Annotated in this window: 91 protein-coding genes (1 of these 91 running past the window's edge); 42 read left to right on the top strand and 49 right to left on the bottom strand. The window is 35.3% G+C overall.

The window, feature by feature from the left end:
- From ACNQGH_RS05245 to ACNQGH_RS05225, 5 genes are all read right to left on the bottom strand, one after another.
- Window positions 1–1210, bottom strand: the 5' portion of a protein-coding gene (locus tag ACNQGH_RS05245; protein WP_417954936.1) for a beta-galactosidase. Its footprint begins 929 nt before the window's first position; the window shows 1210 of its 2139 coding nt (coding positions 1–1210); the start codon lies at window positions 1208–1210; its stop codon lies off the left edge, out of view.
- Window positions 1211–1297: 87 nt separating this feature from the next.
- Window positions 1298–2905: a glycoside hydrolase family 43 protein gene (locus ACNQGH_RS05240; RefSeq protein WP_417954935.1), complete on the bottom strand. Its 1608-nt coding sequence runs from the start codon at window positions 2903–2905 to the stop codon at window positions 1298–1300.
- Window positions 2906–3052: 147 nt separating this feature from the next.
- Window positions 3053–3214 (bottom strand): hypothetical protein, encoded by a 162-nt coding sequence (locus ACNQGH_RS05235; RefSeq protein ID WP_417954934.1) that lies wholly within the window; start codon window positions 3212–3214, stop codon window positions 3053–3055.
- 146 nt (window positions 3215–3360) lie between these two features.
- Window positions 3361–5877, bottom strand: coding sequence for a glycoside hydrolase family 95 protein (locus tag ACNQGH_RS05230; RefSeq protein ID WP_417954933.1), 2517 nt, complete (start codon window positions 5875–5877; stop codon window positions 3361–3363).
- A gap of 120 nt (window positions 5878–5997) precedes the next feature.
- Entirely contained in the window at window positions 5998–7023 is a 1026-nt protein-coding gene (locus ACNQGH_RS05225; protein ID WP_417954932.1) for a LacI family DNA-binding transcriptional regulator, read from the bottom strand.
- A 359-nt stretch (window positions 7024–7382) separates the two neighbouring features.
- Between ACNQGH_RS05225 and kduI the strand changes: the two genes are divergently transcribed.
- The 10 genes from kduI to ACNQGH_RS05175 all read left to right on the top strand — a co-directional run bounded on the left by kduI (window position 7383) and on the right by ACNQGH_RS05175 (window position 28467).
- Window positions 7383–8225 (top strand): 5-dehydro-4-deoxy-D-glucuronate isomerase, encoded by an 843-nt coding sequence (gene kduI, locus ACNQGH_RS05220; RefSeq protein ID WP_417954931.1) that lies wholly within the window; start codon window positions 7383–7385, stop codon window positions 8223–8225.
- Window positions 8226–8243: 18 nt separating this feature from the next.
- Window positions 8244–9038 (top strand): gluconate 5-dehydrogenase, encoded by a 795-nt coding sequence (locus ACNQGH_RS05215; protein ID WP_417954930.1) that lies wholly within the window; start codon window positions 8244–8246, stop codon window positions 9036–9038.
- A 728-nt stretch (window positions 9039–9766) separates the two neighbouring features.
- Window positions 9767–13849 (top strand): two-component regulator propeller domain-containing protein, encoded by a 4083-nt coding sequence (locus ACNQGH_RS05210; protein WP_417954929.1) that lies wholly within the window; start codon window positions 9767–9769, stop codon window positions 13847–13849.
- An 865-nt stretch (window positions 13850–14714) separates the two neighbouring features.
- Complete coding sequence (locus ACNQGH_RS05205) at window positions 14715–16106, top strand: hypothetical protein (protein WP_417954928.1); 1392 nt, start codon at window positions 14715–14717, stop codon at window positions 16104–16106.
- 46 nt (window positions 16107–16152) lie between these two features.
- Window positions 16153–19164, top strand: a complete 3012-nt coding sequence (locus ACNQGH_RS05200; protein WP_417954927.1) for a SusC/RagA family TonB-linked outer membrane protein — start codon at window positions 16153–16155, stop codon at window positions 19162–19164.
- Window positions 19165–19176: 12 nt separating this feature from the next.
- Complete coding sequence (locus ACNQGH_RS05195; protein WP_417954926.1) at window positions 19177–20784, top strand: RagB/SusD family nutrient uptake outer membrane protein; 1608 nt, start codon at window positions 19177–19179, stop codon at window positions 20782–20784.
- 1 nt (window position 20785) lies between these two features.
- On the top strand, window positions 20786–22426 hold the full coding sequence (locus tag ACNQGH_RS05190) for a glycoside hydrolase (RefSeq protein ID WP_417954925.1): 1641 nt from the start codon (window positions 20786–20788) through the stop codon (window positions 22424–22426).
- Window positions 22427–22501: 75 nt separating this feature from the next.
- Complete coding sequence (locus tag ACNQGH_RS05185) at window positions 22502–24142, top strand: glycoside hydrolase (protein WP_417954924.1); 1641 nt, start codon at window positions 22502–22504, stop codon at window positions 24140–24142.
- Between the two features lie 82 nt (window positions 24143–24224).
- Window positions 24225–25811 carry a glycoside hydrolase gene (locus ACNQGH_RS05180; RefSeq protein ID WP_417954923.1) on the top strand — a complete coding sequence of 529 codons (1587 nt, stop codon included), beginning with the start codon at window positions 24225–24227 and terminating at the stop codon, window positions 25809–25811.
- Between the two features lie 232 nt (window positions 25812–26043).
- A complete protein-coding gene (locus ACNQGH_RS05175; RefSeq protein ID WP_417954922.1) occupies window positions 26044–28467 on the top strand; it encodes a glycoside hydrolase family 2 TIM barrel-domain containing protein in 2424 nt (807 codons plus the stop codon).
- A 199-nt stretch (window positions 28468–28666) separates the two neighbouring features.
- Here ACNQGH_RS05175 and ACNQGH_RS05170 read toward each other — a convergent pair whose 3' ends face one another.
- The 9 genes from ACNQGH_RS05170 to ACNQGH_RS05130 all read right to left on the bottom strand — a co-directional run bounded on the left by ACNQGH_RS05170 (window position 28667) and on the right by ACNQGH_RS05130 (window position 36237).
- Window positions 28667–29077: a (R)-mandelonitrile lyase gene (locus ACNQGH_RS05170; RefSeq protein WP_417954921.1), complete on the bottom strand. Its 411-nt coding sequence runs from the start codon at window positions 29075–29077 to the stop codon at window positions 28667–28669.
- 110 nt (window positions 29078–29187) lie between these two features.
- Window positions 29188–30243, bottom strand: a complete 1056-nt coding sequence (locus tag ACNQGH_RS05165) for an NAD(P)-dependent alcohol dehydrogenase (protein ID WP_417954920.1) — start codon at window positions 30241–30243, stop codon at window positions 29188–29190.
- 388 nt (window positions 30244–30631) lie between these two features.
- Window positions 30632–31531: a helix-turn-helix domain-containing protein gene (locus tag ACNQGH_RS05160; protein WP_417954919.1), complete on the bottom strand. Its 900-nt coding sequence runs from the start codon at window positions 31529–31531 to the stop codon at window positions 30632–30634.
- Window positions 31532–31618: 87 nt separating this feature from the next.
- Window positions 31619–32197: an NAD(P)H-binding protein gene (locus ACNQGH_RS05155; protein WP_417954918.1), complete on the bottom strand. Its 579-nt coding sequence runs from the start codon at window positions 32195–32197 to the stop codon at window positions 31619–31621.
- Window positions 32198–32212: 15 nt separating this feature from the next.
- Window positions 32213–32803, bottom strand: coding sequence for a TMEM175 family protein (locus ACNQGH_RS05150; RefSeq protein WP_417954917.1), 591 nt, complete (start codon window positions 32801–32803; stop codon window positions 32213–32215).
- Between the two features lie 29 nt (window positions 32804–32832).
- A complete protein-coding gene (locus ACNQGH_RS05145) occupies window positions 32833–33813 on the bottom strand; it encodes an aldo/keto reductase (protein ID WP_417954916.1) in 981 nt (326 codons plus the stop codon).
- Window positions 33814–33829: 16 nt separating this feature from the next.
- Entirely contained in the window at window positions 33830–34210 is a 381-nt protein-coding gene (locus tag ACNQGH_RS05140; protein WP_417954915.1) for a nuclear transport factor 2 family protein, read from the bottom strand.
- Window positions 34211–34262: 52 nt separating this feature from the next.
- The gene (locus ACNQGH_RS05135; protein WP_417954914.1) at window positions 34263–35246 is read right to left on the bottom strand and encodes an aldo/keto reductase; all 984 of its coding nucleotides are present in this window, start codon (window positions 35244–35246) and stop codon (window positions 34263–34265) included.
- 91 nt (window positions 35247–35337) lie between these two features.
- Entirely contained in the window at window positions 35338–36237 is a 900-nt protein-coding gene (locus tag ACNQGH_RS05130) for a helix-turn-helix domain-containing protein (protein WP_417954913.1), read from the bottom strand.
- A 248-nt stretch (window positions 36238–36485) separates the two neighbouring features.
- On the opposite strand from ACNQGH_RS05130, the gene ACNQGH_RS05125 reads away from it, so the two are divergent.
- The 4 genes from ACNQGH_RS05125 to ACNQGH_RS05110 all read left to right on the top strand — a co-directional run bounded on the left by ACNQGH_RS05125 (window position 36486) and on the right by ACNQGH_RS05110 (window position 42753).
- Window positions 36486–36881, top strand: a complete 396-nt coding sequence (locus ACNQGH_RS05125) for a hypothetical protein (RefSeq protein WP_417954912.1) — start codon at window positions 36486–36488, stop codon at window positions 36879–36881.
- 171 nt (window positions 36882–37052) lie between these two features.
- On the top strand, window positions 37053–38135 hold the full coding sequence (locus tag ACNQGH_RS05120; protein ID WP_417954911.1) for an efflux RND transporter periplasmic adaptor subunit: 1083 nt from the start codon (window positions 37053–37055) through the stop codon (window positions 38133–38135).
- A gap of 24 nt (window positions 38136–38159) precedes the next feature.
- Complete coding sequence (locus ACNQGH_RS05115; RefSeq protein WP_417954910.1) at window positions 38160–41327, top strand: efflux RND transporter permease subunit; 3168 nt, start codon at window positions 38160–38162, stop codon at window positions 41325–41327.
- Window positions 41320–42753 (top strand): TolC family protein, encoded by a 1434-nt coding sequence (locus ACNQGH_RS05110; RefSeq protein ID WP_417954909.1) that lies wholly within the window; start codon window positions 41320–41322, stop codon window positions 42751–42753. The genes ACNQGH_RS05115 and ACNQGH_RS05110 overlap by 8 nt, the downstream gene beginning before the upstream one ends.
- A gap of 160 nt (window positions 42754–42913) precedes the next feature.
- On the opposite strand, the gene ACNQGH_RS05105 is transcribed toward ACNQGH_RS05110, so the two are convergent.
- From ACNQGH_RS05105 to ACNQGH_RS05095, 3 genes are read right to left on the bottom strand one after another with little or no spacing between them, the layout of a single operon-like run.
- Entirely contained in the window at window positions 42914–44002 is a 1089-nt protein-coding gene (locus ACNQGH_RS05105) for an efflux RND transporter periplasmic adaptor subunit (RefSeq protein WP_417954908.1), read from the bottom strand.
- Window positions 43992–47276, bottom strand: a complete 3285-nt coding sequence (locus ACNQGH_RS05100; RefSeq protein ID WP_417954907.1) for an efflux RND transporter permease subunit — start codon at window positions 47274–47276, stop codon at window positions 43992–43994. Before ACNQGH_RS05100 ends, ACNQGH_RS05105 begins: the two co-directional genes overlap by 11 nt.
- 12 nt (window positions 47277–47288) lie before the next feature.
- The gene (locus ACNQGH_RS05095; protein ID WP_417954906.1) at window positions 47289–48674 is read right to left on the bottom strand and encodes a TolC family protein; all 1386 of its coding nucleotides are present in this window, start codon (window positions 48672–48674) and stop codon (window positions 47289–47291) included.
- Between the two features lie 164 nt (window positions 48675–48838).
- On the opposite strand from ACNQGH_RS05095, the gene ACNQGH_RS05090 reads away from it, so the two are divergent.
- Both ACNQGH_RS05090 and ACNQGH_RS05085 read left to right on the top strand, forming a co-directional pair.
- The gene (locus ACNQGH_RS05090) at window positions 48839–49876 is read left to right on the top strand and encodes a sensor histidine kinase (protein ID WP_417954905.1); all 1038 of its coding nucleotides are present in this window, start codon (window positions 48839–48841) and stop codon (window positions 49874–49876) included.
- Window positions 49876–50586, top strand: a complete 711-nt coding sequence (locus ACNQGH_RS05085; protein ID WP_417954904.1) for a LytR/AlgR family response regulator transcription factor — start codon at window positions 49876–49878, stop codon at window positions 50584–50586. Before ACNQGH_RS05090 ends, ACNQGH_RS05085 begins: the two co-directional genes overlap by 1 nt.
- Window positions 50587–50713: 127 nt before the next feature.
- Here ACNQGH_RS05085 and ACNQGH_RS05080 read toward each other — a convergent pair whose 3' ends face one another.
- From ACNQGH_RS05080 to ACNQGH_RS05030, 11 genes are all read right to left on the bottom strand, one after another.
- Window positions 50714–51928: a serine hydrolase domain-containing protein gene (locus ACNQGH_RS05080; RefSeq protein ID WP_417954903.1), complete on the bottom strand. Its 1215-nt coding sequence runs from the start codon at window positions 51926–51928 to the stop codon at window positions 50714–50716.
- A 353-nt stretch (window positions 51929–52281) separates the two neighbouring features.
- The gene (locus tag ACNQGH_RS05075; protein ID WP_417954902.1) at window positions 52282–52806 is read right to left on the bottom strand and encodes a GNAT family N-acetyltransferase; all 525 of its coding nucleotides are present in this window, start codon (window positions 52804–52806) and stop codon (window positions 52282–52284) included.
- 27 nt (window positions 52807–52833) lie between these two features.
- Window positions 52834–53427 (bottom strand): DJ-1/PfpI family protein, encoded by a 594-nt coding sequence (locus ACNQGH_RS05070; protein WP_417954901.1) that lies wholly within the window; start codon window positions 53425–53427, stop codon window positions 52834–52836.
- A gap of 248 nt (window positions 53428–53675) precedes the next feature.
- Window positions 53676–54488, bottom strand: coding sequence for a hypothetical protein (locus tag ACNQGH_RS05065; RefSeq protein ID WP_417954900.1), 813 nt, complete (start codon window positions 54486–54488; stop codon window positions 53676–53678).
- Between the two features lies 1 nt (window position 54489).
- Window positions 54490–55017: a heavy-metal-associated domain-containing protein gene (locus ACNQGH_RS05060; protein WP_417954899.1), complete on the bottom strand. Its 528-nt coding sequence runs from the start codon at window positions 55015–55017 to the stop codon at window positions 54490–54492.
- 681 nt (window positions 55018–55698) lie between these two features.
- A complete protein-coding gene (locus tag ACNQGH_RS05055; protein WP_417954898.1) occupies window positions 55699–56274 on the bottom strand; it encodes a helix-turn-helix domain-containing protein in 576 nt (191 codons plus the stop codon).
- A gap of 40 nt (window positions 56275–56314) precedes the next feature.
- Window positions 56315–56704, bottom strand: a complete 390-nt coding sequence (locus ACNQGH_RS05050) for a DUF6010 family protein (RefSeq protein ID WP_417954897.1) — start codon at window positions 56702–56704, stop codon at window positions 56315–56317.
- Between the two features lie 122 nt (window positions 56705–56826).
- Complete coding sequence (locus tag ACNQGH_RS05045) at window positions 56827–57729, bottom strand: transposase (RefSeq protein WP_417954896.1); 903 nt, start codon at window positions 57727–57729, stop codon at window positions 56827–56829.
- 205 nt (window positions 57730–57934) lie between these two features.
- Entirely contained in the window at window positions 57935–58366 is a 432-nt protein-coding gene (locus ACNQGH_RS05040; RefSeq protein WP_417954895.1) for a DUF2147 domain-containing protein, read from the bottom strand.
- 58 nt (window positions 58367–58424) lie between these two features.
- Window positions 58425–58682 carry a GNAT family N-acetyltransferase gene (locus ACNQGH_RS05035; protein WP_417954894.1) on the bottom strand — a complete coding sequence of 86 codons (258 nt, stop codon included), beginning with the start codon at window positions 58680–58682 and terminating at the stop codon, window positions 58425–58427.
- Window positions 58683–59018: 336 nt separating this feature from the next.
- Entirely contained in the window at window positions 59019–60197 is a 1179-nt protein-coding gene (locus tag ACNQGH_RS05030; protein ID WP_417954893.1) for a DJ-1/PfpI family protein, read from the bottom strand.
- A 646-nt stretch (window positions 60198–60843) separates the two neighbouring features.
- Between ACNQGH_RS05030 and ACNQGH_RS05025 the strand changes: the two genes are divergently transcribed.
- On the top strand, window positions 60844–61758 hold the full coding sequence (locus ACNQGH_RS05025) for a GlxA family transcriptional regulator (protein ID WP_417954892.1): 915 nt from the start codon (window positions 60844–60846) through the stop codon (window positions 61756–61758).
- A gap of 65 nt (window positions 61759–61823) precedes the next feature.
- Here the strand turns inward: ACNQGH_RS05025 and ACNQGH_RS05020 are convergent, their stop codons facing one another.
- Window positions 61824–62531 carry a LytR/AlgR family response regulator transcription factor gene (locus ACNQGH_RS05020; protein WP_417954891.1) on the bottom strand — a complete coding sequence of 236 codons (708 nt, stop codon included), beginning with the start codon at window positions 62529–62531 and terminating at the stop codon, window positions 61824–61826.
- Window positions 62532–62534: 3 nt separating this feature from the next.
- Complete coding sequence (locus ACNQGH_RS05015; RefSeq protein ID WP_417954890.1) at window positions 62535–63590, bottom strand: sensor histidine kinase; 1056 nt, start codon at window positions 63588–63590, stop codon at window positions 62535–62537.
- A 213-nt stretch (window positions 63591–63803) separates the two neighbouring features.
- Here ACNQGH_RS05015 and ACNQGH_RS05010 point away from each other — a divergent pair, with 213 nt between their 5' ends.
- The 3 genes from ACNQGH_RS05010 (at window position 63804) to ACNQGH_RS05000 (ending at window position 66959) form a co-directional block, all read left to right on the top strand.
- Entirely contained in the window at window positions 63804–65231 is a 1428-nt protein-coding gene (locus ACNQGH_RS05010) for a C1 family peptidase (RefSeq protein ID WP_417954889.1), read from the top strand.
- Window positions 65232–65837: 606 nt separating this feature from the next.
- On the top strand, window positions 65838–66308 hold the full coding sequence (locus tag ACNQGH_RS05005) for a DinB family protein (RefSeq protein ID WP_417954888.1): 471 nt from the start codon (window positions 65838–65840) through the stop codon (window positions 66306–66308).
- A 198-nt stretch (window positions 66309–66506) separates the two neighbouring features.
- Window positions 66507–66959, top strand: a complete 453-nt coding sequence (locus ACNQGH_RS05000) for a GNAT family N-acetyltransferase (RefSeq protein ID WP_417954887.1) — start codon at window positions 66507–66509, stop codon at window positions 66957–66959.
- 269 nt (window positions 66960–67228) lie between these two features.
- Here the strand turns inward: ACNQGH_RS05000 and ACNQGH_RS04995 are convergent, their stop codons facing one another.
- Together ACNQGH_RS04995 and ACNQGH_RS04990 are read right to left on the bottom strand one after the other, a co-directional pair.
- Window positions 67229–67666 carry a DUF1330 domain-containing protein gene (locus ACNQGH_RS04995; RefSeq protein WP_417954886.1) on the bottom strand — a complete coding sequence of 146 codons (438 nt, stop codon included), beginning with the start codon at window positions 67664–67666 and terminating at the stop codon, window positions 67229–67231.
- A 128-nt stretch (window positions 67667–67794) separates the two neighbouring features.
- The gene (locus tag ACNQGH_RS04990; RefSeq protein ID WP_417954885.1) at window positions 67795–68007 is read right to left on the bottom strand and encodes a hypothetical protein; all 213 of its coding nucleotides are present in this window, start codon (window positions 68005–68007) and stop codon (window positions 67795–67797) included.
- A 979-nt stretch (window positions 68008–68986) separates the two neighbouring features.
- Here ACNQGH_RS04990 and ACNQGH_RS04985 point away from each other — a divergent pair.
- From ACNQGH_RS04985 to ACNQGH_RS04915, 15 genes are all read left to right on the top strand, one after another.
- The gene (locus ACNQGH_RS04985) at window positions 68987–69550 is read left to right on the top strand and encodes a Crp/Fnr family transcriptional regulator (RefSeq protein ID WP_417954884.1); all 564 of its coding nucleotides are present in this window, start codon (window positions 68987–68989) and stop codon (window positions 69548–69550) included.
- Between the two features lie 209 nt (window positions 69551–69759).
- Window positions 69760–70155, top strand: coding sequence for a DoxX family protein (locus tag ACNQGH_RS04980; RefSeq protein ID WP_417954883.1), 396 nt, complete (start codon window positions 69760–69762; stop codon window positions 70153–70155).
- Between the two features lie 251 nt (window positions 70156–70406).
- Window positions 70407–71474, top strand: a complete 1068-nt coding sequence (locus tag ACNQGH_RS04975) for a sensor histidine kinase (RefSeq protein WP_417954882.1) — start codon at window positions 70407–70409, stop codon at window positions 71472–71474.
- Window positions 71467–72162, top strand: a complete 696-nt coding sequence (locus ACNQGH_RS04970) for a LytR/AlgR family response regulator transcription factor (RefSeq protein WP_417954881.1) — start codon at window positions 71467–71469, stop codon at window positions 72160–72162. The genes ACNQGH_RS04975 and ACNQGH_RS04970 overlap by 8 nt, the downstream gene beginning before the upstream one ends.
- A 561-nt stretch (window positions 72163–72723) precedes the next feature.
- Window positions 72724–73248, top strand: a complete 525-nt coding sequence (locus ACNQGH_RS04965; protein WP_417954880.1) for a hypothetical protein — start codon at window positions 72724–72726, stop codon at window positions 73246–73248.
- Between the two features lie 333 nt (window positions 73249–73581).
- Entirely contained in the window at window positions 73582–75966 is a 2385-nt protein-coding gene (locus ACNQGH_RS04960) for a TonB-dependent receptor (protein ID WP_417954879.1), read from the top strand.
- Between the two features lie 50 nt (window positions 75967–76016).
- A complete protein-coding gene (locus ACNQGH_RS04955; RefSeq protein ID WP_417954878.1) occupies window positions 76017–76841 on the top strand; it encodes a DUF4249 domain-containing protein in 825 nt (274 codons plus the stop codon).
- Window positions 76842–77017: 176 nt separating this feature from the next.
- Entirely contained in the window at window positions 77018–77590 is a 573-nt protein-coding gene (locus tag ACNQGH_RS04950; protein WP_417954877.1) for a Crp/Fnr family transcriptional regulator, read from the top strand.
- A 799-nt stretch (window positions 77591–78389) separates the two neighbouring features.
- Window positions 78390–79127 carry a hypothetical protein gene (locus ACNQGH_RS04945; protein WP_417954876.1) on the top strand — a complete coding sequence of 246 codons (738 nt, stop codon included), beginning with the start codon at window positions 78390–78392 and terminating at the stop codon, window positions 79125–79127.
- Window positions 79128–79440: 313 nt separating this feature from the next.
- Complete coding sequence (locus ACNQGH_RS04940; RefSeq protein WP_417954875.1) at window positions 79441–79959, top strand: hypothetical protein; 519 nt, start codon at window positions 79441–79443, stop codon at window positions 79957–79959.
- A 27-nt stretch (window positions 79960–79986) separates the two neighbouring features.
- Window positions 79987–80700 (top strand): curli-like amyloid fiber formation chaperone CsgH, encoded by a 714-nt coding sequence (csgH, locus tag ACNQGH_RS04935; RefSeq protein WP_417954874.1) that lies wholly within the window; start codon window positions 79987–79989, stop codon window positions 80698–80700.
- Between the two features lie 16 nt (window positions 80701–80716).
- Window positions 80717–81118, top strand: coding sequence for a curli production assembly/transport component CsgF (locus tag ACNQGH_RS04930; RefSeq protein WP_417954873.1), 402 nt, complete (start codon window positions 80717–80719; stop codon window positions 81116–81118).
- A 1-nt stretch (window position 81119) separates the two neighbouring features.
- Window positions 81120–82523, top strand: a complete 1404-nt coding sequence (locus ACNQGH_RS04925; protein WP_417954872.1) for a CsgG/HfaB family protein — start codon at window positions 81120–81122, stop codon at window positions 82521–82523.
- 33 nt (window positions 82524–82556) lie between these two features.
- Complete coding sequence (locus tag ACNQGH_RS04920) at window positions 82557–84041, top strand: hypothetical protein (RefSeq protein ID WP_417954871.1); 1485 nt, start codon at window positions 82557–82559, stop codon at window positions 84039–84041.
- A gap of 55 nt (window positions 84042–84096) precedes the next feature.
- A complete protein-coding gene (locus ACNQGH_RS04915; RefSeq protein ID WP_417954870.1) occupies window positions 84097–84273 on the top strand; it encodes a hypothetical protein in 177 nt (58 codons plus the stop codon).
- A 191-nt stretch (window positions 84274–84464) separates the two neighbouring features.
- On the opposite strand, the gene ACNQGH_RS04910 is transcribed toward ACNQGH_RS04915, so the two are convergent.
- The 4 genes from ACNQGH_RS04910 to ACNQGH_RS04895 all read right to left on the bottom strand — a co-directional run bounded on the left by ACNQGH_RS04910 (window position 84465) and on the right by ACNQGH_RS04895 (window position 90240).
- Window positions 84465–84884 carry a response regulator gene (locus tag ACNQGH_RS04910; protein ID WP_417954869.1) on the bottom strand — a complete coding sequence of 140 codons (420 nt, stop codon included), beginning with the start codon at window positions 84882–84884 and terminating at the stop codon, window positions 84465–84467.
- On the bottom strand, window positions 84871–87543 hold the full coding sequence (locus ACNQGH_RS04905) for a PAS domain-containing protein (RefSeq protein ID WP_417954868.1): 2673 nt from the start codon (window positions 87541–87543) through the stop codon (window positions 84871–84873). Before ACNQGH_RS04905 ends, ACNQGH_RS04910 begins: the two co-directional genes overlap by 14 nt.
- Before the next feature lie 778 nt (window positions 87544–88321).
- The gene (locus tag ACNQGH_RS04900; protein WP_417954867.1) at window positions 88322–88939 is read right to left on the bottom strand and encodes a hypothetical protein; all 618 of its coding nucleotides are present in this window, start codon (window positions 88937–88939) and stop codon (window positions 88322–88324) included.
- A 980-nt stretch (window positions 88940–89919) separates the two neighbouring features.
- The gene (locus tag ACNQGH_RS04895) at window positions 89920–90240 is read right to left on the bottom strand and encodes a DUF4870 domain-containing protein (RefSeq protein ID WP_417954866.1); all 321 of its coding nucleotides are present in this window, start codon (window positions 90238–90240) and stop codon (window positions 89920–89922) included.
- 2643 nt (window positions 90241–92883) lie between these two features.
- Here ACNQGH_RS04895 and ACNQGH_RS04890 point away from each other — a divergent pair.
- From ACNQGH_RS04890 to ACNQGH_RS04860, 7 genes are all read left to right on the top strand, one after another.
- Window positions 92884–94281 carry an alpha/beta hydrolase gene (locus ACNQGH_RS04890; RefSeq protein WP_417954865.1) on the top strand — a complete coding sequence of 466 codons (1398 nt, stop codon included), beginning with the start codon at window positions 92884–92886 and terminating at the stop codon, window positions 94279–94281.
- A 37-nt stretch (window positions 94282–94318) separates the two neighbouring features.
- Window positions 94319–94825 carry an RNA polymerase sigma factor gene (locus tag ACNQGH_RS04885; protein ID WP_417954864.1) on the top strand — a complete coding sequence of 169 codons (507 nt, stop codon included), beginning with the start codon at window positions 94319–94321 and terminating at the stop codon, window positions 94823–94825.
- On the top strand, window positions 94812–95396 hold the full coding sequence (locus ACNQGH_RS04880; RefSeq protein ID WP_417954863.1) for a hypothetical protein: 585 nt from the start codon (window positions 94812–94814) through the stop codon (window positions 95394–95396). The genes ACNQGH_RS04885 and ACNQGH_RS04880 overlap by 14 nt, the downstream gene beginning before the upstream one ends.
- 994 nt (window positions 95397–96390) lie before the next feature.
- Window positions 96391–97254, top strand: coding sequence for an ABC transporter ATP-binding protein (locus tag ACNQGH_RS04875; protein ID WP_417954862.1), 864 nt, complete (start codon window positions 96391–96393; stop codon window positions 97252–97254).
- A gap of 1 nt (window position 97255) precedes the next feature.
- A complete protein-coding gene (locus ACNQGH_RS04870) occupies window positions 97256–98806 on the top strand; it encodes an ABC transporter permease (RefSeq protein ID WP_417954861.1) in 1551 nt (516 codons plus the stop codon).
- 7 nt (window positions 98807–98813) lie between these two features.
- A complete protein-coding gene (locus ACNQGH_RS04865; protein ID WP_417954860.1) occupies window positions 98814–99767 on the top strand; it encodes a DUF3667 domain-containing protein in 954 nt (317 codons plus the stop codon).
- 484 nt (window positions 99768–100251) lie between these two features.
- A complete protein-coding gene (locus ACNQGH_RS04860; protein WP_417954859.1) occupies window positions 100252–100980 on the top strand; it encodes a carbon-nitrogen hydrolase family protein in 729 nt (242 codons plus the stop codon).
- Between the two features lie 399 nt (window positions 100981–101379).
- Here ACNQGH_RS04860 and ACNQGH_RS04855 read toward each other — a convergent pair whose 3' ends face one another.
- From ACNQGH_RS04855 to ACNQGH_RS04795, 13 genes are all read right to left on the bottom strand, one after another.
- Window positions 101380–102222, bottom strand: a complete 843-nt coding sequence (locus ACNQGH_RS04855; protein ID WP_417954858.1) for a CPBP family intramembrane glutamic endopeptidase — start codon at window positions 102220–102222, stop codon at window positions 101380–101382.
- Window positions 102223–102450: 228 nt separating this feature from the next.
- Entirely contained in the window at window positions 102451–103311 is an 861-nt protein-coding gene (locus ACNQGH_RS04850; protein ID WP_417954857.1) for a CPBP family intramembrane glutamic endopeptidase, read from the bottom strand.
- Window positions 103312–103486: 175 nt separating this feature from the next.
- On the bottom strand, window positions 103487–104539 hold the full coding sequence (locus ACNQGH_RS04845; RefSeq protein WP_417954856.1) for a serine hydrolase domain-containing protein: 1053 nt from the start codon (window positions 104537–104539) through the stop codon (window positions 103487–103489).
- A complete protein-coding gene (locus ACNQGH_RS04840) occupies window positions 104514–104816 on the bottom strand; it encodes a serine hydrolase (RefSeq protein WP_417954855.1) in 303 nt (100 codons plus the stop codon). Before ACNQGH_RS04840 ends, ACNQGH_RS04845 begins: the two co-directional genes overlap by 26 nt.
- A gap of 170 nt (window positions 104817–104986) precedes the next feature.
- Window positions 104987–105682 carry a porin family protein gene (locus tag ACNQGH_RS04835; protein WP_417954854.1) on the bottom strand — a complete coding sequence of 232 codons (696 nt, stop codon included), beginning with the start codon at window positions 105680–105682 and terminating at the stop codon, window positions 104987–104989.
- A gap of 401 nt (window positions 105683–106083) precedes the next feature.
- Window positions 106084–107592 carry a peptidase associated/transthyretin-like domain-containing protein gene (locus ACNQGH_RS04830; protein ID WP_417954853.1) on the bottom strand — a complete coding sequence of 503 codons (1509 nt, stop codon included), beginning with the start codon at window positions 107590–107592 and terminating at the stop codon, window positions 106084–106086.
- Between the two features lie 750 nt (window positions 107593–108342).
- Window positions 108343–109725, bottom strand: a complete 1383-nt coding sequence (locus tag ACNQGH_RS04825) for an alginate export family protein (RefSeq protein ID WP_417954852.1) — start codon at window positions 109723–109725, stop codon at window positions 108343–108345.
- 275 nt (window positions 109726–110000) lie between these two features.
- Window positions 110001–110594 carry a short chain dehydrogenase gene (locus ACNQGH_RS04820; RefSeq protein ID WP_417954851.1) on the bottom strand — a complete coding sequence of 198 codons (594 nt, stop codon included), beginning with the start codon at window positions 110592–110594 and terminating at the stop codon, window positions 110001–110003.
- Between the two features lie 241 nt (window positions 110595–110835).
- The gene (locus ACNQGH_RS04815) at window positions 110836–111489 is read right to left on the bottom strand and encodes a class I SAM-dependent methyltransferase (protein ID WP_417954850.1); all 654 of its coding nucleotides are present in this window, start codon (window positions 111487–111489) and stop codon (window positions 110836–110838) included.
- A gap of 11 nt (window positions 111490–111500) precedes the next feature.
- Window positions 111501–112532, bottom strand: a complete 1032-nt coding sequence (locus tag ACNQGH_RS04810; protein ID WP_417954849.1) for an NAD(P)/FAD-dependent oxidoreductase — start codon at window positions 112530–112532, stop codon at window positions 111501–111503.
- Window positions 112533–112538: 6 nt separating this feature from the next.
- A complete protein-coding gene (locus ACNQGH_RS04805) occupies window positions 112539–112763 on the bottom strand; it encodes a putative antibiotic biosynthesis monooxygenase (RefSeq protein WP_417954848.1) in 225 nt (74 codons plus the stop codon).
- A 92-nt stretch (window positions 112764–112855) separates the two neighbouring features.
- Entirely contained in the window at window positions 112856–113719 is an 864-nt protein-coding gene (locus ACNQGH_RS04800) for an AraC family transcriptional regulator (protein WP_417954847.1), read from the bottom strand.
- A gap of 447 nt (window positions 113720–114166) precedes the next feature.
- On the bottom strand, window positions 114167–115343 hold a 1177-nt coding region (locus ACNQGH_RS04795), incomplete at its 5' end, for a PIG-L family deacetylase (protein ID WP_417954846.1).

Genomic DNA, 115343 nt, shown 5'->3' with positions numbered 1-115343 from the left:
CCCCTCCGGACAAAGGTTGGCGAAAACGGTAATTACAAACAAATTTATTACCGCCTGCCATTACGTGATACATCCACATCCGTACTGTTCCAGGCATAGTTTGTGGATTAAACAATCCCCAGTTTACCTGTCCGGGTTGTAATTCCATTACACCGCTTACCCCATTTATGGGTCTGAAAAAATCATTTGAAAACCCAATGCTGTTCGCTGATCCCATCCGGAAGCCCTGTTCCCCATGTCCCAGATCATATCCTTCTGCCAGATATTTGGTATAGGTTTGGAAATCCAGTTCTTTCATTCTCAGCGGATCAACGGCTGAATGCTGCGGCATGAGATTGGTTGTTACCCATTGCGAAGGTTTAATGTATTTACGCAGTATGTTTTTCTGCAGGATAACAAAACGGGCGGCTTCATCCGCTGTAAAGCGTTTGAAATCAAGAATGGCATGAGGATTGGCCTGTTGTACCAATTCCTTTTGGTTAGGAATGCGGATCTGTTCAAAATTATTGTAGGCTTGACTCCAGAAAGCATTTCCCCATACCTTATTTAAGGTTTCTATGGTTTTGTATTTGTTTTTCAACCACTCTCGATACGATTTTTGGGCGTTGTCGCTGTAGTCAAAAGAAGCTCCATAATGAGAGGGTTCATTATCAATCTGCCATCCCCAAACGGTTTTATTGTTACCGTAACGCTCAGCCAGTAAAGTCACTATTTTAGTAACGTATTCCTCATAGGTTTTACTTGACCATGATGCCTGTTGCCTTGCACCGTGTTGTATCGTACGCCCTTCGGCATTCACCATTAATATGTCGGGATGCTTTTGAGAAAGCCAGGCTGGGGGAGTGGGGGTAGGTGTACATAACACTACTTTGAGATGGTGTTTTTCTGCCAGTATTACCGCTTTATCCAGCCATTCGAAATTATACTTTCCTTCTTCCGGTTCCATTGTTGACCAGGCAAATTCACCGAAATGGGTGAATTCAAAACCAAGGTCAGCCATTTTTTTGATATCCCTTTCCCAATTGGATTCTGGCCATTGTTCCGGGTAATAATAACTACCCACCAGCATAAGGTCTTTTTTATCAAAAAACTTTTCAGATTTTTGTGCAAAGGACACTTGTAAACAAGCTGTCAGCAGTATAGCTATAGTAATTTTATTTATAATAAAACGACTGCAAATAGGGTTTGAAATGCGGATTATTTGTAACATAATTTTTTATAATTTGGCTAATTGATATGTTTTACTTTTAATTGTTTTATTAACTATCGTTTTTGTCGGTATTATGTAATCGGATTATTATTTAGAATAATCGTATCGGAACCAGTCAATATCAAGAACTCCTTTTTCATTGTTGGTGTTAAAGTTGAAAATACCGATTCGGTCGCCTCTGTAACTTCCCCAAGTTAATTGAGAATTACCGCCAAAGGAAACATAGGATTTGCTATCGGTGCTTATAAAATAACGGTTTATGCCGTTGAAGTCCCATGTGGATTTGAACCAGATGTATTTTCCGGTGATTTTAATTCCTTTAGTGTCTTTCCCGTTGTAGTCATACACCAAATACCGCTCTCCATTTTCCTGTTTTATCCCGAAAGTGCTATAGCTTTCGGTAGAGAAATGAGTTAATCCAGCGTACTGACCGTTGGCCATATTACTAATATCCATTTTTACAGTTACTACATTGTCTTTTGTACGCATACTACGTTGTGTAATGGTATTTCCTGCTCTGAGGATAATCTTTTTATTGTCTTCAGGTCTTATCGGCTTAAAGGCATAAAGACGAAGAAAGCCTTTGCGATCTGTCAAAGACCACTTGTTTGCCCGAGGTTGATAATTCCATTCCCATTGCACGTTTAAAGCAGATGATTTAAATTCATCACTGGTTTGAATTGCCAGTTTACTTTTCTTTTTTATTGGTTTTGGGGCAGACCAAACCATGTTGCCTATTTTGTCGTTGCCAACTTCACCTATAATAGGCCATCCATCAATCCAATTTACGGGTAATAGGCTGACCACCCGTCCTTCCCAGCTACCAGTACCATGATGGGTTAAGAAACTCCATTTCCCAGATGCAGTCTCTAATAATCCGCCTTGGTTGGGTTCCTTATCTTTTTTTGCATCAACATGATTCAGTTGTTTTATTTCCCATGGCCCTTGTAAACTTTTTGAACGCTCCATCATTATCACCCGACCTTCATCAGTGACATGACTAAAATAATGATAATAAATCCCGTTGATTTTATACAACTTGTTGGCCTCACTCCCGTGTGATTGGTGAATAATCGTGTCGGACTCCATAATCAGGCTTTTCCCGTCAGGGGTCATTTTGAACAAATGAATGTTGTACTTCTTATTGGTTTTCGGATCAAGGGCAAAATTAGTAGCGAGGAAATACAATTGACCATCGTCGTCATAAAACGAACAACAGTCGTCCCAACCAGAAACTTTCCATACTTGATAAATCGGTTCCCAGGGACCAGCAGGATTGGTGGCTGAACTCATAAAGAATCCGTCGTCTGGCGTACCGAAATACACCCAGAATTTATTTTTATAATACCGTATTGAACCTGCCCAGATGCCTTTTCCATAGCAATTCATTCTGTCCCAGTTTAGTTCTGGGTTTATGCGGGTAATGTCATCTACTACGTGACCGATAATTTCCCAGTTCACAAGATCTATAGAATGTAGTACCACCATACCTGGTGAGTATTGCATGGTTGAGGAAATGGCATAATAGTCGTTACCCACGCGTATAGCGTCAAGATCACTGTAGTCAGCCGGAATGATTGGGTTTGCATAGACTCCGTTCTGCTGGTCACCCCATTTATCCGATATTTGGGCTTGTGAAATAAAAGAGTTTGTTTGCAGGCAAATAAGCAGCAATATAATTCTAAATTTGAGCATACTGTAAAATTAAAAGTTATATGTTTTTAATTTTGATAATTTGGAATCTGAATTGATTCACCTATAGCTTTTTGCCATTGATGGTAACAGATTTCTTCTTTTTTTTTCGAAAAATAAGGAAACAGTTGCACGCTCTTGCTCCTGAAATTACATGATTCGATTATCACTGTCGAAATCATCAATTGTAAAAAAATTAGAAAGTGCATGAATCAACGGTTTTCCATTTCTACGTAAATAGCTACCCTCGGAAATAAACAATCTTTTTATGTTTTTGGATTGCTGTTGTCCGCATCTTTGTGAAATGTTCAAGCCATAAAGTCTTTTTTATCAAAAGACTTTTCAGATTTTTGTGTTAACGACACCTGATACAGTAGAGTAGCTACAGCAATTTTATTTTTGATAAAACGACTGGGTAAAAATTTGGAAATTTGGTCTGTTTGCAAAATAGATCTATTTTATGATTTGACTAACTGATAGCTTTTGCCTTTAATTGTTTTAAATGAAATTTGGAAACCATCTGCAGTTTTGTCAGAAACACTATTTGAATTCAATATTTTTATTGGCACGTTGGTACGAATGATACATTGGGCACCGTTCAATGATTTAATTGAACCACTGTTGAGTTGCTGGTTGTTCCAATCCATATTTATTTCAAATCCGCCTCTTGCAATAAGTCCTTTTATACTGCCTTCACTCCATGCCTTTGGTAAGGCAGGCAGTAATTGAATATAATCAGATTGACTTTGAAGAAGCATTTCAGCCATACCTGCCGTACCGGCAAAATTTCCGTCAATTTGAAACGGAGGGTGTGCGTCAAAAAAGTTAGGATAAGTACCTCCGGCACGTGAATTGCCACTAGAGGCCTCTACGTAATTTAACAGTTGTCTTATTAATGAGTACGCGTGATCGCCATCCAGTAATCGTGCCCACCAGTTAATTTTCCAACCCTTGCTCCATCCTGTTCCTTCATCTCCACGAACTTCAAGCGTTTTTCGTGCTGCCGTAAAAAAATCCGCTTGTAAAGGAGTTATTTCTCTTCCTGGATATAAGCCAAATAGGTGTGAAGCATGACGGTGATGAATATCAGTTTCTTCAAAATCCTTATACCATTCCATCAGCGTTCCATTTTTTCCAATCTGTAAAGGATAAAGCTTGCTCCGTTTTGCAATTAGGATATCACGAAAAGCTTTATCAGTGCCCAGAGTTTCTGATGCTTCAATCAAATTATTGAATAAATCCCGGATGATTGACATATCCATGGTTGTAGCAACTGAAACCGACTGTTCATTTCCGGCCTTGTCTTTAAATTTATTTTCAGGAGAGGTAGAAGGGGCAGTTACTAAATATCCATTTTTGTCCTCAACTAACCAGTCTAGAGAAAATAGCGCCGCCTCTTTCATAACTGGATAGGCTTTTTCGGCCAGAAATTTTTTATCGCCGGTAAAACGGTAATGTTCATAGAGATGCTGCGTGAGCCAGTTTCCACCCATCCACCAGTTAGCCCATACGGGATCGCCGGCACCTTTATCGCCTACCGGATTACTTAGTGCCCAAAGGTCTGAATTATGGTGCGCTACCCAGCCCCCTGCATTATAAAATTCACGTGCGGTAACTTTTCCATTTTTAGCTAGGTTTTGTATCCAATCCAATAGTGGCTGATGCATTTCTGAAAGGTTGGTGACTTCTGCCGGCCAATAATTCATTTGGGTATTAATGTTAATGGTGTAATTAGAACTCCAGGGCGCACGAAGCTCTTTGTTCCAGATGCCCTGCAGATTTGCTGGTGGTCCACCTGGACGGGAGGAGGAAATCATCAAGTACCTTCCGTACTGAAAATATAACGTTTCGATTCCAGGATCGTAAGCACCATTAGAATAGGATTTTAAGCGTTCGTTAGAGGGTAATGTAGTATTGGCATTATTATTCGTTGTATCTTTTACTACAAACGAAACCCGGTCAAAATATTTTTTATAATCAGCGATATGCCTATTGTATAATTGAGAATAATTTTTTTTAACTGCTTTACTGATTAGATCCGATGTGATCTTGTTTTCATCTTTACCTTCTTTATCCGGACATTTATCATATCCATTAAAACTGGTAGCTGCTGCGATATAAAGTAATACTTCACTCGCATTTTTGATGTGGATATCAGAATTAGTAATTGTTATTATTCCATCTTTGCTAAGTGCTTTAATGCGGTATTGATAGCGCATCCCGTTGCATCCGGTGGGGTCTTCATAAACGATTGCCTCTTTTCCTTTTGGATTATAATACGATGGATTTACATTTGCGGGAGCTTTGCCGCTAATAATGAGCTCATTGTTTCCTTTTGTTGAAAGACCGTATCGCAATACGCTTTTTGCAGAAATATCCAGCGTAAGTGCTCCTTTTTTACTTGCAAAAATTCGCACCATTATAATATTATCGGGTGCAGATGTAAATATTTCTCGGGTATATTGTACTCCGTTAATTGTAAATCGGGTGGTAGCAACGGCATTTTGGATATTTAAATCACGATAGTAAGCGGTAGGGGTAACGTTATTAAAATTTTGTTTAATACTGATATCTCCTAATGGTAAATAGGACTGTGAATACAAGCCCTGCATCTTTTTGGATAGCTCATTGGCCGTTGTATAATCTTCGTTCTTCAACAAGGCTTCCCTTATTTTGGATAAATAAAGTTTGGATTCAGGGTTGACGTTAGTTTGTACCGGGCCTCCACTCCATAGGGTACTTTCATTCAATTGCAACAGCTCTTCCTCGACGCCGCCAAATACCATTGCTCCAATTTTACCATTTCCTACAGGCAATGCTTCAACCCACTTTTCGGAGGGCTTGTTATACCATAATTTTTCTTCTTTAGCATTCGAACTAACGTTATCTTGTGCTTCACAAAAATTAATAAATAGGACTTGTAAAATTATAAATGATAGTATTTGGGGAAAATGGGATTTGCTGGAAAAAATCATAATTTATTTATTATTAAATTAAGATCAAAAGTATATATTAATTAAAAGAATACTATTCTGAACTGTTTGTTAAAATTGAAGTATTTATGTAGCGTTGTTTAATTTTTTATCAAAATAGGATTAGGTTCCTCTTTTTGAAGAATTTCGTTTTATAAGAACAGGTTTTAATATGATGGTCTCGGCTACAGTTGAACCTGATTTGTCATTTATTTGTGTTAGTAATAAATGGGTGGCTATTTTTCCCATTTCAAACCCTGGTTGGTCAATGGTAGTTAATGAAGGTTCTATGACAGAAGAAATAGGTTCGTTGCTAAATCCTACAATTGCAATATCCTCAGGAATTTTAATGCCTTCTCCTTTTAAATATTGTAAGGCGCTAATAGCTGCAGTATCATTGGAAGAAAAAATTCCATCAATAGCTATCGGTTGAGAAAGCAATTTTTTAGCACTTTCAATACCATCTGATTCCATTAGTTTGGAGGGTATAATCAAGTTTTCATCTAAAGTAATATCATGTTTTTCTAAAGCAGATTGGTATCCTTTAAATCGATTTTTGTAAATTTCTAATTCTTGTGGTCCGGAAAGATGCGCTATTTTTTTGCATCCTTGTAAAATAAGATGTTCCGTTGCATCAAATCCCCCTTGAAAATCGTCAATAAGTACATTGCTGTTACCCGGAATATCACAATGCCTATCGAAAAAAACTAAAGGAGTTCCATTTTTTTTGAAAATTTGCAAATAGTCACAATCTGTGGTTTCCATTGAAATGGAAATCAGAACTCCATCAACCCTGTTTTCTGAAAGTGTCCGTGCTATTTTTTGTTCCCTGCTTAATTGTTCCAACGATTGACAAATGATCACATTGTATCCGGCTTCATAGGCCGTTTCTTCAATACCTGCAATGGCTGAAGAAAAGAAATGACGGGATATTCTGGGAACGATGACTCCAATAGTATTGGTCTTATTATTACGCAAATTTGAGGCTAACAGATTTCTTTGATACCCAAGTTCATACGCTTTTGCGTTCACCCTGTCTTTTGTTTTCTGGGTAACTCTGGAGTTGTTGTTCAGGGCTCTTGAAACTGTTGAGCTGTCAATTTTTAATTCTTTGGCAATATCGTGTATAGTTACTTTGCTGTTTTCCATTATATGATGCTATTTCGATGTTTTTTTTCTTAGTTTTAATAGGCGTCTTGCCCTCTAATATAAAATAAACAATTCACTTATTGCAAAATTAGGTGTCTTCTGACAGTATTGCTTCCTGAATAGCCTATTTAAATGTTATAATTCTTCAAAAATATAAATTTTTGCGCCCAATATAGTATCCTATTGGATAAATACAATCCTTGGTTTTGACAAAATAAAGGTGGATCTTTTAACTGATGCAGTACAAAAATACGACAATAAAATACAATCGATTGTATTTTTAAAATAAAATAGTACTTTTGCAGCAGATTCTGTTTTTGTATAAAACAGAGTTTGCTACTAATTAGATAAATATAGTTATGAAAAACACTTTTGAAGTACGATATGCTTCTTCGCCACGCGATTTTAAAATGTATGATACCACAAGATTACGGGAAGAGTTTTTAATTCAAAATTTGATGGAGCCTGATGCAGTAAACTTGGTATATACCCACTATGACAGGTATATAGCAGGAGGAGCTGTACCGGTTGAATCGGCTTTGAAATTAGAAACAATAGATCCGTTAAAAGCGGAATATTTTCTGGAAAGAAGAGAATTGGGAATTATCAATGTTGGTGGAAGCGGTTCCGTTTTGGTTGATGGGACAAAATATGAATTGGCGTACAAAGAAGCGTTGTATGTGGGAAGAGAAAATAGAGAAATAATCTTCCATAGTGATGACGCTGCCAATCCGGCGAAGTTTTATCTGAATTCGGCACCGGCTCATAAAGTATTTCCAACAAAAAAGATAAGTCAAAAAGAGGCTGAAGTTGTAGAATTAGGTTCAATGGAAACTGCAAATGCGAGGACTATTAGAAAGTTAATAGTAAACAGTGTTGTAGAAACCTGCCAGGTTCAAATGGGAATGACTGAGTTGAAACCTGGAAGCGTATGGAATACGATGCCCGCTCACGTACACGACAGAAGGATGGAAGTTTATTTCTATTTTGAAGTACCTGAAGACCAGGCAGTATGTCATTTTATAGGTGAGCCGCAAGAAACAAGACATATTTGGATGGCAAATAATGAAGCGGTAATTTCTCCACCTTGGTCAATTCACTCTGGATCAGCTACGAGTAACTATACTTTTATTTGGGGAATGGCTGGCGAAAACTTAGATTACGGTGATATGGATTTTTGTAAAATAAATGAATTAAAATAAACTTTAAAATAAATAATTATGTCAATAAACTTATTTGATTTAACAGGTAAAACTGCATTAATTACCGGTGGTGTTCATGGTTTAGGAATGTCAATTGCCAAAGGACTTGGCCATGCAGGAGCAAAAATTGTTGTCAACGATCATTCTTCACAAGAAAGTGTTGATGCAGCCATTAAAGAATACCAGTCAGTCGGTATTGAAGCTTATGGCTATTTGTTTGATGTTACGGATGATGCTGCAGTAAAAGCAAGTATTGAAAAAATTGAAAAAGAAGTGGGACCAATAGATATTTTGGTTAATAATGCGGGGATTATTAAACGAACTCCTATTCTTGAAATGGAGACTGTAGATTTTGAGGCCGTTATTCGAGTTGACCTTATAGGGCCTTTTATTGTATCTAAATATGTCGCCAAAGGAATGGTTGAAAGACGCTCTGGAAAAATCATCAATATGTGTTCGATGATGAGTGAATTAGGAAGAGATTCGGTAAGTGCTTATGCTGCCGCAAAAGGAGGACTGAAAATGCTGACACGCAGTATGGCTACAGAATGGGCTAGATTCAATGTTCAAACCAATGGAATCGGACCAGGATATTTTGCAACGAGTCAAACAGCTCCAATTAGAGTTGATGGGCATCCTTTCAATGAATTTATTGTAAGCAGAACTCCTGCGGGGCGTTGGGGAGATCCAGACGATTTGCAAGGAGCCGCTATTTTCTTAAGTTCAAAAGCAAGTGACTTTGTTAATGGTCATGTTGTTTATGTTGATGGTGGTATTTTGGCAACAATAGGAAAACCTTCTAATGAAGTATAGCACCTATTAGGTTTAAAGAATAGTATTTAAATTATTTGTTTTAAATTGATTTATAGTTGGTCTATTAACTATAAATCAATTTAAAACTTTTTCATTAAAAGGAGCTGGGAACTTATGGATTTTCAAAGGGATTTTTAAAAATATTTTCGTGAATAATTTTTTATCGGATGCTGATTTAGCCAAACTTAATGCTGTTTGAAAATTGTGCAATGCCTTTTTATTGTCGTAGTCATTGCAAAGATTACCCAATAGCCAGATTAAGTTTTTCTGCTTCTGGATAATGCATAAGCCCTGTTTAAGACTATAATATAGTAGGACAGTAGCCCATATTATCAAATTATTGTATAATTCCGATAGGTGGACACAATTAAGAGTACTTGGATTTTTTTATCTAAATGATGCAGCTGCTGTAATTTAGGGATAGTTTCGCAACAGCATTCAAAAATTAATAACTAGGAATTACAAAAAAGGAAAATTTATAATTAGAAGTCTTTTATTTCTTTTTTTGTCTCGCCCTAAAATACACCACAATTGCTTTCCTAATTTTTTGACTCTATTGATATATAATTTAAATGCAACTATAAATGCTCATTAAGTAATACTATTCATACACCCGAAATAGGGATGCCATTTTTGTCTCGTTATTTATTCAATTTTAAGTAAATTTAGTCTATAATTGTACTTTCTACACATAATCAAATTAGTTAATCCTTTAAACCTATTTTTTCTTGAAGTATTTTGTTCTGCATCTTGTACTGCTATTAGGTTTTTCCATAACAGGTTTTTCACAAGATTATCCTATTAAATTCCTTGATATCTCTGATGGCTTGTCTAATAATTCAGTAGTGACAATTTATCAGGATAGTGATGGTTTTATGTGGTTTGGTACCTATGATGGATTGAACCGTTATGACGGCTATAATTTTAAAGTGTATCGCAATAGGATTAATGACAAAAACTCGTTGTCATTCAATACGATTTATTATATCGAAGGGGATTCAAAAAAAAATATTTGGGTAGGCGGTGCTAATGGAGCCTGCGTTTTTGATAGAAAAAAAGCTGTTTTTCATCCTGTTGAATATGTCGTATCGAACAACAATAAACCCAAAATATTAAAAGATATCATTCATCAGATACGGTCCCTTTCAAAAGAACGGGTATTAATAGCCTCTCAAAATTTAGGTTTGCTAATTTTTGAAAATGGATCGTTTATTGGAAAAAAAATACCGTTAGAAGGTATAAAAAATGCCAATAGTAAATATGATTATGACGCTACGGGAATTGAAAATGATTTAAAAAATAATTTTTGCTGGGTATATGTCAGAAATGTAGGGATTTGCAAATATAACTTTGATTCAAAAAAATTAAAGGTTGTATCTCCTTTATCAATGGACGTAAAATGCATGAAGCTTTCTTTAAACGGGAATCTTTGGCTGGGAACAGATGAAGGGCTTTATCTGTTTGACCCTAAGTCCAGTTTACTTTCAGAGAATTATTTTTTAAATAAATGTACTGTTACTCATATTCTCATAGATAAGAAAAAGGAGATGTGGCTCACTACAGATGGTTGTGGTATTTATAAAGTGACCGGTGAAAACAAAAAAGCGATTGCATACAACACCACAAAAGGGAATCAACTTGTAAAAAGCAATTCAATATGGAGCTTGTATGAAGATGTTGCAGGAAACAAATGGATTGGTACCTTACGTGGCGGAATCAGTATGATTGGTAATAACCCAAAGTACTTTAAAAACATTAAATACAATACAAAAAATAATGATCCGGCAGAAAACTTTATTCTGTCATTTTGTGAAGATGAAAAGAATAATGTATGGATTGGTACCGATGGTGCAGGCCTAAAGTATTGGGATAGAAAAAATAATAAATATACCACATACAGTAATTCGGCTAATTCAAGCAGTAAAATTACAAGCAATTTTATTACCAGCATCGTACGAGATGATACCAATGAAATTTGGCTGTCAACTTGGGCTGGCGGTGTAAATCGTATTAATCCCGTAAATAATACTATAAGTCATTTTTCGTGTTACAATTCTTTTACCAAACAAACTGAAAAAAATATATGGTTTGTGTATAAGGACTCAAAAGGAACGATATGGGCAGGTGCCACTAATGAAGGTGCCTTATACGTTTTTGATCGAACTAAAAATACTTTTGTCCTCTTTGATAAAACAATCAATAATTTGCAATGTCTTACAGAGACCAGTGATGGTAAACTTTGGGGGGGAAATTACACTTCGTTATTTGCCATAGATAAAGGAAGCAGAAAATATAAGAAGATAGCCATTGGAAACCCTATTCGATGCATTCATGAGGATAAAGACAAAAATCTCTGGCTGGGTACCCAAGAAGGAGGACTATTATTGTTTGACAGAAAGACCGATAAATTTAAAAGATTAACTACAGATGATGGTTTGCCTTCTAATACAATTTTAAGAATGTTAGAAGACAAAGGCGGAAATTTATGGATGAGTACGTATAATGGGATCTGTAGATTTGATAAAAAGAGAAGAACATTTAGAAATTTTTCGGTAAATGATGGATTGCAAAGCAATCAGTTTAGTTTTAATGCCGGTATTAAATTGTCTACAGGCGAATTCCTTTTTGGAGGAATAAACGGATTTAATTCTTTTTTTCCTGAAGATATAAAAGAATTTAATCGGAAGAACAACTTACTGCTTACTGATTTTTACATCAACAATCAGCCTATTGAAGAAAGTAAAAATGAGCTGGTCTCGGAGTGGGCTTCCGATAAAATCAAAGAGGTAAGCCTGCCTTATGATCAAACTACCTTGTCAATAGAATTTGTATCGCTGGATTATAATAATGCCGATAAGATAAATTATGCCTACTACCTAGAAGGCTGGGACGATCGATGGAATTATGTGGGCCAGGCCCGAAAAGCAAATTATGCGAGATTAGCAGAAGGGAAGTATGTCTTTAAAGTTAAGACAACAAACTTTAGGGGAGGATGGAATAAAGAAGAAAGTCTTATTACCGTAATAGTCTCACCTCCTTGGTACAGGACTTGGTGGGCTTACAGCCTGTATTTAATTATGGGAGCCGGAATTATTTTTGCCTACATAAAATACAATAAAAACAAAGAAAAATTAAAATATAAAGTAAAAATTGCAGAATTAGAACGAAAAAAAGAAAAGGAAATCGCGGAGAAACAATCGTCCATGTTTACGTATATCTCTCATGAATTTCGTACTCCATTGTCTCTTATTATAAATCCATTAAAAAAAGCGATTAAAAAAGAGCATATTGGAAATGGTTCTTCGGGTAGTGATTTAGTAATTGCTCATAGAAATGCCAGAAGACTTTTGAGTTTAGTAGATCAGTTATTGCTTTTTCGTAAGGCAGAAAATGATGCGGATGTGCTCAGGATTTCTGCCATAAACGTAAATAATCTTTGCTATGAAGTATATCAATGTTTTGTTAACCAGGCAAAAGATAAGACGATTGACTATACTTTTCAAATACCGGAAAACAATATTGAAATAATAGGGGATTATGAAAAAATAGAAATATCCTTGTTTAATCTGATGTCAAATGCCTTCAAGTATACTCCCATTGGAGGAGCAATTGATCTGATGTTGGCTGAAACGCAAACGAATGTTATTGTAGAAATTTCAGATAATGGAGGGGGCATAGAAAAAACCGATTTGGAAATAATTTTCGAGAAATTCAAACAAATTAATTCTAAAGTATCTATTGGTGTTGGTACTGGTTTTGGAATTGGACTTTTTATTGTTAAGTATTTTGTAGAGAAACATAAAGGCACAGTAAGCTGCAGCAGCGAAATTGGTAAAGGCAGTGTATTTAAATTAAATTTTTTAAAAGGTCAGGATCATTTTGAAGATTTGCCAATCAGTACTATCACTCCAAAAATGAGTCCGTTGGTGGAAGAACTTATGGGGAATGACACAGAAGAAAGTGGTGAACTTACCACTAACGCAGCTGCTGATAAAGAGTTACATAAAGTAATGCTTACCGATCAGCGTACCCTTTTAATTATTGATGACAATACCGATATAAGAAATTATTTGATAAAACTGTTTTCGGGAACGTATATAATATATAGTGCTGATAATGGTGAGGAGGGTTTAAAACTGACTAAAAAATGCATGCCTGATTTGGTACTAAGTGACATTACCATGGAAGGTATGGATGGCCTTGAGTTATGCAGAAAAATAAAAGAAAATAGTAGTTTATCCCATATTCCCGTAATACTGTTAACCGCATCAAAAAATCCAGAAACGCATCTTCAGGGTATCAGTGATGGAGCGGATGATTATATTACAAAGCCATTTGACGATGACATCCTCGTTGCCCGTGTAGAATCACTATTGAGAAGTCGCAGTAATTTACGTAAATACTTCCTCGATAGTATCACTCTTAAAGAGAATACTCAGAAAGTCCCGGCGGAATATCAGGAGATTTTAAAAAAATGCATTGCCATTATTGAGGCAAATATTCATAAACGTGATTTTACCATTAAAAATTTTGCCGCCGAAATGGGAATGAGTCATAGAACTCTTTATACTAAAATTAAAATCATTTCTGGACAAACCTTAAATGCATTCATCCGTTCGGTACGAATAAGAAGAGCCGCAATGTTAATGTTAACCGAGAACATCAATATTGCCCAGGCAAGTGCTGAGGTAGGTTTTGAGGATCCAAAATACTTTAGACAGCAATTTGTAAAGCTCTTTGCTATGACTCCTTCAGAGTACATAAAAAAGTATAAAAGCTCATTTAACGCTGATATGAATATCATTAAATAATTTTTCTTAGCAGTAGCTTTATTTTTCCTTTAATCGGTACCATCCGATGAACTGTGCAACGTAAAAAACAACTGGGTTTTAAAATCCAGTTGTTTTTTTGTGCCGTTTTTTATAGAATATCTTTTAATTTTTATTTTACTGGAGGTGTGTTTTTAGCTTTTAGGGCGGTAAAATGATTATCTCCTTAATTTTTAATGATACGAATACTAAAGATGTGCTGATTTAATAATTGTGTTTTACTTAAAAAAACAGCAGTTTTTTTCTATAGTCATTAATTTTATGAGTAATAAATAGGTTAATTGCGAATTTGACCTCCTTTTTTTTCCAATTTACCCCTCCTGTAACTTTCTAACTAAACATTACTTTGCATTTGTACTAGTAGGAACACCGTATTATAATAGACTTTATAAATGTTTATGAGTAGGTAGCTTTTAACAACAGCAAAAACTGTAAAATTACTTTTAGCTGAGAATTGTAAGCCTGTATTTTACTTATTTATTTACCCGCAGTCGGGCATAAACAAGCTTTATAAAAGTCCAAACGGACACTGGAATTTTAAAAAATTTTAAACGCTTATAATTAACCAAATAAAAAAGTATGATAACAACCAAACAATTATTTTTTTCTTCTCCAATTTTTTTGCCAAAAAAAGAATGGCTCTCAACAGTACCAAACCTACTTTATCTAGTATTCAATTATCAAATAAAAGAGCTGTTACCAGACCTTAGACATGCTGAGGGAAACCAATACATTCTTGTGAAAATTTGAAGTAGACAACTGAAAATATCTGGATGAACCAAATTGCTATAAACGTCCATTTTTAGAATAAAAAACAAACTAACAAACTAACCTTAAAATTAAAGAGATGAAAAAAATTAAGTTTTTATTTTTTCTTGTTTTATTTGCAACCCTGTTTATAGGTTGTCAAGAGAATGAACCAAGTTTTCCGACGTCCGAACCTCCAACGATTGCACTGACTACGGGAGAAATTTATGGAGCACCAAACAGAAAATTTGAAATTAAAGCAGCTTTGGCTGATGATTTAGGACTAAAATCGGTAAGAATCCAAATACCTGAATTGTCATTGGATAAAATGATCACGATAGGAACTGATCCGCTATTAACATCATATGATTTGAGCTATTTCTTTGAAATTCCTGCTGACAGAGGAGCATCTGAGGCTTTCAAAATCAAATTGACAATCGCTGACGTTTCCGATAATTCAGTGGATAAAGAAATCAACTTACGTTTAGACGGAGAATTTAGCGCCCCTGCCATCACAATGGACAGTCCTAAAGAAGGAGCTGTTATCCTGTTGCCATCAAGCAACATTATGAAAGTAAAATTCACTGCAAATGATGACTCAGGTATTGAATTTGTACGCGTTACCTGTGCAGCTCTTTTGATTGATGATATGGTTCCTCTTAACGGCGTTCAATCCTATACTTATGAAAAAAACTACGAATTGCCTCGAACTGATGCCAGCTATGTATTGACAATTACTGCAAAAGATAAATTTGCGGTGCCCAACACAGGAACATTAAATATCAATGTTATTGCATCTAACGACTACCCGGCTATTTATTTGTGCGACCAGCCAAAAGGCACTAGTCTTACCACCGATGCTGTTGGCGTACCTATGTATTTCCATGACAAAAACGGACAAGATTTCGAATTCAAATATTATGCTGATAAAGACAATAAAGAGATTTATTTCTTAGGCCAAGAAGGGGATTTTGCGCCTCACTGTTTTGGTTTGAATGGTTCTAATTTGGCCTATGGTGTTGCTAGCGCTCCAATAGTATTGCCTACAAAAGGATACTATAAAATTAAAATGAATCCAAAAACATTAGCACTTTCTGTTGTGAAATACACACCATCCAGTAAAGTTTGGGCAGACATTGCAAACGGACTATGGCATGATGACGAGGCGTTAAGAAAACCCTTTGTGAGTGTTTGTGGCGGTGGTATTCAAGGTGCTAACTGGGATACTTGGAATGCGTGGGTTCAAACCGGCTTGCATTTGGCCAATAATCCAAATAACCCTTATCAATTAGTTGGAGAAGTTACCCTTACAGGAACTATGGAAGCCACTTTCACAGGCCAATGGTGGAGCCCGTCTTGGAGATTAATCAAAAACGGTATTGCTACGATGTCCCCGGGAGAAAACGGGAATGCAAAATATCCAGCTGCTCCGGGTATTTATAAAGTAATTATTGATACTGAGCTAGAAAGAGCCTTTATAACAAAAAAATAATTTGTTATGACTTTGGTTGTAACAATAATTAATAAAATATCTTAATATGAAATATAGATTTATATGGTTATTTATTGCCGTGTTGTGCAGTGCTGCAACATTCGGGCAGATAACAGTAAAGGGTACTGTTAAAGACAAAGGTTCGGTGCCGATTCCCGGGGTGAATGTTTTCGTTAAAGGAACAAAAACAACTACAGTAACTGATTTTGACGGAAATTATTCCATAATAGTTGCAGATACTAAATCGGAACTGGAATTTTCTTTCGTGGGTTTTATAACACAAGTGGTAAAAGTTGGAGGACAAACTTCAATACCTGTTGTGTTGCAAGAATCCAGTCAGGCACTGGAAGAAGTAGTAGTTGTAGGGTATGCAACAGTTAAGAAAAGTGATGTAACGAGTTCTATTGCTTCGATAAAAGGAAAAGAACTGCAAACCATGACTGTGGGTAATGTTACCGAATCATTGCAGGGTAAAGTTGCAGGGGTACAGGTAACCGGAGCAGGAGGACCCGGAGGGCAGCCAAGAGTTCTTATTCGCGGAATCTCTACAGTAAATCTTAGTACCGACCCTCTTTATGTGGTAGACGGTATTCCTATGGGTACCAGCATCAACTTTCTGAGCAACAATGAAATTGAGTCTATGGAGGTGCTTAAAGATGCTTCTGCGAGTGCCATTTATGGTTCTCGTGCCTCAAATGGGGTAATCCTTATCACTACCAAAAAGGGTAAAATCGGAAAACCAAAATTCAATTTTGATTTGAGTACCGGTACTCAGGTGATGAATAATCCCTATAATATGGCAAATGCTGAAAACTATGCCACTATTATGAATAACGCTTATACCAATGCAGGGTATTCGGACTATCTGCCAAATCCTGAGCAATACAAGGGGAAAACTACCGACTGGTGGGGTGCCGGAATTAAGCGATATACACCGGTAACGAATGCTTCTTTAGGGGTTTCCGGTGGTTCGGAAACGCATACCTATGCCGTAAGCCTAAATTACTATAAGTCAGATTCTTTCTATAATGTAGGAGGATGGGAAAGAATCACCGCAAGAATCGCTAATGATTTCAAATTTTCTGACAAATTTTCTGCAGGAATTACTTTAAATCCACGCTACGAAACGTGGGGGTCACCAGGAAACTGGGCTGATTTTGATAGAATTGATCCTATTACTCCTATTTACAAACCGGCGGATCAGTTAGATGGTACAGAAAATGAGTACAGTATCTATGCACGTTCTCCGTCGTATGTTTGGAATCCGGTTGCTGCAGTAAAAAGATATGATGATTATACCGATTTGTATAATTTGAATACAAATGCTTATTTGCAATATGCACCTATTAAAGGTTTGGTGATCCGTACACAAGGGTCTCTTGAAATCGGTGACAAGGTATGGAGTAAATTTAGTCCGGATTTTGTAATTGATGCAGCACACGAAAAAGCTGAAATTAACAGTGTTCAGCGATCAAATACTACAAATAATGACTGGACATGGCAAACTACAGCCACCTATTCAAAAACATTTGCTAAAAAACACAATGCCTCTTTAATGGTAGGTGCTACTATGGAGGAATACAATGGACGTGATGTTTGGGGTTATGGAGAAGGCGTGCCTAATAATTCTGACGCCATGAGAGAGTTAAACGCAGCAACCAAAAACTTCGATAGTGGCGGTAACAGCTGGTCCAGCTCTTTGATGTCATACCTTTCCCGTTTGTCTTATAACTATGATGCTAAATACTATTTTACAGGAACTTTCAGACGCGATGGGTCTTCTAAATTCATGGCTCAAAACAAATGGGCGAACTTCCCATCTGCTTCAGCTTCCTGGAGAATTTCAAACGAAGACTTTATGTCGGGTGCTAAAACGTTTGTAAACGATCTTAGATTCAGAGCCGGTTGGGGTAGAGTAGGTAATCAAAGCTTACCGGGTTCCGTTTATGAATCAAACATTGGACAGGGATATTATCCAATTGGTGGAGATATTGTGGATACGGCTTACCCGTCTTCGATGGCAAACAAAGATATCAAATGGGAAACCGTTGAAGACGTCAACTTTGGTCTTGATTTCGGATTGTGGAAAAACAAACTTTCCGGTTCGGTAGAATATTATCAAAAAACAACTAAAGATATGTTGTTCTTAAAACAATATCCTACTTATAGTGGTTTCCCTGGATACTCAACAATTTGGACTAACGTTGGTTCGATGAGATCGAATGGCATTGACTTGCTGGTTTCTTATAAAGATAAAAAAGGAGATTTCTCTTATGGAGCTGACCTTACTTTTACTACTGTTAATGTTGATATGGTTTCTTTGTCAGCTGAAGGAGAAAAGTTGTATGGAAGCGGGAACAGAACTTTAACTGTTGAAGGGGAGCAGCCTGGGTATTTCTATGGCTATGTAGCCGATGGTCTGTTCCAAAATCAGACGGAACTGAATGCACATACTGATGAACACGGAAGTAAATTGCAGCCTTATGCAAAAGCAGGGGATGTGCGTTTCAAAGATTTAAATGGAGATGGCAAACTTGACGACAAAGACAGAACAAAAATTGGTTCTCCATGGGCTGATTATACGGTGGGATTGAATTTGAATTTAGCCTACAAACAATTCGATTTGCTTGTTAACTTCTACTCCAGTATCGGAAACGAATTAGTAAACCAAAACATTTCTGATTTGTATAACGGTACAAGTCTGAGCAATAAAGTAAGCGGATTAGACCAAATGGCCTGGCATGGAGAAGGAACTTCAAATTATGTTCCTCGTTTGTCTAAAGACGATAACAACGAAAACTTTTCGAAATTTTCTTCGATGTATGTTGAAGATGGGTCTTTCCTGAGAATGAAAAATATTCAGCTAGGCTATTCGCTGTATAACAAATATGGTTTTGATAAACTTAGATTGTCTCTATCAGGTCAAAACTTATGGACCGTAACTAACTATACAGGTGTTGATCCTGAAGTAGGTGGAGGTGTTTTAGGATCTGGATTCGGAGGATGGAATTATCCGATTCAGCCAACAGTTTTGGTAGGCCTTAATGTAGCATTTTAATAATTAAAGAAGATGAAAAAAATAATAGTATCAATAATAGCTTTTTCTGTATTTGCAGTTTCTTGTGATGACTTTATTGAAAAAGACACAAGAGGGGTTCAAAGCATCGAAAACTATTTTCAAACGGCACAAGAGTGCGAGAATTATGTGAATGAGTTAACGCATCGGCTATTGCTTCCTAATGATTGGTGGACATTGATTGCACCAAGAGTTACTAACGAAATGTCAACCGATGATGCCTGGATGGGCAATACGGGGCAGGACAACTCTGCGCACAGACCTTCTTCCCAATACACCATCACTCCCGATAATATGGGGGATATGAACAGTATTTATACGGCACATTACTATACTATTCAATCCTGTAATCTTGGTTTAGAGAAAATGGCAGAATCGCCTATTACTGAGTCTCAAAGAAATCAATATATGGGAGAGTCCTTGTTCGTTCGTGCCTACTGCTACTATGAGCTGGTGAATAACTTTGGAGCAGTTCCTTTGTATACCAAATCACTTGGAACAAGTGATTTGAAACTGGAACGCAGTCCTGTTACTGCCGTTTATGCGCAAATAGAGGCGGATCTTAAAGAGTCTGCTGTAAAATTGGAAAATATTCCGGTAGCAAGAAATGGAAGGGTTAATAAATGGGCCGCCTATGCGTTATTGGCTCGTGTATCTTTGTTTCAGGAAAAATGGACCGAAGCAAAACAATATGCCGACAAGGTTATAACCGGAGGGCCTTTTATGTTAGAGGCTGATTTCCTGAAAATATGGGATGTTAATAACCATAACGGAATAGAGTCTATCCTTGAAGCGCAGTCTTCAAGCGTACAGGATAAAGGCTTAGGGTGTGCTTTGCCTACTTTATCCGGTGCAAGAGGTGAAGATAAAAAATATTTCCCAAGTAATGATGCCGCAGATGTACTTGACGGTTGGGGATGGTGTATGCCGACCAGCGATTTGGAAAATGCTTATCTTTCTGAAAATGATGTGGTACGCCGCAGAAGTACAATCACCAAATGGGGAGAAGCTGCTTACGGTGATGAAGTCCTTAATCCAACACATAAATTTAGCTTGAATGACAATAAATCGGGACGTATTTGTCGTAAATATTATATCCCTATTGCAACCCGTCGTGCATTGGACAAAAAAGACGGACACTTGCCATTGAATGTGCCGTTGATTCGTTTGGCTGAGCTCTATCTGACAAGATCAGAAGCTAGTTATCATTTAGGTGATGCGCCAGGGGCTTTGGCAGATATCAATATTCTTAGAGCTCGTGTAAAACTGGCTCCTAAAGTAGGTTTGGCAGGTCCTAATCTGCTGAGACAAATCTACAAAGAGCGTCGTTTGGAACTGGCTTTCGAAGGATTGCGCTTGTACGATATTCGTCGTGAAAAAGATCCAAGCAGCGGAAGACCTATTATTGAATCTTTGATGGGACCAAGTGGTACTTTTGTACAGTACAACTTGAAATCTACGGATCCTTATGAAACTACCAATTTGAGAGAGCCGCAGGATAAAGGTATAAATTTCAACCCTGCTAAAAATTTGTTGTGGCCAATACCGCAGCTGGAAATAGATTTAAGTGGAGGTATAATTACACAAAATGCCGGTTATTAACATGAAATTTAATAACAACTATAAAGTGAGCCTGCTATTTGCAGGCTTGCTTTTCATAAACTCGACATTAATTGGTTGTGCCTCTGATACTGCTGAAAATCCGCAGCCTGTTGTTGCGACCGCAAGAGATTTGAATGTGAATCTGGATACGAATCTTCAAACAATGGAGAGCTTCGGAGCATCAGATGCCTGGCAATGTAATTTTATAGGAAAAAATTGGCCTACTGATAAAAGAAATCACATCGCAGATTTATTATTCAGTAAGGAATTTGATATTGAGGGAAATCCAAAAGGAATCGGATTGTCATTATGGCGTTTTAATCTGGGTGCAGGCAGTGCAGAACAGGGAGAAGCAAGTGATATAGGAGATGAATGGAGACGTACAGAGTGCTTTACTGCCGATGGGGTCAATTACAACATGGGTAAACAGGCGGGACAGGTATGGTTTATGAAAGCAGCTAAGGAACGTGGTGTGGAGAAGTTACTGGCTTTCACCAATAGTGCACCTGTTTATTTAACTAACAATGGCAAAGCACACGCGACGATTAAAGAATATTACAATCTGAAAGATGGAAAAATGCCAGATCTTGCAGATTTTTGGGTTAATTCTATTGATAAATTGAAATCAGAACACGGTTTGACAATAGATTATATCAGCCCTTTCAACGAACCACAATATGAGTGGGACGGTACAAATCAGGAGGGTTCCCCAGCAACAAATGCCAATGTATATAATTTTGTAAATACTTTATCTCCAAAATTACAGTCAAAAGGGCTTAGTTCTCAAATTGTTGTAGGAGAAGCGGGAGCGTTCGAACCGTTGTATAAAACGGTGTCCGGTAAAGAGAGCAGATCCAACCAGATCGATTATTTCTTTGGCGTCAATTCAACGAAAAATATTGCAGGATTGAACAACATAAAGAAAACGATGTCAGGACACAGCTACTGGCAAGCGTGGCCCTTGAGCGAGCTCATTTCTTCAAGACAATCTGCTGCTTCAAAAACGCAATCAGTCCTAGGACTCAGTCTTTGGGCTTCTGAATATTGTGTTCTGGAGAGTCCGGGTACAGCGGAACTGCCAGGAGGCGGAGGTCCAGGAAGAGATTTGGGTATGAAAACGGCCCTTTGGGTAGCTCGTATCATAAGTACTGATATCGCTATCGGGGGCGTTACATCCTGGCAATGGTGGACGGCCATAAGTCGCGGTGATTATAAGGACGGATTGATTCATGTTGATAATGGAGCGAGTAATGGAGCTGGTGGAGCTGATTATTGCAAAAACGACGGATATGTTAGAGATGCCAAAATACTTTGGGCTTTAGGAAACTTCTCCTTCTTTGTAAAACCCGGAATGGTTAGAGTCCAAATACCGAGTATTGACAATTCGACAGCAACAACCGATGTAATGGTAACGGCTTACAAAGATGTGGCGAATAAAAAGCTTGTAATTGTAGCGGTTAATATCGGAAATGCAGCAAGAACTTACAAAATGAATCTTTCAGGAGGAACTTTGGTAAATAATACATTTACGCCTTATATCACTTCTGATACTAAAAGTTTGAAAAAAGGAACTGACGTTGATGCAACCAATTTTGAAATACCTTCAAAGTCCGTTGTAACTTACGTAGGGACATACAAATAAGATTTTTTTCAGGTTTAAAGGATAGGAAAAATAGTGTAGCTAGGCATAGTTCGAACATAACAAACAACAAAAAAAATGAAAAAAATATATTTTTCTCTTTTCCTGTTAATTGTTTTATTAACAATCGGATGTGAATCTAACGTGAATGAAACAGCACCGCCAGCTGCCTCAACAACTAGGGATTTAAAAATAAATCTGAATACTGAGTTACAAACGATGGAAGGTTTTGGAGCTTCAGACGGATGGCAATGTCAGTTTATCGGAAAAAATTGGCCATTAGATAAAAGGAATCAAATGGCAGACCTGCTGTTTAGCAAGGAAGCTGATCTAAACGGAAATCCGAAAGGGATAGGATTGTCTTTGTGGCGTTTTAACCTTGGAGCCGGTAGTGCCGAGCAGGGAGAAGACAGTTTTATCAATGATGAATGGAGAAGAAGCGAGTGTTTTCTTAATGCGGACGGAACTTATAATTGGGATAAACAGGCAGGACAAAGGTGGTTCATGAAGGCTGCAAAAAACCGGGGAGTTGAAAAAATACTCGCATTTACCGGCAGTCCGCCAGTTCATTTCAGCAAAAATGGAAAAGCATTTTCCCAGGAAGCCAATTATTTTAATTTGAAAGGTGATAAGTACGATGATTTGGCAGATTTTTGGGTTACCTGTATCGAAAATATCAAAGCCAAAGATGGGGTTGATATCGATTATATCAGTCCGATCAATGAGCCGCAATACAGTTGGACAGCCGGGACAGATGGTTGGGCAGGTCAAGAGGGAACAGCTGCTATGAATAGCGAGATCTTCAATTTAGTAAGCAATATTTCTCAAAAACTAAAAGAAAAAGGTTTAAATAGTCAAATAGTATTGGGAGAAGCGGCAGCATATGACTGTCTGTATAAAGAGATGTCTGGTCAGGAAGGCAGATCAAACCAAATTGATTATTTCTTTGGTGTTAATTCTGCCAAAAACATTGCAAATATGAGCAATGTTAAAAAAACAATTTCGGGACATGCTTACTGGCAGGTCTGGCCCTTAAACGAACAACTATCTTCGAGAGAACTTGTTGCTGCAAAAGTGAAATCTGTGCCGGGACTTAGTTTATGGGAAACGGAATATTGCGTGATGGAAAATCCGGGTACAGCCGAAATACCAGGAGGATCAGGACCGGGAAGAGATTTAGGGATGGACACGGCCCTTTGGGTTGCTCGTATTATCAGCAACGATATTGCTGTTGCAAATGTTACCTCCTGGCAATGGTGGGTCGGGATTAGCCGGGGGGATTATAAAGACGGATTAATTCACGTTGATGATGGTATGAGTGCCGGTCATGGATGGGGAGATGCCAGCTATTGCAAAAATGATGGTACTATCAGGGAAACAAAAATTCTCTGGGCTTTTGGAAATTTCTCGTATTTTGTCAAACCGGGAATGATCCGTGTTCAAATTCCGGAACAAAATAATTTATCGGCCGCAACGGATGTGATGCTTACCGCATATAAAGAGGTGAAAAACAAAAAAATTGTGATTGTAGCGGTTAATTACGGAAAATCGACACGGACCTATAAACTCAATCTTTCGGGTGGGGTAGTAAAGGACAATCAATTGATTCCCTATACAACTTCTGATACCTCCAGTTTGAAAAAAGGAGCTGCAGTGAAAGCCGACAATATTGAAATTGCACCAAGATCCGTTGTCACTTTTGTAGGAAGTTATAATTAATTATTTTAAAATAGGTTTAACCAATACTACCGGTTGGATTTCAGATAATGGAAATTAAATAAGGTAGCTAGCATATAAAAAAATGAAAAAAATTTATGTCTCGCTTTTACTGCTGGTGAGTGCGCTGTTTTTTGGTCAGCGAACCGCCATGATTAGCACGGATAATGTGGTACAAACAATGGATGGTTTTGGGGGTTCTGATGCCTGGAGATGCCAATTTGTTGGAAAAAATTGGCCACAGCAAAAAAAGGATGCCATTGCGGATTTGCTTTTTAGTAAAGACATTGATACAGAAGGAAATCCAAAAGGGATTGGTCTTTCAATTTGGAGATTTAACCTTGGAGCAGGAAGTGCAGAGCAAGGAGAAAATAGTAAGGTTTCGGATGAATGGCGCAGAAGTGAATGTTTTCTAAACGCCGATGGAACCTTTAACTGGTCGAAACAGGCAGGGCAGCGATGGTTCTTACAAGCAGCAAAAAAACGGGGTGTGGAAAAATTCCTGATTTTCACTAACAGTCCTCCTGTTTTTATGACAAACAATGGATTGTCTTTTGCAACTCAAAAAAACAAACTCAATCTGAAAGAAGGGGCAGTGCCAAAATTTGCCGATTTCCTGGTTCAAAGTATTCAGGGATTAGAGAAGAAAGAGGGAATTAAATTTGACTATGTGAGCCCAATAAACGAACCGCAATGGGAGTGGATGGCAAATAATGGTGATAAAAACAGCCAGGAAGGAACGCCTGCAACAAATCAGGAAATTTACGATTTGACAAAAGCGCTTTCTGAAAAACTCAGCGTGAAGAAGATGAATACAGAAATTGTCGTTGCCGAAGCAGGACAAATTAACTATTTGTATGAAAATGTAAACGGAGAGCAGCGAGACAATCAGATCGGGTACTTTTTTGGTGATACAAAAAACAATATTTCTACATTGCCTCATGTGAAAAATACCATTTCGGGGCATAGTTATTTTACAACGTGGCCCATCGAAAAACAGGTTTTGAGCCGAAAACTGATTGATGCAAGTGTGAAACAAAGGTCTGGTTTAAAATATTGGCAGTCTGAATACTGTATTTTGGAAAATCCGGGAGATGCTGAGATTCCGGGCGGCTCAGGAGGAGGAAGAGATTTGGGGATGCAAACGGCTTTGTTTGTGGCGCGTCTGATACACAATGATATTGCGCTTGCCAATGCGGCTTCATGGCAATGGTGGACCTCGCTTACCCGTGTGGATTATAAAGATGGTCTGATTTATCTTGATGATGGAAAAAGTAAAGGAGGAACAACCCCTGACTATTGTAGAAATGACGGGGAATTCCATGATTCAAAACTGCTTTGGGCCTTGGGAAATTACTCGTTGTTTGTGCGCCCGGGTATGTTTAGAATTGATGTCCCTAATCAAGACGAACTGGGGGCTGCAAACGATGTGATGCTAACCGCTTACAAAGATGTCGAAAGTAAAAAATTGATTGTTGTTGCAGTAAATTGTGGTAAATCAGCTCAGAAATATAAATTTGATTTGACAAGAGGGACGGTGAAAAATAATGAAATGACCCCTTATGTTACCTCCGAAGCTTCTAATTTAAAAAGAACTACCATCCAGAAAATGGATAATTTAGAAATTCCTGCACAATCAGTTGTCACCTTTGTAGGTCAATTGCAATATTAATATTCTCTTTCAAAAACAATAACATTCCTACTATGAAAAAAATGGATTAAATCTTATTTGTCTGCTGATTTCGGTCGTTTTTGGCAGTACAATGCAGGCGCAAAAATCAAAAAAATAAATGGCAACGAAAAAACTTCAGCTTAGCTGTTTGCGCTACAATACCTCTTACTGCGGAAAACCAATGGTTGGCAGGCATCATGAGGTGATTTATGAATAACAAAAAATATATATAGTGACTACTAAAAGATTCTTATTACCAATTTTTATTTTATCCTGCCTGTCTGCTTTTAGTCAGATATCATTTGGAGATGCTCAAAAAATTAATGACAACTGGACGTTTATTCTTCAAGATGCTCCAGAAGCTAAAAATACATCTTATGATGATAGTAAGTGGCAAGCTGTTGGTTTGCCCCACGATTGGAGTGTAAAAGGGCAGTTGAGCCCCACTTTGGCAAGTTGTACCGGTTATCTTCCGGGAGGAATTGGCTGGTACCGAAAAAACATAAATATTCCCAAAAGTAAGAGCGGGGAAAAAGTTTATTTTTATTTTGAAGGCGTTTACAACCGAAGTGAGGTTTTTATTAACGGGCATTCTTTAGGAAAACGTCCTAACGGTTACATTTCTTTTGCATACGATGCGACTCCTTATATAAAATATGGAGCGGATAATACAATTGCTGTACGTGTAGACCATAGCCTCAGTGCTGACTCACGTTGGTATACCGGTTCGGGTATTTATCGTAACGTATGGTTGGTTTATGCAAATCCTGTGCATATTGCACAGTGGGGTGTATATGCCTATCCTGAAGTTGATAAAAATACGGGAATTCTAAATATAGAAGTAGCCTTAGAAAATGGTTCTTCTTCAAAAGCAACGCTTACCATCGTAAATGAACTATTAGGCAGTGACGGAAAAATAGTTGCTAAAAGTTCCCAAAAAGTTTTTATAGCAGCAAATCAAGGAAATAAAATTGCAACAAAAATAAACGTAAAAAATGCGAGGTTATGGGACTTAGAGAATCCGTACCTGTATCATTTAAAAACAACCGTTTTCAAAGATGGAAAATCGATTGACAGTGCTGTTACACAAACTGGTTTTCGCAATTTTACTTTCGATTCTAACAAAGGTTTTGCACTGAATGGTACATGGATGAAGATGAAAGGGGTTTGTCTGCATCATGATGCAGGGGTTTTAGGATCTGCTGTACCTCGAGACGTTTTGAAAACGAGATTAAAAACGCTTAAAGAAATTGGGGTAAATGCGATCCGTACCAGTCATAATCCGCAAGCACCAGATTTTTATGAACTTTGTGATGAAATAGGCTTATTGGTACTTAATGAAGCGTATGATGAATGGGAATTTCCAAAACGGAAGTGGCTACAGGGATGGAACCAAGGAGTTCCCGGGTTTGAAGGTACGTATGATATTTTTGCCGATTGGGCCGAGAAAGATCTTGAAGACATGGTACACCGTGACAGAAATCACCTTTCTGTGTTTGCCTGGAGCATAGGTAATGAAGTGGATTACCCAAATGATCCGTATTCTCATCCGGTACTAGATGGCGGAAAAGATACAGGTTTTTCGCAGCCAGCTTATGGAGGTTACAAAAAAGAGGCACCCGATGCCATGCGACTTGGAAGTATAGCCAAACGTCTTGTGGCAGCGGTAAAAAAATATGACAAATCGCGTCCTGCCACAGCTGGACTTGCAGGAGTTGCAATGTCAAACGAAACTGAATATCCAGGTGCTCTTGATATCGTTGGATATAATTACACTGAAAACAAGTACCAGTCCGATCACAAAAAATACCCGAAAAGGGTAATTTTTGGTAGTGAAAATGTTCATGATATGGGTCCATGGTTAGCAGTAAAAAACAATGAGCATATTTTTGGACAGTTTTTATGGACAGGTATCGATTACTTGGGAGAATCGGGAAGTTGGCCTTCCAGAGGATTCTATTCGGGATTAGTGGATCTTGCCGGTATTATAAAGCCAAGAGGATATTTCCGTCAATCGCTATGGTCGGATAAACCGATGATTTACGCCGGGACTTATATAGGGGACAAAGGAACAGAACTCTCTAAAGACGCCTGGCCTTTATGGAATTATAAAGAAGGACAAATGATCAGGGTAGTTTGTTACACTAACGCTGCTAAAGCCCGTCTGGAATTAAACGGGACGGTTATTGGTGTAGAGAAGCAATACGATGAAAAAAAGGGTGTTATTTATTGGGATGTGCCATTTACCTCAGGTAAGTTAGAAGCAATAGGACTCAGCAATGATGGCAAAATTGTAAGCCGATATTCGATACTATCGTCGCAACAGCCTCATGCTCTAGTTGTAAATGATAAAAATAGTACTGTCGATAAGCAAAAAGGAGTAGCGAAAATAATCGTGCAGGTAGTCGATGAAAAAGGTTTGCCTGTAATGCTTTCTGACAACGAGGTTACCTGTACTGTGAGCGGTTCCGGTACTTTATTAGGCCTTGAGGCCGGAAATAATACTGATATGACTGACTATACTGATAATGTTCAAAGGGTATTTCACGGCCATCTTGTCGCTTATATTCAGGCCACAGGGGGAAATGAACCTATAACAGTGCAATTTTCAAGTAACTGGTTAAAACCAGTTGAGGTTACAGTCAAAGTAAAGTAGCCCATTTTAGAGTGAAATAGATAAATAATTTTGTTTTGGTTGATTGCGTAAAGGCTGTTTCTTTTGTCGGAAACAGCTTTTATGTTTAGCGACGATTTAATTATCGCAAAATTAAAACCCCTGAAAGTTATTGGTTTTCAAGGGTTTTGCTTTATGTGGAATAGTACTTTATTATTTTGTGAATGCCTAAAAAACGTTCTTACGGCTTATAACTATTGTATTCTTCATCTGTTACTCTCTCCAGCCAATTGACGGCTCCTGTTGGAGTATTGGTGGTAATAGCAATATGGGTTAGCTCACTGTCAGCGGAAGCACCATGCCAATGCTTAAGATTAGGTGCTATTTTGATAACATCACCTCTTTGAATCAATTGTATGGGACTGCCTTTTTCCTGATAGTAGCCTGTGCCATCCGTTACAAGTAGGATTTGCCCTCCAGGATGAGTATGCCAATTGTTTCGGGCCCCTGCTTCAAAAGTTACGTTCGCAATGACATTATTGCTTTCATTCACTAATAATTTAACCCAGGCGTTTCCCCTAAAATAATCAGGGGATGCTTTATCGCCTTGAGGAAAAATTGGATTTTCCTCACTTTTATCTGTTGCTTTCAAATTCTTTTGTTTTAGAACTAAGAGAATTTTGATAGCAAATTATCATCATTTACTCTTAATCATTAGTACTACATTTTTAATTTTTGGTTCGCTTGTAAAAAATACTTGCTTTAGCTTTTAAGTGATGTCATGTCGATTACAAAACGATAACGTACATCGCTTTTGAGCATTCTTTCATAGGCTTCGTTGATATCTTGCATTTTGATCAGTTCAATTTCGGATACAATGTTGTGTTTGCCACAAAAGTTAAGCATTTCCTGGGTTTCGGCAATTCCACCAATTAAAGAACCTGCGACTGATTTTCTTCCTAAAATCATCGGAACAGTATTCAAAAAGGGCTCCAGTCCTCCTAAATAACCCACTAAAACCAAGGTGCCGCTGGTGTTTAAAGTAGCTACATAAGGATTTATATCATGAACATAAGGAACAGTGTCAATAATTAAATCGAATTTTCCATTTACGGTATTCATTTGACTATCGTCTGTTGAGATGATTACGGCGTCAGCACCCAATTCCAAAGCATCTTTTTCTTTATCAGGTGTTCTTGAAAAAAGGGTAACTTCCGCACCTAAACCTTTTGCCAGTTTTATCGCCATATGTCCCAATCCGCCCAAACCTACAACGGCTACTTTGCTCCCTTTTCCAACTTTCCAGTGGCGAAGTGGTGACCAGGTTGTTATTCCGGCGCATAATAAAGGTGCTGTAGCTGCCAAATCAAGATTTGAAGGCACTTTTAGAACGAAGTCTTCGTCTACCACAATTTTTTCAGAATAGCCTCCAAGAGTCATACCGCCCAAATGCTTGTCAGCACCATTGTAGGTTCCTGTAAATCCGTTTGTACAATATTGTTCCAGGTCATCTTTACAGTTATCGCAGCTGCGGCAAGAATCTACCAAACAGCCTACGGCAGCAAAATCACCAACTTTTAGTTTAGTGACATCACTTCCTGCTTTGGTAACTTTTCCAACAATTTCGTGACCGGGAACGGCCGGATAAGTTGTAAATCCCCAATCATTTCTAGCGGTGTGTAAATCGGAGTGACAAACACCGCAATACAAAATTTCGATTTCAATATCTGTTTCCGTAATGTTTCTACGTTTGATATCCATTTGTTTTAAAGGAGCATCAGCTGCTGCTGTACCGTATGCTTTTACATTTGTTTCCATTCGATTAAAATTTAGAATTGTTATTTAATTATTGTTTTTTTGAAAGGCAAAGGGTTAACTTATAGAGGGTGCTCTTTAATTTCCTCGTTTGCCGTACTAAATATGTTATCTTTTTGTCTTCAGCCTCAAGTCCAAGGCTTATATTTATATGTTGCGTTTTTTTGTTAACTATTGTTATAACAAAGATACCTTCAACAGCTCAGGCCGGCAGTTTTCCAGCGTTCCATACATTCTGTGATTTTAGCCTTTAAGGCTTCGCCACGTAAAGATACAGATTAAAACCAATGACATGATTTAGTTTTATTAACATCAATCACAACCGTTTTTTTTATTATTTTGAACCTTTACCTGCTCTTTAGGGAAATAGAAATGAAACAGCTTACGGAAATCAAAAATTTCTAAATTTTATGGGGCTCGCCTGAACGTGTTTTTTAAAAAAATTATTGAAATGGGTTACTTCATTAAAACCTAAGGCAAAGGCGACTTCTGTTACTGTCCAGGAAGTTTGTTTCAAAAGAATTTTTGCTTCCTGCGACAAACGTTCAGCAATAATCTGTGACGTCGTTTTGTACGTCGTTTCTTTTATGGCGCGGTTTAAATGATTGACATGTACGTTTAGTTTTTCCGCAAAATCAGAGGCTGACCGAAGACTTACACTTTGATGGGTTTCGTCAATAGGGAACTGTCGTTCCAGAAGTTCTAAAAACAAAGTCAAAATCCTTTGCGATGCATTAAGAGGCTGTTTATATAGTGGCAATGCAGGTTGCATTTTCATTGCAAAATGAATAATTTCGCTTATAACGGTGCGAAGTACATCATACTTATGGATGTAATCGGAATCGATTTCATCAAACATGCGCAGATACACTTTATTCAATAGAATAACCTGTTCGTCATTTAGTTCGAAAACATGATTGCCATCGGGTTGAAAAATGGAATATTGGCTGAGCTTTCCGTACTGATGAAAAAATGCCTGATTGAACACACAGAAGAAACCGCAGCGAATGCCTTCGGTGTGTTCCCAGCGGTACGGAATTTGAGGATTAGAAAATACAAGGGCCTGTTTTTTTAGTTCGATTACCTTATCGGCATATTCAATTTTACTTTCACCGACAAGCAACGTTATTTTAAAATAATCCCTGCGTTTATAAGGCGCCGGCTTTGCCTCTTTACCGATATAATTCTCTAATTTAAATACATTGAAATGCCCCATTTCATTGCGGATGTTTTCGGGCATCCAATCGTATTTTCGCGTATAAAAATCGGCTATGGTTTCTATGTTGTTCATTTTTTACTAGTGCTAATTTCAAACCAAATTGTTTTTGTTCATTCTTTTACAAGTCGAGTAGGGAAGATGTGCTACCTGAATTTTGAATTATTGCGAATTGGGTTTATTTACTCCTAAATTTTGATTCTTGAACTGTTCCGGCGATTTGATGATTGCTGTAATCAGCGTGGCCAGGCTTTTTCGAGAAATGACTGAACCTTTTTCAGCTGTGCCTTTTGGTGTTGTTTCATAATCCACTTCATTCGCACTAGTAAACCATTCGGGTCTTAAAATGGTGTAATCAAGATCTGAGGCTTCGATTACATCGGCTAATTTTCGGTAGGGAACTAAAACGGATTTTAACGGAGTATCATAGATGCCAATGGAACTGATCGCTATAATTTTAGGAACTCCGGTTTCTTGCATGGCCGTTACAATGTTTTTTGCCATTCGTTCCAAATCTCCCGCAAGGTTTACATATACCAGATCCTGTCCTTTCAGGGCAGTTTTGAGTACTTCTTTATCAAATGCATCGCCTTCGATAACCTTGCACTTGGAAATACGACTTCCCAATCTGCTGGCTTTTCGTGCAAATAATGTCAGGTTTACTGTTTTGTCATTTAATAATAGATCGGTAACTATTTGTGCAATGCCTCCATTTGCACCAATTATTAATACGTTTTTCATTTTTATAATAGATAATTAATCATTTACAGTTTTATCATTCTTATTGCCAAATCTATGGTTGGGAATAAACCATAATAACGAAGTCATCACCAAAACGATAAACGCAATTTTTGGCATACCCAGTGTGGAAATTGCTACAGCAGTTAAATTCAAAGTAATGGTTAGATAACTTTTGTAATTTCCTTTAAATGCCTTTGAAAAAGCCGAATCAAAACCATGTAAATAACGAAGTTGATACACCAAAATCATATAGGAAATAACACACAGCGTCAGGATAATTGCATAAAGCGTAACGGTGGTGCTTTTAAATGCATTTTCTCCCATCCATGAGGTAGAATAGGGGATGAATGACAGCCAAAACAGCCCGAACAGATTAGTCCAAAGAATTCTATTGTTAATTTTGTGCGCCTTATAAAATAAATGATGATGACTGCTCCAGTAAAGTCCGACAAAGACAAAACTTAATGCATAGCTTATAAAAACAGGCCAATTTTGCCATAGCGATTCCCATTTTGTTTCAGCAGGCTGCTTTAGTTCCAATATCATTATGGTAATAATTATAGCCATAACGCCATCCGAAAATGCTTCTAAACGATTCTTATCCATGATTGTTTTGTCTCTTTGAACTGAAGTAATTATTTACCCACTCTTTTTTGCAGGTGTTCCGGATAGCGCGCTCCCTGTATTTGTATTTGGGTGGCTGCTGCTTCTATTTTTTGCAAATCGGAAGTGGTGAGCACTACATTAACTGCTCCAATGTTTTCTGTCAATCGGTTTAGTTTCGTAGTGCCGGGAATGGGTGTAATCCATGGTTTTTGGGACAAGAGCCAAGCAAGCGCTATTTGTGCAGGAGTTGCATTTTTTTGCGTTGCTATACGGTTCAGTAGGTCAACCATTATCTGATTGGCTTTGCGGGCCTCTTGAGAAAAACGAGGCACTATATTTCTAAAATCAGTGCTGTCAAAAGTGGTGCTTTCGTCAATCTTTCCGGTAAGGAAACCTTTTCCCAGCGGACTGAACGGAACGAAACCAATACCTAATTCTTCTAAAGTGGGAATGATTTCTTTTTCAGGTTCTCGCCACCATAAAGAGTATTCGCTTTGAAGCGCTGTAACGGGCTGAACAGCGTGCGCTTTATGGATAGTCTCTACACCCGCTTCAGAAAGTCCCCAGTGCTTAATTTTACCTTCTTTGATTAAATCCTGTATCGTACCTGCAACCTCTTCGATAGGCACAGTGGTATCTACACGGTGTTGGTAAAATAAATCAATTACATCTGTTTTTAAGTATTTTAAAGATTTTTCGGCTACGGCTCTAATCCGTTCTGGTCGGCTGTCCTGACCTTTACTGGAATCACCTTCTTTAAATCCGAATTTAGTCGCTATAACTACCTCTTTACGAAAGGGTGCCAGGGCTTCCCCAAGCAATTTTTCGTTATCTGAACCATAGGCTTCTGCGGTATCGAAAAAAGTTATCCCTTGCTCATACGCTGCTCTAATTAGCTTGATTGCGTCTTCTTTATCTGTTGCCGGGCCGTATCCAAAACTGAGTCCCATACAGCCTAATCCAAGTGCGGAAACTTCCAATCCGCCATTTCCTAATTTTCTTTTTTCCATGATTTCTTTTTTTTAATTAAAAATTTCCCGATGTGGTATGGAGATTAACCAATTTCCACTTTTCATTTTTCTTTGTATACACTTCTATATAAACCAGTTTGTATATGCTGCCGCCATTTACTGTAAAATGGGCTTTTCCCACCAAAATGGCGGTATTTCCATACACTTTAGCCGAGGCTTCTTTTTGTTCAATTTTGTTGTAAACAAAACTTCCAGATTTCAATTGTTTGATCCATTCGGCTTTGGTCGTCATCTGTCCTGTTAGGTGGATGAAAACTAATTCATCATCAAACAAATCTTCGATTAAGTCTATTTTTCCCTGCGTTTTCCAACGGAACTTGTCGCGGGATAAATTGAGGATTTCAGTTGCAACTATTGATGGTGAAAATACATTCATTGTAAAAATATTGAGATTGGAATACCTAATTTAATAAAGAGGCATGTACCGCTTAAACTTCTGACATAGAAAGCAGACCTTCATTAAGCCTGGCTCCCTGCACATTGATTTTTGCCATTTCACGATCCAGTTCCAGAAGGTCTTCTTTTGTTAATTCGACGTTTATCGATTTTAAGTTATCATCAATGTATTCCACTTTGTCCATCCCTGGAATGGGGACAATCCATGGCTTTTGTGCCAGCAACCATCCCAGAGCGATCTGAACAGGTGTAGCATCCTTTTTACGTGCCATATTTCGTAGCATTTCAACAACAGGCATATTGGCTTTTATTGCTTCTGGTGTAAAACGCGGGAAGTTGGCACGCAAGTCGGTGGCACTGTCAAACGTTGTGTCGGTGGTTATGTTGCCTGCAAGGAATCCTGTTCCCAAAGGTCCCCAAGGCACAAAGCCAATTCCAAGTGCTTCACATACTGGCAATACTAATTCTTCCGGTTCTCTTGTCCAGATAGAATACTGGTTTTGAACAGCTGCTACCGGGTGTACGACGTGTGCACGACGAATGGTCGCAGCACCCACTTCCGAAAGACCATAATGCCTGATTTTGCCTTCCTGTATCAGCTCTTTCAATGTGCCTGCCACGTCTTCAATCGGCACGTTAGGATCAACGCGGTGTTGGTAAAATAAGTCGATGTAGTCTGTCCTGAGACGTTTCAATGATGCTTCGGCTACTTTCCTGATATTTTCACGGCGGCTATTGATTCCGGTATCTGAAATCATCCCAAATTTGGTAGCGATGATTACTTGTTTGCGAATTGGTTCCAAAGCTGCGCCTACCAATAGTTCATTGGTAAATGGTCCGTAGGCTTCGGCTGTATCAAAAAAGGTGATGCCTTTTTCAAACGCTGTGCGAATGACGTGAATGCCATCATTGACAGCAACAGCCTTGCCTGTACCGAAACTCAGATTCATACAACCCATTCCTAAAGCGGATACTTCCAATCCACTGTTTCCAAGTTTTCTTTTTTGCATTTCCATATTCTTAATAATTTATTAAATAAATTAGAATACAAAGGTAGTATGGGACTACAGCATAGAATAACGAAAAAGAAACGATAAATTACGAAAATCAAACATTTCTAAACTTCATTGGACTTAGCTGAACATGTTTTTTAAAAAAATTATTAAAGTGGGTTACTTCGGTAAAACCTAAGGTATAAGCGATTTCGGATACTGACCACGCAGTTTCTCTCAACAGGATTTTTGCCTCCTGCGCTACACGTTCCGCAATAATCTGTGAAGTGGTTTTATCGGTAGTTTCTTTTATGGCTCTATTGAGATGGTTAACATGTACATTCAACTTTTCGGCATAATCTGAAGCAGAGCGAAGGCTTACTATTTGGTGCGGATCATCAATAGGGAATTGACGTTCCAACAATTCTAAAAATAATGTAGAAATGCGCTGGGCAGCATTGAGCGGATGCTTCGTTAAATTACCAGAAGGAGCCATTTTCAAAGCAAAATGAATTATTTCAAAAACGATGGTTCTGATGACATCGTATTTGTGTATGTAATCGGAATTAATTTCCTCAAACATACGCTCATAGGTGGCGCTTAAAAGTTTTGATTGCTCATCAGTTAGTTCAAAAACGTGGCTTCCATCCGGCTGAAAAACGGAATACTGATTGAGGTTTCCATAGTGATGGAAAAAGGCCTGATCAAAAATGCAAAAGTATCCGCCAATTATTCGATCTCTTTGTTCCCAACTATATGGTATTTGGGGATTAGAAAATACGATTGCGCACTTTTGTACTTCAACAACTTTATCGGCATAGTGAAATTTCCCATTTCCTTTAACAAGTGTTATTTTAAAATAATCCCTTCGTCTGTAAGGGGTGGGTTTAGCTCCCTTTCCTACATAAGGATCTAATTTAAATACATTGAAATGACCAATTTCCTTACGAAGATTATCGGGCATGAAATCGTATTTATTCTCGCAAAATTCTTCTATAGATTCCCCTTTACTCATAAAAACAAATTTACAAAATTCAAACTAAAAAGTAAAGTTAAATTAAAATAAGAAGTTTTTAACGATTACAATTACTTTTAATTGTTAAATACTGTAGTTTAAGTAGTTACGATTTAAATTCTTTGTTATATGGCAAATAATCTAGAATTAAGGACTAAGTAAATTGCCGGACACTTTTACGTTTGTTTTTATTTGTTGGATCTCATCTATTTTTTTTTTCAAATACTTTCATTACTTTTGGCTCCCAAATGAGAGTAGTTGTATTTTTCGTATATCTGTGTTTCCATCTGCTAGGCGGCGGGAGTTATCTTCATGCAGATACACATCACAACCATCTTGGCTACTCTTTAACTTCGAATCTTGAGGAAAACCAGCGAGCAAACCTTACAATTGCAGATCATCATACCATTGCAATTGAGTATGCTGACTTAGATTTAGATGAGGAATATCTCAGTGGTCATGAAATTAAAGTAGGGGTTTCGAATAAATTTCATGCTGGAAAATACAGTTTGATTGATAACTGGTACTTGCCAGCTTCTCAATGGTATATTTCAAATTATTACTGCAAGCATTTTAAAATCTTTACGCCCTTTTGCGGCAATTCATCTCCGATTTATATCACAAACAGAGTTTTAAGGATTTGATATAATGCATCGGTTACCAAAGGTATGTTTATGCATATCTGTCTGGATGTATTGTAACCTTATTCCCTTTTGCATGACTGTTTAGGTCCCGCCCTGACAACTAATGCCTTTTTCCATCCAAAGAAATTTTCGAATTCACTGCGTTAAATCGCTCCAATTTCATTTATTACCATGAAGAAAAATGCCCTTTTCACAGGCTTGATTGCCCTGTTGTGCCTAATTAGCTGTACAACTAAAAAAGAAGAAAAAGAAGAAGCCGGTAAGTTTACCGTTACCAATGCTGTAAGTATTGATACTTCGTTTACCAAGGAATATGTTTCGCAAATCCGTTCTGTCCGGAACATCGAGATTCGCGCACAGGAAAAAGGTTACCTGCAAAACATTTATGTTGATGAGGGCCAATTTGTAAAGGCGGGTCAGGTGTTGTTCAGAATTATGCCAAAAATGTATGAGGCAGAATTGCTGAAAGCGCAGGCCGAAGCCAAAGCTGCAGCAATAGAACTGCAGAATGCCAAAATTCTTACCAGTAAAAACGTGGTTTCAAAAAGTGAGCAGGCTATGGCAGAGGCTAAGCTGGAGCAGGCAAAAGCTGAAGTCTCGTTAGCGAAACTTCATTTGTCATTTACGGTGATCAGAGCGCCTTTCGACGGAACAATAGACCGTATCCCATTGAAATTAGGAAGTCTTATTGAGGAAGGCGAATTGCTGACCAGCCTTTCGGATAATAGCCAGGTTTTCGCTTACTTTAATGTGTCAGAACCGGAATATCTTGAATATCAAACTAATATAAAAGGCCGCGGGGACCGCAAAGTAAGCTTGCTTTTGGCAAACAACGAACCTTTGAAATATAAAGGTAATGTCGAAGTTATTGAAAGCGAATTCAATAATGAGACTGGTAATATTGCATTCAGAGCGAAATTCCCGAATCCTGACAAGCTTTTAAAGAATGGTGAAACGGGCAAGGTGCTTATGGGGGTACCAGTTAAAAATGCCTTAATCATTCCTCAGAAGACCACTTACGAAATTCAGGACAAGATGTATGTTTTTGTTGTCGATAAAAACAATGTGGTTAAGTCAAGGGAAATTACCATTACCGGTGAAATGCCTGACTTATATGTGGTAAAAAGTGGCCTTGCTGTAACGGATAAGATATTGCTCGAAGGGGTTCAGAAAGTTAAAGATGATGATAAGATCAAGTATGACTATCAGCAACCAGAAGAAGTTCTTGCCCATCTAAAATTAAAAGCGGAATAGCCGTAATCCTTAAATCATAAATCAATGTTTAATAAATTTATACAAAGGCCGGTACTGTCGATAGTAATATCGCTCATTATTGTATTCATGGGAGCTCTGGCCCTTATTCAGTTGCCGATTACACAATTTCCATCCATATCGCCACCAAAGGTGAATATTACTGCTGAATATCCAGGAGCAAACAACGAATTGATGATTAAATCGGTAGTCATTCCACTAGAAAGAGCCCTTAATGGTGTTCCGGGAATGAAGTACATGGCCTCAGATGCGGGTAACGATGGAGAAGCCAGTATACAGGTGGTCTTTAAATTGGGAACGGATCCTAATCAGGCGTCGTTGAATGTTCAGAATCGGGTTGCTTCGGTGGTGAATAAACTGCCACCATTAGTGGTACGCGAGGGAGTTAAGATTACCCGTGAAGAATCCAACATGCTGATGTATGTCAATCTGTATAGTAAAGACCCTCATGCCGATCAAAAATTCCTTTACAATTTTGCGGATATTAACATATTATCAGAATTGCGAAGAGTTGACGGTGTTGGGGATGCAGATATTTTGGGTAATCGAGAATACGCCATGCGAATCTGGCTGAAACCAGATCGTATGCTGGCCTATAAGATATCTGCCGATGAGGTGATGGAAGCATTGAGTGCTCAAAGTTTGGAAGCCTCACCAGGTAAAACCGGTGAAAGTTCGGGTAAACGATCCCAAGCATTCGAATATATCCTGAAGTATCCCGGAAGGTTCACCACTAAGGAGCAATACGGAAATATTATTTTAAAATCCAACGCTAACGGCGAGATACTTCGTTTGAAAGATGTGGCGAATGTAGAGTTCGGAAATTCGATGTACGATATCTATTCCAATCTAAACGGCAAGCCTTCGGCGGCAATTGTACTGAAACAGTCCTACGGAAGTAATGCCAATCAGGTAATTAAAGATTTAAAATCAAAATTGAAAGAGATTAAGTCCAGTTCATTTCCTAAGGGAATGGATTATGAGATCAGCTATGATGTTTCTAAATTCCTGGATGCCTCTATTGAAAAAGTAATTCACACCTTGGTGGAAGCCTTTATTTTGGTGGCCCTGGTGGTATTTCTCTTCCTTGGCGACTGGCGCTCTACTTTGATTCCCCTCATTACAGTACCGATATCCCTTATCGGGACTTTTATATTTATGCAATATTTTGGCATAACGATTAATCTTATCACCTTGTTTGCATTAGTGTTGGCAATCGGTATAGTGGTGGATGATGCCATTGTGGTTATTGAAGCGGTCCATGCGAAGATGGAAACCAAACATCTTTCACCAAGGAAAGCGACAAGAGAAGCGATACATGAGGTGGGCGGAGCTATTATTGCCATCACGTTTGTTATGGCTGCTGTGTTTATTCCGGTTGCCTTTATGTCAGGACCAGTTGGAATATTCTACAGACAGTTTTCGATTACTATGGCCACGGCCATTATTCTCTCAGGATTGATTGCATTGACCCTTACACCGGCACTTTGTGCTATGTTATTGAAGAACACGCATGGAAAACCGAGAAAGCAAACGGTAATTAATAAATTTATAGACGGTTTTAATAAAAGGTTCAATGACCTTTCCTCTTTCTATAGAAAGATATTGAGTGCGATTGTGAACAGAAGGATGATTACTTTCGCAATGCTGATTGCTTTCAGTATCGGCACATGGTTCCTGAACAACAATCTTCAATCGGGCTTTATCCCTAATGAGGATCAGGGAATGTTTTATGCCGTAATTCAGACGCCTCCGGGTTCAACATTGGAAAGAACCAATCAAATATCCGAAAAGCTGCAAAAAATTGCCGAAGGCATACCGGATGTACAATCTGTTTCTTCCCTTGCCGGTTATGAGATTCTTACCGAAGGAACCGGTTCTAATTCAGGAACCTGTCTGATCAACCTGAAAAGTTGGGATGATCGCAAGCATTCTACCCAGGAAGTGATTGATGAACTGGAGAAGAAATCCAAAGACATTACGGGAGCCACCATTGAATTCTTCCAACCGCCAGCGGTGCCTGGCTATGGAGCTGCCGGTGGTTTCGAACTACGTTTGTTGGATAAAGCGGGATCAGGGGATTACAAAAAAATGGAAACCGTGAATAATGATTTTGTAAAGGAGCTGAATAAGCGTCCGGAATTATCTTCGGTATTCTCCTTTTACAGTGCCAGTTTCCCACAGTATATGCTGAGAATTGATAATGACATTGCCCAGCAAAAAGGGGTGACTATTGAAAATGCCACCAATACGCTTTCCACTCTTGTCGGAAGTAATTATGAGATCAGCTTTATAAAATATGACCGCCAATATAAGGTAATGGTGCAGGCATCTCCCGAATACAGGGCATTGCCGGAAGATATCCTGAAACTATACGTAAAGAATAACCGCGATGAGATGGTACCCTTCTCCGCTTTTATGAAACTGGAAAAGGTGTATGGACTATCAGAGATCACGAGACATAATATGTATAATGCATCGGAAATAAGCGGTCAGGCTGCAGCAGGGTACAGTAGTGGTGATGCTATTAAGGCGGTCAACGAGGTAGCGGAAAAAACGTTACCAAGAGGATTTGGAATTGATTGGGCGGGTATTTCCAAAGACGAGGTATCCCGCGGTAATGAAGCCATATATATCTTCCTAATCTGTCTGGGTTTTGTTTACCTGATCTTGGCTGCACAATATGAAAGTTTTATTCTGCCTTTCATAATTATTTTATCGCTTACGGCGGGCTTTTTCGGAGCATTCCTATTGTTGCAACTGTTTGGTTTGGAGAATAATATTTACGCGCAGGTTGCCATGGTAATGCTAATAGGCTTACTGGGGAAAAATGCCGTGTTGATTGTGGAGTTTGCGGTGCACAGACACATAGCCGGAGATTCGATATTGGAAGCGGCCATCGAAGGATCGATAGTGCGGTTCCGTCCCATCCTGATGACTTCCTTCGCCTTTATTGCCGGGTTAATCCCGCTGGTATTCGCCTCTGGTCCGGGTAAAATAGGCAATCGGACTATTGGTACCGCTGCCGCGGGAGGGATGCTTTTTGGAACTATTTTTGGAATCCTGCTCATACCAGGACTGTACTACATATTCGGCAGAATTTCAGAAAAAATAAAATTTGTTAAAAAGGAAGAAGAAAATCCATTAACCGAAGAAATCGATCACAATGTATAAATTCAAGCTATATCAATACCTTATCCCGCTAAGCATTTGCTTGGCGGTGGTAAGTTGTAAGGCCCCGGCCATAGTGCCGTCGAGCGCAAACAGTCCTGTTCCTGAATCTTTCGGCAGTACTACCGATACGACCAATATGTCAACCATACAGTGGAAAAATTTCTTTAAGGATAAGAATCTGGTGAATTTAATCGACGTTGCGCTAAAAAATAACCAGGAGCTGATGATCACTTTGCAGGAAATTGAAATCGCAAAGAATGATATCCGTATCAGGAAGGGTGCCCTTTTACCAAAAGTTAGCGTAAAAGCAGGTGCCGGGGTTGAAAAAGTAGGAAGGTATACCAGTCAAGGCGCAGGAGATGCGTCCACGGAGATACTTCCCGGTAAGGAAATGCCGGATCCGCTGATGGATTATGGACTGGCAGCCTATGCGAACTGGGAAGTAGATATCTGGAAAAAATTGCGTAATTCCAAGAAAGCTGCAGTAAGCAGGTATTTATCAACCATTGAAGGGAAGAATTTTGTGCTTACTAATCTTATAGCAGAGGTTGCCGATTCGTATTATGAATTGTTGGCACTGGATAGCCAGATGGAGATTGTAAGACAGAATATTGCGCTACAAACAAATGCTTTAGAAATTGTAAAAGTTCAGAAAGAAGCTGCCAGAACAACCGAACTGGCCGTTCAAAAATTTCAGGCTGAAGTGTTGACTTCGAAAAGCATGGAGTTTGAAATTCTTCAAAAGAGAAAGGAAACAGAGAACAGGATTAACTTTTTGTTAGGCCGTTATCCACAGGAAATAACCACCGATAAAAGTAACTTTTTAACTTTGTTGCCTTCGGTAATCAATTCAGGAATTCCTTCGCAATTATTGGCTAATCGTCCAGATATTAAACAGGCAGAACTGGAACTGACGGCTGCAAAGCTGGATGTAAAAGTGGCAAGAGCAGAATTTTATCCTTCATTAGACATTTCTGCAGCGGTAGGATTGCAGGCGTTTAAACCCTCTTATTTGTTTACGTTGCCAGAATCGGTGCTTTATTCGCTGGCTGGAGATATCGCAGCACCACTGATTAACAGAAATGCAATTAAAGCGGAGTATAATACTGCCAATGCACGCCAACTTCAGGCCGTGTATAACTATGAACGTACCATTCTAAATGCCTATATGGAGGTTTCCAATCAGCTTTCTAAGATCAATAACTTAGAAAAAAGCTATGATCTAAAATCGCAACAGGTGGCCGCCCTGAACCGGTCAATTGATGTTTCCAATGATTTATTCAAGTCCGCCAGAGTCGACTATTTTGAAGTGTTGATGACGCAACGGGACGCACTGGAATCTAAACTTGAACTGATAGAAACTAAAAAAGAACAACTCAATGCTGCAGTCAATGTATACAAGGATTTAGGCGGAGGTTGGAAATAAAACAATAGCTCAAACTAAGAGGCTGTCTTCTAAATAAAAAAAGAGACAGTCTCTTTTTTTATTTAGAAGACAGCCTCTTTTTATCTGGTTTAAATTCTAGCTACTCCAAGACATTACAACAGATACGCTCCATTTTTCTAAAAAGAGGCTCCAACAATGTTTATTCGTTTACGAGGTCACCTTCCTTAGTTTCTTCACTGGCAATTTTAATTAGTTTGTCTTTTATGTTTAAATCGCCGAAAATTTCAATTTTATCATCAATTTCTCTTCCTTTTTTAATGGCAATTCTGGATGCTTTATGGTCAGTCACCCTGATAACAAAAGTACCTTCAGCGGCATTAATCACGGCCGATTTTGGCACCACAAATGTGCTGTCTTTTGCATTGAGCGGCAATAAAACTTCAGCTACCATTCCAGGCAATAAATTACCACCTGTATTGTTTACGTCCATTTCAACACGTTCGGAGCGTAATTTTAAATCCAGGGCGCCAGACATTCTCTGAATCGTAGCTTTAAAGGTATCGGGTAGCGATTTTACAGTAAAACTCATTTGGTCACCTTTGTGTAAATAACCTGTGTATTGTTCCGGAATAGAAACTGCCAAACGCAATTTATTTTGTTGTTGAATGGTCAGTAAAGGCAAGTCAGAGCCTTTTCCCGAAGGGCCTACAAAAGTTCCTAAATTGACGTTTCTTGCCGTTACAATTCCATCAAAAGGAGCACGAATTTCGAGATAACCTCTCATAATTGCTACTTCTTTACGCCCTGCGATTGCTGCTTGATATTGCGCGTAATCCGAATTTTTCTTTCCGTTAGCCAATTCTAGATCGTTTTTAGAAATTGTTCCTTCCACTTTACTCGTTTCATACAGACGGTTGTAGGTACTTTTACTGGTTGCATAAATAGCTTCCATCGACTTTAATTTTGATTCGGCTGCGGCCAGCTGCGAACTGATTTCAGGAGCTTCTAAAACAATCAGAAGTTGTCCTTTGGTTACTTTTGATCCAATATCTACTTTTAAAATTTTAACAAAACTGCTCACTTTAGCATACAAATCCACTTGCTGAAAACCAGACAATTCGGCTGGTAAACGCAATTCAGTGCTCAGTTTTTCTTTTTCTAAAAGAATGGTTTCGATTTTAGGTTCTATTTCAGCAACAGCTTCTTCTTTTTTATTCGAATTGCAACTGCTTAGAAAAAATAGTGCTACCAAAAATAGCGTGGTCGATTGTAGTATTTTACTTTTCATTTTCTGATTTTAATGAGGATATATAATGTACACTTTCTTCGTCTTCAGGATCTAAAGAAATAGATTGTGTACTTGTTTTTTCTTGTGCCCAAGCAAAAATAAGAGGCAAAATTAATAATACGGCAAAGGTCGAAAATAATAACCCGCCAATAACGGCTCTTCCTAATGGAGAAACCTGATCGCCTCCTTCGCCATGACCAATCGCCATAGGCAGCATTCCCGCAATCATAGCCACACTGGTCATGATAATTGGTCGGAGTCGTAAAGCGGCAGCTTCTCGTGCCGATTCTAAGGCGTTGCCATTGTGCTTTCGTAATTGTTCGGCATTGGTAACCAATAAAACGGCATTGGCTATCGAAACTCCAACGGACATGATGATTCCCATATACGATTGTAAATTTAGTGTAGAACCCGTAATGGTAAGCAGTAGTAAAGCACCTAAAACTACCGCTGGAACCGTTGTTAAAATTACTAAAGAAACTTTGAACGACTGAAAATTAGCGGCCAACATTAAGAAGATTACAAAAATGGCAACCAATAAGCCGATTTGCAAACTGCTTAATGTTTCACTTAATACCTTACTCAAACCAATGGGTTCGATGAATAAGCCACGAGGCAATTCGCCCAGCGAATGTATGGTTGCAGCCACCTCTTTGGAAGCCGTACCTAAGTCGGTGTGGCTGATGTTTGCTGTAACTGTAATGTAGGGCATAGCCCCTAAATTATCATTTTCACCACTTACAAATGCAGGTGTGATTTTGGCTACATCACTCAAAACAGGGCGCAGTGAATTTCTCAATACCGGAATTTCACCAATGTCAGTTTTGCTTTTCATTTTATTTAAAGGCACCTGCACCTGAACACTATAGGACAATCCCGCTTTTTCATCAATCCAAGTATTTTTTTCAGTATATCTGGAAGACGAAGTTGAAGCTATTAAAGAGCGCGAAATATCGTTCATATCGACACCAAGTTCAGCGGCACGTGTTCGGTCAATAGTAATATTCATCGCAGGATAATGAATGGGCTGGCCTATCTGCACATCTCTTAAATAAGAAATATGTTGTAATTTTTCGACAATTTTATTGGCATATGCCTCATTCCTTTTTTTGTCTTTTCCGGCAATTCTAACTTCAATAGGAGTAGGGGAGCCCTGACTCAAAACTTTATCGGTAAGCTCGATTGGTTCAAACGAAATTTTTACATCAGGAAGAATCTTTTTAATTCGAGCTCTGAAATCATCTTTAAAATCATCCATATCGGCATGATAATCATTCAAACTCACTTGAAAAACGGCTTCATGAGAGCCAGCCATGAATAAATATATGGGGTTAATAGAGAACAAAGAGGGGTGCTGTCCAACATATACCGATGAAATTCCGATATGTTCTTTGCCTACCATTTTCTTTAATTCTTTTAGTACTAAAACGGCTTTTTCTTCGGTGCGTTCCAGACGTGTTCCTGTGGGAGCTCTCATTCTAAGCTGAAACTGACTCGAATTTACCTTTGGAAAAACATCTTTTCCAATAAAAGTAAGGAAGACAAGCGCTATAAGTGTAATGCCGATAAGATACACCAGACTGGTTGCTTTTTTGTATGGAAAAAGACGATCTAAGGTTTTCATAAACCGGATTCTGAATCTTTCAAAAGCGCCTATTTTTCCATCACTATTAAAATCGTCCCTTTCAATCATTACTTTTTTCTGACCTATAAGATCTTTTTCAGATTCAGGGGTTAATCCACAGGCATTAAACTCGGCTTCATCGTCTGTGATATTCGGAGCATGTTCTGTTTTTGGATGTTCTTTCATCAACCAATTCGCCATAACGGGGACAAAGGTCTGGGATAGTAAAAAAGAAATGATCATTGAAAATCCAATCGCCAATGCCAAAGGTAAAAACAAAGCTCCGGGAATTCCAACCATTGTAAAAGCGGGCGCAAAAACGGCTAAAATACAAAGTAAAATAAGCAATTTGGGCAATGCAATTTCTTTACAGGCATCCCAAATGGCGAGTGCCTTAGGTTTTCCCATATCGAGATGTTGGTGAATGTTTTCGATGGTTACGGTACTTTCATCCACTAAAATTCCGATAGCCAAGGCCAGTCCGCTCAAGGACATTAAGTTGATTGTCTGTCCAAATAATTTCAAAAACAAAACACCAGAAATAATGGATATCGGAATCGTTAAAATCACGATTAAAGCCGCACGTTTGTCGCCAAGAAATAATAAAACCATTAATCCGGTTAGCACTGCTCCGATAATTCCTTCGGTAATTAAACTTTTAACCGAATTAATAACATAAACCGATTGATCAAATTCGTACGATAATTTTACATCTTCAGGTAATGTACTTTGAATTTTTGGCAATTCGGACTTTAATTTCTGAACTACATCCCAAGTCGAAGCATCTCCCGCTTTTGCAATACTAATGTAAACCGAGCGTTTTCCGTTGACCAATGCGTATCCTGCAGTAATATCGGCACCGTCTTTTACGGTGGCTACATCACCTAAAGTCAGGTTTTGAACACTGCCTTTAAATAGCGGGATTTTTTCAAAATCGGCAACTTCTTTAATGGTATTATTAGTAGGTGTAATGTAGTTTTTATCCCCAATTCTCACGTTTCCGGAAGGGGCGGTTTGGTTGTTTAGTCGTATCGCCTCCACAATCTGATCGGGTGTCATATTATGTGAACGCAACAAATCCGGATCTACGTTGACCTCGATCGTTCTTGGACTTCCGCCAAAAGGAGCCGGCGACAACAAACCTGGAATGGAAGTGAATGATGCGCGTACATATACATTTGCCAAATCCTGTAATTCATTATTGGATCTAATTTTACTGCTTAAAACCAATTGCCCAATTGGCAAAGATGAAGCATCGAAACGAATGATAAAAGGCGGTTGTGTTCCGGGAGGAAATGCCGCCTGAATTCTATTGGACAGCGCACTCAATTCGGCAGCTGCCTGCGCCATATTGGTGTTTTCATAATAGGTCAATTTCATGATCATTAAACCTTGAATATTCTTGGTTTCGACTGATTTTACACCATTGGCAAAAGGAAGGATATTGACATAATTTTTGGCAAAATAGGCCTCCATCTGGTCTGGAGTATAGCCACCAAAAGGATGTGCAATGTAAATTACCGGCAAATTCATTTTAGGAAGAATATCTACCTTAATGTCTTTGATGGCATTTGTTCCGAAGAAGAATAAACCTGCAACCAATACCAGTATGGAAATGGGTTTGCGGAGTGCAAAACGTATTAAATTCATTAGGATCTTTAATTAAAATTCATTTATAAATAAGTCAAAATTGCCAGTGGCTGCCGCTTTTAGTAAAAACGATTGCCAAACATTGTTATTGACGATATCGCGATCAATTTCAGCACGGTTTAAAGTGTAGATGGTTTGCGTCAGATCGGTCAAAGTGGTTAGGCCGTTTTTGTATAAAGTCGATTTTTGCAAATAAGCCTGAGCAGCAGCATTTACCTGAACCGGCGCTTCAGCATAATTGTCCAGCGTAATTTTTATTTTGTCATCAGCTAAACTCAATTGGGACTTTAATTCCCTGTCAATCTGATTGTATTCTTCTTGTAAACCTTGCGAAATAAACTTTTGAGCGCTAACTTGTTTGCTCATCCTGAATGGAGTGGTTAAATTCCACGTAATTCCAACTCCAACCAGATAATTGGTACGATCCGGACTTACGCCATCCCAATAATTTCGATTGAAAGACGTTTGATTGGCTCCGTAATCCGGATTGAATCCAGATGCTCTTGTTTGCAGGACACCAAACATGCTCATTGTCGGATAATAGAATCTTTTGTATAATTTGACCTGTTGATTGCTGTAATCAATTTTAGTTTTATAATATTGAAGTAGGGGATGCAAAGTATCTTTTGTTGCGTTTTCCACCAGTAGTCGACTCGGGATTTGATTTACAAAAAGGGTATCGGCGACAAAATCCTGAGGGGAAGCTCCCATCAAATCAACTAATTTATTATTTTGTTCCTTGACAAAATTTTTAGCCAGATTTAAAGCAATTTTGGCTTTTGAAACTTCGGCTGTAGCTAAGGTAGAGTCCACTCCGGCAAGTAATCCGTTTTTAACCCGGGCTGCTGCTGTTTTTTTGAATATTTGAGCACGATCTAAATTCTTTTGCTGAGAAATCAACAATCTTTGACTGGCTAACAGATTCAGGTAAGCCGCCGAAATTTTGATTTCTTGTTGAAATTTTTCCTGTTGCAAATCATTTTCACGACTCTTAACATCAATTTTGGCCAGATTGATTTTTTGTTGTGTTTTCCCGAAAGTAAAAAAGTCCCAGTTCATGTTGACTAAATACAAGGCGCCAAATGCAGCATTCCAGTTTTGTTCCGGTAATGCAGGTCCGGAAGAAGCGGTGCCTAATCCATTAAAACCGTATAAAGCACCATTTTGCCCATTAATCGTACCATAATCTTGTTGCGCGGACAGGTTAAGATTGGGCAAATAATCGCGATGAGATTGTTTGAGATTTTCTTTTGAAGCATTGGTATAGTTGCTTTTTGCTTTTATCAAACCATAGTTTTCAAGTCCAGTTTTTAGGGCCTCTTTTAAAGACAAGGATTGTGCAAAACCAGCGGAAGCAAAAATCAGGAAAAATAATAAGGTAATTTTTTTACAATACATAAAACTTAGGGTATGAAATTATCAAACAAAATTATTTCTCTTGGTCCGATATAAGGCATCTTAAATGATGTAATGGAATAGTAAATGACAAATTCAATTGGTCATTTATTGCAAATAAAAAATAAATATTTGTGCTTAATTTGTAAACTATTTAAGTATTACAAATGACTAAAAAAATTGATAACATAATGGATAATCAATGGTGGCAGGAAATTGCTGTTATTGCCTTTTCATTAACGCTTTTTACCCTGAAAAATGATTGGATGTTATTCAGTTCTTTGAGCTCTATTTTTCTGGGTATCTGTTACTATCTTGTCCTGTATTTGCATGCGCAATTTAACCGTTTTCTTATTCTTCCATTGTTATTTAAGGCGCAACGTCCTTTAGCGTATTTGCTTGTTTCGGTTTTGGCGGTGCTCATTTTTTCGGTTCTTTTATATGAAATTTCAAATATCTACATATTTAATAATTCGTATTTGTATCAAACCTCGCATCAAAGAAGTTATTTGTATCAATTGGCTAGTGTCTTAGGAACTTTGGTTTGTATTTTGAGTCCAATTATTGTTTTTAAATTCTACAGAATTCATAAAAAACAAACCGATGCGACCCTATTGTTCAATCAGATGCAATTGAATTCACTTCGAGGACAATTGAACCCTCATTTTTTATTCAATACTTTTAATACACTGTACGGAATTAGTTTAGAATTTCCGGATCGAACTCCTGATTTAATCATGAAAGTCTCACAGTTAATGCGCTATCAACTCGAAAGTAACAGTAAACAATGTGTCTCTTTAGAAGAGGAACTTTCATTTATTAACAGTTATGTCCAGCTTGAAAAAGAGCGTGTGGCCTACCGATGTGATATCACATACGATTGTAAAATTGATAATGAAAATGCCTATAAAGTTTCGCCCATGTTATTGATTGCATTTATTGAAAATGCATTCAAACACGGGACTTGCGCTATTGAAAAATGTTTCGTTCGGATTATTATTACCGTTGAAAATGGTTTATTACATTTACATGTTGTTAATTCAATTCCAAAGAAAAAAACAGAGGTGGTTTCGACCAAAATTGGCTTAAAAAATAGTATAGAACGTTTGAACCTAATTTATGGGAAAGACTATAAATTAGATATTCAGGATGATAAAAACACGTATATTGTAGATTTGAAATTGCAACTCAAAAAGTTTGTATAATGAAAGAACCAAAAAAATGCATCATTGTTGATGATGAGCCTGTAGCGCATTATGTTTTGGCGAATTATATTAAGCAAAATCCGCAATTAGAATTGGTTTTTCAATGTTATAACGCTATTGAAGCCATGGATTATCTTCGAGAAAATAAAGTCGATTTGATGTTTTTAGATATTAATATGCCTGAAATTACAGGAATGGAATTACTAAAGATTATTCCAACACATCCTAAAACGATTTTAACGACGGCGTATTCTGAATTTGCTCTTGAAAGTTATGATTATAGCGTAATTGATTATTTGCTGAAACCGATTTATTTTCCTCGGTTTTTAAAGGCTGTTGAACGCTTTTTTTCAACAGAAAACACAAAAATGAAATCTGACGAAGCAGAAATCAATTCGGTAAGCGTGAAAGTGGATGGCTATTTTATGGATATCGAATTAAATCAGCTTTTATTTGCTCAAAGTTTTGGGAACTATGTCAAATTACACACCCTAAAAAAAACCTATTTAGCATCCATTACTACAAGCGAATTTGAGAAATGCCTTCCCGAAAAAAGCTTCATACGCATTCATAAATCGTATATAGTTGCTTTGGACAAAATAGAATCTACTGAAAAAGATTTTGTTATCATTAAAAAGGAAAAATTACCTATTGGTATTACTTATAAAAGAGAATTGTCTGATCGATTGAAGAATAGAATGATTTTATAAAAACGTCCCTTTTATTTAAGAAAATGCTCCCAATGCCCCAGCAAGGAATCCTTGTAGGATGATTTACAAGTGATTTGATCGCTAAGGTTTGAAGAGGGTTTATCTACTATTTCAGGCGTCTATTTCCCTAGTCATCGATGGCTTGCCCAACTAATTGGCGGAACTTCCAATCAGTATTATCCGTATCTTCATCCTGTGTTTGTTTCATTAAAATGCCAATAATTTTCTCTTTTGGGTCTGCAAAATATTGAGTATTAAAGTACCCGGCCCAATTGAATGTTCCAATACTGCCTTTACCACCAATCGTTTGTCCTTTGCCATCCAGAACACCAAACGCTAAACCATAGTACGCACCTGAATCGCCCCTTAGATCGCCTATTTGATTGCTCATCATAAATTGTATTGTTGTTCTGCTTAGTATTCGGATGCCGTTTAACTCTCCATTATTTAAATACATTTGAAGAAAAGCCGCATAATCTTTTGCAGTACTGGAAAGACCAGCGCCTCCAGAAAAAAAACGTTTTGCCCCCTTTATTGGGTAATCTGGATCATAAAAGGTTGTAGGGAATTTAATCCAGGCCCCATTTTCCTTTTTCTGAATTGTAACTAGTCTTTCAGATTTGGATTCGGGTAAATAAAACCCGGTGTCATTCATTCCTAGCGGATTAAATATGCGAGTTTTAAAAAAATCATCGAGTGGCATTCCCGATACTATTTCGATGAAATAACCCAATACGTCAAGTCCTTCACCATAGGTGAATTTTTCACCGGGACTGTGGTGCAGTGGAAGTTTTGCAAGCTTCTTAACACTTTCTTCTATGCTTATAGTAGCGGTGGTGAATAAATCTGTTATTCCTGCCTGCTTGTATATTTTTTGGAAACGTTCATCCTCATCTATAGCACCATATCCAATTCCTGATGTATGTGTTAAAAGATGTCTTATGGTAATGGGCTTTTTAGCAGGCATAGTATGATAGGTTCCATTTTTATATACGGTATCAAGCACCTGAGCATCCTTAAATTCTGGAATATATTTTGAAATTGGATCATCCAATTTGAACTTTCCTTCTTCCCAAAGCATCATTACACCGGTTGCTGTAATCGCTTTTGTTTGTGAAGCAATCCTGAAAATATCATCTCGTTTTAAGACCCTTCCTGATTCATTATCCGCCTTACCGAATGCTTTGTAGTATACAATTTTGCCATTTCTTACGACAAGGGCAACAATACCGGGAATGTCAGATCCTTCCAAGGCTTCCTTACACATGGTATCTATTCGTCCCAATCGTTCTTCTGACATACCCGCGCTACTGGCTGGACCTTCCTTGAGTAGGGGAGACATTTTAATCGATTTTGTTTGGGCAAAATTTGTCAGGGTATTAAAAGTGAAAAAAAGTACAAATAGATTTTTCATGTTAAAACAGTAAGTGAGTTAATTTGTTGTTTTACAGTATTTTGAATGTTGAACGAAGAGGACCCGAAGCAAATACCTTGAGAATTTTCATAGCGAATTAAAAGGAGTCCAGAGCAAGGAATTACTATAAAACTTGGTAGTGAGCGTTATTGTTTTTCGATACTTTTAGTTGATGTAGGAAAAATCATTTTAAAATAAACACCTTTTTATTTTAAACCGTCTTTTCGGTATTTTCAGGCTTGGAGGAGGCGGGCACGAAGCAAAAAAAAAGCCTTGTACCATCATTTTCGAGGTGGAATGACTCGCTCTATTGTTCTCTTTAATTCATATTCAATTTCATCATTTTCTAAATCCGCAATTTTAATAAAGTTGAGCCGGTCAAGAAGTTGTATCGCTTTTTCGTTTTGTGTAGTCGTAATTGCACGAACCCGTTTTAGTCTGATGTTATTTAGTCCGAAGTCTATTGCTAATTGCATTGCCCCAGTCATGAAACCCAGTCCCCTAAATTGAGGTAATAAAACGCAGCCAAGTTCTCCATCTCCTTTGTCAAGTCCGCGATAATACCCGCAAGTTCCTACGATACTATTTGTCGCTTTATCGACAATTCCCCAATGAATTGAATTCCCATTCTTATAGTCCTTGTTGATTTTTGCCTGCATTTCTGTTGCCTGCAACAATGTCGTTGCCTGAATAGAATTGTAAAATGAAATTTCAACAAGATGCTGAATGTCAGGCTTTAGAATTTGACGTAATGCTATTTTTTCGTCTGATATACAGGGATAAATAGCGTAGGGAGGTAATTCCATTTTATTTATTAGGTTGGTAAAGGTTTTTTATTGATTGCAGAAATTGTTTATTTCTTTATCTTCAGTCCAATGATATTCTATTTCAAATGCAGTTTTTCTTGCTAATTCGATTCCATGTAAATCACTTAAAAATGCAAATGTCATATCAATTCCTGCACTTACACCGGAAGAGGTGTAGAACTTACCGTCTATTGTCCAACGTGCTTGTTTAATCCAATTTACATTTTTTCCGTTACTTGTAACCCAGTCAAAAGCTTTTTTGTTTGATGTAGCCCTCCTGTTGTCTAATAGTCCGGTTTTAGCCAGTAATGCACTTCCTGTGCAAACGGTCAAAACATACTTACTCAAGCTAGATATAATTTGGATATCTTTTATGAGTGCACTATTGTTGATTTCTATTCTTGTTCCAAATCCACCGGGTATAATAAATATGTCTATTCCATTTTTTATAGTTTCTATTTTTTCTGTCAGAACTGAAACTCCATGAGTGTTTTTTATAAGTCCTCCGGAGAATGAATAAAATGAAACGGAGAATAAGTCGGTTAAACGGCCCAGAACTTCTACCGGACCAAATACATCCAAGGTTTCAAAATCATAAAAAAGTAAAACTCCTACTTTCATAATTTATTTTTTTAATTTAACAAAAAAGAGAATGCCAATCAGCATGACTCAAGTTCTAAATTTTTTTATCATCTGATACCATACTATAATTAAATTCTGAATCATTGTTGAACATGGATTCATTATTTTGCAATGATAAGATAATGTAAAATTAGGAATGTAAATTACACTATATAAGACAAAAAAGTGTCAAATAAGGACAAAAAGTACTGTTTTAACGTATAGTATATTTAGATCATTATAATGTTTTAATTTTTTATTGGATTAAAAAAAGTATATTCAAATTTCAAATAGATGCCGTTCGGAGCTGTCCTAAGCATTGAGGAATAAATCTCTTTTGTATAAGCAAAATTGATTTTCGCCTGACTATTAATGATGAACTGAATAGAAGGCACCATATCCAAATATGATTTGCTATTTTCATTTAGTCGTTGTCCCAAAAACTCTAGCATGATATTAATATTCGTTTGCTTGAAATGGGTATATTGTCTGGGATAGATTAACTTGCCTATTGAAAGTGAATAATTCATCGCATTATCGCTTTGCGAAGAAGGAAACCTGTAATTAGGTCTATTGTCTAAAGCTCTTTCAAAACTAAGGGAAGAACTGATGGCTGTTTTTTTAATTAGTTTCGTGACAACAATACCTGTTTCATAACCTGAATTATGTCCCATAGTTTCAATCACTTCCTGGTGAATATCGGAATTATTGATGCTGTATCTTCCAAAAGCAGCCATTCGAAAATGATTGTGCACGGCATCATTGGAAAAGAAGCGGTACTTGGCGTAAATACTTCCCCCTTCATATCTTAAATTATCCGTCCTGTTACTTATGAAAATTGTCGAGCGTACCATCCAATTTTTAGTAATACCCCAGGTGATTTCAGGTAATATATGATAATCATAACCGCTTTCTAACTGTCTTTTCATCCATGTTTGACCTAGATTGATACCAATGGAGCCTGATGGGACATTACTTGCAGGTTCAGTAACGACAAATAATTCCTGGGCTCTGGAATGAAAGGATAACAAAAAGAAAAGCATTATAGCTAACTGTTTCATTTTAGATAGTGATTAGATGATATTCTTCCTTATGATTCATGTTGTCAGAAGGATATTTTGATAAATTTTTTATATTCTTTTTATATTCTTTTTGTGTGATGAAACCTTTATCCACTATCTTTAATTTTGTTTTACCATTCAAAATCTTTGTTTTGGTATCTACAAATATGAGGCTGAGTCCATCTTTTTCAATTGCGAAATTATTCTCAATTTTAAGGTTATCGAAAGAAATAGTGATTATCATTGAACCAACAAAGAAGCCCGCTTTTTCTACTCTTTCCTTTAAAATTCCTGGGTTAATTGTGTTGCCTTTTTTTGGAAAAATTATAAAGGTGTTTGTGTTCAAATTAATAGCAATACTATCTACCTCAGGTACGGTTTTAAGTTGATTGTTTATGGATTTGGAACACATGGAGCAGGTAAGTCCTGTTGCTACAATTTCTACTTTTGATACTTGAGAATGCGATTTTAAACTTACTGTCATTATTAAAACAATACCAATTATTGTTTTTAAATTGAATTTTTTCATTTTTATTTAGTTTTAAAAATTAAATCAGTATTTCACAATGAAATCCATACTTGTTCAGATCGTCTATAATTCTTTTATTGTTTTTTTTTCTAATGCCCTCCATTCTTAAAATTTTATCGCAGTCTTCTAAATCAAAATTAATTTTTGCTTCAGTAAATATTTTTTTTAGCAGCCTTGTTAGCAATAGTGCTTCTATTTCTGTTTGTACATTGGTTTTGAAAATTTCTGTCATATGATGTAAATTGATAGTTTAAAAGTGAATTGTTTTTTAGGAACACTACAAAATTAGCTACACTGATTTTTCAATTTGTTATATTACTTTGGGATGTGCTTCTATAATTTTGGGATTTGATTTCGATAAATAATAAATAGGAAACACAGTGATTTTTAATGATTTATGTAAGAATAAAAGCCATTCCTGTAAAAGAATGGCCTTGGTGATTTTTGATAGATTATGCTACTATTTACAGGTAGCACAGGTGCAGTTTGAACCGCAATTACAATCTATACAAGTACAGTTAGGGTTATCACATTTCCCGTTTTCTGATTCCGGAGCACTCTGGCTCAATGACACTGATAATTTCATAATTATTTTTTTTAGTTATTTAATTATACAAAGATAAATCAGTGGAGCGGCTTCAATATTACATTACTTTGGGGTGCTATTGTATAATTTTGGGTTCATATACTGTCTAATGCCTTACGTTTTTCAGCACCAATTTTCTTAAAATAAGTGGGTGTTAAGCCTGTAATTTTTTTAAATTGAGTTGATAAATGTGCTACGCTGCTGTATTCAAGTTCAAAGGCAATTTGTGATAAAGTAAGTTGATCATAAATAAGAAGTTCTTTTGCTTTTTCTATACGTTGTTCAATAAAATAGTTTTCAATAGTTCTTCCTTCAACAGAAGAAAATAAACTGCTTAAATAGGTATACTCATGATGAACAATAGCTGAAATGTAAATTGAAAGTTTTATTTTATTTGTTTCGCTATCCATTTCATTTCGGGCTCTTTTCATGACCAGTTGCTTGATTTTTTCAATAAGTCCGCTGGTCTGATTATCAATCATTTCAAAACCTACTTTGTCAAAATTTTTCAATAAGCGTGATTTTTGATCAGCGGATAGAACGTCGCGTAAATGAATTTCTCCAAAAATGACCTTGTGAAAGTGAATTGATTCGGTTTGTAAAATATTTTCAACCGCCATTACACATCGAAGACAAACCATATTTTTTATTAGTACTGTATGTGCATTCATATTGTAAAGTTGAAAAGTTACTAATGATAAATTATTTAGTTTATATTTTAGATTTCTGCCTCATAACAATGAGAAGATAGATCCCTACGATAAAATCAAATGACGAACAAAACAAGTCATAATGTGGCGGAATTAAATCTGAACCGTTAAGCATAGTGTAAATAATATCCCATAAACCGTGAATGATATATCCTGCAGCTAGGAAATACATATTTTTCTTAATTCCATAGTAAGCAATTAGCAGGAAAAAAAATGCCTGAACTGCAGTAATGATTAACGCTGGAATACTTGACCATGTAAATCCAACATACAAAAAACCAATAGCTGAAAGTAGAAGGCCATAGATAATAGCTTTTTCAAATTGTTTTAAAAAGTGAAAAATTAGGATAAACAATAGACTTGATACTATTCCGATGATAAGTGGTGTCATATTTTTTTTAGTTTTAAATTTGTTTGCTAATCTATAGTTTTGGGAGCGTTAGTAATTTATCGCGCCCTAAGATTTATTATACTAGTTAATTTTTAAATTTAGTTATATATGCGAATCAAGGGTTAAAAAATTAAGTTTATAAAGGCAGCTGCTATCTTTCCAAATAGATGTACTAACAAGCCTTTTGTAGATCTAACTTTGGATGCTCTTTGAATATTGGTTTTTTCAATTAACCAATTGAAAAGGGATTCAATAGGTTGTCTAGCCCTTGATACTGCAGTTGAATACAGATCGTTTGAAGCCCTGTCTCTATTTCTAATTTCTTGACATTCTCCTTTTACTGCTTTAACAGGGGTCATCATTACAGAATTTTTTTCTTTCTCAAAATCAGAGAAAAATTCTTTGTTTTGATAGATTTTATCGCCAAAAAAGAATCTATTTTCTTTGGTTGACCATGCCTCTTTGAATACGGTTAAATCATTGACAGATGCCGGGGTAATTTGTATCTCCTCGGGAAAAGGAATTTTGTTTTCTCGTCTAAAAGCTAATGCATGAAGCTTAACTCCATAATAATACATGCTTTTTGTAGAGCAATATCCTTTATCTGTAAGGTCTTTGGCAACTTTTCCAGAACGCTTTCCAGAACAGGTTATAATCGGCATTGAGTCCAATAAGCTCTGATCAAAAAAACAATCCCCAGGACAGTAATCTGTAATCAAGCTAGTTACCAGTTCTTTGAAAGTTTCTGACAATCGATTCAGTCGATTGGAAAACGCAGAATAAGAACCAAGATTTGGAAACCAGGAACGTAGATATTCCACAGCGAATCGATGGATTTGCTTTATGGTAATTCGTTGTTCCTCTTCTAATGCGAATAAGTAAATTGTCATAATTTCTTCATCTGTTAAATCTTGCTTGTCGTTATTGCTGAATCGTTGACATGTATATTTTAAATCTTTTTCAAATTGCTCACAAATTGTTGAATAAATTTGTACTATTTTTACGGCTTTAGTCTGAATAATCATATGTTTAAAAGTGCTTAGGACACACCTTAAATATACTGATTTTCAGACTTTAAAACAAATAATTTGAAAGATATTTCTTGTTATTTGTGTATATTTCCTGTTACTTTTCAACCCTTGATTCGCATTATATACGTTTATTTATTAAAAAACCCCATTACTAATCATTTGAGGATTGCCAGTTAACAGTCGCTCAAATTTCATAAACTTATTTGGATTTTATATGTTCGAAGTATTCCGTGCGACCAAATAAGGAAATTCCAATATATCCTCTAACCTTAAGTTTGTCTCCAATCAGACTCATTTTACAATTGTATGTTTTACCGCTTTCGGGATCATAAATTAAACCGTTGCCATATTCTCCATCACTATAGGAAAAATTTGATAGCAAGTCTATACCCAGAACGTCTCTTTTTCTTAATGAGGCATTCGGGTTTTCAATATCTTTTCTTGGAATTGCTACCCAAATGGATTTTCCAAAATAAGATTCCCCTTTTTTATAAATTTCTATTTTTGCATCTTTTTTTGGAGACCAAAAGGTACCGATTATTTTGTCTGCCTCTCTGGATTTTGATTGCCCAAAGGCGAGTGTTAACTGCAATACAAATGCTAGTATAAGTAGGTAGGGTGTTTTTATCATGATTTCTTTTTTTAAATTTGTTTAGCGATTTTTTTAAGCTTCAGGCTGAACTTTTCTGCTAATAGAGACTCTTACTGAAACATATTCTACTTATAACATTTTCATACTGTCCAAAATTAGGGATAACCGAATATCCCGATTTTTGATATAGTTTAATAGCTTCCGGTTGTCTTTTGCCAGTTTCCAGTATACATTTCGAATAATTGAGTTCTGTCGCCCACAGCTCTAATTGATTTAAAATATGGAGTGCAATTCCTTTGCCTCTAAAATTGGAATGAACGAACATTCGTTTAATTTCTGCCGTTTCCGTATCCAATTTCTTAAAGGCACCACATCCTATAGCTTTATCTTCGATATAATAAATAATTACATTTCGAATTGTATCTATTGTATTAAATTGAATAAAAAAATGATGTTCATCTCAAAAAAAAGACAAGATTTTTAAAATCCAAATCATCAGAGGAGGTTCTTTTTATAGTAATCATGAATTTTAGATTTAATTTTACTAATGCGATCTTTACAGTTACGCTCCTTACTAGATTTGGGATTGCTACTGCTGTGATAAAGAGCAGGATATACCTAATATGATTTCTTTGTCATGGCCTAATTGTAGCACATAATTTGTTTATGTAGCTGCGATTGTTACTTATAGTTAATTATAATCCAAAAGTAATTTTGTGATATTTTTAAATTTGTTTCCATACTGCTCTGATATTCTTTTCAGACAAGTGTCTATAATATAGGGTTTCGTAGCAAGAGAATAGCTAACAATGCTTGCTGTACCAAATTTTTTGGATTCGGATGCTAAAAAATTTTCGGGCATCAATACATGCAGTTCATCCAATTTTATGGTATCCATTTTAGCAGTTGGAAAAAGCAGCAACCCGTATTTTGATTTTACAGAAGAACCGTTTAATACCACCGTCTGATTGGAAGCAGGAAAACTACGGCTATAGGTGTCTAATACTGCCGCCAGTGCAAGCTCATTGATTCCATTTTGCAACAGTACACCGACATGTCTGTTCTTTTTAAAAATCAGCTTATTGGCAATCGTAAATTTGTTTCGGGTGGCTACCGCCAAACTTTGATGTTCGGTTTTAATTTTACTGTAGGGATAATGAATTTCGTCCATCACTTTGTGAAGTGTTTCTGTGCCAAACAGGTCATTGATAATGGTAAGGCTGCCTTCAACGGCGTTGGATACGCCTGCAGTACTATATAAATTTCCTTCCTGTGTCACTGCTATATTGGATACCCAGTTTGGTTTTTTAAAATAGGCTTTACTTTCTGCAAAATCGGAAGCATGGGTTGTTACTGTCTTTCCGTCGTAAATTCCTGTAGCGGATGCAACTAATGAGCCTGCACAGACTGAAAGAATTTTGGTTTTATCATTATATTTTTCTTTTATCCACTTAATGGTTGCCGAATTAGGCTCTTTGAATACTTTGACCATTGCAGGTAATACAATAACGTCTGGTTGAATTTTTAATGAATCCATTTCCTTGAAGGTTAAATTAGGCATTGCGAAAACGCCTTTGAGCAGGGCAATTGGATTTTTTTTTTCTGCAACAATATATACGTTCGCTTTTTCAGCCGCATTGAGCAGATAAAATGGTGCCATAAGGTCAAATATTTCGGTTCCCTCTGTCTTGGCAATAATAGCCACTGTTTTTTTACTACTGTCGTAAATTAGAGGTAGCGGATTGTAATGTGTATCCCCTTGGTAAGCTGGAATCCGGTTGAACTCACGCAATGGCTGGCAGCCAACATAAATCAATGTTGATAAAAATAACAACGGTATCATTATCAGGTATTTTTTTTTACTTTTCATTTTCGATTTTTTTAAATTGTTTTCGTAACTGCTCCGCATCAATATTTCTACTATAATTAACTGGTCTAGTCAAGTATTTTTACTTTTAACAGAACAAAATTAGGGCATCATATCATTGGGAAATTGACAATAAAGCGTCAAATAAGGACAACATCAATAATTTAATACAGTGTGATTTGTTTTTTGCTGTTTATTGAGAACCAGCTGTTGGATGGATTGGCATAAATTGTACGGGCTTTGTTGCAAAAGTTGTTGGAATTTTAACGGGACTTACTTTTGTTTGTCATTTTTCATGTAATGCCGCCCATTTGCTTTTGCCGAACTGTGAAAAATACCAAGCAGAAGTAACCATTGTAGTATACTAATGGCTCTAGGACAATTAAGTCTGGCTTTTTGGTTACTATTTAAGGGAGGTAAGAAGAGAGATTATTTCTTTAGGATAGAGTTTTGGGGATTTAAAATTAAATAAAGAAGAATAGAGTAACCCAAGACGAAAAGACACCAGGTAGTGGAATGAGGCGGCGGGAGACTCAAATAAAGAGTAAGAAAATAAATATTTCAATTATTGTCATTTCTTGACGTAATTTTGTCTTTCCATAAGTAAAAAAGCTAAATACATTTACATCAGTATTTTAAATTAAATTCCATGAAAAAAATAGCTTTTATAATACCTCCTAAAGTAGAGGTTTTAGACCTTGCAGGGCCGTTACAAGTTTTTACTGAAGCTAAATATTATGGCTTTGATATAGCGCTTGAATTTTATTCTTACCAGACAGAAACTATAAGTAATTCAGGACTCCCTTTTGGAAAAATTGCTAACTACAAAGAAGCTGATTTAAAAGAAGGGGATTATATTTTTATGCCAGGAATGGATTTTGAATATGTGAGAAGTATGGATTTCAGGGCAGAAAAAGAATTTTTCAATTGGTTAAAAGAAAGTGCAGATAAAAAAATATTTGTTTGTTCCGTATGCAATGGAGCTTTTGCTTTAGGCGAAGCAGGTTTATTAAAAGATACAGAATGTACTACTCATTGGAGAAGAATTGAAGAATTGCAGGAACGATTTCCAAGGGCTAAAGTTGTTACTGACATTCTTTTTAAAAAAAGTAATAACGTATATACAAGTGCAGGTATCAGCTCAGGTATTGATCTGGCATTGTCAATACTTGAAGAGCTAAAAGGCGCATTTTTTACCCATAAAGTGGCTAGGGGACTTGTAGTCTATTATAGACGCAACGACAATCATACCCAAAAAAGCATCTATTTAGATTACAGGAATCATATCAATCCAAAAATACACGAAGTGCAGGATTATTTAATTGACCATCTTTCTGCTGAAAACAGTGTTGAAGATCTGGCTTCTCTTGTAGCTATGAGTCCAAGAAATCTTAGCCGTGTTTTTAGGGAAAAAACAGGTTCTACCATCGTCGAATACCTGACTCTTTTAAGAATAGAATTTGCTAAGACAATGGTTAATAATCCAGAGTTCACTATTGAATACATTGCTTCTCAATGCGGGTTTAAAACGGCTAGGCAACTTCAAAGAATATTAAAAAAATAAAAGAACTGACACTTTCCAATTTTTTTTTCTGAAAATCTTAAAACGGATGTCTGGGTTCAAATTAATCATTCATTTTTAATTATATTCGAAAAATGTTCCCGATACGTAATCCCTATTGGTATACGCGTTTTATTGATTATAACTGCCGCTTTCTCAATAATTTCAATATGTTTCAATGAAATGATATAGGATTTATGAATCCGTTTAAACGTATTGCCGGGCAACATCTTTACTATTTCGTTCATAGGAAGCAGTGTCATGATTTTACCTTTTAGCGTATAAAAGAGCATGTAATTCCCAGCTGCTTCGATATACAAAATATCTTCCGCTGCTATTTTGAATGTTTTAGAACCACTTTTAATCAGTAGCGATGGGCTATGTGATTCATTGTTAACAAGAACTGTAAGCGCTTCTTTTTTTAAGGAGGAGAGGTCTATCGCCTTGTTCACTCCTTTAAGAAATCGATCATATTTCACAGGTTTCAACAGATAGTCTACTGCATTGAACTCATAACTTTCGGCTCCGTATTCTGAGTAGGCCGTGGTAAAAATAATTTTTGGAAGCACGGGTAATGTCTTCAATAATTCAATGCCGGACAATTCCGGCATATTAATATCAATAAATACTAAATCTACAGGTGTTTTGAGTAGGAAATTCATTGCCTTGAAGGGGTTGGTAAATCCAGCAACAAATTCCAAAAAAGGTGTTTTTTGAATGTAGCCTGAGATCAATTCAAGAGCCAACGGTTCATCATCAATAGCGATACATTTCATAAATTAAATAGTTTTTAGTTGTATTTCTAATCGTACCTGAAAAAAATGTTCTTCATTATTAATCTCTAATTTATGTAGGCTGGGATAGAGCAGTAGTAGCCTTTCTTTAACATTTTTCATTCCAATTCCTGAATGCGCTGTGTCAGTTCCTATCGTACCGTTATTCTTTAAATTTTTTGTTTCAAGTATCAATGTTGTTGAACTTAAAGATAGGGATATGGACATTTCAGGCTTCTTAGTTAGCATGACGCCATGTTTAAATACATTTTCAATGAAGGGAACAAGAATCATCGGAGCAATTCTTAAATTTTGATAATTTCCTTTCACTTCATATTTTACCTGATCGGCAATTTCCGGTGACAATCGCTGTAACTGAAGATTAATATAATTATCGATATAATACAACTCCTTTTCGAGGATCACTTTATCCTCATTACTTTCGTACAAAACATAACGCATAAGACCCGATAATTTTTCTATAATATCGGCAGTCGCTTCGTCATTACTTTTAATGGCACTGGCAAAGGCCATATTTAACGTGTTGAAAAGAAAATGTGGATTGATTTGAGCTTTTAAATATTTTAATTCAGTAGTCAATTTATCGCTGACCAATTGTTGCTGTAATTTATTGCTGATTACCCAGTTTTTGGTAAGTCCATATCCTAAGGACAGAGACAAAATAAATGTTTTGGTTTGAAAGTTAAGGATGACGTCTGAAGAGAAAGGTTCTTTTTCACTCGAAAAGAGAGATATCATGTAAAAATAATCAAGAACGCTGTTTATCAGGATAATACCAATATATAAGGCAATCATCAGTGCACTATATTGCGCATAGCGCTGACGTGAAAAAAAACGGGGTATAAGGTATAGTGCATTACTGTAAAATAGTAGTAGGTTTAAAGTGGTACTCCAAAGCATAGGAGGATAAATACTGCCATCCTCCTTGTGGAAGGGACCCATAGTTCTAATCCGGAACCACACCAAAAAAAAGAAAGAACCCCAAATAAAAAAATGTATAATGGGTTCAATACTGCCTTTTAATTTGAATTCTTTGAACATTAAAAATCATTTAAGTAGTAAAGATAACTACTATATATTAAAAAGTTAGGATAGAGAACCTATAATTATTTGAATTGCAGCGATTACTATTTGTATTGCATTCGTCCATTAAACAGCGGTAGTCCTATCGTTTTTTAGCCCATTCAGATAATAGATTTTTTTAGGAAAAATAAAATAGGGTAGTTTGTTGAAAATATTTTAAAAGACTTTATTATGAAAACAAAAACTTCTATTTCAATTATCCTGCTATGTATCGGAATGGTAATATATGGGCAGAATAAAAAACAAAACCCATTGGAAGGTTCCTGGATGGGTAAAGTTGATTCAAAGGACTTAGCATCAAGAGAATTGGTGCTGTTTAGATTTGAATTAAAAAACAATGCTATTAAAGGTTTTATGGATTTTCCCGAAAAAAGAATAAAAGATATCTCCCTTGATAAAGTATGGAGAGATAAGGATAGTGTATTTGCAGATGCAAGAAAGTCATTGGGATGGCCAGAATCAGCTCCATTAATTTTTAAAGGAGTAATTATGCCCGGAGATTCAATTATAGAAGGTGTATGGGGGGGCGACAAACCGTTAAAATTAAGAATGACCAATTATGTATTTACACTTAAAACTAATTTGAATCCAAAAATAGCAGGTTATAAAATAATCAAACTGATAGACAGCACACCTATTAAAGATCAGCAAGCCACGGGTGATTGTTGGAGCTATGCCACCACATCATTTATTGAAACTGAAGGGATTAGACTTGGAAAAAAACCTGTTGTACTTTCACCAATGTTTTTTGTAAGACCTACTTACGTAAATAAGGCGGAGAACTATATAAGAAGGAATGGAAGCAGTTTTTTAGGCGAAGGTGATTTAACGTTCAGCGTAATAAAAGCATACAAGGAGTATGGTGCTATTCCAGAAAGTGTCTATTCAGGAAAATTGGATTCTGAAGCTAAACACGATCATGCCGAAATGAATAATGCCCTATTGGAAAGGGCTAAATTTTATAAAAACTCACATGGTGATTTAACACCAGAACTTTACCGAAGAGATATGGATGAAATCCTGACCCGAACTTTGGGCAAGGTTCCCGATACTTTTGTTTATGATGGAAAGCAATTTACTCCTAAATCGTTTGCAAAGGAAATGATGGGAATCAATCCTGCTGACTATATCGAAATCACATCATTCAGCCACCATCCTTTTTATTCAACCTTTAATTTAGAAATTGAAGCCAACTGGAATAATAATCACTATTTAAATCTGCCATTAGATGATTTTAGTACCATCATTGATGATGCCCTGATGCATAATTATTCCGTTTGTTGGGACGGGGATACCTATGAAGGCTTTAATGATGGTTTCGCAGTTTTGGGGGATAATAAAATTATTACACAACAGATTAGACAGGCAGCATTTGATAATCGCACCACCGAAGACGTGCATAACATGCATATTATCGGAATGGCAGAGAACGAGAAAGGCAATACATTTTATATCGTGAAAAATTCGGCTGATGGTAAGGATTGCGGAGGGTATCTTTATATGTCGAAAGAATATTTACTTTTAAAAACAATTTCCGTTATGATCAACAAAAATGCCATCCCAAAGGCAATATTGAAGAAAATAGGGAAAGATATTTAAGATTTTTGTCTCTTCTCAATATGATCTGACATCATTAGAAATGTTACATTCAGTTGAGAAGAGATTTTAAACACCAAATAATATAATCCATATACAGTTAGTGAGACACTACCAACTTGATGAATTTTGAGTTGGATAGTGTCTTTCAAAATGAAAGCATCTCTTTTAATTTATTTAATCCGTAAAAAAGCAATGCTACATGGATTAATTTTTCGACCTAATTTTGGTATTCAATCTTAAATTAAGTATCAAAGCTACCTGTTTTTCTAATTTAGCTATGCAATAAAATATCTCACGATAGAGTAAAAAGATTGTTATTTGTCTTCTTTTGACGCTTTTTGGTCTTAAATAACACAATTTTAATCAATAATTTTACAGAACTAAATTATAATGTAAAATCACAAATCTTGGCTAAGTTCTGTGCCTCTGCAGCTATTAAAGATGGAATTGAATTAGCAGGAAAACGTGTATTTGAAATAGAGTCAATGGACTGAAGATAAAAAAAAAAGATAATTTCCATCAATAATAAGCTTTCTACAAAAGTGTTTCTTTTTCAAGTTAAAGCAATTGCAAAAAGATAAAAATTGTATTACTATTAAAACAAATATGGCACCAATTGAAATCATACTAGTAAATTTTGAAGAAATTAGGAGAAGAAGTATAAAAATTTGGTTAGGAATTAGCCCCGAACATTATTTTTGGAGTCCTGACACAAATGCAATGAATTGTATTGAAATGGTAAGGCATGTTTTAGAAGGCGAACATTTATTTCACATGATTGTAAACAATCGTGGAAATATTGGAAACTATATTTCACCATGGACAAACAGACCCTATCTAAATATACAAGAAGAACTTGACTTTGCAAAAACTTTCAGAGAAAAGTTTCTCGCAACAATCGAAAATTTTGAGCCCTACGACCTTACTTCAATTGAGATAGTCCGTTCCGAAAAAAGCCAAAAACGAAAACTGGGTGACTATTTGCAAAGAATTGCTTATCACGAAGCAGTTCATGCGGGACAAATGCTTTATTATATGAGAACTTTTGGAATTGAAAGACCATTAATTTGGGATTAAATATTCAAAAGAAATAAATAACATAAGAACGAACACAAGACACTATTGGTTTAGCCGGATTAGGAAGATAGTTTTAAGTAGTAGTAATTTTGATTTTTGATTTGGTTGATAGTAATCCAAAATGCGAATCCTAATTTTAGTCCAAAATCCGCGCTAATCCATAATGAATCTCAAAAAATAGAGAATAGTAAAGCAAAAATGAAGACAATAGAAATTAAATTTGAAGACTTTTTAATAACGACAGACAAAACAAAAATGGACATTGTCGCCATTCACGACTTTTTATCTAATTATTCCGGTTGGAGTAATAATATCCCGCTAGAAAAAGTAAAAGCAGCTATTGACAATTCCCTTAATTTTGGACTTTTCCATAAGGAAAAACAAATTGGATTTGCGAGAGTAATCTCAGACTTCTATACAATTGCATATTTAGGGGATATTTACGTATTAGATGACTATCGAGGAAAAGGCCTTTCAAAAAAACTAATGGATCTAGTAATCAACCACCCAAATTTGCAAGGACTACGACGTTGGATTTTATTGACTTCCTCTGCGGATTGGTTGTATGAAAAATATGGGTTTACAAAACTAACCAAACCTGATATATACATGGAACTTTACAAACCTGATATCTATAAATCTCTTTTATAAAAGCAATGTTAATTTAAAGTGATTGATCTGGAATATAAGGAAACCTTTTTATTAAGCTATTTGAAAGAATGGTAAATCACAGCTTTGTATTTAAAAAAGAAGTAGTCAGCTACGTAATTCAATATAGTATCAAAAAAGATTGGTTTTCACTTCTGAAAATCCTACCAGATAAACTTTATTTAAATCTTGCTACTCCCAATACTATAATTTATGGTTGGTATTATTCCCGTTTTGAAATGCCTCAGTCTTCCTTCATTTGTAGTTGCCTTTTAGATTTCATTTTCTCCGTTTTTATTTTCAATTATTGGTAATAGTCGGGAGTCTTCCAATGCAGCAGTTCGATGTCCAATACCTTTCATATAGTCCTGGTTTGATTCAAAAGCAAGGAAACCATTGACACTATTTTGCCGAATTAACAGAACCGCATCCCAATGTTCATTTGTGGGGCCTATCAAAAAAGCGCCCCCTTTCCCCATAAATAAAATTTCTCCTCCTGATTTAGTTAAAAAAGGTAAAGTATGTTCAATATAAATTTGATAAGCTCTTTTCCCGCTTATTGGTTCGTTTGGAATAAGTTCTGGGGTAGCAGAATAGTCGGCTATTTTGCGAAAGCGGATGAGGTTGAGCATAACAACGCTTCCCTGAATTTGCTTCATAATAAAGTCTAGTCCCGCTTCTTGCGTCGGCATTAAATATTTTTCGGACATTGTTCGTCAAGGTTTCAAAGTTGCTCACAGGGCTGTACCTAACAGTTGGACAGGAACTTGATCACTTTTTTAAATTTTTTGTTCTAAAAATCAAGTATTACCGCTCGCAGCTCTATAGGATTCTGTTTTTATAAATTCTTAAATCTTACGACATTTCTTTCTGGAATTAAGCATTTTATACTTACGTTCCTATTCCAAAAATTTTCGATATATTTTGTATGTTGAATTATACCATCAGCTACTTTAATTCTGGTTTCAAAATTTTTTGCTAATTTTAGAGGTAATTCTATCTCAAAAAGAATATAGTTAATTCCGTCAATCGGATAAATTAATTTTTCCATTTTTTTTTTGTTTAAAAGCTGAACTGCAACACTATTCTTAACATTATTAAAATAGACCTATTTTGCATCATTTTTGTACCATTTAAAAAATGTAGATTTATTTTTACTATTTGTACCATTTGTACCATTTGTACCATTTGTACCATTTCATAGATAAATTGCAATTGACGATTACAACACAATGATCATTTCGTTTTTTTTATTTACTGGCATGTTTTTTATAAAAGACAAATCTTTGAATTATAGAATTAATTTTACTAGACAAAAGTCTAGAAAAAAAATTGTCGAACATTATTTCTGATTCGGCTTAAATAGCAATTTGTCACCCTAAAGATCGATGCTAAATAGTAGAAGAGATTTTCTTCAAAAGTCGGATTCCTATTTTTCCCATTTTTCTCCTATCGCTTTCACCACCTGGCAATATAGATTGTGACGATGGTACCGATACCATTTTTAGAAAATCCCATCCAGCTCCATTTTCGTCCTGTTCTCAAGATGGGATCTGGAAATAATTTAGGATCTAAATTCTCTAAATATTAAAAAAAAATATCTGTACCAGCGGAATTAATTGGATCGGTCAAATTTCCGCAATTATTCAATTTGCTATTTTTTTGCTACTATGACGTATAGCACTTTAGACTAGTATTGGTGATCACTTTGCCTTGAACTACCCTTATTGAAGTATTTTTATTTCTTAACTAAGGTTCATGAGATTAAAAGTTGTTCCTAGTATTTTTGTCATCTGATTATCAGGTATGACCATCACGATTAGCAATAGCAGCAAGAGTATTATTGATTATGAGTTATCTGCTTTAGGGGTTAATAAAGGAAATAAAAAGGCAAAAAAATAGTAATAGGTGTTGTGCTTCCTTTTTTAAGAATACATTTTCTTACTGTGTTTCCTAATTTTTCTCTGAGCTCTTTTATGGATTATAACTAACTGCAAATAAATAAATCTTATTTAATAAATGAAACAGGCATGGTAAAGCTAAAAAGATATTTTGATATGTTTGGTTTTGAAGAGGATGATTTGGATAGAATTTTAAATTCATTTAGACTGCAAATATTTAGAAAAAATGAATTTTTTATAAAAGAAGATAAAATAAGCAACCATTTAGGTTTTGTTGAAACAGGCGTGTTTCAATATTACGTTTTGAAAGAAGGAGAAATTAGAACAACCTATGTTTCAATTGAAAATACTTTTATGTCCTCACGTTTAAGTTTTGTAAATGAGACCCCTGCTACTGAAAACGTAAGGGCATTAACAGATGGAAGCGTTTGCATCATTAGTAAAACCAATCTTAAAAAATTGATAAATGAAATTCCCACTTTCAAAGATTTCTATATTGGGTTTTTAGAGAGTTCTATTTGCAGCATCGATGCTAATCGTCATGACCTTATATTGCTAAGCGGGGAACAGCGCTATCAGAAAATGCTAAAAGAAGAACCGGAGCTTTTACAAAAGATTCCGCTGCAGTGTTTAGCATCCATACTTGGTGTCACGCCTAGGCATTTAAGCCGTATCAGAAATAATATACGGTGATTTTTGTACCCTTTATCTCGTGAAATTAGTTTCTATTTTAAAGGGGGGTGTTTTTTTTCTGTTTTTGAAATAGAATGCTTTCGGAATTAAAAAAAAATATATAATTAAAATTCACCTGATGATGGGATAATTTAGAATACAGAATGAATAGAAAATTTTTGGAATTGGTACGTAAGAAAAAAACTTTAATCTTTAATTATTTGTAAAACATGAAAACAGAATACAAAAAAAACATTTATTTATATTGGACACTTTTAATACTATTAGCTATCTTCTTTACCATAAGCGGTTTTATGGAAATAACCAAAAACCCATTTATATATCCAAAGACACTACGGATGGGTTATCCACCCTATTTTATAATGGCGCTTGGTATTTCAAAAATTGCCGGAGTTATTGCTTTGTTGATACCTAATCTAAAACGACTAAAAGAGTGGGCTTTTGCAGGCTTCACTTTTGATGTGATTTTTGCTTTTATATCAGGGCTTGCAATAAACAGCAATGCCGACTGCATAAAATCAGCAGTTGCATTTTGCATATTAATGCTGACCTATTTCTTGTTCGTAGAAAAAGATCGTCAAGAAGTTCGTAAAGTGACAGCATAAAAGAGTGCTAAGTGGTTTGGGTTTTTAGCGGTGTCATTGGTAATCAAAGTTAAATTTTATACAAGTCCCATTGCATTGCTTTTTGATCTCATTTCAGGAATTTTTTCCTGTTCCGAATTAACAATTCTATTTGGTTGTACGAGGCAATCTGCAAGAGCCTTTCTTACCCTTGCAGATCTCTAATTTGTATCTATTTTCGAAACACTCTAAAATCATCTGATTTTGTTGTTTAAATCGCTAAATTTGAAGTTATGAAAAAATCAATCGTTATTTTGTTACATATTGGTTTTTGGGTATGTTACCTGTTAATCATAACAATCATGTTAGCGGTTTTCTACAGAAGCAGCAATCAAGCAGTGGATCAAACAGCACGTATTGTGAATGCCTTAGAAACCCTATCTTTATTTGCATTATTACCGTCGATCATCACATTTTATACCTATTATTTCGTACTGTTCCCCAAATATCTTCAGAAAAGGAAGGTTTTACTTACGATAGTTTTTGGCATAGTGATTTCAACGGCAGCGGCCGTAATAGGGTATTACCTGCTTCGGTATTTCATTGAATCCGGACAAATTATGGATATGGACGAGGGCGGTAAAAAAGGCCGGTCTACAGATACTATCATAATAATTATGGTAAGTTTTATTGCTTCAATATCCGGCATCGGCGCACTGGTTATTAAAGGTTTTATTACCTGGTTTGACGAAATAAAATTGAAAGAAGAATTGAAACAAAAAAACCACGAAACAGAAATGGCATTGCTGAAAGCCCAGCTGGATCCTCACTTCCTATTCAATACTTTAAATAACATCGATGTTTTGATATTAAAAGATGCCACAGAGGCTTCCAATTATTTAAATAAACTCTCCGATATTTTACGTTTTATGCTGTATGAAACTAAAACAGATAAAATTTTACTTAAAAAAGAGATCGAATACATTGAAAAGTACATAGAATTACAAAAAATAAGAACTGCAAATTCAAATTACGTGAGCTTTCAGATAGAAGGTGCTCTGGACAATAGAACAATAGGTCCAATGGTTTTTATTCCATTTATTGAAAATGCCTTTAAGCATAGTACTAATAAGAAATTAGACAATGCTATAAATGTTCAACTATTTATTAATGAGGAGAACATCATATTTGTATGTGAAAATAAGTTCGATTCAGATCGGAAATTTAAACAAGAAAGCAACGGTTTAGGTAATGATCTTATTCAAAAACGTCTAAATCTGATTTATCCAGAGAAGCATATATTAGAATTGGACAGTCAAATCAATCTTTATAGTGTGAAATTAACAATTAAAAATGGATAAATATTCTTGTATTATAATAGAAGACGAACCCTTGGCTCTCGAGAGAACTAAGAGTTTTGTTAACAAAATACCCTTTCTTAATCTGCTTGATACGTTTGACAATGCACTTAATGGTCTTTCTTATTTAAAAGCGAATAAAGTCGATTTACTTTTTTTAGACATTAATATGGATGAATTATCAGGTATTGAATTGCTTGAAAGTTCAAAAATAGAAAGTCAGGTTATTATAACGACAGCTTATCAGGAGTATGCTTTAAAAGGTTATGAACTTAATGTAACGGATTACTTACTAAAGCCTTTTACTTTCGATAGGTTTTTAAAAGCGGTAAACAAGGCTCACGAATACATTAATCAATACCCGACTAACTTGGTATTAGATTTTATTTTTGTGAAGACTGAAAATCGATTGGAGAAAATAAATTTAAGGGATATTTTATTTATTGAAGGAATGAGAGATTACCGGAGAATTCATACGATAGACAAAAAGATTATGACGCTACAGAATTTTAGTGAACTGGAACAAATCATACCTTCCAATTTGGTTTGCAGAGTTCATAAATCATACATGGTTGGGATTAATAAAATAGAATCTATTGAACGAAACAGAATAAAAATTTCTAATCAGAGAATCCCAATATCAGAAACCTACAAAGAACTTTTTTTTCAAGTAATTAACAATAGAATATAAATTCTCACTAAATGTTTTGCAGACCTAAAATAGGAGTTTGCAGACATCTTCACTTGCTTGGCATATTTAAATTGCAGACCTGACTTTATTCCTGAACTTTTGTATAAATTATTATCAATTCATACATAAGGAACAATTATGGAAAAGCTTATTTCTGCCTATCTGCTACTTTCTGTTTTATCGGGGCTGGCATATTGTCAAAACTTAACCCACAGAAATAGAAAAGGGAAAACTAAAACTGTTTCCCCGAGCTCTGACTTACCTCACAGTTGGAATATCACAGCCAAAAAACAATTGTTGTCACACTCCTTCGGAATGGACTATAAATTAAATTTTAATTATACTTGACAGCAATATTAGCTCCTTAGCAGTGGTGTTAATATATAAAAAAGAAGTTTTTATTAAATACCAGCAGGAATACAAAACACCTTTATTCTTTGTCATCTTTTGACGTCTTTTTGGCTGACATTAGTAAGCCATCATCAATACTTTAGCACTCGTCTAAAAATAATGAATTTTAATCGAACAAAAACAAAACAAAAAAATTAAAACAAAAAATCAATGAAAAAGGTAAGATTAGTTTTAACATTAATACTTCTTTCAAATTTTACTTTTAGCCAAAATAAAGAGACAATAGATAAAAAAGAAATAAAACAAATTTTAAATTCCTTTATGGAGTGTATTGTAAAAAAAGACAGTATAAAGTTTTACAATCTCTTTCATAACGAACCAATAGTTTGGATTGGAGTTATTAAGGATAAAACCCAAGAAGTCGTATTGAAAAAAGACAGCACAAAGAATAATTATTTTGAAAGTACTTATAAAAAATTCTATGGATTTATTTCTGATACAGGTACAGATGAAGAAAAATTTTACAACATAGCTATTAATGAGGACGGTAGCATTGCATCAGTCACGTTTGATTATAGTTTTTGGAAAAGTAAAATAAAGACAAATTGGGGTAAGGAAAGTTGGGGACTTGTTAAAATAAATGGAAAATGGAAAATAACAAGCGTCCTCTTCTCCCTTGAATCAGAGAAAATTAACCCGGAACCAAAAGAGAAAACAGCAAGACTGACTAAATAAACGATTGCGCTAGATAATTGATTTTAAATATATTGTTCATAATCAAAGTTAATTTCACATCCGTCCTATTCAACTACATTTTTGTCCTATCCTCCCTTTTAGTGCTTGAAATATATTTGCTGAATAAATAATAAAAATAGGGAAAAAAATTTCTAGGATATTTTCAAAATAAAAAAAATATCTGATGTGTGGAAGTAAAAACTTAAATGGATGCAACCAATAGGAGATTAATGCAGGATTAGACAACTAAAATGTATACCTAAAAGCAAAAGTTAGTATTTGTTTACATATGAATTTCAAACTAAAAAAAATATAATAAGAAAATTAATGATTATGAATGCAAAAATAATTTATCTGCTGACTCTAATACTTTTACTCTTTTACAGTAAAATGTACACCCAAGAAAAATTCACCCTAAGCGGGACTGTAAGTGATGCCAAAAGCAACGAAACAATGATTGGGGTTAACGTGTATATCCCTGAATTAAAAACGGGCACTACCACTAACGAATATGGATTTTATTCCATTACGATTCCTAAAGGGCACTACGAAGTTCAAGTGAGTTATATGAGTTTTCAAACAGTAATGGAAAACATTAATCTGGACAGAAACACCAAAAACAACTTCAGGCTTTTCGATAGTGAAGAACAATTACAGGAAGTGGTTGTCACAAAGGATAGAAAAGCAACCAATATTAGAAAAGCTGAAATGAGTATCAATAAACTTTCTATTGCTACGATAAAAAAAATGCCGGTGGTGCTTGGAGAAGTCGATGTGCTGAAATCTATTTTATTGCTTCCCGGAGTCACCAATGCTGGAGAAGGCGCTTCTGGTTTTAATGTTCGTGGTGGCGGAGCGGATCAAAATTTAATTCTTCTCGATGAGGCTACTATTTTTAGTTCCTCACATGTTTTTGGTTTTTTCTCGGTTTTTAACCCTGATGCGATAAAAGATTTGAAATTGTACAAAGGAGGAATTCCGGCAAGATACGGAGGAAGAGCTTCTTCTGTTTTAGATATCTATCAAAAAGACGGAAGCAGTACCGGTTTTCATGTGAATGGCGGAATTGGATTAATTTCCAGCAGGTTACTTGCTGAGGGACCGATAGTAAAGGACAAGGGTTCCTTTCTTATTGGTGGTCGTGCTTCTTATGCCCATTTATTTTTAAAACTTTCAGAAGAGCAGAAAAATAATGCGGCCTATTTCTATGATTTGAATACGAAATTATCATACAAACTAAATCCAAACAACAATTTATACCTGTCGGGCTATTTTGGTCGCGATGTTTTTAGTTTAGACAAAAGTTTTACCAATACCTATGGTAATTCAATTTTAAACTTGCGCTGGAATCATTTATTTAATGAAAAATTATTTTCAAACCTATCGGTAATATATAGCGACTATTATTTTGGATTAGATTTAGATTTGGTTGGATTCAAATGGGATTCAGGAATAAAAAATTACAATATAAAATATGATTTCAAGAACTATATTTCAGATAAATTCAAATTAAATTTTGGTGCAAACGGTATTTATTACGATTTCAATCCTGGAACAATAAATCCCACCAAACCAAATTCAGGAATAAATTTTGAACAGCTCGATAAAAAATATGCTTTTGAACCCGCAATATATATAGATGCTGAACAAGAAATCTCTAAAAAAGTATCACTCTCCTATGGTTTACGATACAGTATGTTTTATCGGCTAGGTACATCGGCAACCAATATTTATGCCAATAATGAGCCGGTTACTTTTAACCAAGACGCACAAATTTACGAAAAGGCAACTCCCATCGGAACTAAATTGTATGATAAAAATAAAGTAATTCAAAGCTATAATTATTTAGAGCCGCGGTTTTCTATCGCTTATGAATTCCATACAAACCAATCTCTAAAAGCAAGTTATAACAGAATGGTCCAGTATTTACAATTGGTTTCAAACACGTCATCACCAACGCCGCTTGATATTTGGACACCTAGTGACAACTTCATCAAGCCACAAATTGCGGACCAGGTAGCTTTGGGTTATTTCAGGAATTTCAACGATGATAAATATTCCCTGGAAGCGGAAACCTTCTACAAAAAAATCCAAAATAGGATGGACTATATAGACGGTGCTAATTTGATAGCAAACGAAGCGATAGAACAGGTAATTCTTAACGGGCAAATGCGCTGCTATGGTTTAGAACTGATGTTGCGCAAAAACGAAGGAAGGTTCATCGGCTGGATTTCCTATACCCTTTCAAAATCGGAACAGCAGACTCCGGGAAGAAACAGTTCTGAAATTGGGATCAATAATGGAAAATGGTACAGTTCGGCCTACGATAAATTGCACAATCTTGCCGTTACGAGTTCTTATAATTGGAATAAAAAATGGAGTTTTGGCGCTAATTTTATTCTCCAGTCAGGCCAGCCCGTTACCTATCCAAACGGACAATATACCTATCAGGATGTTTTGGTGCCCAGTTATGGGTTGAGAAACGAAAACAGGTTACCTGTTTACCATCATTTGGATATTTCTGCAACACTGACTCCTCATAAAAACGACAACCGAAACTGGAAATCAGAATGGGTATTCAGCATCTATAATCTCTACAATCGTAAGAACGCCGCATCCATAGCTTTCAGGCAAAATACGGATACCGGAAATAATGAAGCCTTGAGAACCTCCATTTTCGGAATAGTTCCGGGGGTCAGCTACAACTTCAAATTTTAGTAATTACAAAATAAGCGTTCATCCCTTATTCATTATAAAATAAAGAACAAATGAAAAATAAAATAAATCTAATAATCGTACTACTGACAGCCGTCTTTTTCAACAGCTGTACGGATGTTGTGGATATTCCACTGAATACCGAAAGGCCAAGATTAGTCATTGATGCTTCCATAAACTGGCAAAAGGGGACAACAGGCAATAATCAGACTGTAAAATTGACCACGACAACTGATTTTTACACAAACGTAATACCGGTAGTTTCAGGCGCAACGGTTTTTATAAAAAACAGTTCAAATGTCCGTTTCAACTTTATTGAAACACCCAATACAGGAGTTTATATTTGTGGTAATTTTGCTCCGGTTCTTAACGAAACCTACACTTTGACGGTTATCAATAACGGTCAGACCTATACCGCGACAGAAACCCTGAAATCTGTCGCCGCAATCACTTCAACGACGCAGGAAACACAGGCTGGCTTAGGTAAGGATTTATTGCAGCTAAAAACTTCTTTCAATGATCCCGCAGACGCTGATAATTACTATCTCTACAAATATAAATTCACAAAAAACCTAAAACCGGAATACTCGCTGGATGATGATCTCTTTTTTCAAGGAAATACCTTCTTTAGCCTAGTGCTGGAAGAGGATACCAAACCCGGTGACCAGGTGGAAATTACCCACTATGGAATATCAAAGGCCTATTTTAATTACATGAATATACTATTAAAAGTTGCAGGATCTTCGGACGGAGGGCCCTTTCAATCCCCACCTGCCGCTGTGAAAGGAAATATAAAAAACCAAACGAATTTTGATAACTATCCTATGGGGTATTTCAGATTATGTGAAACTGATGTGAAAAATTATACCATTCAATAAATTATTCATATCTCTTTTAAGGCAATAAGGATAAGGTCAGTATGTACTTGTGCATTTTGTGATACTACTCTTTTCTTTTTCTTTTACAAGTAATACTGTTGCTTGTTCTCTTATAGAAAATTCATAAGGACCTGGGTTAGCAATTCATTATTAGACAACACATCAAATAAAAAATTATGTATTCAGAATTAATTAATAAAATAAAATTATTCATTAAACTTTCAGAAAAGGACGTCGTTATTATTAGAGAACTTTTTCAAAGAAGAGAAATAAAAAAAAATGACTATTTTTTAAAAGAAGGACAAATTTCTACGCACATCTGTTTTGTGCAAAAAGGGTTGTTCAGGTATTATATCAATCTGGAAGGGGAAGAAAAAACTTTTTATTTTGGGCACGAAGGCTGTTTTATAACAGATTATGAAAGTTTTGTTCCCCAAATAGCAACGGTGCAAAATATTCAGGCATTGGAAGACAGTATCGTCTTTACTATTTCTTACAACGATTTGCAACAATTTTATTCTAAAGTTGAAAAGGGAGAACGTTTTGGAAGGCTTGCACTAGAGCATGAAATTATAGATGTGGTTAATAAATTAAAATCATTTTATAAAGACAGCATAAAGCAACGTTACGAAAGTTTTATCAAAAAATACCCGGAAGTCCAACAACGGATTCCACAGTATCATATCGCTTCTTATGTAGGTGTCAAGCCACAGTCTTTAAGCAGAATTAGAAGAAGAATTGCATTCTGATTTCATTTTTTTATGATCCATTATATCAACGATATCAACTTTTTTATAAAATTTTAGCAGATAAAAAATTCATCTTATTTTGGATAGTTTTCGCTTCAGAATTGGCAGTTCGAAAACAAAGAATGCATTTTACAATCATTAAAAGAATGGGCTAAATCCGAAATTTCTTTTGAGATGCACTATGCCATACCCCATAAACCTCATTACTTTATGGTGCTTTTTAATTGGAAATATCTTTTACTTCATTTTTTTTAAGCATAAGGCAGTTACCATTTTGGAAAGTAAAGAGTATTATTCTAAATGCCGTCTACCAAATTCTACGTGGGTAATTTTTTTGAAGGACAGCCTCTGCACACCAATATTTTACCCATCTCATTTTGGACATTTGTCTAGTATTGTCCAGCATATGTTTCTAACCTTTGATGCGTAAAAAATAACAGAAGGTATATTGTAATTACTATTCTATCGCCTTTCAGTAAATGTAGTATGGAAAGTCATTGCTTAAAACAAAAAAAATGGCATAAGCGAATTATAAATCAACACATTGTGTTTTATACAGCTGCAAATGGCGTCTTTCAATCAGGCTTTTCAGGGTCTTTTTTGATCGGTAATCTATGTCATGGTTATTGAAACCGGTTCTGATTAAGTGCTTTAAAAAGATTTTAGTTTGATTATAGTATTCTTTTTGAGGAGATAAGTCTTTATTTTTTGCATATGTGATTGAAACAGTCATTGGACTAGCGTTGTTTTTACTAACGCGATTTAAAATTTGTAACATTACTAATTTAATATATTTATTATGAAAAAAGTGAATTTTTGCATCTCGGCGATGCTTTTTGTAGGAGCCACTGTTATGGCGCAGAGCAACGTTGCAAATGTTGCTCAAAATAATACAGTTAAAGGTTCTGGTAATATTGCTAATAGTGCCAACATTTCTAATATTACTCAGATTGGAAAAGCCAACAATGGTAGCGTTACTGTTGACGGTAACGGAAGTACGGCATATGTAGTTCAAACAGGGACCGCCAGTATCGCTACAGTTGCACAAGTAGGGGATGGTTTAAATGCGAATCAAACACAAGTTGGGTTGCAAAATAGTGCTTCAATAACTCAAAATAACGGTGCTTCAAACAGTTCGTCGACTCAATATCAAAGTGGAAACAATAATTTAGTTGCATCTACTCAAACTTCAGGAACGGGTAACGTATCGTCGCAAATGCAAACCGGAAATTCGAATTCAGCTAGCACTACGCAAGGAGGAGGTTCTTATAATACCGCGACGCAAAGTCAAACCGGGAATTTTAATACGGCAACAGCAACACAAAAAGAAGGATCTAGTAACTATTCGGCGCAAGTGCAGACAGGCGATAGTAATGTTGCCAGTACGTTACAACAAGGAGCCGGAGGTAATTTGGGAATCTCTACTCAAATAGGTAGTTTAAATAAATCGGTATTGGAACAAAATGGAAACAGCAATCTTGCTCAATTGACGCAAAAAGGATTTGGCAATCTATCTGCAGTAATTCAAGGCCAGTAATCCGGATTAGCGTAATTAATAAAACGACTGAATTCGTTTTATTTTCGGGTGATATTATTTTTAATTAAAATGGTATCGCTCATTTTTCCAATTAGCATCTCGGGGCTCGTTCCGGAGATGCTATTGATTTATTTTGCAATGTGAAATTTGTTTAGAGAATCGAATACGAAAATTATTGCTCACAAATGGCTGATATGCCATAAGTACAGATACTAAAAAGTTAATTTTTAGTTTGATGAAAATCTAGGTTTTCAGATCCTTTTTCGAAACAGGACTTCGAGAAAGTAAACCCAATGGGATTAAAAAAAACGCAATGTTACTAAGAAAATGCATTTTTTTGCTTACTATGATTTTTTCCCAAATTGTTTTATCTCAAAAGAAAAACGATGAAGGTTCTAATCCCTCAATTATTGTTCCCAATGGTGACATAGCTTATATTATCGCAAGTATTAATGTGGCTGCAGCCAATAATAAGCCGGTAGAAAAGCCGAAAGCGAGGAACGGGGTGCTAATAGAACAAATCGGCGATTTTAATTTTGTATATACTAATCTGAAGGCGAATACTATAGCTCTTCAAGTTACGCAAGAAGGTGATTATAATTTTTATGAATTAATCAAGGAGGCTAATGTGATTAATGCGAAAGTGATACAAAAGGGAGAAAATAATGTCACTTTACATAATGCATTGTACACAGGGTATGATCTGTATATAGAAACTGTGCAACAAGGAAACAATCTAAAAATCCAAAGTATCGGATCGAATTCTATTTCAGATAATATAAAAATAATTCAAACGGGAACTAATGCTTCGGTGATTATAATAAATAATTAACGGGCTATGATTATAATGAGAATAGCTATGCGATACAAATTAGTGGTTTTAATTCTTGCTTCCGTGATGTCGTTTTCCCAGACCACAAATACTGTGGTTAAGGCCAAAATTGAAATCGAGCAGGGCGGGGGGGATATTAAAGTAACAGGAACAGCTGAAAATCTAACAGAGTTTGTTCAAAGTTTTTCTTATAAGTTGTCGATAATAAAAAAAAGTGATTCTGGAAATCAATCCAATACGACTCAAGAAGGTGTGTTTTCCACAGAACCGAGCGAAAGTAAAAAATTATCCGTTACTCAGGTCAATCTGAAAGAAGGGGATGAAGTGATCGCATTGCTTCTTTTTTATGACGAAAAAAAACAAGTGATAGGAAAAGATAGGGTAGTCTTGAATGGTAGAAAAAAGGACAAGGCAGTGATACTTACCATTGATGGATTTGAAATGAAGGGCTTTGTTTCAGATGAAACAAAAACAAAGATTGGGAAAGATTTTTTTGAAGGGTTCTATCATCTCTATAATGATGAAAAAATTAATGCTTCAAAAATGATTGTTGTTAGTGAAGAATTAAGTTTTGCAAGAAATACTAAGATTACAATCACCATAGAAAATGAAGTAGTCTATGAATTTATGGCAAGACCAGACGACGAGTTTATGAATGATATGGCGGCCAGTTCTATTTATGCCACAAGTTTGTATTTTAAAAATTTAGAAAAACAAGAAAAGTACTTCATACAGTATTGATTTAAAAGTTTGAATCATGAAAATTATATTTCCAATAGTGATTATTTTAGTTTCCCTATCCATGAATGCCCAAGGATTGGTTTACAAACCTATAAATCCTTCTTTTGGAGGTGATACTTTTAATTACCAATGGCTTATGAGTTCCGCTGAATCTCAGAATACATTTAAAGAAAAAGTAGTTGAAACTGTTAAAAAAACCGATTTGGAAAAATTCACAGATCAATTGAATTCACAATTTTTAAGTCAAGTTTCACGGGAATTGTTTGCTAAACTATTTGGTTCTAATGGATTTTCTGCCGGCAGCTATACTTTTGGTAGTTTCTCTGTTGAGATATATCCTGCGACAGACGGATTGACTTTAGATATTTTGGATACCAATACCGGTGATCAAACGCAAGTTATCATTCCAAAAAAATAATATGAGATTACACTATTGTTTGGGAATTCCACTTCTTTTTTTGTTTTTTGGCTGTGCCGCTTTTTATAACCAACCTACGGGGATTGAAAAAGCAATTATCGGCGAAAGCACTTCAGCAACTTCAGTATTGAAATCACTTCCAAAACCCAAAGAGCCAATTGTTGTTGGGATCTATAAATTCAGAGATCAAACAGGACAATATAAGGCTTCAGAAAACGGAAGTACTTTTAGTACGGCCGTAACGCAAGGCGCTACTTCTATATTAATTAAAGCACTCGAAGATTCAAAATGGTTTGTGCCTATTGAGCGTGAAAATATTGGTAATCTACTTCAGGAAAGAAATCTTATCCGTTCCACAAGGCAAGAATATTCAAAAAATGCAAATCCAAATGAAATTCAATTGACTCCTTTGTTATATGCGGGAGTTTTACTTGAAGGAGGAATTATTTCCTATGACTCCAATATCGTTACCGGAGGTTTTGGTGCCAGATACTTTGGCAGCGGAGGTGCGGTGAAATATAGGCAAGACAGAGTGACTGTTTATATTCGGGTGATTTCCACGTCGAACGGTAAAATACTGAAATCCGTTTATGTGTCAAAAACGATACTGTCCCAAGCCATTGACCAAAGTCTTTTCAAGTATGTTGATTTTAAAAGACTTCTGGAAGTAGAAACAGGATATACCACAAATGAACCCATTCAAATGGCAGTTACTGAAGCCATCGAAAAGGCCGTTACATCCTTAGTTTTGGAAGGTGTCAAAGATAAACTTTGGGAATCGGCAGCTCCAATAGAGGAGGTAGATGCAGTAATGTTAAAATACCAAGAAGAAAATGAAGCAGCAGACATAGCGGCAATATACGGAAGATCTTTGAAAGAGCGCAGGTCTAAATTGGCAATGGAAATTTCGGGTGGATTTACTTTAATGGACGGTGACTATGGAAATCCTCTTTTCAGACCAATGGGACGAGGAGTCCTAAAATATTTTTTAACACCATCATTTAATTTGAGTGCCTCGGCCAGCGTCTTTAAATTAGCAAATAAAGATCGTCTGGATGTTGGCTATGCGAGTTTGGATCTTAATGCGGAATTACTTTTGTTACCTAAAGATAAGCTGAGTCCTTTTGTTTACACAGGATTTGGGTATGGGATAAACCCGGCACTTGAGAATTTGCACTTCCAATTCAAGTATGGAGCAGGAGTGGAATATTTGGTTTCTGATACAATTGGAATCAAAGTATATGGCGAGCAAAACCTGAATTTCAGTGATACTGTTGATTACATAAAAAACGGAGTACGAAATGATTTTTACTATCAATTCGGGTTGGGTTTGACCTATTATTTTCCAAAGAAAAAAGCAATAAAGGCCAGACAAGATAATGGTAATGTGACGATATTTAAATAAGGATTATTTCCAAAATACAACAATTGAATACTAATGAAATATACATATATAAAGGTTTGTATGCCTCTTTTGGCGTTACTTTTTTCATGCAGTGAGGAAAAAATAACAGTCGCAGACTTCGGATCTATCGAAGGAAAAGTTGTAAATGGTGTTGATTTTTCTCCTTTGGTAAACGTAAAAGTGTTTACAAATCCAGGCACAAGTATTGTTTTTACTGATATGGAGGGGAATTTTAAGATATCCAATGCAATAGTGGGTGACTATTCAGTTCAAACTCAGGTAGAAAATTACATCACGAAATCTGAACCGGCAACGGTAACAGTGAATGGCAAGGCAACTATTGTCTTTGAACTCAAGCCCTCGGCAACCAATAATAAAGCACCACTAACCCCATCTTTAATTTTGCCGGCAGACAATGACCTCAATCAAAATATTGATGTGAATTTAACATGGACCGATTCTGATCCTGAAAAGGATAAATTGACTTATGAAATAACCTTAAGGAATGATAGAAACAGTGATGTGATTGTTTATTCAAATAATACTTTACCTAACCTTACTCCAAGTGGACTTGCATATAGTACAAAATATTATTGGCAGGTGGCCGCTTCCGATGGGATAAATCCTCCTGTTTTGAGTACCGTACGCTCTTTTACAACCAAATCTTTTCCGGATGGTAGGTTTTTATTCGTGAAAAAAAATAATAACAATAATGTGATTTATTCTGGGGATGATTCAGGGAATCAGGTACAATTGAGCGGTTCTGATGCAAATAGCTGGAGACCCAGAAAGAATAATCAGTCAAAAAAAATAGCTTTTATCCGAGCTAGTGGCACGCAAAATCATATTTACACGATGAATCCAGATGGTTCAGGAGTTTTTAAAGTGACCAATTCAGTTCCCGTTGCAGGTTTCAATTCAGATTTTATTAATTTTTCTTGGAATACATCCGGAAACCAAATTTTATATCCTTATTTTGATAAATTATACAGGATAAACAGCGACGGTACTGGGTTAGCCAAAGTGTTTCAAACACCGAATGGTAAATTTATTTCGGAGTGTGATTGGAGTTTTGATGGAACCAGAATCGCTTTGAAGACGAATGATGCTAGTGGCTATAATGCTGAAATTTATATAATTAATACTTCAGGTGAGGTGATGAATACGGTATTATCAGATGCGAAGGGAGCAATGGGGGGATTAAATTTTTCAGCAACTGGTCATAAATTATTATTTACCAGAGATGTTTCAGGTTTCGAAGACATAAATTACAGGCAATTGGACACTCGCATTTTTGAATATAATTTTGATAGCGGTTTTGCATCGGAACTTGATGTAGAAAAAGCGGCTGGATCCTTAGATTTAGATGTAAGGTACTCCCCAAATGAAGCTGAAGTGGTATTTTTAAGCACCTCTAATGATGGGTTTTCTACCCCTAAAATAGTAAAATTCACTCTGGGCTTGACGCTCTCAAGGAAACTTTTATTTAGTGGTGTCGTTATGCCTGACTGGGAGTAATAGTTGGAATTTGTTTGTTGCTCAGCGGGACTGTCTTAAAAAAACGGCCTCGCTATTGAGTATCAAAGGCAGGGTCATATTTCGGCGGGTCTTCTATATTGCAGGTTCAGAGAAAGCATTTGGATACAAGTACCGTAAGGAAGGATATGACGGAGGCAAGAGTCAGCTTTTGACAAGCAGAGAGCGAATTGGAGGTTGGGTATGGGCCAATACGATGGTTTCGAGAAAATAGCAGGGAACAGAGGGGATGATTTCGCTACGGAGTCATTTTTGGCATAACTCTTCAAAATGTAAAAGATGGCGCGCTGATTTTAAAAAAAAAGTAGTTGTCTTTTCTTTAAGTTTTCAATTGGAAATATTCATTTCGTTCTTTTGTATAGTTGCTTTTTTAATAAACAGGTGCTAAATTTTGCAGTCGCTATTTCAATTGTTGATTAAATTTACCACTTTGGATCTATAGATATCCTCTAAATAATTTAATTGTATTGGTTTAGAAAGAAACCCGACAACAAAGGGATATTTTTTCGCTTTTTTTTCAAAATCTTCTACAGAAGAGGATAAGATGTAAACAAGAAATTTTTTCTTTATTTTGAGATTAAAATTATTGAATACATCCAAAAATTCCCAACCGGTCATAGTTGGCATATTGATATCCAAAAAGAGGATAGTCTGGATATCTTCAGTGTAATCTCCAAAGCCTTTCGCAATTTTGTCCAATGCTATTTCTGGTTCTGTAAAGGTTACTATTTTAGCATGCGGGCTAAATTTTTGAATTGTAAATTTACAAATCAGCAGACTTGTATTATCATCATCAACTACTATAAAATCATTAATGTTTTTCATCCTGAGTTATTGCGTTTAAGTTATCAGCCTTAAATTCTAATATAAATTGGGTTCCTTTATCCACCTCACTTAAAACGGTGATTTTTCCACCTAATGTTTCTACCTGTGTTTTAACCATGAATAATCCCATTCCCTTGCCTTCAATGTGATGGTGGAATCGTTGGTAAAGCCCGAAGATCTTTTTACCTTTCTTAGCCAGGTCCATTCCTAATCCGTTGTCCATATAGATAATTTTAATACCTGTTTTACTTTTTTGCGAATAGATTTCAATTATAGGAGGGGAATTATGTTGGCGGTACTTAATACTATTTGTTATCAGATTGAAAAAGATGCTATGTAAGTAGGATTTGACAGTTTCTAACTGGGGCATGTCTTCGAATCTGGTGCTGATCTGCACCTGCTCTTTTTGAATTAGGTTCTGTATTCCCAGCGTTATGGAACTAATAAGATTTTCTAAATTAACATGTTCTTTATGGAGAGATATATTTGATTTTACCTGTAGGATAGTGTTTAAATCAGCAATAATGTTATCGAGTCGATGAACGTTATTTGAAATTTCTTTCAAAAAATTTTCTTTTGTTTCAGGAAGATATTCGTCACCGTCTAATAGGTTGGCTAATCCAAGTATGTTTGCAACCGGAGCACGCAGATTATGGGATAGAATAAAGGAAAATTGTTCCAGATTTTTGTTTGCAGTAACTAGTTCTTCAGTATATTCCTGTAAGTTTTTATTTAATTCAAGCAAATCAGAATCAGTTTTTTTTCGTAATGAAATATCTTTAAAATATACCGATAGTCCTTTGGCAGACGGATATGCTGCAACCTCAAACCATCGGTCCATTAGATCAATATAAATTTCAAAATGTTGAATTTTTTTTTCTTCGACACATTTCTGATAGTAAGTAAAAAAAGTGGAATAGACAACTTCTGGGAATATTTCCCATATATTTTTTCCTACTGTTTTTTGTCTTGAAAATTTCAGCAAATTTTCTGACTGCCGATTCCAATAGGTAATTATTCCGTTATAGTCCAGAGCAAAAAAAGCATCGCCAATGCTTTCCAAAATAAACTCTTTTTCTTCATTTGCCTTTAAGGCTTCTGATTTTACCTTTGTTATTGTATCAATGTCCTGAAAGCTTCCAATAATCCGAAGGCATTTTCCATCTGAAAATTCTGGTACAGCGACTACTCTTACCCATCGCTCAGTTCCTTTAGCTGCAATTATTTGCACTTCAATGTCAAAAGGGATATTGTTTTTTGCGCTATTCATAAATGACCGCTCCATGATGTCACGACTTGTCCCAAGTTTATAAAAAGAATGGATATTATTTAGATCCGGAATGAAATCAGCCGCAACTTCATGTATCTCTTTAGTCATGTTTGACCAATAAATTTCATTTCTGAGAAAATCGATTTCAAAACTTCCAATTCGGGATAGAATGGTTACTTTGTCCAACAGCTGCTCTAATTTTTTTTTCTCAGTAATGTCTTTAATAGCACCGACTATACGAATGATTGCATTTTTTTTATCCCGAATAATTAGTCCCTTATCGATTACATGGGCATAATTTCCGTCGCCTTTCCTAAAACGGTATTCAGCCTGCCAATAGTTGCCTGTTCCATTTATTACGGTATTAATGGTATTGATTGTCGTTACCGCATCTTCAGGGTGAACATGTGATTCCCATTTATTTCTATCTGAATTAAATATTCCTGAATCATGTCCAAATAAAGTAGAGAAACCTTCACCCCAAAATAAGCGATTCGTTTTGGATTCCCAATCCCAAATGGCATCCGATGTTGCTTTGCATGCAAGCCTATATCTGGCATCGCTTTCGATTAAAGATTTTTCGACATTTACCCGGTCTGATATATCAATTCCGAAACCGTGGATTTCTTTTAATTCTCCTTCAGGATTCGTTAAGCTGCTGAAATTCCAAAGAGTAGATTTAGTACTGCTTGTTTTTATAGCGACCTGAAAAATCTTGTTGGGATGGTCCATACATTTTTTTACTACGGCAATTATCTTATTTTGGTGGTATTGTTTTAAGGAAGAAAGAGAATTATTGCCAAGAATCGATTTGGCTTCAAATCGCCCATAAAAATCTTCCAGAAATTTATCATTGAAATAAGTAAATGATCCTTTGAGATCTGTTTTGATTATATAGTTTGTTTGTGTTTGTATGATACTTTTGTACAGCGATTCATTTTGGATTAATTTGTCAATATTTCTTTTGTATTCTGTAATATCCTGCACAATTCCTTCTCTGCTAACTTGTTTTTTCTGGTGTTCTTTTATCAATTCACGGCGCTCCTGAATCCACTTCATCGCACCATTAGGCATACGGATTCTATATTGTACATCAAACTCTTTTAAGCCTGAGACAAAAGCGGCATGTTCTTTTCTGTAATTTTCCTGATCATCAGCATGGATCGTTTCAATAAAGTCGCTCCAAGATGGGATATAGGATATTCTTTCCCTTTCCCAGATTGTATAAACTCCATCACTCCAATAGAGTGCATTATTCTGTAGATTAAGTTCCAAAAAACCTATTTTGCCTAGTTTTCCTAACTTTTGAAGTTCAAAATTCTTTTCTATATTGTCTTTAAATGCGTTTAACTTTTTTTTACTAACTTTCTCAGAATTGAATTTTTCCATTACATTTTAAGGCCTTTTGGTGGTATTTTTAATTTATAGTGATGGGATTTTTTATTTATCATGTCCACTATTTAACATTGAATTTATTATTATTATTATTACCAAAGAGTAATCCGATGGATTCTGTTAAGTAGTTGTTTTTTAGATGCAAAAAAATTAAATTCACGAATACTTTGAACTAAAGCTATTATTTTAGATAGAGGTATTAAAGTTTTTATAGCGACAGAAATGAAAAAGCGTCAAACTCAAGACACTTTGAAGATCAATATCGCAGACGAAAAAAAACTGCTTCTCCAAATAAAATTTCCTTTCGGAACTAACTGAAAAATGAATTTTTACTATCCCGTTAAATTCATCAGTTGAACTTAATCCAGTAATTTAAAATCAGTTGAAAAAAATATACTGAGGAACAAAAACAGCTGTATTATTTTATCAAAAATGTATCTGCTTTTAATTCAAAGTGAGCAATAGCATTGCTTAATTCTTAAAAGTTCATTTTTGTTATTAGGGAAAAAGTTCATGAAAATTTTCATCTGATTCTAATAAAATTTTATTGTCCATAGCTACCGAAGGAAATAGTATTGGAGTTTTCTTATTAATTTGCATATCGTTTTTTGTATTGTTTAATTATGCTAATATCAGTAGGAACAAATGGAATTTAATAGACAAAAGTCTAAAAATTAAATTATATTTTAAGCTGACAAAAGTGTACGCCAAATTAGACATGCTGAACGACAGAGCTGTAGCTGCTATACCAGAGCGATGTTCATTACTGTATTTAATAGGTTTTGATATTTTGACCTATTGGGAGCATATAGGTAAGTTTAAGAAAATTATTGCCAACAATTCCGACACCTGCAATTGAAGCATGATCTCTTGTTGATATATCACCATACATGGCACTTAAATCTGTTCTGGGTAAAGCATTAAATGAATATTCAAAGGCAGTAGTATCACTTAGGTGCCATCTAAAAGTAAGGTTTAATCCTAACGATAGGTGCGATGATACTTGATTATACGATAATCCTCCGCCCCATGTGCCATGCCTTCCGATCAATGTAGGTTCAATACTTGGGATAAATACCGTATGTATTGGTAGTCTTAAAGCATTGCCATAGAGATGGAAATGATATCCTACACCTACGGTATATTTGTCAAAATCAAGTCGTGGAAATACTTCATAACCGATGTTTACTTCGACATTATTACCTACCATTCCAAATTGGAATTGATAATTTAATGCAGGTTCATTATTAGTAGGAGGGCTGCCTATAGTCTCATTTTTGACGTCAAAACCTGAGGTAAAGGAAAGATAAGTGTCTTTTTGTTGTTGACCGTAACTTGAAAAAAGTGTAAGCGTTAACAGTACTGTCAAAATTGTTTTAAATGGTTTCATTTTTTTTTTATAAATAATATTAATTCTCTCAGGATGATTCGAAAGCTACTGTAAGCGGACGATTGGGATTATTTGAATATTTGCACCCCTAGTAAACTGCGTGGCGTATAATTATGGATTCCCAGTTTCTTGTTTTTTCACCTTTTCAAGTCAAGCCTGAATTTGTTCCGGTGAAATGGGTTTCAATACATTCTTGTCAGGGGTGTCCAATAAATACAAAGTGGGCGAGCTAAAGACTCAAAAATCACGAGCACCTTTTCCTTCCCAACCTTTCACATCGCAGCTTGAAATGCAGGAAAAAAATCTTTGGAGAATGCCGCGTGTTTTTTTTGATTGTCTAATGAAAGCTGAATTACTTCAAAATCATACCCTTTTTTCCACCGCTCATTAAGAAATTTAATTTTCGGGATTTCTTCGATGCCTGTCGGGAGCGCTTCAGACTTGCCGTAATAAAATCAATTTTATTTGAAGTATTATAACCTCTTTGTACTTCTGAGTACTTAATGCAAGAATCTATTATTTAAATAATTAAAACGGTGATTGTTCACCTTTTTTATGTTCAGGATAAAAATTTATATCAAAGGTTTATCACGCTGTAAATTAGTACCAGTGCTGAAATCAAAAATACGATTAATGCGGTCATTTCGATTTGATCATAGATTTGATCAATCTTTCTGGCACAAAATTGACAAACAAATTGTTTTTTGTAATCTATTTTTTTTCTGAATAAAGTTATTTGCATAAAATTTATCAGGGACTTCGACCCTTTAAAAATTTGTCTTCTATATCCTTTGTTAGCAGGTGTTTGGGATTCGCAATTGTCACAATTTAACATGATTGTTTTTTTAAGTTCTACAGCATTAGAAGTTATTTTTAAAAGGTTTAAACTTTAGAAATTAATTTTAAAATTAGACTGGCGATCCAATGCTATAAATCTCCTGTGTTGTAAATTTTTTTTATTATTCAATGGTATTTTAGGATTAAATAAAATAAAACCGATCTATGAAAATTGGACCAATTACCGGCACGGGTTTTTTTTGTTGGTTTATGGCATTCGTTATTCCAAAGGTTAAAAAGATTAATATCCCCAGGTCTATTAGCATGAATAAAATTATTGGAGCAGCGGGAACCAGTACTATTGGAATGATACTAAATAAAGTTCCTAAAGCACCTAAGCCAAAGGATTGTTTTAGATGATATTTGGCTAATGGAGATTTTCCACCGTTTCTGTATAAAATAAAAGACACCATCCAGCCTAATAGTGTAATATAGCTAATAATAGAAATTGTTTTTTTATTCATTTTGGTTTTAAATTTCATAACCTTAAGTAAAGAGCTAATAATTACTAGTAGGATTTGCTTTGATACACAGGTTAGCGCACTGTACCTATTGAAATATTTTTATTTTGCTGTATTTCTGCGCTATCAAGACTTAACTTTTAATTTAATAAATGAGACAATTTTCTTTATCCAAGAAGATTCACAAGATTGAAATAGGATCTCAATTTTGTTACAATTTCTGGTAGTATTTTGGATGCATCCAATAACATTATATTATCAATTCTTCGCAGTTTTATCAATCTTTCTTTGTTGAATGTACATATTATCAAAGGAATTCCTTTATCGTATACCTTCATGAAATCAAAGATTTGATCTTCGGAATAAATTACAAATATTATTACAGAATAGTTGTTTAGGACGTTATTAAAATATTTGAAGTTTTTATGTGTATCAAAAGAAATGTGGTCCCGAAATTTATTTTTTAGGAGTTTCGAAAAATAGCTTTGGTTATCAAATACTAACCCCTTTCTTTTTTGCATTATTCAGTAATTTTATTAATAGGTTGATAGATCTTCATTTTTTTTGAAGGTTCCCTAATGTGGCGGTGAAAAAAACTCACCATCATCAAAAAAGTTTCGGTTGACAATGCGAATTGCTACTTAATCATAATCCACCAGATGCATAATTGTTGATCAGGCGGCGAAAATTTCCCCAAATTAATTTTCTATTTAAAACCACGCTACAAATTTTTTAAAAAATAAGTAGGAGCCACCTGAAACAACAAAAATTAATTTTCCAAAAGAAGCTTACAACATTGTAGCAATTAAATAGTGTCATTTTTGATCACGGCATACTAAATTCTTAAACAAAAAAAGTACTCCGGTTTTACCATCTTCAAATGAGATCTGAGAGCAATCTTAGATTATTGGTGTGATTGTTAATGAAGCTCTTAGAAATACTTTTTTTAGATAGGTCTCAATTGATATAAATTGTTCTCTGATTGATTTACTAACATTATTTTGGATTATTATATAATGCAAACTTGCGTTACTTTTTTTTGTTTTTTATGCACTTAAGTTAATAAATGGATACGATGAAATTATTTGCATAAGCTAAAGCGCGGGACTTTATGAGTAGACCTGAATTTTTATAAGTTTTTTCCTTATGTAAATGGATTTACAGTGTTATGATAAATAGCTGCAATTGGCACATTTCAAACTATTAGAACTTCTGTGGGGTGAAGTATAGAATTGCTCCATCGAATTTCAGTAGTACTGAATTAATTCAGTTTTATTTTAAAAAGCGAGAATTCGAATTCTTTTGTCAAAGAACATGCATAAGATTGAAATAATATCTCAAAGCTGTCACAATTTCTGATCGTACTTTTGATGTGTCCAACAGTATAAGATCATCAATTTTTTGTAGTTTGATTAATCTTTCTTTACTGAACGTGCACATTATTAAAGGAATCCCTTTTTGATATACTTTCATAAAATCAAATAGTTCCTCTTCTGAATATATAACAAAAATAATAACGGAATAGTTATTTAATACTTCATCGAAATAGTTGAAATTATTATAGGTGTCAAAGGAAATATCTTCTTTAAATTCATATTTTAAAAGCCTCGAGAAGTATCTCTGGTTATCATATACTAACCCTTTTTTTTTATTCATTATTTTCTAATTTCGTTTAATACATCTAATTAGATCTTACTTTCTAAAAAGTAATCTTTGTTCAATTGGTGAAAACAAAAACCTGGTAAAAAAAAACTGGTTGTTTGAATTAATTTATTTATTTAGGGTTTTTGCAATTGTTGATCAGGCGGCAGAAATGAAATTGAGTCTACTCTACTCTATTCTATTCTATTCTTACTAACTAAAATTGAAAAAAGAAGTAAGAGCCGCCCGAGACAACAAAAAAATTAAAATTTAAAAAAATGTTGAACGATGTTGTTAGATGGTGATTGTTGCATAATAATTTGAGAAATCAAAAGAGTCCCAACGTCTAAGTGGAGTGATATTAAGTTTCTTAAAACAAGTCAGATCACACAAACTAGGTTACTATAGATTTTTTTTAGTAAATATCGGACTAATGATGATTTTCCGCCGACTACAAAGAATGTCTGATTTGAACCGTTCGTTATTTTGAGATTTAATGATAATGAAATTATTTATTTGCTGACATGATTTTATATTTGATTATTTTTTGTGCAAAAATGCGTTAGTTTTTTTAAATTTTTATGCACTCATGTTAATAAGTGAATTGCAATTTTTTTTCTTATTTGTACTTGTAAAAGATTGTTTAATAGGCAAAAGACTAGCTGCTCATTTCAAACAAGGAAGATCAAAATGAGATAGAAGGGTAGAAGGGTAGAAGGGTAGACCAAATTAAAACTCGGTCTGATAATTTTTAATAAATTGGTTGCCACTTTTCTAAAGGATAGGTGTTTTTTTTATGGCATAATTGCCAAGCAAAACGCTTAGATTTGAATCATTCTGGTTAATGTAAACAAGTGACTGGACAACTGTGCCGTAAAGAATACCGAAAATAAATTTCAAAAAATATTCTTAACTGTGATTTTTATAAAGTTTGATACACTAATAGGGTATCTTCTTAAAAGAAGTGAATTACAAATAAATTAAAAAACTGCTAAATCTGAAAAAATGAAAAGAATAATAATGCATTTAATGCTGTTGCTTTCTATCTCGCTTTGTGCTCAGGACATTTCAGGTAAATGGAGTGGTATAATTGATAGTAGAAAAAGCATCCCAGTAGTTTTTAATTTTACCTTTGAAAAAACCGGAGAAAATTATACAACAATAATTGATATTCCGGCCCTGCGAGTTGCCGCTCTTAAACCGAAGGGGACTATTTTTTCAAAGGGGACATTGTTGGTTGACGGATCAAATTTAGGCTTTAGGTTCGACGGAATATTCAACCAAAATGCACAGCAAATAGAGGGGACTTTTACGGAAGGTGTAAATACTTTGCCACTGGTTCTGAAAAACGCAGCAATCAAAACAGAAAATACTTTTAAAAGACCACAAGAACCGGTAAAGCCATACCCCTATAAGGAAGAAGAGATAACATTCAGTAATAAGAACGCTGGTCTAACTTTAGCAGGAACACTCTCGGTTCCAAACCAAACTGGTAAATTTCAAGTTGTAATACTAATTAGTGGTAGTGGTCCGCAAGACAGAGATGAGACTTTTTACGAACACAAACCATTCTTGGTATTGGCTGACTACTTGACAAGACAAGGAATTGCGGTACTACGCTTTGATGATAGAGGTGCAGGAAAATCGAATGGAGATCATAGTTCTGCAACCACAAAAGATTTAGCCACCGATGTAATGAGCGCTGTTGAATATTTAAAATCAAGAAAAGATATTGATAAAAATAAAATTGGATTAATAGGACATAGTGAGGGAGCTATTATTGCCCCAATGGTGGCCAATCTCGATAAAATGATTTCTTTTATTGTAATGCTTGGAGGTTCAGGGATTCCCGGAAGTGAAATTTCTCTCTACCTTGCAAAAAAAAATAGAGGATTTCCGGTACCGGATGAAGCTGCATATGAAGTGGCCATTAAAAAAGCAATTAAAATAGCGGCTGCCGATAAAGATTTAACTGAAATAAAAAAGGAGTTAAAAATGCACTATAATGAAGCTATAGTGCCGATGTTAAAACCCATAATTAATTCAGATGCTAAAATAGAAGAAATTATAGCAAACTTAATTGAAATAAGAACCTCGGCTTGGAACAGGTATTTTTACAATTATAATCCTGCAAATGAGTTAGAAAAAGTAACTTGTCCAGTACTTGCTTTAAATGGGAGTAAAGACATGCAGGCTCAATCAAAAATTAATCAGGAAGGAATCCGGTCTGCCTTAACTAAGGGTCGCAATAACGATTTTCTGGTAAAGGAACTTCCAGATCTAAATCATCTGCTTCAGGAATGTGGAACCGGAGAAATGAACGAATACAGCACTATTGAACAAACAATAGCTCCAATGGCATTAAAGCAAATATCCGATTGGGTTTTAATTCATAACAAGTAATTTTATAATCATTAGATTAGATTGGATACGATTTAATATGAATAAAAAAGAAACATTTACAAAAGCCATAAAAGCAAACGAAGGTTTGATATACAAAATGGCTTCCATGTATACCGATACCATCCATGATAGAAATGATTTGGTACAGGAAATCATTTATAACCTTTGGAAATCATTTGACACTTTCAATCAGAAGTCAAGTCTCAGTACCTGGATGTACAAAGTTGCCATGAACGTAGCTATTTACCAGTTGAAAACAGCCAAAAGAAAAGTAGAGACCGTTCCTCTGGAAGGGCAATGTTTAAATTTTCATGAAAGTGAAAGTAGCGATTTTGAAGAAAAATTACAGGTGTTTAAACAACACCTAGGCTATCTGAACCTGCTTGACAAGGGAATTGTAATGCTTTATTTGGAAAACAAAAGCTATCAGGAAATTGCCGATATCGTTGGTCTCTCAGAAAGTAATGTTGGAACAAAAATAGCACGTATTAAAGAAAAATTAAAAAAACAAATTGCTAAAAAATATAATTATGGAACTGGATGATTTAAAAAAATCTTGGGAAGCAGTAAACCCCAAGGAAAAAATAGATGCCAAAATGATTGACCAAATCACTCAAGATAAATACACCTCAAATTTTAAAAAAATAGTTTATCCTGAAATTATTGGCATACTAATCTGTTTTCTTGGTGCCATTTACATTGGATTGAATATTCAAGAATTAGATACCAATTTATTGAAAGGAACGGGCATTTTAGCGATTGTACTTTTAGTTGTGATACCAATAATTAGTTTGGTAAGTATTTTACAATTCAAGAGTGTTGGCGATGTTAATAAACAATATGCAGAAACTTTAAAAGACTTTGCTGTGCAGAAAATTCAATTTCACCATCTTCAGAAGATAAATGTTACTTTAAGCTACCTATTGTTAGTAACGATAATAATTTTGTTTTCTAAACTTTTTGGAAAAAACGATATTACCGAAAGCAAAATGTTTTGGGTTTTCTCCTTTACGTTGGGTTATGTTTTTTTGCTATTCTATTCAAAATGGGTAGGTAAATATTATAAGAATACATTGCAACAGAGTGAAGATTTATTAAAAGAATTAGAATCTTGAATTAAAACAACTGCATAATCCCTTTGTCGAATCTGAAAGGCCAAGGATGAAGACCCGGTTGTACTGATGCAGGAAGTTCAATAGCTTCAGAATAAGCAATCTCTTCTATTGGCGTCAATAACCTTTACCTTTTCTGTGATTAATTTTCTAAAGGAAGTTTCTCCAAGAAAAATATGCTGGCTACGATCCGTTCTCTTATTTGCAGTGTTAGTGAAGACGATTTCAAAAACTGTAAAAAATGCACAGCTACAGTATATATGAATTCTAGGATCGCAATTAAAAATAATTTGGATTCGTAATTAATAGACATTTGTCCTGTCTTAGACATTTGTCTTTATCTATATTGTGAGCATCAACATTTAAGTAAAATTGCTACCATTCGTCACGGTTCAGTCTAAACTTATTTTAATAAAATTTGTAGTTTTTTCAACAATTGAAATAGCGATTAAACAATTTTTAAAATAAAATCTAAATAACTAAACATCTAATATTCTTTGTCCGTACTTGAGTTTGGGCGAATTGAATTATAATCAATAAATTTGTTAATAAATAGTGTTAATAGAGAGGATAACTTGTATGTATTTGCTTATATATCGAGGTTATTGCTATTTTTAGAGTAATTGTTAAAAGTAAAACATACAGGTAAAAATAGACAAATGTTAAATAGCTTCAAAACGATTGGTATATAAAAACTCATTTTCTCGCGACTTAAAAGTTGCGAAAGAACTGGTTTATGACAGATATGGTTTTTACGTAACCATATTGAAAGTAGGCAATAGAATGCCTGTTCTTTTGGACAGGCGATTGAGCATCATTTTCTAAATTACACCGACACAACAAGCGTTAATTTGATAAATAAATATTTTGTAAAAAACTAGTCATAGAAATAGTTTGTATTTCATAGATAGTAATAGTCAACGTCTTTGCCACGGCTGAAGCAAGAAATAAAAAGGATGGATATTTTGATGTCAAAATAAATAAAGCAGAAAATAAAATGAAACTCGAAATAAAAGATATTTCCAAACAATACAATAAAAGTAAATTTGGGTTACAAAATTTTTCGATTACTATCGAAAATGGAATTTTGGGTTTACTCGGACCAAATGGTGCAGGAAAATCTACTTTAATGAAGATTATTGCAACCATTTCGAATCCAACAAGCGGCCAAATTTTGTTGGACGGTGTAGATATTACCAATAATCCAAACAAAATCCGAAAGATTCTGGGTTATTTGCCACAAGATTTTGGCGTTTATCCTAATCTCAATGCCTACGAATTTTTGGAATATATTGCAGCAATGAAAGGAATTGGCGGGCCAAATTTAAAAGACAGAATCTTTCAGTTATTGGAAGGTGTAAACCTTATTGATGCAGCCAAAAAACCAATCGGAACTTATTCTGGAGGGATGAAACAGCGCATTGGTATTGCACAAGTTTTGCTAAATAATCCCAAAATATTAATTTTTGACGAGCCAACAGTTGGACTAGATCCCGAAGAAAGGGTACGTTTTAGAAACTTAATTTCTGATTTGGCCAATGACTGCATCGTCATTCTTTCGTCTCATATTGTGTCTGATATTGAAACCATTGCAGATGAAGTTGCGATTATGAAAAATGGAAAGCTCATTTCCCAAGGCTTTCAGCAAGACATAATTGATGCAGTAAAAAATAAAGTTTTTGAACTCGAAATTGATAACAATGATTTGAATGCATTCAAAGAGAGCCATTTGATTTTGAATACCATTCGCAAAAAAGATAAAATTTTAGTTCGATTTATTGGAAAAGAAAATTTGCCTGATGCAACGCTTTGCAATGCTACTTTAGAAGATGCTTATTTGTTTCAAACTAAAAATAAATAAAATGTATAAAAATATAATCAAAGCAGATTACCTACAGCGCAGCCGAAGTTATGTTTTTTTAATCACTTTATTGGTTAGTATTTATATGGCTTACAGTTTTATTCCGGGTTATGATTCGCATTATACAACTGTTCGGGTTAATAATTTTATAGGTAAAAATAATTCGGCATGGATTGGTCATGTGACCGCAATTATGGCAAGTACTTTCTTGTGGATTATTGGTTTCTATCTGGTCAACAATAGCATAAAACGGGATAAAGAAACGGGTGTTGGACAAATAATAGCCACAACCTCAATTAGTAATTTTGGGTATTTGTTAGCCAAAGTATTGAGTAATTTTTGTGTTTTATTGACCATTACTTTCATTATTATTTTGATGGCTTTAGGAATATATGTTTTTAGAGGTGAAAGCGGGAGTTTTGATATCATTCAATTTTTTATGCCCTATTTATTAGCAACTATCCCGAGTATATTTTTGGTTTCTGTTATGGCAATCGTATTTGAAGTTATTTTCGGAAATAAAACTAATCTGCTTAATGTTGCATTTTTCTTTTTGTTTGGAATTATAATCGCAAAGACAAACGGGGGCAATAATCCAGGCCTGGAGTTTATCGATCCATTAGGAATCAAGTATTTAACCAATCAAATGGTTGAAGTCGTCAATACAATTAGTCCAAGTAGTACTCATGATGTTTCGGCGGGATATTTATTTAGCGAAAATCAGAAAAAGCAATATTTTAATTTTCAAGGTTCCGTTTGGTCTATTTTCTATGTTTTAAGTCGAATAATATGGATTGCAATTGGTTTTGGGTTACTTTTTATAACTTCGAAAATTTTCAATAGATTCGATTCAAAAACTATTGTTTCCTCAAAAAAGAAAAGTTCTGATTTAATTATTAATAGGATTAAAACTGCCCCAAAAGAAATTCAATTGTCGAAATTGTCAAAAACAAACCTGCAATTCGGAATTTTTCCGCTGATAAAAACCGAATTTCTTATGCTCATTCGCAAAGGTCCAAAATGGTTTTGGCTAATCAATTTTGGAGGAATGATTGCTTTGTTTTTAATGCCAATAAAAGAAAGCTATCAAATTGCTTTACCGGTTTTATGGTTTTTACAAATCAATCGTTGGGCTGATTTGTCAACGAAGGAAAAGTTTTTCGGAACCAGTAATTTTATTTATGCATCGTTCAACCCTTTGCAACGATTGTTAACATCCCAAATTCTCGCAGGGTTTTTACTTGCAACTTTCCTGGCTTTGCCAATAGTAATCAGACAGCTAATTAATGGAAATTTTATAGCAGCAATGGCAATTATTGTCGGAAGTCTGTTTTTAGTATCGTTTGCTGTTTTTAGCGGAATAATTTCTGGAGGAAAACGATTGTTTGAGATTTTATTTTTCGCCATCACCTATGCTATTATTAATGATGTGCCGTTCGTAGATTATTTTGGAGGATTTCATCAGGATTTTCAATATTTAATTATAATGATAGTTGTTTTACTTTTAACAACATCATTTTTATTCCGAAATCAAGAAATTAAGAATCAATAACTTTTTTATGTCAAGATCTAAAAAACGAATAAAATCAACTTCTTGTCCTAATTGTCATGAAGTTTTTGCCGATATTAATCATAATTTTTGCCCCTATTGTGGACAAGAAAACCATACGCACAAACTGCCGGTTAAGCACTTTGTAATGGAAACATTAGAATCATTCACGCATTTCGATACTAAATTTTTAAATACACTTAAAGATCTGGTTTTGAAACCTGGCTTAGTAATTAAAAATTATAATTCCAATAAACGTGCTAGATATGTACCACCAATTAAAATGTATGTTTTTACTACCTTTCTTTTTTTATTAATAGTTTCTTTTTTATTTAGTCATGCTATTGAAGAAAATAATGAAGCTTTTAGAAAAAACATTATGCTCGCCCAGACAAAAGGGATCAGGCTGTATAGCAAAACGGAAATTGATTCGTTGACCTTTATAAATTTGCGAAGCATAAAAAAACTAACCAATTTAAAAGTAGCCACTATTTTAAAATCAAGTAATATAGAAACCGATTGGTTCAACACTAGAATTGTAAATTCCTTTGTAAAACTTCAAACCGGTGATTTAAAAATTTCTGAATTGTATAAAAAATTCGTCAAATATGCTTCCTATTCATTTTTTATATTCATGCCGTTTTTTGCCTTAATACTCAAGCAGTTTTATTTTAGAAAGGATTATTATTACTCCGAATTTTTAGTTTTTTCAATTTTCTACCATATTTTTATATTTGGATTAATGGGATTTTTGTTACTTATTGAAAAGATATTAAATATTGATTATACTTATTTATTGCTGTCATTTTTTATTGTGATTGCTGTTTATTTAGGAATTTCATTAAAAACGGTTTTCGCAGGAAGTTGGCTTAAAAGCATTTTCAAAACAGTAATTTTATCTTTTGTTTATGTTTTTTGTCTGTTTTTTTTGTCTGTTGTTTTAGTCTTGGGAAGCATGATTTAACTTGCAAAGAACTCTGGTATTTATTGACTTATAAACTGTACCGTTCAAATGTCCTTTTTATCCAATCACTGATTATTTGACCGGTCTTTTTTTGGGCTTGCTTTTGAAAATTTTAATTAATGATTGATAATGATTACCACAGAATCGAAAAAGGTATCAATAATTTCATTGCATGGGTCCTGATTTTAAAAACTTGAAATAGCCCCGCAAAATGACTTTCCCAATGCAAGGCTCCCGATGAATTCTGAACCATTCGTAGTCATATAAAACGTTGCCAGTTATTACAATCGCTTGTATTACATTCTAAAAGATTATTTGATACATAAATTTGCTTTTAATGGGGGTAGATACCTATTTAATAGTATAGAATATACAGAATTTTGTTTGCTAATTGTAATAAAAATAGTTCTATATTAGGGGAAAGAAAAAGCCATTTTGTAGATGGTATAAAACTTGTTATAAGACATTTTAAAGGCAGACAACAATGAAAATCAGTATCGCACAGACAAGACCAATAAAAGGCAACATTTCAGCTAACATTGACAAGCATAAAATTTTAATTGAACTTGCTTCTTCGTTAAAAGCGTCTTCCATATTTTTTTCTGAACTTTCCTTGACAAGTTACGAGCCCGAACTTGCAAAAGACTTAGCGACAAATCAAAACGACAGTAGATTTGATATCTTTCAAGAAATTAGTGACATTAATAAAATTACTATTGGGCTTGGTATTCCTACAAAAACGAAAACAGGAATACAAATAGGTATGATAGTTTTTCAGCCTGAAAACCCAAGACAGACCTATTCAAAACAACAACTTCACTCGGATGAATTTCCATATTTTGAAAGTGGAGACCAACAAATAATTTTAAATGTTGACAGCAAAAAAATAGCACCTGCTATTTGCTATGAAAGTTTACAACCAGACCATTCTGAGAAAGCAAGTAAACTTGGTGCCGAAATTTATTTAGCAAGTGTTGCCAAATCACAGAATGGAGTAAATAAAGCAATGATACATTATCCCGCAGTTGCTAAGAATTATGCTATGCCAGTATTAATGTCAAATTGTATCGGTTTTTGCGACAATTTTGTGGGCGCTGGCTTTAGTGCTGTTTGGACGAAACAAGGGAAGCTAGCTGGACAGCTTGATGGCAAAAATGAAGGGATACTAGTTTTTGACACCGAAACAGAAGAATTAATTATTTATACAGTATGAGAAAATGCCCTATAACTGATGCTGCTAGAGATCTGGGTAATTAACTTAATGGGAAAAATGGTTTTGTACTTGGGATGTTTGGGTAGCTTCGTGTCCTGTGTTTTTATTGGAGATTCGTGTGCCACCTTTTAAATGTATGAATGTCATCGACAGCATCGCTTAAAAAAGGCTATCGTTGGACCGGATCGCCAATATCAATAAAAGGTAGAGAACAAGGATAAAAAAGGCATAACACCGATATTATTTAGGTTAGTCTTTCACTTTGACCGAAAAGGTGTGTATTTTGATTAAGGATAAGAGCGGGGCAGTGAAGGGCTTTGGAAATGATAAACGAATATAGATGTCTGCCATATAGCGTGCTTATTTGAATTAATCACAGTCTTGCACTCAATATCGTCGTTATGTATTAGCAATAGGCCCCCTGCCAGGTTTCCATCTATAAAGTAAAATTATTGTAATAATGACGCTTATTAGTCCAGGAACACTTGCTTCAAGTCCAAATGCGCCGCCTGTAATCCAATCGGGTGCTCCATTAAAAACTGGTTTTAGTAAGTTAGTCTCCTCATTACCACTAACACCAAAACCAAGAGCAACACCTTGAACCCAGTTGGCCATAAAGTGAATCCCTAGTGGCATTGATAGGCTTTTTGTTCGTATAAATGCCAATCCAAACATAATGGAGGCTAAAAAAATGTTTATGCTTGCAAAAATTTTGATGTTTCCTGTCATACCAGGGTTGTTTATATGAGTCAAGAGAAAGTATCCGGCAATAATAATTTGAGCAGGCCATTCACCTATACTACACATTAGGCGCTGGAAAGCAAACCCTCGAAATAGAAATTCTTCAGCAATCGCAACTCCAATAAACAAAAGGGTGACCGATAAAAGCGATTGTAAATCCATAGTTTGAATTTGCCATCTAACGCCTGTAAATACAAATAAAAAAAAGGAAGGGATTGCCATTAGGGCGGACCCCATAAGTATACCAATACAAAAATTTCTGATCCAATCGACTTTTAACGCACCAACCAATCCGCTAAAAGGTTTACGACGAAACGATTGACAGATCCAAGATGCCATGACAACAATAACAGCCTGATGCATCATAGTTACATCAAATTTAAAATGCTGCGAAAGTAAAATAACAGGAAAAGTAATAGCTGCTAATACAAAATAGAATATGATAACCCACCAAATGTCTCTGACTTTTTGCTTATCGTTTAAAAATATAGAAAATTTCATTTTTTTATGCATTAAGGATTCTTTAGATTGATTATCGCCTTTTTTTAAAAGAAAAAATGTTTTTTTAATATGACGAAATTAGGTGTTTAATGTTTTTTATTTTGATATGATATAATTTAACTGTGCTTTTTGTAGTTGTTGAATTTGTATTTAAATAAAAATATACTTTACTTTATTTAGTCGGATTTAGGTTTTTAACTGTAGTGCAACGGCTTTTGCTCTAGTATGCTATTTATTTTTCCAATAAGGGTATACTAATTTATTTTTACTTAATCGCAGTAAAATTAATGAAGCGATTACACAAAAGATTATAGCTTGTATTGTTGCTTCGGGTCCAAATTCTCCGCCTGTTATTAAGTGACTGCCTGTTATTTTAGTAGTTAGTAAACCAGATGTTTTTTCATTACCGGAAGTAATTGCTCCAAAAATTCCGGATTGCATAAAATTCCATGCAAAATGTATAGCAATTGGGAACCATAGATTTCTAGCATAAATGTAAGCAGCACCCATTAAAAATCCAGCTTCAATACCGACACATAATCCGGACATTAAGGTGCTATTTGGATTTGCTAAATGCAATGCTCCAAAAATAATTGCCGTTATAAATAAAGAAATGTAGCTGCCTAATTTTTCTTCTATTATTCTAAAAATAATACCTCTAATTAAAATTTCTTCAAAAATGGCAACCGTGAAAGCTACTGTGAACGGAATGATTATAGCAGAAATAGGATTGACCGCAACTATTTCAAAGCCATCATTAAGGACAATTACCAATATTGTAAGGCTTTGTAATAATAGCCCTATCAGCGTTCCAGTAATAATATATTTCCCTATTCCTTTATTTGAAAATTCGGTGATCTCTCTCTTTTCGTATTTTCTAAAAAAATAGCTATAGGCTGCAATGACTGCTACAGATGAAATTAGGCCCTTAATCAGGTTTCTGTAATTTTTATCCAATGAAGTTAATTCAAGTATTTTTCCCGCCAATTGTTGCGCGATTATAAAAGCAATAAAACATACTAAAAGACCGAGTATGATTCTTGTTAATGGAAAGTTCAAAATTCTTTGCTTGTTAGTAATTGATTTCATAAGTTTTAGTATTTAGTTAGTGTTTGATTATCAGCTACAGGTCAAAAGTACTTGAAGAAGTAACCTGATAGATAGGACAAAAATGAAGTTGAATAGGATTTAAGTGAAATTAAATTTGATTAGCAAAACAGTGATTGCAGTCCGATGACATCAATAAAAGCAGAATGATTAACTATTACTTAATTTTATCTCCTCTTTTGGTACTTAATCCTTCCATGATGGTGATCTTATTGATAGTGTTTTTTTCGCTTTGAAAAGATACCCTGATGTCATCATCTTTTTGAAAGAAGTTATTTTCTTTATAAGCGAAAATCTCAATTGCAGCCCCGTTATTTCTTTGTATAAATAACTGATTGGCTATGCGAGTTATTTTGACCTTGTAATCTGTATTCACTTCATATTCACCAACATATTTTTCTAATGTATCGGGCATCAGTTTTATTTCATCAAAATAAGAATACGGTTTGTTGTAAAGTATTGCCAGTATCGAAAGTCCGATAGTTTCGATCTGGCGGTTGAAGATATTATTCAGTATAATGATGCTGACGTCTTCTTCCTGAATCCTGCCAAAATAACCTGTAAATCCTAAGATATTTCCACCATGAGAAACCACCTTTTTATTATCTATCGTATCAATCCAACAGCCCAACCCGTATCCTTCCAGAAATGGTGTTGTAGCTTTTTTAAGACTTGTTTTATTATAAACTTTATTGTTTAATAATCCTTTATGCCATTTATATAAATCGTCGACCGTACTATACAAAGAGCCCGCGGAATATGTTGCAGTGGAGTCCCATGGTATAGAGGCTTCCTTAATTGTCTTAGTGTATTTAGTATAACCAACAGCTTTATCAGGGTTTTGCAGTCCTGCAAAATCGAAGCCCGAATGCTTCATTCCCAAAGGTTTTAAAATAAAATCTTTTACAACCTGCTCGTATGGTTTACCGGTCACTTTTTCTATAATCATGCCTAAAAGCATGTATCCCGAATTGCAGTAGGAATAGTGCGTACCCGGGTCAAAATCCAGTGGCTTGTTGATAAAAAAGGAGAGCATTTGTTCTTTACTCCTCGGTTTTGTGCCTCCATTAAAAGCAACAGGGTCTCTCAGAATTTCATAAATTCCGGAAGTATGCGTGAGTAAATGTTTAATTGTTATTTCATTGCCCCTTACAAAATCAGGGAAATATTTACTGAGTTTGTCTTCAATGGATAATTGATTGGTTTTCAATTAATTTCAAGACAACAGCGGCAGTAAATTCTTTAGTTGTTGAACCTATCTGATAGATTGTATTTGTAGTGTTGAGGATATTCTTTTCTACATTTTGATATCCATATGCTTTTTTATACACGATCTTGCCTTTTTTACTCACCAGTACCGTACCATTAAAACGATTTATTTTTACCGCTTTTTCGATAAGGGAATCTATTCTTTTACCCAAATCCTGCCCATTGGCAGAAAGGACAGTATAAATGATTGCAAATAATGTTAGTATTGCTTTTTTCATAATTTATGTTTATTAAATAGGTAGGCCATTCGATGGTTTTATAAAAGTATTTTTTTATTGAATCGTATAATTCGTTCCATCCGCTTCGCTTACTCTCAAATAGCTAGGAAGATAGTTCTCAAAATTCGTTTAATGCTTTTTTATTTTCTTTCCGGCTCGGTGGTATCGTATTATTTTTTTTCAAGTGGGTTTGTTTTCCAGGGTTTAGAAAAAAGCACACTGATCATTAAAGCCCTGTTATAAATTTCTTTGTCGTTAGCTATATTGGTTAAACCATAATTGTATCTTATGTCCAAGGCAATCCTCCTTTGTTTCAATGGAAACTCAACCCCTCCGCCCATCTGAACCCCGGCATCGAACCGTTTAAAACCCTCACTTGAATTATTAAATGAGAGTTTGGTAGACTGATCGCCAAGTTTTCTTTTTCCACTAAGATTATAAGCGATGGATGGGCCGGCATTCATATAGAATTTTCCAAAATGAAAACGAGCCAGTACTGGTAACTCTAATGTATTTAATCGAAGGGTTGATTCTCTGGTAGATAATGGATTATTTGCTAATAATTGGCCGCCTTTCTTCATAAAATATAACTCAGAAACCAAAGAAAATCGTGAAGTAATACCGGCTTGAAATGACAGTCCGGCCTGTATACCCTTAACCGGCTTTTTATAATCTGCCAGGGCACTGTTTAAACTACCGTAGTTAAGGTTTGTACTCTCCGTATTGATCATAAGGTCTAAATAAGTTTTGGCTGTTTTTTTATGATCCTTGATTTTTTCTGATCCCAACTCAGTGGTTTGACAAAATGTATGTGTGCATAAGAAAATCATACATAGTATGAATGCTGCTTTTACTATTTTCTTCATAATTATTTTTTTTATATATTTTTAGTCAGTTTTAAGTTTGGCCGGAAATAAAGTTAAAAAAAGTATTAAGCTTATTTGAGGCTTGTTCCGTTACTGCATTCGTTAGGATGGCAGTATTTTGTTTGTATCCATTTTGTTTATATAATAATGTCGGTTTCAATGATTGTTTATTGGTTAAATAAAAAGATTCTTTGATAGTGTTTTTCGTAATTAATTTTTGCTTTCTTCCATAAATTGATTTAAAATTGAATAATTTGATATAAAGACTAAAATTTCATTAACTTGTTTTTTTTAAAACAAACCTTGCAATTTCTAAATTAAAATTTAGTATCATTTAAAAAAGTTTAATCAAAAAAGGTTATGATACCGTATGGCTGCAATTAGTTGTTTTTTTTATAGGATTAATTAATAGCTCTAAATTGTTTTATTTCTTCCAGAGGTTCAATTGTAATAAAATCTTTCCATATCTGAGGATCATAGCGTTTAAGACTTATGTATTTAAACTCTTCCTCCTTAATTTTTTCAAAGGCAATTGGAGTGATTTCGGACCTATGCAGATTCAAGAATTCCGTTTTATTAATTACATTCCCTTCAATTTTAATGTCAAAGGCAGCAACATCTTTTTCACTATGGGTTAGTTCAATTAACTTTAGCGGGCGGTTAATATATAAATATTGTCCTGTTTCCATAGAAAAATAGTGTAAATGATAGCTGATGTCGTTTGTTTTTTTCTCGTAGATAATGGTCCCATTACTTATGTTTTCAGATGTTTTAATCCCCAAAATAAATTTCATATTGAATCCACTTACTGTCTCTCCTTCTGCTAAATTATAATCGCATCTTAGGACTGCATAATCTGTCATCGAAACATATAGTTTTCCAACGTATTTTGCCTTACTTTTCCTAGGACTGAACTTTAATACATAAACGAATTCATCTTCATTGTAATGCATTTTACCTTCATAAACATAATCATACAACTCAGGATTGTTTACAAAATTAAGTTTGTCACTTTCAATAAAACTATTCTCGTCGATAATTGACGTAAGGCTTGATTTTGTAATGGACAATTTCGTTTTTTTAATCTTATTTTTCTTCTCATTGAAGCTTTTTCTCAATGAAATGGTATCTCGAGAACCAATAAGGCCACTTTTAAATCTGTAATATTTGGTTGTATCCAGATGTTTGAGAAAAATATTTTCAGCCATCTGTTTTATATCCAGCGATTGATCTCCATTTTTTAGCATTGTCGCTTTTAATACTTCAAGTTTTGGTATGGAAATAGACTTATTGTTCTGCTTTACAGTAGTAGTGTAGTAATTGCCTAGTAAATCTTTAAATTCAAGCGGTGGATGGGCCCGTAGGCTGGAGACAAATGCTTTCAAATCAGCGTTAGTTGCCTGAAGCTCTTTTTTTGAATATCCTGTTGATTTGGTGATTGCTGCATCATATTTTGAAGGCTTCAGAGAATGGGTTTGTCGGTAAAAAATTAAATCCTTTGTCGGCACCGCATTACTTTTGTAATTGATTTGCAGATTTTTTTTAACTTCTGCTATTATTTTGTAGGGGTCAGGAGTTATATTAGAAATATACACAGGATCTAGTTCAAATGCAATTGGTTCCAAAAAAACAGTGTACTGCTGGTCTTTCAATTCACCAATGGTAATTTTGCGCTCTAAGTATCCAAGATGTGAAACGGTAAGAAGAGCATCATCGCTTTTAAAGTTTTCAGATATTGAGAAGTACCCTTCAGCGTTAGAAATAGAGGTCAATTTCTCGTTAGTCTTTATACTGGCATAGGAAATACTTTCACGACTTTTGGAATCAATAATGTGTACAACGGTATTCTGGGCAATTGCTACTTGGCAGCTCAGCAAAATAAAGGACAAATAAAATAAGGCTCGTGTCATAGCTATCTTTATTTTCAGATTGGTACTGATAATAGTAATAGCAATTACTTTGCTATGTACTTACAACATCAATTACAATTGCAATGTAAATTATTGAACTGTGTTGATTTTCACATCCACCTCGCTTAATCTGAAATAACCAAACAGGATAGTTGTCAAAATTTGTTTCATTTTTAATATTTCCTTTCACCGCTGCAGGTGGGGATCCGAAGAATCCTGGTCTAAAGTGCCCGCAACGTTAAATAGTATGTTTGTGTAATTAAAATAAGCCTTTGATATTCCATAGTGGCTAATTTCCACTGGGTTTTCGGGTTTGGTACCTTCTTAGAGCACCAGGCTAATAAATATATTTCCCTGAAAAAAGAGATCGTCTCTACGGAGTATTCCGCTTTTGGGTTCTGGGTTAATTTTCTGATTCAGGGAGAAAATTATAAATACCCTTTTCCATAATTGTTTCTAGTACATTAATTGATAATGTTTTATGCAAAAGTCCAAGAATAAAGTTATCTCTGCAATATAAATATGCCAATTAAGCAAGAATGTCTGCAAACTCCTGTTTTAATTCTGTAAGACAAAAAAAATGTATTAATTTAATAAACTGTTTTTTATAATTTAATCAGTGATTCCTTGATAGGATTACGGCGAAATTAAAAAACATAAATCGTCCAATCATTAACATATGTTAAATAGTTATAAATATAAATTCGCTATGATAGTAAAATTTGAAGCTAAAAATATTTTTTTTACAGATTAAAATTTAAATGTTGATTTAAAAGATACATAAGAAACGTCTTTTCCTTTACCTGTTGCTTTTGGATAGCTTCCCGCTTTAAAGTAAGAGGCGTCAAAAGAGAAGGATAGATTTTTTGTTTGTTGATAGTTCGTTTCAAGAACATAGTATTCACCCAATGTTTTTTTGCTTGAACTAAAAAGCATAGTAGGCTTTGGTCTGTTTTCGATCATTCCAGGCGAATATGTCCCATCTTGATTACTATTTCGTGCCATAAAAAAAAGTTGTGCCAGTACGTTTAGTTTTTGAACTGGATTTATTTTAATGTATGGATATACACTGATGATGTTTGAAGCTCCAATAGGAACTGCAAGACCATAGGCAGGTCTGGCATATGTTAAATTGTAGGTGTTTAATTTGTTGTCAGTGCTATTTTTATCACCTGAAGCTGCATTAGCTGCAAAGCCAATTATTCCTTTTTTGCTCGGTAGTAGCATTAAATTCACATCTGCTAAAGCGGTATAGGCACTAATGGTTAAATTATTAAATGTACCGGATTGGTATCCTCCCTCAGCTTCAAAATTAATTTTTTTATAGTTTGAAAACAAACGTATGCCGTAGGTCTGTCTGTTTTCAAATCCGGTGTGATAGTTGTATTTTCTCAATTTGGATTGAAAATTAACGGCAAAATAATCCAATCCTATTGTGCGATTGGAAAAATAGTGCGTTCCATAGATACCAATTAATCCTTCTTTAAAGCTTTCGTCATCAAAAGCATATTGTTTGGATACTACTTTCGAAACGGCAAAGAAATCTATTTTTCCATTTTTCAGAACTTTTTTTATTACTAGCCCATCAAAAGTTAGCCTGGTGTTTGGTCCTTCTCTTACAGTAATTAACCTATTATTGCCATACAATAGTTCTTGTCTTCCTACTCTAAAATCCCAACTTTTTAATTTTATTTCAGCAAAAGCTTGATGAAGACTTAATTGGTTTTCATCAAATTCGGGAACCACTGGATTATCATTCAAGAAACGGAGTGTATTGTTGAGCTGGATAAAAAATCGAAAATGATTGCCTAATTCTATATTAGAGTGCACCATTAGCCGGTGCCAAAGTTGATTGGTTGAAATGTCCTGATAGGTAGGCGGTACGTCACCAAAGTTTATATTGTCATAAACCTGAAATTGTTCCCTCAATTCGCCACCGAAAGAAATGTAATTGTTAGCTCCTAAAGGAATATATTTTAACTGGTTAAGCCCTTTTTTAAGACTGTCTTTTTTTACTAGAGAAAAGTCATCATCATAACGCAAAATACTGATTTTATTTTGTGCTATAGTAGTTGTAACTGCCATGACAAAGACAAGGGTTATCTTGTAAATTAAATGATTACTATTTTTCATAAGTAGTGTAATAACTTGGTTTTTTACCAACCGATAGTTGATTAAATTTTAGATTTTGTGAGACGATTTGGAAATGGATTGATTTGTGTTTAAAACTGCTATTCGTTTTTTGATTGATTACCTTTAATAATACGTTAGGATTAGTGGTTTCAAAGGGAATTGTTATTGCTAAAGGTTTTGCATGTTTTTCTATCACATTGTTTTGATTTGTATCCGAAAGTCATTACCATTGCAAATAATGACAAACGGATACTATCGCCTTCGCGAATAAATATTTAAGGTTTAATTACGTGCCCCGTGCTTGCCCCAAATACACTTTTACGGAAGCAGTATTCCAGTTCTTTCATCGTTGTTGGAATTTCTCCGGGGAAATATGGAAAATATTGCGGAGAGTTTTCAATAACGGTTGGACTTACTGCGTTAATGCGAATGCCATTTTGCAGTTCAATTGCCGCTCCGCGTACAAATCCTTCAACAGCTCCATTGGCAGCCGATGCATTAGCGAAGTTTATCTGCGGTTCATGCGTTAAAGCACCTGTGATTAATGTAAATGAACCTTTAGGATTGATATAGTGTTGTCCAATAAGTACCAAATTAATTTGTCCCATCATTTTTCCTTCAACACCTTTTCTGAATTCTTTATCAGTCAATTTGCTCCAGGGGCCTACATAGGTTGGGCCCGCTGTTGAAATAAGAGCATCAAATGGGCCTACTTGTTTGAATAAATTTTCTATGGATTCAGTCGAAGTAATATCAACTTGAGCATCTCCACTTTCAGAGCCGACTCTGATGATTTCATGCTCTTTTTCAAATGCGCTGGATAAGTGCTTTCCCATGGTGCCTGTTGCGCCTACGATAATAATTTTCATTTGTTTTACTATTTAATATTATTTATTTAGCAAAGGTACTTCTGCCTGTAAGCTGGTGGATAGGACAAAAATGAAGTTGAATAGGACTTATTTAAATTTGTGCTGGAACACTTCAAGAGTTTTATCAGGGATGTATGAGAGCAAAATATTTTGGGCAGTCTCATACGGCTATTGGAAAAGCAAAAAAAGCCCTGAAACTAATTAAGTTTGGGCTTTTAAGAGCTTTTTTGTGTCTTGTCTGCTAGAGATCAGCAGTACTTGTTTTTTTTCTTCCAACAAATCGAATTACAGATCCCTTTCCAATATGATACTTGCCCTCCTTCAAAATGATTTCTTTCTCTTCCAGCAATACGATATCATAATTTTTAAAGTCCGCTTTTATTTCACTGGTGGAAAACAACATATCAATATCTCTGGGACCTCCCACCTTTGAATCAAATTCATTAAAGTGCAAGTGTTTTTTACTGAAAGCTTCAAAAATAATAATGCCGCCTGGCTTGATATATTCACTTAATTTTTTGTGGAGAGTTGATTTTTTTTCGGCTGCAAAATGAGCATAGATCAATCCAATGCCATCAAATGACTCTTTTTCAAATTGGAGTTGCTCCAGGTCTCCAACAATATAATCGATGGAGACAAGTTGCTCTTTTGCCAGTTCCAATGCCTTTAATTTCCCTTCTGTACTTAGATCGAATGAAGTTACTTCCCATCCCAATTGTGCGGCAAACACTCCATTCCGTCCCTCACCATCAGCCGGCATCAATATAGAACCAGGATCCAATTTTTGAAGCCATTTTTTGAAAAAGATATTAGGTTTTTTACCGTAAACAAATTCAGGTTCTTTATAGCGCTCCTCCCACATGTTTTGATATGCTTTATCCCAAGATTTATTCATAATTGTAAGTATTAAAATTGTTCTAAAATCATTTTCTTGCTTGCAGTCATACCTGCCGCTGTTCCCATTGCGACCGAATTGGCTACTGAACGCAGACGTGTCGTATTATCGCCACAGGCAAAAACGCCGGCAACTGTAGTTTCTTGAAAAGGGTTAACCTTGATGTAACCATCATCAGTTCGTTCGCATCCGAGAGATTCCGGGATGGAGCAATGTTGTTCAAAGGAGTTGCGGGAATATATGGCTCTGACAGCAGATTTTGTACCGTCTTTGAAAATGATATTTTGAAGGTATCCATTGTTATGTTGTAAACTTTCAATTTCTTTTTCAATTATTTTGATATGATGTTTTTTCAGTTTCTCCGTTTGTTCAACCGTCAAAGTTGACTTTCCGTTGGTAAACAACGTTAAATCATTGGTCCAATTAGAAATTAACTGGGACAATTCATTAGCATGTTCTCCGTTGCCTAGAATACCGGTTTTTTCATTCCTCACTTCATATCCGTGACAGTATGGACAGTGCAATACAGAAATACCCCAACAGGCGGAAAATCCATCTATATTGGGCATAGCATCTTTGATACCCGTTGCAAAAATTAACTTGGCTGCACGAAATGTTTCTCCTGATGCTACATCAATTTCAAAGCCATTATCCCTTTTTCTTCCATTAGTCGCTAAGCCGGTGAAAAAGGTCACGGTATCATATTTTTCTACTTGCTGTTTAGCAAGAACTGCTATTTCTGTTGGCGTTTTTCCATCTTGTGTGAGGAAGTTATGCGAATGAGGAGTTTGTATATTACAGGGTTTTCCGCTATCGATAACTAAAGCCTGCTTCAGCGCCCTGCCTAAAGCCATAGCAGCAGAAAGTCCGGAATAACTGCCCCCAACCACTATTACGTCGAATTGTTTATTGTCTTTCATCTTATTCTGTTTTGAAATTTTTATTAAAGGAAGCGGTAAAGTGAATGCCGTTATTGTAAGTCCGCTTCGTTTAATGAATTCACGTCTAGAAGAGGAGGGTAGCGTTTCCTTGTGAGATTTCACAATCGATTATTTTTTGTCAATTTCAGTTGAAAGGCGACGAATAATAAAATCCACAAAAGGAACACCAATAAAAACGATCCAAGGAACTAATGTAAGTGTAAGAAATAACGTTTTTATATACAAAGGCAATTCTAAGGATGATTTTCCTAATAGATATAAAAATAGTGTGATCGATGGGTAAATTACAACCCATATCTTTAAGGCTGCTATTAATTTCATTTTTGTTTTCATACAGATTACTTTTTTGAATAGTTATATTTATTCAGCAAAGATATCTCCGTATATAAGCAAAGGGATAGGACAAAATTAAAGTTGAATAGGACTTATTTAAAATTGTGTCGGAACGCCTCAGGGGAGTAGCCGGCGTGCTTTTTAAAAAATCTTATGAAATAGGAAATATCTTCGTAACCCAGATGATCTGCTATTTGGTTTACCTGATCGGATGTTGCAAGAAGGTATCTTTTGGATTCTAAGATAATATATTCATTAATAAGTTCAGATGGGGTTTTATTCAGTGATGTCTTAGTAATTGCATTAAGTTGATAAGTGGAAATATTCAACATAGCAGCATATTGGGATACCTGCTTATTTTCAGTAATATTAATCTCTAAAAGTTCTAAAAATTTCTCCAATTGTTCCTGCGCGAATCGGTTGCTGTCATTGGAAGCAATTTTCTTATTTTGACGATGTCTGACCAATTCGATAAAGAAAATGCTCAGATTTGATTTTATGACTTCTTGGTATCCCTCTTCTTTGGCGTTGTATTCTTTAAAGATATAAGTCAAAATTGCATCTAACTTTTTAAATCCATCGAGATCGAGGTTGCAAAAATTGATGTGGCTTACCTTGCGTAAAAGCTCTTGTGATAATAGGTTTTGAGAATAAAAAAAATTAGTCTTAAATTGAAGTAAATATCCTGTACTTCCAGCTTTCAAATTCAGCTGATGTACTTGTCCCGGGCGCATTAAAAATATAGAATGGTCACAAATTTCATAGTGCGTAAAGTCTATCTCGTGATACCCGCTGCCTTTTTTCAAAATTAGTATATAGTAGAAATCATGTCTATGAAGCTCCTGAACCATATCTTTTTCAGCCAGCAACTCTTCAATATCCCTTATGCTAAAGCTTCCAGACAAGTTTGGTTCTTTTTGGATTTCACTAATATGCCGTATTGGAATGTTTGCCATTTTTACTTAATAATTGAATAGGGTGGAGAACCATTGAATTTTACAAAGGAACTAAACCTTTTTTAATTGCCAAGAGCTTCTTTTAAGTGAACCGTACTTTTTAATTTAAAAGTAGCACTTATTTTTCACTTTTTATATCCTTCCTCATTTTTTTTAAAAACCCTTTGCGTAGCTTACATCAAATCAGGGACTAAAAAAAGAGAAAAAGAGGTTTGATGACAGGTATGATAAACAATAAGTATTCTGTTACGGGATACAGACTACTACCTTGGACGGCAGTTTTGTAACTGTCACGAAAAAAGAAAATCGAATGAAATTTGCTATCCTATAAATTTTGACCATTAATAGTACCGACAAACGTTCCACTTTTAAGAAATAACAAAACTCAGAATGAAACAGACTATGGTTCTCAAACGGAGTTTTGTTACCGGAATCTACTGTTGTTATTTAATAATCAAAACGTTTAAAGGCTTCAATAGCTTCGTATTCTGCCAAACCTAAATCATCATAAATCTTTGCCGTATTCTTATTGCGATCTTCGGCTCTGACCCAAAATTCTCTGGAGTCGTTTCCCTGAAACATCACCCTGTCTTTTTGAGATTGGTGGTATAAAATGGCATGTCTTTTTAATAAAACTTCATCCGGGCTTAAAGGGACAGCCATATCTATTTCGTGAATATCCCATTCATGCCAAGCACCTCTGTACAACCACAACCAACAATCATTCATATACGGCTTTGATTTGAGTTGTTTCATGGCGGCAAATATGGCATTCAAACAAACTTCATGAGTGCCGTGCGGATCTGCCAAATCGCCGGCAGCAAAAACCTGATGCGGTTTTATTTTTGCAATTATGTCCGCAACTATGGCTATATCTTCAGCACCCAATGGGTTTTTCTTTACTCGGCCCGTTTCATAAAAAGGAAGGTCTAAAAAGTGCGTGTTTTCATCTTTTAAACCAATATATCTAGTCGCAGCATAGGATTCACGGCGTCTGATCAGGCCTTTTAATTTTCGGACTGCAACAGAATCAATTTCATTTTCTGTTTTGTTGTTTAGGAAAGCTATTACTGCAGGAAAATCTACATTACAGTCTGTTGCTCCGATAAAATCATTGCATACTTCGGCAAATTTCAATGCTTCATCGTCTGTAACTGCAATATTTCCTGAAGTTTGATACACTACATGAACATCATGGCCTTGTTTTATTAATTTCGAAAATGTTCCTCCCATAGAAATCACGTCATCATCCGGATGCGGACTAAAAAGGATTATTCTTTTCTTTGCAGGATTGGCTCTTTCGGGTCTATTGGAATCATCTGTATTGGGTTTTCCTCCTGGCCATCCCGTTATCGTATGCTGCAGTACATTGAACATATTAATATTCAAATCATAAGCAGAACCTTCTTGCGCCAAAAGATCGGACATCCCGTTGTTGTTGTAATCCCTGTCGGTCAGTTTTAATATCGATTGTTTTGTTTTTTGGCACAACCAAACAATAGCTTTGTTTTTTAATTGCGGTGTCCAAATGCATTCGCCAACGAGCCATGGTGTTTCAAATCGGGTCAATTCGGAAGCAGCAGATTGGTCTAAAACGAAAGTGGTATTGGAATGGTTTTGTAAA

This window comes from Flavobacterium kochi (assembly GCF_048286715.1).
Classification (GTDB): domain Bacteria; phylum Bacteroidota; class Bacteroidia; order Flavobacteriales; family Flavobacteriaceae; genus Flavobacterium.
This window is presented reverse-complemented; position numbering and strand designations above follow the sequence as displayed.

Bases quoted from the DNA above. Each gene is read 5' to 3' on its own strand.
- ACNQGH_RS05240 (WP_417954935.1), bottom strand. From the start codon at position 2,905: ATGCTCAAATTTAGAATTATATTGCTGCTTATTTGCCTGCAAACAAAC.
- ACNQGH_RS05230 (WP_417954933.1), bottom strand. From the start codon at position 5,877: ATGATTTTTTCCAGCAAATCCCATTTTCCCCAAATACTATCATTTATA.
- ACNQGH_RS05225 (WP_417954932.1), bottom strand. From the start codon at position 7,023: ATGGAAAACAGCAAAGTAACTATACACGATATTGCCAAAGAATTAAAA.
- kduI (WP_417954931.1), top strand. From the start codon at position 7,383: ATGAAAAACACTTTTGAAGTACGATATGCTTCTTCGCCACGCGATTTT.
- ACNQGH_RS05215 (WP_417954930.1), top strand. From the start codon at position 8,244: ATGTCAATAAACTTATTTGATTTAACAGGTAAAACTGCATTAATTACC.
- ACNQGH_RS05205 (WP_417954928.1), top strand. From the start codon at position 14,715: ATGAAAAAAATTAAGTTTTTATTTTTTCTTGTTTTATTTGCAACCCTG.
- ACNQGH_RS05200 (WP_417954927.1), top strand. From the start codon at position 16,153: ATGAAATATAGATTTATATGGTTATTTATTGCCGTGTTGTGCAGTGCT.
- ACNQGH_RS05195 (WP_417954926.1), top strand. From the start codon at position 19,177: ATGAAAAAAATAATAGTATCAATAATAGCTTTTTCTGTATTTGCAGTT.
- ACNQGH_RS05190 (WP_417954925.1), top strand. From the start codon at position 20,786: ATGAAATTTAATAACAACTATAAAGTGAGCCTGCTATTTGCAGGCTTG.
- ACNQGH_RS05185 (WP_417954924.1), top strand. From the start codon at position 22,502: ATGAAAAAAATATATTTTTCTCTTTTCCTGTTAATTGTTTTATTAACA.
- ACNQGH_RS05180 (WP_417954923.1), top strand. From the start codon at position 24,225: ATGAAAAAAATTTATGTCTCGCTTTTACTGCTGGTGAGTGCGCTGTTT.
- ACNQGH_RS05165 (WP_417954920.1), bottom strand. From the start codon at position 30,243: ATGGAAACAAATGTAAAAGCATACGGTACAGCAGCAGCTGATGCTCCT.
- ACNQGH_RS05160 (WP_417954919.1), bottom strand. From the start codon at position 31,531: ATGAACAACATAGAAACCATAGCCGATTTTTATACGCGAAAATACGAT.
- ACNQGH_RS05155 (WP_417954918.1), bottom strand. From the start codon at position 32,197: ATGAAAAACGTATTAATAATTGGTGCAAATGGAGGCATTGCACAAATA.
- ACNQGH_RS05150 (WP_417954917.1), bottom strand. From the start codon at position 32,803: ATGGATAAGAATCGTTTAGAAGCATTTTCGGATGGCGTTATGGCTATA.
- ACNQGH_RS05145 (WP_417954916.1), bottom strand. From the start codon at position 33,813: ATGGAAAAAAGAAAATTAGGAAATGGCGGATTGGAAGTTTCCGCACTT.
- ACNQGH_RS05140 (WP_417954915.1), bottom strand. From the start codon at position 34,210: ATGAATGTATTTTCACCATCAATAGTTGCAACTGAAATCCTCAATTTA.
- ACNQGH_RS05135 (WP_417954914.1), bottom strand. From the start codon at position 35,246: ATGGAAATGCAAAAAAGAAAACTTGGAAACAGTGGATTGGAAGTATCC.
- ACNQGH_RS05130 (WP_417954913.1), bottom strand. From the start codon at position 36,237: ATGAGTAAAGGGGAATCTATAGAAGAATTTTGCGAGAATAAATACGAT.
- ACNQGH_RS05125 (WP_417954912.1), top strand. From the start codon at position 36,486: ATGAGAGTAGTTGTATTTTTCGTATATCTGTGTTTCCATCTGCTAGGC.
- ACNQGH_RS05120 (WP_417954911.1), top strand. From the start codon at position 37,053: ATGAAGAAAAATGCCCTTTTCACAGGCTTGATTGCCCTGTTGTGCCTA.
- ACNQGH_RS05115 (WP_417954910.1), top strand. From the start codon at position 38,160: ATGTTTAATAAATTTATACAAAGGCCGGTACTGTCGATAGTAATATCG.
- ACNQGH_RS05110 (WP_417954909.1), top strand. From the start codon at position 41,320: ATGTATAAATTCAAGCTATATCAATACCTTATCCCGCTAAGCATTTGC.
- ACNQGH_RS05105 (WP_417954908.1), bottom strand. From the start codon at position 44,002: ATGAAAAGTAAAATACTACAATCGACCACGCTATTTTTGGTAGCACTA.
- ACNQGH_RS05100 (WP_417954907.1), bottom strand. From the start codon at position 47,276: ATGAATTTAATACGTTTTGCACTCCGCAAACCCATTTCCATACTGGTA.
- ACNQGH_RS05095 (WP_417954906.1), bottom strand. From the start codon at position 48,674: ATGTATTGTAAAAAAATTACCTTATTATTTTTCCTGATTTTTGCTTCC.
- ACNQGH_RS05090 (WP_417954905.1), top strand. From the start codon at position 48,839: ATGACTAAAAAAATTGATAACATAATGGATAATCAATGGTGGCAGGAA.
- ACNQGH_RS05085 (WP_417954904.1), top strand. From the start codon at position 49,876: ATGAAAGAACCAAAAAAATGCATCATTGTTGATGATGAGCCTGTAGCG.
- ACNQGH_RS05080 (WP_417954903.1), bottom strand. From the start codon at position 51,928: ATGTCTCCCCTACTCAAGGAAGGTCCAGCCAGTAGCGCGGGTATGTCA.
- ACNQGH_RS05075 (WP_417954902.1), bottom strand. From the start codon at position 52,806: ATGGAATTACCTCCCTACGCTATTTATCCCTGTATATCAGACGAAAAA.
- ACNQGH_RS05070 (WP_417954901.1), bottom strand. From the start codon at position 53,427: ATGAAAGTAGGAGTTTTACTTTTTTATGATTTTGAAACCTTGGATGTA.
- ACNQGH_RS05065 (WP_417954900.1), bottom strand. From the start codon at position 54,488: ATGAAACAGTTAGCTATAATGCTTTTCTTTTTGTTATCCTTTCATTCC.
- ACNQGH_RS05060 (WP_417954899.1), bottom strand. From the start codon at position 55,017: ATGAAAAAATTCAATTTAAAAACAATAATTGGTATTGTTTTAATAATG.
- ACNQGH_RS05055 (WP_417954898.1), bottom strand. From the start codon at position 56,274: ATGAATGCACATACAGTACTAATAAAAAATATGGTTTGTCTTCGATGT.
- ACNQGH_RS05050 (WP_417954897.1), bottom strand. From the start codon at position 56,704: ATGACACCACTTATCATCGGAATAGTATCAAGTCTATTGTTTATCCTA.
- ACNQGH_RS05045 (WP_417954896.1), bottom strand. From the start codon at position 57,729: ATGATTATTCAGACTAAAGCCGTAAAAATAGTACAAATTTATTCAACA.
- ACNQGH_RS05040 (WP_417954895.1), bottom strand. From the start codon at position 58,366: ATGATAAAAACACCCTACCTACTTATACTAGCATTTGTATTGCAGTTA.
- ACNQGH_RS05030 (WP_417954893.1), bottom strand. From the start codon at position 60,197: ATGAAAAGTAAAAAAAAATACCTGATAATGATACCGTTGTTATTTTTA.
- ACNQGH_RS05025 (WP_417954892.1), top strand. From the start codon at position 60,844: ATGAAAAAAATAGCTTTTATAATACCTCCTAAAGTAGAGGTTTTAGAC.
- ACNQGH_RS05020 (WP_417954891.1), bottom strand. From the start codon at position 62,531: ATGAAATGTATCGCTATTGATGATGAACCGTTGGCTCTTGAATTGATC.
- ACNQGH_RS05015 (WP_417954890.1), bottom strand. From the start codon at position 63,590: ATGTTCAAAGAATTCAAATTAAAAGGCAGTATTGAACCCATTATACAT.
- ACNQGH_RS05010 (WP_417954889.1), top strand. From the start codon at position 63,804: ATGAAAACAAAAACTTCTATTTCAATTATCCTGCTATGTATCGGAATG.
- ACNQGH_RS05005 (WP_417954888.1), top strand. From the start codon at position 65,838: ATGGCACCAATTGAAATCATACTAGTAAATTTTGAAGAAATTAGGAGA.
- ACNQGH_RS05000 (WP_417954887.1), top strand. From the start codon at position 66,507: ATGAAGACAATAGAAATTAAATTTGAAGACTTTTTAATAACGACAGAC.
- ACNQGH_RS04995 (WP_417954886.1), bottom strand. From the start codon at position 67,666: ATGTCCGAAAAATATTTAATGCCGACGCAAGAAGCGGGACTAGACTTT.
- ACNQGH_RS04990 (WP_417954885.1), bottom strand. From the start codon at position 68,007: ATGGAAAAATTAATTTATCCGATTGACGGAATTAACTATATTCTTTTT.
- ACNQGH_RS04985 (WP_417954884.1), top strand. From the start codon at position 68,987: ATGGTAAAGCTAAAAAGATATTTTGATATGTTTGGTTTTGAAGAGGAT.
- ACNQGH_RS04980 (WP_417954883.1), top strand. From the start codon at position 69,760: ATGAAAACAGAATACAAAAAAAACATTTATTTATATTGGACACTTTTA.
- ACNQGH_RS04975 (WP_417954882.1), top strand. From the start codon at position 70,407: ATGAAAAAATCAATCGTTATTTTGTTACATATTGGTTTTTGGGTATGT.
- ACNQGH_RS04970 (WP_417954881.1), top strand. From the start codon at position 71,467: ATGGATAAATATTCTTGTATTATAATAGAAGACGAACCCTTGGCTCTC.
- ACNQGH_RS04965 (WP_417954880.1), top strand. From the start codon at position 72,724: ATGAAAAAGGTAAGATTAGTTTTAACATTAATACTTCTTTCAAATTTT.
- ACNQGH_RS04960 (WP_417954879.1), top strand. From the start codon at position 73,582: ATGAATGCAAAAATAATTTATCTGCTGACTCTAATACTTTTACTCTTT.
- ACNQGH_RS04955 (WP_417954878.1), top strand. From the start codon at position 76,017: ATGAAAAATAAAATAAATCTAATAATCGTACTACTGACAGCCGTCTTT.
- ACNQGH_RS04950 (WP_417954877.1), top strand. From the start codon at position 77,018: ATGTATTCAGAATTAATTAATAAAATAAAATTATTCATTAAACTTTCA.
- ACNQGH_RS04945 (WP_417954876.1), top strand. From the start codon at position 78,390: ATGAAAAAAGTGAATTTTTGCATCTCGGCGATGCTTTTTGTAGGAGCC.
- ACNQGH_RS04940 (WP_417954875.1), top strand. From the start codon at position 79,441: ATGTTACTAAGAAAATGCATTTTTTTGCTTACTATGATTTTTTCCCAA.
- csgH (WP_417954874.1), top strand. From the start codon at position 79,987: ATGCGATACAAATTAGTGGTTTTAATTCTTGCTTCCGTGATGTCGTTT.
- ACNQGH_RS04930 (WP_417954873.1), top strand. From the start codon at position 80,717: ATGAAAATTATATTTCCAATAGTGATTATTTTAGTTTCCCTATCCATG.
- ACNQGH_RS04925 (WP_417954872.1), top strand. From the start codon at position 81,120: ATGAGATTACACTATTGTTTGGGAATTCCACTTCTTTTTTTGTTTTTT.
- ACNQGH_RS04920 (WP_417954871.1), top strand. From the start codon at position 82,557: ATGAAATATACATATATAAAGGTTTGTATGCCTCTTTTGGCGTTACTT.
- ACNQGH_RS04910 (WP_417954869.1), bottom strand. From the start codon at position 84,884: ATGAAAAACATTAATGATTTTATAGTAGTTGATGATGATAATACAAGT.
- ACNQGH_RS04905 (WP_417954868.1), bottom strand. From the start codon at position 87,543: ATGGAAAAATTCAATTCTGAGAAAGTTAGTAAAAAAAAGTTAAACGCA.
- ACNQGH_RS04900 (WP_417954867.1), bottom strand. From the start codon at position 88,939: ATGAAACCATTTAAAACAATTTTGACAGTACTGTTAACGCTTACACTT.
- ACNQGH_RS04895 (WP_417954866.1), bottom strand. From the start codon at position 90,240: ATGAATAAAAAAACAATTTCTATTATTAGCTATATTACACTATTAGGC.
- ACNQGH_RS04890 (WP_417954865.1), top strand. From the start codon at position 92,884: ATGAAAAGAATAATAATGCATTTAATGCTGTTGCTTTCTATCTCGCTT.
- ACNQGH_RS04885 (WP_417954864.1), top strand. From the start codon at position 94,319: ATGAATAAAAAAGAAACATTTACAAAAGCCATAAAAGCAAACGAAGGT.
- ACNQGH_RS04880 (WP_417954863.1), top strand. From the start codon at position 94,812: ATGGAACTGGATGATTTAAAAAAATCTTGGGAAGCAGTAAACCCCAAG.
- ACNQGH_RS04875 (WP_417954862.1), top strand. From the start codon at position 96,391: ATGAAACTCGAAATAAAAGATATTTCCAAACAATACAATAAAAGTAAA.
- ACNQGH_RS04870 (WP_417954861.1), top strand. From the start codon at position 97,256: ATGTATAAAAATATAATCAAAGCAGATTACCTACAGCGCAGCCGAAGT.
- ACNQGH_RS04865 (WP_417954860.1), top strand. From the start codon at position 98,814: ATGTCAAGATCTAAAAAACGAATAAAATCAACTTCTTGTCCTAATTGT.
- ACNQGH_RS04860 (WP_417954859.1), top strand. From the start codon at position 100,252: ATGAAAATCAGTATCGCACAGACAAGACCAATAAAAGGCAACATTTCA.
- ACNQGH_RS04855 (WP_417954858.1), bottom strand. From the start codon at position 102,222: ATGAAATTTTCTATATTTTTAAACGATAAGCAAAAAGTCAGAGACATT.
- ACNQGH_RS04850 (WP_417954857.1), bottom strand. From the start codon at position 103,311: ATGAAATCAATTACTAACAAGCAAAGAATTTTGAACTTTCCATTAACA.
- ACNQGH_RS04840 (WP_417954855.1), bottom strand. From the start codon at position 104,816: ATGAAAAAAGCAATACTAACATTATTTGCAATCATTTATACTGTCCTT.
- ACNQGH_RS04835 (WP_417954854.1), bottom strand. From the start codon at position 105,682: ATGAAGAAAATAGTAAAAGCAGCATTCATACTATGTATGATTTTCTTA.
- ACNQGH_RS04830 (WP_417954853.1), bottom strand. From the start codon at position 107,592: ATGACACGAGCCTTATTTTATTTGTCCTTTATTTTGCTGAGCTGCCAA.
- ACNQGH_RS04825 (WP_417954852.1), bottom strand. From the start codon at position 109,725: ATGAAAAATAGTAATCATTTAATTTACAAGATAACCCTTGTCTTTGTC.
- ACNQGH_RS04820 (WP_417954851.1), bottom strand. From the start codon at position 110,594: ATGAAAATTATTATCGTAGGCGCAACAGGCACCATGGGAAAGCACTTA.
- ACNQGH_RS04815 (WP_417954850.1), bottom strand. From the start codon at position 111,489: ATGAATAAATCTTGGGATAAAGCATATCAAAACATGTGGGAGGAGCGC.
- ACNQGH_RS04805 (WP_417954848.1), bottom strand. From the start codon at position 112,763: ATGAAAACAAAAATGAAATTAATAGCAGCCTTAAAGATATGGGTTGTA.
- ACNQGH_RS04800 (WP_417954847.1), bottom strand. From the start codon at position 113,719: ATGGCAAACATTCCAATACGGCATATTAGTGAAATCCAAAAAGAACCA.